The organism is Mesorhizobium prunaredense (assembly GCF_900156895.1).
GTDB classification, from domain to species: Bacteria; Pseudomonadota; Alphaproteobacteria; order Rhizobiales; family Rhizobiaceae; genus Mesorhizobium; species Mesorhizobium prunaredense.
Genome location: NZ_FTPD01000021.1, coordinates 1 through 109,842 on the forward strand (window position 1 = coordinate 1; position 109,842 = coordinate 109,842).

The window sequence follows — 109,842 nt, forward strand, 5'->3', positions numbered from 1 at the left end:
CAGAGGGCAGATCTAGAAGCGAACCGCTTCGTCGCCAGCGGCGCACCGCCCTCGTTGGAGAGGCGTATATGGGAAGCATCGGTTTCGTGTCAAGCACCTTTTGGTGAAAGAACCTGCTAATTCCATCGCCGGCTTGGCATCGTGCTGCGTTCCCCAGGTTTTCAGCCAGATCGAGCCATGCTGGCTGCAGGGATGGGATTACGACAGCAATGCTCGTTTTCGGTTATCCGCATGTCCCTGGCGGAGGGGGAGGGATTTGAACCCCCGAGGCCCTTGCAGGCCTACCCGCTTTCGAGGCGGGCGCATTCAACCGGGCTCTGCCACCTCTCAATATTCGATTTGGTACGGACGGCGAGATTCGAACTCGCAACGGGAATGCCCGCCGGGTTTAAGCCGGCTGCGTCTACCGATTCCGCCACGTCCGCCCGCCACGTCCGCAAGTGCTTTTCCAGCTTTGCGCCGCGTTCTCAAAGATCGCGAATGCCCGATGGTCGGAGTGGCAGGATTCGAACCTGCGGCCCCCTCGTCCCAAACGAGGTGCGCTACCAGGCTGCGCTACACTCCGGCTCTCCGAGCCTATAGCCCGAGCCGTACGCGTCTGCCGGTTCTCGCCACGATATGCTTGAGACCAGCCCCCCTGTAAGCCGGGTTCTGTCGAGGGCTGCCATTCCACTTGGACGCCTGTCGCCAGGCGCCTCCTTGCCCACCACCACGGCCCTCCCCGACACAGGTCACAGGGCACTTCTGCGGTTGCTTCCCCCACCCTGTCGCCCGTTTCACCCGTCCCGATTGGGACGGCTTGTCTCTGTTGCCGTGGCTCGCCTTGCGGCGGGCAGGCATTGCCTGTTGGGGTGCGTCGGCGAAGCCCGGACTTTCCTCGCTCCACGACGTCAGTCGCTTAGTACGCGGCAGCCCGGAGATCTGGTTTCTGGATCCGAAGGTTCTCGCCGCACAGGGCCAGGAGTTAACCGATCCCCATGCGGCTGAACCGTCTCCGGTCCTGCCAGTCTATATGGGAACAAAACGGGAAGCTTCAAGGATCGCGCCTGGAACCATCGGCCCGGCTGTTAGTTCCTTCAGCGAGGAACGGGACCGCGGGCGATTGTCGCAGCGCGACAGGCCTGAGACTCTCAACAAGTCTTCTAGACCAATATCGCTCGATGACGGCCGGCGCCGGTTCCGTTCTGCGCGCGAACAGGGAGATTCACCATGAAAGTCGCTGAGATAATGACCCCCAACGTCCATCTCGCCAGTCCTGGCGAGTCGTTGCAGAAAATCGCGAAACGCATGGCGGTTGACGATGTCGGGTTCCTGCCAGTCGGAGAAAACGACCGACTCGTTGGAACGATCACCGACCGTGACATCGTCGTGCGTGCGCTCGCCGAGGGCAAGGACGGCAATGCGACGGTCCGCGACGTGATGACCAAGGATGTCAAATACTGCTTCGAGGACGAAGATATCGAGCACGTCGCCCAGAACATGGGTGACATCCAGGTCAGGCGGTTGCCTGTCCTCAATCGCGACAAGCGCCTGGTGGGCGTGGTCTCGCTCGCGGACGCGGCGCTGAAGGAAGATCCGGCAACCGCCGGAATCGCGATGTCCGGCGTCGTCGTACCCGGCGGCGCACACGCGACGTAAAAAAATCTCCGCGGGCACGCAGACGGGATCCGATGGACGACCTGCCGAGCGGCGCCGTCGGCGTGGCCTCGAGGCGGCGATCGAAACGGCCAGCGCATCGTGGCCGCCCGCGTCGATCGGCCAGTGAGCCCAGCCGAGGCCCTTATCAACGTTACGCCGATTTAATGTGCAAGCGAGCGGGAGAATTGCCATAAAGCTTTGATATCGACGGGCCATCCCCTGTGTCGGAGGGTGCCGTCGCGACTACTTCACCTTGGGAACCGTAGGCGGTATATTTGCCAACCGGAGCGCCGATGGCCACCTGGAAACAGATCGTTTTTGCACTTGTGATCCTCGTCGCGGCTGCGGCCGCCTGGGTTCGCTTTTTTCCAGGCGCGCCGGATGTGCTGGCCCGCTGGGGCATCGACTGGGCTTATGCCGCAACGCCACCAACGGGCACCGTCGATAACGCCGGGCAAGCAGGCAGCCGCAACGCCGCCGGCCAGCGGCTGACCATCGTTGCATTGCCGGCGTCCGCCGCCATCATCAACGATCGCCTGCAGGCGATCGGCACCGGCCGCGCCAACGCCTCGGTGACGGTCAATCCCTACAGTTCCGGCCGCCTCGTAGAATTCCTGGTCGAGTCCGGCGCGCATGTCGAAAAGGGGCAGGTGATCGCCACCCTCGATTCCGACACCGAGGTGATCGCACAGGACCGCGCCAAGGTTGCTTTGCAGGACGCGCAGGCCAGGCTCGTCCGGGTCAAATCGCTGCGGGCTTCCAACGCTGCGACAGCCGTCGCCGTTGCCGATGCCGAAGTGGTGCTGGCCAATGCCAAGCTGGCGCTTCGCGATGCGGAACTGGCCTTGCAGCGCCGCTCGATCGTCGCACCGATCGCCGGTGTCGTCGGCATCCTGCCGATATCAGCCGGCAACTATGTGACCAGCCAGTCGGCGGTTGCCACCCTCGACGACCGCTCCAGCATACTGGTCGAATTCTGGGTGCCGGAGCGCTTCGCCGCCGCCGTCAAGATCGGCGCGCAATTGTCGGCGACGCCGATTGCCAATCCCAACAAAGCCTATACCGGTACGGTTTCCGCTATCGACAACCACATCGATGAAGCCAGCCGTACCCTCCTGGTCAAGGCAAAGATCGCCAACCCGGCCGATTCGCTGCGTGCCGGCATGTCCTTCCAGATCTCCATGAAATTCCCCGGCGACAGCTATCCGGCGGTCAGTCCGCTGGCGATCCAGTGGGGTTCGGACGGCGCCTATATCTGGGCCATTGTGGACGGCAAGGCCAAGCGGGTGGCCGTGCGCATCATCCAGCGCAACACCGAGACCGTGCTGATCGACGCCCCGATCGTCAGCGGCGACATGGTGGTGACCGAAGGCACCCAGAGCGTCAGCGAAGGCGGCGAGGTCCGCATCGCCGGCGAAGAACAGCGCGCCGCGGACGCCGACGGCTGATGACCGCAACCAACAACGCCGCCGGCGACACAGGCTTCACTGCGCTGTTCATCCGCAGGCCGGTGATGGCCTTCGTGCTGAACACATTGATCGCGGTTGCCGGCCTTGCCGCCTTCTACGGCGTCGAGATCCGCGAACTGCCGGATGTCGACCGCCCCGTCATCACCGTTAACACGACCTTTGAAGGCGCCGCATCCGAAACCGTCGACCGCGAACTGACCGACGTGATCGAGGGCGCGGTCGGCCGCGTCTCCGGCGTAAAGTCGATCTCGTCCACCTCGTCCTTCGGCACGAGCCGCGTCACCATCGAATTCAACGACGGGGTCAACCTCGACGTCGCCGCCTCCGATGTGCGCGACGCCGTTGGCCGCGTCGTCGACCAGATGCCTGACACGGCGGATGCGCCGCGCATAGTCAAGGCCGACGCCAATTCCGAGCCGGTGATGCGGCTGGCTGTCACCTCCGACACCATGTCGGTGCAGGACATGACGGTGCTGGTCCAGGACCAGATCGAGGACGAGCTTGCCGCCGTGCCCGGCGTTGCCGACGTCCAGGTCTATGGCGACCGCGACAAGATCTTCCGCATCGATGTCGACCAGAACAAACTTGCCAGCCTGGGCTTCACCGTTGCCGACCTGAGGACAGCGCTGGCTTCGGTCGCTTTCGATTCGCCGGCCGGTTCGATCACCACGACCAACCAGGACCTGATCGTGCGTCCGACGGCGGACGTGACCACGCCGGAGGAGTTCGAAAACATCATCATCGGCGGCACGACCCGCATCCGCGACGTCGCCACCGTCACGCTCGGCCCCGACATCGGCCAGACCACATTGCGTTCGAACGGCAAGACCGGCATCGGTCTCGGCATCATCCGCCAGGCGGAATCGAACACGCTGGATATTTCGACCGGCGTCAGGGCCGCGGTCGCCGCGCTGCAGGCGGATCTACCTCAGGGCATGTCGATCAAGGTCACCAGCGACGATGCGGTCTTCGTTAACGGCGCGGTGCATGAGGTCGAGATCGCACTCGGCCTGTCCGTCTCAATCGTGCTGATCGTCATCTACGTGTTTCTCCTCGACTGGCGCGCGACGCTCATTCCGGGGCTTGCGATGCCGGTCGCCATGATCGGGACGATCGCCGCCATCTATCTCGCCGGCTTCTCGGTCAACATATTGACGCTGCTCGCCCTGGTGCTGGCGACGGGCCTGGTCGTCGATGACGCCATCGTCGTTCTGGAAAATATCGTGCGACGACGCAACGAAGGCATGGGGCCACGCGCCGCGGCCGTGCTTGGCGCCCAGGAAGTGTTCTTCGCCGTCATCGCCACGACGCTGACGCTGGTCGCCGTGTTCGTGCCGATCTCCTTCCTGCCCGGCCAGACCGGCGGCCTGTTTCGCGAATTCGGCTTCGTTCTCGCAATATCGGTGCTTCTGTCCGCCGTCGTGGCGCTGACCCTTTGTCCGATGCTTGCCTCGCGCATGCTGTCGGTCGCGCCGCTTCATCACGAAGGCGGCAGCGGCATCGGCGCCCGCATCGGCGGCGCGCTGAACAGGCTCTACCGGCGCTGCCTGCGCACCTGCCTCGATGCGCCGTGGATCGTGCTCCTGGTCGCGCTGCTGTTTGCAGCCACCGCCTTCACGCTGTTCGGCACGATTCGCCAGGAACTGACGCCGACCGAGGATCGTGCCGTCGTGCTCATGCGCGTCGACGCGCCGCAAGGCGTCAGCCTCGACTACACGACGCAGCAGATGCAGAAGATCGAAAAACTGATCCAGCCGCTGCGCGATTCCGGCGAAATCCGCAATACGTTCGAGAGCGCCGGCCGGAACGGCGCCTACAATGCCGGCTTCATGGTGATGACGCTGGCGCCATGGGACGAGCGCGACCGCAGCCAGCAGCAGATCATGGCCGACATCAGCCGGCTCACCCGGCAGGTGCCGAGCGTGCGCGTCTTTCCGATGCAGCCCAACAGCCTCGGTATTCGCGGCGCCGGCAACGGCCTGCAGTTCGCGCTGGTCGGCAACAACCGCGCGGCGCTCGGCAACGCTGCGGTGAAGATCATCGCGGAAATGCAGAAGGACCCCGGCTTCCAGTCGCCGCGGCTCTCCGTCGACCCGACGCAGCCCCAGCTTTCCGTCGCCATCGACCGCGAGCGCGCTTCCGACCTCGGCATCGACATCACCAGGCTGGCCGATTCCTTCCAGGCCATGCTCGACGGCAATGATGTCGTCGACGTCTATATCGCCGATCGCAGCTACGGCGTGAAGCTCGTCTCGACGACCAACCCGATCAACGATCCGACCGATTTGGAGAACATCTTCCTGAAGACGGCCGACGGCCGCTTCGTGCCGATGTCGACCATCGCCACTTTGACCGAGCGCGCCGTACCGCCCTCGCTGACCCGCGAGCAGCAGCAGCCGTCGGTGGCGATCACCTCCAACCTCAGCGGCGATTTCGCGCTCGGCCAGGCGCTCACCCGCGCCGAGGCAATCGCCACGCCGCTTCTGCCGCCGGGCAGCCGCATCGTCCCCTTGGCCGAGGCGGCGACGCTGGGCGAGACCAACAGCGCCATGATCACCATCTTCGGTTTCTCGCTGGTCATCATCCTTTTGGTGCTCGCCGCTCAGTTCGAGAGCTTCGTCAGCGCGGTCATCATCATGGCGACGGTGCCGCTCGGCCTCGCCTGCGCGATCTTTGCCCTTTTGCTCAGCGGCACCAGCCTCAACGCCTACAGCCAGATCGGCCTGGTGCTGCTGGTCGGCGTCATGGCCAAGAACGGCATTCTGATCGTCGAGTTCGCCAATCAGTTGCGCGACCGCGGGCTCGGCGTGCGCGAGGCGATCGAGCAGGCCTCCACCATCCGGCTGCGGCCGGTGATGATGACGATGATCTGCACCGTGCTCGGCGGCGTGCCGCTGGTGCTGGCGAGCGGCGCCGGCGCCGAGGCACGCATCGCGCTCGGCTGGGTGATCGTCGGCGGCCTGGGTCTGGCCACCGTCTCGACGCTGTTCCTGACGCCGGTCGCCTATCTCCTGCTCGGCCGCTTCGTCACGCCGAAGGTGGAAGAGGCGTCGCGGCTGAAGCGCGAGCTCGAACAAGCCGCCTACACCAATGTCGAGCCGGCTGAGTAGGTCAGGCCGCCTTTAGGATCGCGGCGGGAAGGTGTTCTCGGGCATCCAGCACCTCCATCCCGACGATGTGACCTTCAGCATCATAGTCGAGGACTATGCCTGCGGAGACTTCCTCGCTTTCCTGGATCGCCTCCGAGGAGAAACGGATGTAGGCAGCATTGGCTTCCGGGTCGTATTCGAGTTTAAGCGTCATCTCGGCCTTCTCGCCCCGCGATCGAAATAGACAGACGGTATACGGATTTCCTCAGGCGTTGCCACACAGACGACACGCAGGATGCGGCCGCCATTTTCGGGCACCTGCTTGTACAGACGTATCACCGAGGTGTCTTTCACATCGGCCGCTTGCCAATCCGGTTCCCACACAGCACGTTCGATCCAGCGTTTGTCGAGAGACCGTTGACGAATGACGGTCTCGGCATGGTTGGTATACAGCAGTGGGCGTTTCGCAATCATTCAGCAGCTACATCCCGATGCACACTGTGCCGCCGATCCTGGCCAAGTCGGCCAGCACGCGCTCCATCGCCTCGGCTTTGGCACTTTACCCGCGGCACGGATGAACGTAGTTCGGATTGCCTTGTCAACGCGAGCCTTTTGCCGGGAGCGCAAAGCAAGAGCGCGGAAGAATTGCCCAGAGGAATTGCGATGAGCTATCTGGACGAGCTGTTTTCGGTGGCCGGCAAGACCGCGCTGGTCACCGGGGCTGCGACCGGCATCGGTCGCATGGCGGCGACCGCTTTGGTCAGGGCCGGCGCCACCGTGATGATCGCCTCGCGCAAGGGCGAGGATTGTATCAGGGTTGCCGGCGAACTGAACGGCCTCGGCGGCTCCGGCCGGGCCGAGGGCTTTGCCGGCGATGTCTCCAGCGAGGCTGGCATCGCGGCGCTGGTCGACGAGGTCAAGGCGCGGACCGAGCGGCTGAACATCCTGGTCAACAATGCCGGCGTCTCCTGGGGCGCGCCGCTGGAAAGTTTTCCCTACCATGCCTGGGCCAAGGTGTTCGGCGTCAACGTCAGTGCGGTCTTCCACCTGACGCGCGAGCTTCTGCCGCTGCTCGAGGCCGCCGCCAGCGATGCCGATCCGGCCAGGGTGATCAATCTGGGTTCGGTGATGGGCACGCAGCCGCTGGCCGACGACGCCTACTCTTACTCTGCCTCGAAGGCTGCTGTTCACCATCTGACGCGCATCTTGGCGATCGAGTTCGCCGCCCGCCGCATCACCGTCAATGCGTTCGCCCCCGGCCCCTTCCAGAGCCGGATGACCGCTTTCGCCACCGCGAGCGAGGAACAGGCAAGACAAGTCGGCGGCCATGTTCCGCTTCGTCGCATCGGCGCGCCGGATGACATTGCCGGCGCGACGCTCTATTTGTGCAGCCGTGCCGGCAGCTATGTCACCGGCGCCATCCTGCCGATCGATGGCGGGCAGTCGGTGCAGCATGGGCTGACACTGTTCAAGGAATGAAGCCGCTCGCGCTCCGGACGGTTGAAATGGAGGACATCAGCGTGGAACCGATCAGTCTCGATGTGCTTCTGGCCAGCGTCGGCAAAGAGGTCGGCGTCTCGCCGTGGCGGGTCGTCTCACAGCGAATGATCGACCAGTTCGCCGATGCCACCGACGATCACCAGTTCATCCATTGCGATCCGGAGCGCGCCAAGCGCGAGACGCCGTTCGGCGGCACCATCGCGCATGGCTTCCTGTCGCTTTCGCTTTTATCGGCGATGACCTTCGAGACCATGCCGCCGCTCGAAAACAGCAAGATGGGCGTCAATCATGGCTTCGATTCGCTGCGCTTCCTGGCGCCGGTGAAGACCGGCGCGCGCATCCGAACCCGTTTCGTGCTGGCCGACGTCAAGGTCCGGCCGTCGGGCTGGGTTCAGACGGCGCATGACGTGACGATCGAGATCGAGGGCTCGAAAAAGCCGGCATTGACCGCGCGCTGGCTGACATTGACATTGATCGAACGCCAGCCAGAGGCGGCCTGAACGGCTCAACGAGCCTCGGCAGAGATGAACTTCATGTGCCGGCCGACCTGCAGGGCGATGTAGACGACCAGTGAGCAACCGATCGGGGACACGATCTCGTTGAGGCCGGTTGTGATCGCCTGCGGCAATGCAAGGGCAGCGTCGTTCGCTGCCGCCGTCTCAATCGTCAGCACCGTAATCCCGCCGCCGAACACCGCGCCTATCAAGGCGCCTGCCAGCGCGAAATGGAGCGGACGGGGTTTTTCCTTCGACGCCAGCGAGGCCAGTATCCAGCCGAGCAGGCCGTATTCGATGGCCCGCAGCACGCCCAGAGTGGTGAGCGAGAGGATTGCCGGGTTTGCAGCCGCATCGAGCGCGCTCACCATGAACTTTTGCGACCCTTTGGCGATGCCCATGGCCAGTGGCGCCGAGATCGCACTGATCAGGCCGCCGAGCGAGGCTCGCACCTTGGCAATCGCCGAGCCGAGGCTGACGCCGGCGCAGACGAAGAACGCCCACGTCACGCCTTGCGCCAATTCGATCAGGACCTGGGTGGTGGCCGGATGGGAACCTGCTGCAAATCTGCCAGCCAGAATAAGGGCCTCCATGGCGAAGCCGAGTCCGATCGCCAACCATGCAACCATGACGACGCGCCTGAGTGCGAGCCTGGCGCCGTGAGAAAGTGGATCCGCGTCTAGCGCACTGGACGAAAGCTCGGTCATGGTCCGGCCCTTAGAAATTTCTTTGCAGAGCCGCCAGCTAACCTCTGGTTGTAACAGTCCGATGTTGCGTCGTTTCTGCCCGGGTAACACTTGTGATCGATGTTCGGGCGAAATGGCTCAGAGGCGGTATGGCCAATCGGAATGCTGCGAAGCCGATTTTGACATCGCCTTGTCCGATTCCGTACAGCATATATAATTTAGCCAGCCGCTAACAGAAGGCAGGCGAAAATTGCCGCTCAGCGTCCAGACACGCCGCGAGAAACAAAAGGCCGAACTGCGCTCCGAACTTGTCGCTGCGGCGCACAAGCTCGTGCAGGAGGAAGGCTATGAAGGCCTCACCATCCGCAAGCTGGCCAAGCGCGTCGGCTATGCGCCAATGTCGGTCTATTCCTATTTCGCCGACAAGCAGGACATCTTGTTCGCGCTTGCCGCGGATGCGTTCGAGACCCTGGCCAAGCGTATCGAAGATCACCCGGCCGACGATCCGATTGAGGCACTGCAAGTGGTGATGACCGAATATGCGGCCTTCGGCCTTGGCAACCCCAACGAGTATCGCACTGTGTTCATGACCGAAAAGGTCAAGCCCCCGGAAGGCAGGACCTTCGCCGAGATGCAAGAGGGCAATCCGTTGATGAAAGTGCTGATCAATAGGGTCGAGGCCTGCGTTACCGCCGGCAAGCTCAAGGGCGATCCGCGGGCCATCGCCACCATGCTGTGGGCGGTCGGCCACGGCACGATCTCGCTGCTGATTACCTTTCCCTTCTATCCGTTCGGCGACCAGCAGGCGTTCGTGAAGCGGATGTGCGACTTCACGCTTGCCGCTCTGGCCACGCAGGACGTGCCGCCGCTGACCGAGACGCCGGTCAACTGCTGAAGGGTTTTTGTTCGGTTTTTGTTCGGTTTCGGATAGCTGACAGGTAAGCGAAGCAGGGCGAAGGCCTGGGGAATCAATCTGTGCGTGTAGGGTCCTGGTGGCTTGGATCGCGATCCGGCGGGCTACCACCACGCTCGCCTGTCAAAAGATTTCGTACATGTACAATTTCCGACTTGAACTTCATATTCGCCGGCCGTATATGTACGTTATGTCGTACATGTACAAAAAGATTTCAGCCATCCAGCCCGGAGACAGACAATGAAAAAGACAATCCTCGCCGTCGCGGCAGTGCTTGCTTTCTCGGGCGCTGCCTTCGCCGACCAGAGTCAACTCGGCAAACAGGCGCCGGCCGCGGCCTGCGCCGACACCAGCATCGAGCTCGATTACGGCGCGACCGGATCGGTCGAGAAGGCAGACGCGGCCACCCATAAGGACTCAACGGAAAGCAAGGGCCCGCGGCTCGGCATCGACATCGATCCCTGGATCGTGCCCAGCACGTTCTGAGGTTCGAAAACAAAAGGGCGGGAGGAAATTCTGACCGCCCGTTTCGTAGCCATTTCAGCCCGGCTCCGCTGGAGCCTGACGGAAGTTATTTCCTGCGCTTCTTCATTCCGGCCACGATCTTGGCCTTGCCGGGCCTCGCGGGAGCGCCGGAAATCGACGTCCCGGTGATCGACACCGGATCGCTGGCCGGAAACGTGTCCTCGAGCCCTTCCTCGAGCTCCTCTTCAATGTTCGGTTCTTCGTGCTGCTCGTGTTCGAAAGAGCGCACGGCCGATGTCTTCTGGACCGGTGGATTCGGCACGGATTTCGACGGCATGGACATCTCCCTCGACTTGCTCCGGCAAACGGTCGAGCGCAGCGAATGTTCCTATGCCGCTGCGTCGCGGGCCGCCTCCGAAAGGAAAAGAAAGACATAATCGGAAAAAGAACGCCAGCATTCGACCCGGAACGCGTCGGACGCGGTGCGCAACAGCACGATCTCGACCTTGCCCAGAATCGTGCGTGACGCCGCGCCCACAGGAAAGGCATCGAGCGACAGATCCTGCGGACAGCCTGAATTGATCGTCGCCGCCGCCGCCGGGCCGGTGACCGATATGGCGACGTTGCGATGCGAGATGCCGACCGCAGAATGCAGCACTGTCACCTCGGCGCAGTCGGCGAGCGGGTCTCTTCCCACCTCATCGATGACCAGCCATTCGTCTGGCCCAAGCCACAACGCCGTGCGCCCGGCCCTCGCGGCCGAAGTTTTGGGCTTTCGCGGCAGGGTCACGCCGAGCGCCTTCGACAGCGCCGCGACCGAGGCGTCCGGCGCGCGCAGCGAAATGCGCTCCGCCGGTGGCAACACAGCAAGTGCGACGCCGGTTGCGGAAAGCTCCTGACCGATGAGAGCCGGCCGGCGTTCGACCGACGGCGCAGCGGCTGCAGATTTCTTCGCGGCAGCCTTAGCCATTGAGGCGCTCCCCCTTCTCGTCGAAGAACACCATGCCGGTGACCTCCACCTCGATCGTCCCGTTGGGCATCGGCACGTAAAGCGTCTCACCGATCCGGTCGCGGCCGCCGGCAACCAGGGCCAGTGCGATCGAGCGGCCGCAATTTTCCGACCAGTAGCTCGAGGTGACATGGCCGATCATGGCCATCGGGATCGCCTGCTTCGGATCGCCGACGATCTGTGCGCCTTCTTCCAGCACCACTTTCGGGTCTTTGGTCTTCAGGCCGACCAGCTGCTTGCGGCCCTTGGCGACAAGGTCCGGCCGCGCCATGCCGCGAATGCCGACGAAGTCGGTCTTCTTCTTGCCGACCGCCCAGTCGAGCCCGGCATCACCAGGCGTCACCGTGCCGTCGGTGTCCTGGCCGACGATGATGTAACCCTTTTCGGCGCGCAGCACGTGCATCGCCTCGGTCCCGTAGGCGCCGGCGCCATGCTTCTGGCCCTCGGCCCACAGCGCTTCCCAGACGGCCTGGCCGTAATCGGCCGGCACGTTGACCTCGAAGCCGCGCTCGCCGGTGAACGACATGCGGAACAGCCTTGTCGGCACCCCGCAGATCCTGCCTTCGCGCACCGACATATGCGGCAGCGCCCCGTCCGACATGTCGATGCCCTCGACCAGCGGCGCGATGATGTCCCGCGACTTCGGCCCCTGCACGGCGATCACCGCCCACTGCTCGGTGGTCGAGGTCAGCCAGACGTTGAGATGCGGGAACTCGGTCTGGAGGTAATCCTCCATATGGTTCATGACGCGCGGCGCACCGCCCGTCGTCGTCGTCACATGGAAGCGGTCGGATGCAAGCCTGCCAACGACACCGTCGTCATAGATGAAACCATCCTCGCGCAGCATGATGCCATAGCGGCAACGGCCGGGCTCCAGTTTCTCCCACGGATTTGTATAGAGCAGTTCCATGAACTTCGCCGCATCCGGCCCGACCACCTCGATCTTGCCCAGCGTCGAGGCGTCGAACAGGCCGGCCGTCTTGCGCACCGTGACACACTCGCGATCGACGGCGGCGTGCATGTCCTCGCCTGCTTTGGGAAAATACCAGGCGCGCTTCCATTGGCCGACATCCTCGAACACAGCGCCTTGAGCAGCGGACCACGGATGGATCGCCGTCTTGCGGGTCGGGTCGAAGAGCGGACCCCGCGCGTGCCCGACGATCGAACCGAAGGTCACCGGCGTGTAAGGCGCCCGGAACGTCGTCAGGCCGACTTGCGGGATCGGCTTGCCCAGCGTCTCGGCGGCGATGGCCAGACCGTGCATATTCGAGGTCTTGCCCTGGTCGGTCGCCATGCCGTTGGTGGTGAAGCGCTTGACGTGCTCGATCGAGCGCATGCCTTCATGCACCGCCTGGCGGATGTCCTTGGCGGTGACGTCGTTCTGGAAATCGACGAAGGCTTTTACCGTCGTGTCCGGCCCGGCTCCGGGCGCCGCACCCAGCATGCCGCGCGACCAGCTCTCGCTGGCGTCGACCTTCGGCTTGGTCCCCTTGACGGTGTTGGCCCCGGCATTCTTGACGCTGGCATCTTTCGCCGCCTTGGCGCCCGCCGCATAGGCTTCATCGATCGTCGCCGACAGCCCGTCCGTACCGTTGCAGGCGCCGACCGACACGCAATCCTGCGCGTAGGTGCCGGGCACGAAACGCTTGGTCTCATCGTTGAAGGCAACCTTGCCGCGTGATTGCGAGAACAGATGCACCGACGGTGTCCAGCCGGCCGACATCAGAATGGCGTCGACCGGGATGGTGCGCTCGCCGCCGCCATTCTTCGGCTGCACGGTCATCGACGAGACGCGCAATTTGCCGCCGGCGCGGATCACCGCGCGGCCGAAATTGACCTCGATGCCGAGCGCCCTCGCCTCGTCGATCACCGATCCCGTCGGGTTGTCGCGCAGGTCGACTATCGCCGCCACGCCGACACCGGCTTTCTTCAGGTCGATCGCCGCCGCATAGGCAGAATCATTGGCGGTATAGACGCCGACATTCCTGCCGACCGCGACGCCATGATGGTTGAGGTAGGTGCGCGCCGCCGACGCCAGCATGATGCCAGGCCGGTCGTTGTCGGCAAACACCATGTGCCGCTCAATGGCACCGGTCGCCAGCACGACGCGTTTGGCGCGAACCTGCCACAGCCGCTCGCGCGGCAGCTCGCGGCCGGGGTTCTGCAGATGGTCGCTGACGCGCTCGACCAGCCCGACGAAATTCTGCGCGTAATAGCCGAAGGCCGTGGTGCGCGACAGCACGCGGACATTGTCCATAGCCTTGAGCGTCGCGACTGCACCTTGCGCCCAGGCAAAACCATCCTGGCCGTCGATCCTGGCGCCACTCTCGAAACGCAGGCTGCCGCCGAAATCGGCCTGCTCGTCGGCAAGGATGACGCGCACGCCGGTTTCGGCCGCGGCAAGTGCGGCGGCGATGCCGGCAGCACCGCCGCCCAGCACCAGCACATCGCAATGGGCAAAGCGCGCCGAATAATGATCGGGGTCCGGCTGGTCGGGGGCGACGCCGAGGCCTGCCGCAGCCCTGATCCTGGGCTCGTAAAAGTTTTTCCAGGCGGACTTCGGCCACATGAAGGTCTTGTAGTAAAAGCCGGCCGAAAGCAGCGGCGAGGCGATGTCGCCGAGCGCGCTGACGTCGAAGGCGAGCGACGGCCAGCGGTTCTGCGACTGTGCCGTCAGCCCGTCATAGAGCTCCTGCACGGTGGCGCGAACATTGGGTGTCCTCCTGGCGGAGTCGCGCTTGATCTCAACCAGTGCGTTGGGCTCTTCCGCCCCGGCGGACAGGAAGCCGCGCGGCCGGTGGTATTTGAACGAACGGCCGACCAGATGCACGCCGTTGGCGAGCAGCGCCGAGGCCAGCGTTTCGCCCTCGACGCCGGCATAGGACTGGCCGTCGAAGCTGAACCGCGCGGTCTCTGCCTGCTTGAGGCGCCCGGCGCCGGGAATGCGGAACGTCGCGATCATTCGGAGGCTCCCGGCAGCTTCGCCGGCTTCGGCTCGCCGGCCTTGTAGGTCATCAGGAATCTGTCGCTGACGGTGTCACGCACGGCATTGAAGAACCGCGCGCAGCCATGCATGTGCCGCCAGCGCTCATAGATGATGCCTTTGGGATTCGAGCGGATGAAGAAGAACTTTTCGAAGTCGTCATCGCTTGTCGCGGCCATATCCGCCGAACGTGCAATATGCGCCTCGCCGGCGTTGCGGAATTCGAGTTCCGGACGCTCTTCTTCGCAATAGGGGCAGCGGATGAGAAGCATGGTTGTTCCTACAATTCGCCGTGGCCGACGCAGGCGCCGGCCGGTTGATCGCAAAGCCTCTGGCCCAACATCACAAAGCGGGCCATCATCAGTGCGCCACCGCTGCCGCCGCCGCCTCGTCGATCAGCCGACCGGTGCGGAAGCGTTCGATGGTGAAGGGCGCGTTGATCGGATGCGGATCGTCCCTGGCGATGGTGTGGGCAAAGACATGGCCCGAGCCCGGCGTCGCCTTGAAGCCGCCCGTGCCCCAGCCGCAATTGACATAGAGGCCGGGCACCGGCGTCTTGGCCAGGATCGGCGAGCGGTCGGGCGTCACGTCGACGATGCCGCCCCACGAGCGCAGCATCTTCATGCGCGTGAACATCGGGAACATCTCGCAGATGGCGTCGAGCGTGTGCTGGAGGATGTGCAGGCCGCCGGTCTGCGAATAGGAGATATATTGGTCGGTGCCGGCGCCGATGACCAGCTCGCCCTTGTCGGACTGCGAGATATAGGCGTGCACCGTATTCGACATCACCACGCAGGGGAATACCGGCTTGACCGGCTCCGACACCAGCGCCTGCAGCGGATAGCTTTCCAGCGGCATGCGCACGCCGGCCATATTCATGATGACGGACGAATGGCCGGCGGCAACGACGCCGACCTTCCTGGCGCCGATGAAGCCGCGCGTCGTCTCGACGCCGGTGACCGCACCGTTCGGCGCCCGCTTGACCCCGGTGACCTCGCAATTCTGGATGATGTGGACGCCGCGCGCCGAGGCGCCGCGCGCATAGCCCCAGGCAACGGCATCGTGGCGCGCCGTGCCGCCGCGACGCTGCAGGGTCGCGCCCATCACCGGATAGCGCGCATCGCGCGAAATGTTGAGCGGCGGGCAGAATTCCTTGGCGGCTTCCGGCGTCAGCCATTCATTGTCGATGCCGTTCAGACGATTGGCATGGACGTGGCGTTTCAAGACCTGGATGTCGTGCACATTGTGGGCCAGCATCATGACGCCGCGCGGCGAATACATGACGTTGTAGTTGAGTTCCTGGCTGAGCCCGTCCCACAACTTAAGCGCGTGGTCGTAGATGCCGGCGCTCTCGTCATAGAGATAGTTGGAGCGGATGATGGTGGTGTTGCGGCCGGTATTGCCGCCGCCGAGCCAGCCCTTTTCCAGCACCGCGACATTGGTGATGCCGTGCACCGTGGCGAGATAATAGGCGGTGGCCAGGCCATGGCCGCCGGCGCCGACGATGATGACGTCGTAGTCCTTCTTCGGCTCTGGCGAGGACCACTGCTCCTCCCAGCCCTTGTGGCTGCGCATGGCCTCGCGGGCGATGGCGAATACCGAGTATTTCTTCAACGTTCCAGCCTCGCAGATGGCGGCCGGACATCCAATCGAGCCCCGGCGCGCGAGGTGTATCACTAGCGAAACCGCGCTGCCAGCCTTGCGCTGTTTGCGACGGCGCTTGCCGTTTTGCGCCACGGACAAAAAGACCTGTCGAAGCAACGCGCCGAACGACGCATCCGGACGCCATCGCAGGTATCGGGTGGCTCGCTTTGCCTCGATCTGCGACCAAGCATCCGATTGCCGGCAATGCTGGCGCGAAAAAAGGATGCAAAAATGTTCGCACTTACCAACAGGGCCGCCATCATCACCGGCGCCAGCTCCGGCATCGGCCGCGCCACGGCAAAGCTCTTTGCCGAGGCCGGCGCCAAGCTGGTCGTCGCTGCCCGCCGCCAGGCAGAGCTGGACGCGCTCGTCGCCGAAATCGGGGACGCCGACGGCACCGCCATTGCCCTTGCCGGCGACGTCCGCGACGAGGCCTATGCCAAAGCCCTTGTCGACCTGGCGGTCGAGAAATTCGGCGGGCTGGATATCGCCTTCAACAACGCCGGCTCGGTCGGCAAGATGGGTCCGATTTCGGAACTGTCGCTGGAGGGCTGGCGCGAGACGCTCGATACCAACCTGACCAGCGCCTTTCTCGGCGCGAAATACCAGGTGCCGGCGATGGTCGAACGCGGCGGCGGTTCGCTGATCTTCACCTCTACCTTTGTCGGCCATACCGTCGGCATGCCCGGCATGATCAGCTATGCCGCAAGCAAGGCCGGGTTGATCGGGTTGACGCAGGTGCTTGCCGCCGAATATGGCGCCAAAGGCGTGCGGGTCAACGCGCTGCTGCCGGGCGGCACCGACACGCCTTCGGCAACGTTCAAGACACCTGAATCGCGAGCCTTCGTCGAAAACCTGCATGCCTTGAAGCGCGTTGCCGAGCCTGAGGAGATCGCTCGCTCGGCGCTCTATCTGGCTTCCGACGCATCGAGCTTCACCACCGGAACCGCGCTGTTTGCCGATGGCGGGGTCTCGATCAATCGGACGTGAAGCAATGTCGCAAGAGCGGACTTGCTTTCCAGTGCGATTTGGCGATTTCTTCGGACACTTTGTTCGAAGACGGGCCTAAAACATGCTGCTGATCAGGACCTACATCGCTGCGAGCGCAATCCAGGGCGTCGGCGTGTTCGCCGCCGAGCCGATCAGGAAGGGAGCGTCGATCTGGCGGCTCGATCCGGATTTCGACCGGTTGATCCCGATCGAAAAATATAAGACGGCGCCGCCCCACCTCAGGGAATTGCTCGACAGATATGCCTATCCAAGCCCGGACCGGCCCGGATTCATCGTCTATGAGGTCGACAATGGCCGCTTCATGAACCATTCCGAAAGGCCGAACACGGATTTTTCTCGGTATGGCGGGGCAACCACGGTCCGCGCCATAGCGGCGGGCGAGGAAATAACCTGCGACTACGGCGAGTTCTTCGAGGATTTCGAGCGGCTTCATCTGGCCACGGCATAGAGGAAGCCCGCCGGCCCGAGCCGAAGCACGATCGGCTCCGAGCCACATTTCCAGTCCCAGATCAGTTCCGGTGGGCGTGCGGCTCGTCGGTGCGGCGGCCTTCATACTGCAGGTCCAGCTCGCGAATCGCCTCCTTGCCCTTCTCCGGATCGACAAGCCTGAGAAGCGCGTCGATCTTGGCCTCCATACGGTCGGTACTCTCCTTCGATTGCGGCGATCCGACGAAGAGCAGGAACGCCAGGCCACCGACCTGCCAGAGCAGCTGCAGGAATTCCGACTGCCAGTTCTCGAGCGTGTCGCGGCTCATCTCGATCAGATAGCCGCCGAACTCGGGCGGTTGGCCAAGCGCTCGCTGCTCGTCGAGATAGGCGAACCAGCCGAAAACCCAGTGGCCGACAAGCGAGATGATGAAGAAGCCGAGGGTAATCCAGGCATAGCTGTAAGCCCGCCAGACCGAAGGTCGCTTCACATTGCTCGCCGGCCTGTTGTCGTCATCGCTTGGCATGGTCGCTGTCCGACGCCGAGCGAGCCAGGAACTGCTCCGTAGTCGCGGGCAGCTTGTTTTGCAGCCACTCGGCCATCGCCTCCTCTTCACGCAGATTTTGTTCGCAGGCCCGGGCGATCTCCGTTTCGCCGAGGGACTCGGCGGTTGCAATGAGGACCGTGTAGGATGCGATCTCCATGTGCTCGAAGGTGTAGCTCGCGAGTGAGCCTTTCATCACCTCGTCGCCGGCGAAGACGCCGCTTAGGGACTGCGCCATCGCCAGCAGCTTGCCGCCGGCGTCCTTCAGCGCGGATGTATCTTCGCCCAGTTGTTCCAGGCAGGTTCCGAGGCGCGCGGCGTGTCGCTTCGTCTCATCGAGGTGCAGCCTGATGCGCTCGCTGAGCTCGGGATAACTCTCCAGCCGATTGAGCTGGCCGTTCAGCATGGTTTCGGCCTGCTCCTCCATCGCATGCGCATCCTTGAGCCACTGGACGAGCCATTCACGGGTGCCTGACATCGGTTTTCCCTGTGCTTGTTTCGCCGCAACAACCATTGGGGAACGAGGTTGGTTCCTTCGTCGATAGAGCTGGGCTGAGCGTTCTGCCGGAATGGGGCAGCCAGAATTTATCGGTGACGAAGAAAACGCCAATGATCGCTCATCGGTGCGGAGAGCCGAGCAGGCGAATATGCTATCCGAGGTCGTAATTCCTTGCTTTGTGACGGCAGTTATGCTATCGATTTGTGAATGTTGCTGATTTGCGCCGACGACCCGCCGCCGAGGCGGGTTTTTCGTTTCGGCAGTGGACAGAGCGGCATGATTCTGCTATCAGCCGCCACAATTCGTGGTGTAGACCGCCGCGGAGGCAAGCGACTATGGCCACTTGCCTGTTGTTAACAAAACCCGAAAGACAGGATTGCCCGTGCAGGTACTCGTCCGCGACAACAATGTTGATCAGGCGCTTCGCGCGCTCAAGAAAAAGATGCAGCGCGAAGGCATCTTCCGCGAAATGAAGATGCGCGGACATTATGAGAAGCCTTCCGAGAAGCGCGCCCGCGAAAAGGCGGAAGCCGTTCGCCGCGCCCGCAAGCTGGCCCGCAAGCGCGCTCAGCGCGAAGGTCTGCTGCCGATGACGCCGCGCCCGGTGGCGGCTGGTGCCGCTGGTGCCGGCGCGCCGCGTCCGCCGCGGTTCTGACGTCAATTTTTCGTCCTTTTCGAAGGATACCAAGGGTGGCGCGATGTGTAATCGCCGCCACCTTTTTGTTTTGAATTCGACCAGTTCGCAGAGGGCCGGTTCGGAGAGGGATCAGACCTGACGGCGCGGGCGGGCAGTGAGGACAGAGCAGACATGAACGCAATTAGCGTGGAGCGCAGAACCGCAATGCGCGGCTTCGCCCTGACGGCAACCTTGCTTTCCGGGCTGGCGCTCGCCAGCTGCCAGACAGCAGCCCCGACCGGCGAATTCACCAACATCGACAGGGCGCAAGGGTCGGCCGAGAACATCTCCTCGCTGTCGGCCGTCATCCAGCGCAGTCCTCAGGACCCGGAAGCTTACAATGTGCGCGGCTCGGCCTATGGCCGCGGCGGCCAGTATCAGGCGGCGCTCAAGGATTTCGACACCGCCATCCAGCTCAATCCGAATTTCTACCAGGCCTATTCGAACCGCGCTCTCATCCAGCGCTTCCTCGGCGACCAGGCGGCCGCCCTTGCCGATTACAACCGCTCGATCCAGATCAATCCCGATTATGACGCCGCCTATATCGGCCGCGGCAATCTCTACCGCAAAGCCAACCGCATCCAGGAAGCGTTCAACGATTTCCAGAAGGCGATCCAGCTCGACACGACAGACGCGCGCGCCTATCACAATCGCGGCCTGATCTATCAGAGCCAGGGCCAGCACGCTTTCGCCATCGAGGATTTCTCGACCGCCATCTCGCTGGCGCCGGACGCCGCCGAACCCTACAATGGCCGCGGGCTCTCCTACCTCGCGACGAACGACGAGGACAACGCCTTCGCCGACATCAACATGGCGATCAAGCTCGACGGCAAGAATGCCGAAGCCTGGTCCAACCAGGCGCTGATCTACGAGCGGCGCGGCGACAAGGCCAAGGCGGCAAAATCCTATCGCGAGGCCGTGCGCCTCAGCCCCACCTACCAGCCGGCCAAGGACGGCCTGGCGCGCACCAGCACCAGCTGACCGACGGCGGCGTTTCGGCCTGACATGGCAGGCCTGCCGTTTGGCATGGCTTCGAAATCTTCAACGACTGTGTGCATTGACGCCCGCCTTGATCGCGCCAAGTTCTGGGCGGAACGCTCGGGACGCTCAGCCGTTGTTCAAGGCTATTCGCGAAAAGGACCCCTCCCATGATCAAGAACCTCGCCTGTGCCGCCGCCCTCGCCGCTACGGTTCTCGCCGCCCCTGCCAGCGCGGGCAGGCCGGAGCTCGGTGTGCTCGACTGCACCATCGACGGCGGCACCGGCTATATCGTCACATCCAACAAAGGCGTGACCTGCACCTTTCGCCCTCATCATGGCGGTCCCCCCGAAGCCTATACCGGGGTCATTTCCAAGCTCGGCGTCGACGTCGGAAGGACGCACCAGGGCGAATTGATATGGGCGGTTCTGGCGGCCACCCGCGACCGTGGTGCCGGCGATCTTGCCGGCAGCTACTATGGCGTCAACGCCGAGGCCAGCCTGGTAACCGGCGGCGGCGCCAACCTTCTGGTCGGCGGCTTGAACAGCGCCTTCTCGCTGCAGCCTCTCAACGTACAGGCGCAGACCGGCGTCAACCTGGCAGTCGCCGTCACCTCACTGGAACTGATCCACTCTTTCAAATGAGCGCCATAACGCAGCTCTGCATGCGGCGCGGAACAGGAGAGGACTGTTCCGCGCCGCACGACTTTTTTGGGAACCGCCGTGCCAAGGAAGATCATCGCTGACGCCATGATCACCAATCTTGACATCCCACCTTCATCAGCACCCTCAGCGCACCCGCAAAAAACCGCTTGAGCTCAACTGCGGTTGAGGTTTTACAACCGTCCCCGAAGCGCCGCGTACCCATTGGAGACGAAGAGCGCTCCACCATTTTGAATCGGCGTATAAGAAAGTTCGGGAGGGCGGGTGTCAGAAACCAGCACAAACAGGGTCGACTGGCGGGCGCTGTGGGCGAGCGGCGATCTGGCGCGCTTCTGCTTCATCAGCCTCGGCATCCTGCTGCACGCCACCAACGAAACCATGGTGGCGACGGTGATGCCGGCGATGGTCGGCGAACTCGCCGGCGTTCAGCTGGTCGGCTGGTCGCTGGCGATCTACGAGCTCGGCGCCATCGTCGCCGGCGCCGCCGCCGGACGGCTGGTGAGCTATGTCGCGCTACGCAGCAACATGGTGGTCGCCGCCCTGCTCTATGCCGCCGGCGCCCTGGTTTGCGCCATCGCGCCGTCCATGCCGCTGTTCCTGGCCGGGCGCCTGATCGAGGGGCTTGGCGGCGGCGCGCTGGTGTCGCTGGCCTTCGTCTCGGTCGAACGGCTGTTTCCACGCGCCATCTGGCCGCAGCTTTTCGGCGTCATGTCGGCGATCTGGGGCGTCGCCGCCTTCAGCGGGCCGGTGCTCGGTGCGTTGATGACCGAGTTGCTCTCCTGGCGCTGGGCTTTCGGCGTCTTCACGCTTGGTGGCACGGCCATGGCGTTGGCGAGCTTCATCGTGCTCGACACGCCCGAGGCAACCCGGCCGCAGGCGATCACTGGAACGGCGCCGCCCTTCCCCTTTGCCGCGCTCGGCTGCCTTGCCGTGAGCGTCGTGCTGATCGCCACGGCCGGTGTCGACATTGCCCTGCTGCGCTCCTCCCTGCTGCTCATCCTCGGCCTGGTCGGGCTTGCGCTGTTCATCCGCATCGACGCGCTGCAGCCGGGCTCGCGGCTGTTCCCGTCGCGGCTGTTCTCATGGCGCTCGCCGGTCGGTGCTGGCATGACCATGGTCGCCGCCTTTTCGGTGGCGACCTGTTCCTTCGCCGTCTACGGGCCGCTGCTTCTGACCAGCCTGCACGGCATTCCGATCCTGACCACCGGCTATATCATCGCCGCCGAATCGATCGCCTGGTCGATCCTGTCGATCCTCGTCGCCAATGCGCCGCCGGAACGCGAGAGGCTGATCATCACCGGCGGCGCGCTGATGATCGCGACCGGCATCGCCGGTTTCGCCTACGCCGTGCCGGCAGGTTCGATTCCGCTGATCCTGTTTTGCGCTTTGCTGCAGGGCGGCGGCTTCGGCATTGCCTGGCCCTTCGTTACACGCGTGATCGTCGCATCGGCCAGGGACGGTGAGCAGACGATCGCGTCCGCCGCTGTACCGACGATGCAGCGCATCGGCTATGCGGTCGGTGCCGCGTTGACCGGCATCGTCGCCAATGCCAGCGGTTTTTCCGAAGGCCTCAACCGTGAGGCGGCGGCGAATGTCGCCACCTGGCTGTTTCTCGCCTTCGTGCCGCTCGGGATTCTCGGATGCCTTGCAGCCCTGAGGATCTCGGGGCCGGCAAAGCTGCCGATCTCCCCCCTCGTGGGGGAGATCGACTAGACGACAACCGTCTTCAGCCGCTCGGCGATCAGTGCTGCGAGCCGCGTCGCCACCTCGTCCTTGCTCATCTCGGGCCATTCGTCGACACCGGCCTTCGAGACGATCCGCACCTTGTTGCGGTCGCCGCCCATCACCCCGCCTTCGTGGGACACGTCGTTGGCGACGATGAAATCGGCGCCCTTCTTCGCAAGCTTGGCCTCGGCGTTGCTGACCAGATCCTGCGTTTCGGCGGCGAAGCCGACGACCAGGCTGGGCCGCTTCCTGTGATGGCCGACACCGGCAAGAATATCAGGATTTTCGATCATCTGCAGCGCCGGCGGCCCCTCGCCCGCCACCTTCTTGATCTTCTCGCCGGCCGAGGTCTCGCTGCGCCAGTCGGCAACTGCCGCGACGAACACTGCCGCATCCGCCGGCAAAAGCTGTTCGACCGCGTCCTTCATCTCGTTGGCGGTTTCGACATGCTGCGTGGTGACATCAGCGGGATCGGCAATGCCGACCGGACCGGAGACGAGGCGCACATCGGCGCCCAGCCTTGCCAGTGCCGCCGCAATGGCATGGCCCTGCTTGCCGGACGAACGGTTGGCGATGTAGCGCACCGGGTCGATCGGCTCATGCGTCGGCCCTGAGGTGACGATGATCTTTCTGCCTGCCAGCGGCTTCGGACTGATGGCGAGCAGCGCCTCGATCGCGGCAACGATCTCCAGCGGCTCGGCCATGCGGCCTTCGCCCGCCTCGTTGCTCTCGGCCATCTCACCCTTTGCCGGGCCGACGAATGCAACGCCATCCTTCTGCAACGTCGCGCGGTTGCGCCGGGTGGCCGGATGCGACCACATTTTCGGGTTCATGGCGGGCGCCATCAAAACCTGCTTGTCGGTGGCTAAGAGCACGGTTGAGGCAAGGTCATTGGCATGGCCGTTGGCAAGCTTCGCCATCAGGTCGGCGGTGGCCGGCGCCACGACGACAAGGCCGGCCTCGCGCGACAGGCGGATGTGGCCGACATCGTGCTCGTCATTACGGTCGAACAAATCGGTGAAGACGTGGTCGGCGGACAGCGCTCCAGCCGACAGCGTGGTGACGAACTCCTGCGCCGCGGCGGTCATCACCACGCGCACCACAACGCCGCGCTCGCGCAGCCGGCGGATCAGGTCGAGCGCCTTATAGGCGGCGATACCGCCGCCGATGATCAGCAGGATGCGCTTGCCGGAGAGGGTCATGCCCAGTTCTTGTCCGATGTCATGCCGGCTTCAGCGCCGGTTCGATGTCGGTATGGATGAAATCGTCGCCCTTGAAAAGCAGCGGCAGGTTTCGTGTCTTGGCCAAGGCGTAGGCGAAGCAGTCGCCCATGTTGAGATTGGCGCGATGGCCAGTACCTCGGCCATACAGTGCATAGGCTTCAATTCCGGCTTGCGCATGTTCGGCAGAGAGCGCGACGATCGTGACTTTGAGTCTAGCAAGAAGGCCCGTCAACTCGGCCGTGCCAGCCGCGCCATAGCGGCGGACAATTACTGTGCCGCATTCCATCAGAGTTGCGGCACTCATCAGTATCCGCTGATTTCCGGCGAGGCGCTGGGCGATCGCCAGAGCATCGGGCTCCTGCTTCAGGATGGCCACGATCGCTGATGTGTCGACCACCACGGTCATTCCTCCTCGATGAAGGACCAGAGGTCATCAGTGAATTTCTTCTGATCGAAGTCCGCTTGTTGCAGTCGTCGGCCGAATTCGAGGATTTCCTCCGCCGTAACGAAATCCCCGTCACGTTCTTTGGTGGCTGCCACATCCTTCAGCAAGAGATTTCTTGCCTCCTGCTCCATTGACACGCCATGTCTGGCAGCCCGCTCGCGCAGCTTTTGCTTCAGATCGTCGTCGAGATTGCGAATGGTCAGGGTGCCCATAACTACCCTTGCCCCCGTGTCATCGGTCTGAACTTGGCTTCGTCCTCGGCTGCAATGCCCGACGAGTCGAAACCTTTGGTGGTCGGAAGCCCTACGGATGCGGCGAGCACGTCCCGCGCCTCCTGCTCCATGGAAACGCCACGCGCGGCGCCACGCTCACGCAGTCGCCGCATGACACTCTCATCCACATTGCGGACTGTAATCCGGGCCATGGTCGCACTCCCGCTACCTAATATAGCGACACCGAAGCATGACTGCAATGACAGCACTGCTGTCATTGCTTGCAGTCAGAGCAGCTTCGAGGCGATAACGACCAGCGTCAGCGCGATCACCCACAGCGCCAGCCGGCCGGATCTGCTATAGCGCGCCTCGGCCTTGCCGATGGCGTGCGCGGTTCTTTCATCGAAACGCAGCCCGTGTTCGGCCATCAAATCGATCTCGCGCGACAGCCGCTCGGTGCGGGCGGCGAGGTCCGGCGCCTGGCGGGCCAGCGCCAGCAACGCGCTGGCGCCGTCGCGTGCGTCGGCCAGCAGGGCACGCGGGCCGAGATTACCTGATATCCAGCCGCCGACCACCGGTTCTGACGTCTTCCACATGTTGAAGGCCGGGTCGAGGGTGCGGGCAACGCCCTCGACCACCACCATGGTCTTTTGCAGCAGCACCAGTTCGGACCGCGTCGCCATGTCGAAGAGGTCGGTGACCTCGAACAGAAGCGCCAAGAGCTTGGCCATCGAGATGGTCTCGGCCGGCTGGCCGTGGATCGGCTCGCCGATGGCGCGGATCGCCTGGGCGAATGCCGCGACGTTATGCTGGCGCGGCACGTAGCCGGCCTCGAAATGCACTTCGGCGACGCGCAGATAGTCACGGGTGATGAAGCCGTAGAGAATTTCGGCGAGGAACCGGCGCTCCTTCTTGCCGAGCCGGCCGGCAATGCCGAGATCGACAGCGACGATGGTGCCATCGGGCTCGACGAACAGGTTTCCCGGATGCATGTCGGCGTGGAAGAAACCGTCGCGCAGCGTTTGGCGCAGGAACGACTGGACCAGATTGGCGGCGATCGCCTTCAGATCGTGGCCGGCGGCAGTCAGGCCGGCAATGTCGTTCAACTTGATGCCATCGACCCATTCCATGGTCAGCACGTCGCGGCCGGTGCGTTCCCAGTCGACCGTCGGCACGCGAAAGCCGGGATCGTCCCTGGTGTTTTCGCCGAGCTCCGAAAGCGCTGCCGCCTCTAGCCTCAGATCCATCTCGATCTTGGTGGTCTGCGCCAGCGTCTGGGTCACCTCGACCGGCCGCAGCCGGCGCGACGACGGGATGTATTTTTCCTGGAGACGGGCGGCGAGGAAATAGCTTTCGAGATCGCGAAAAAAACGGCGCCGCACGCCCGGCCGGATGACCTTCACCGCCACCCGCGAACCGACGCCGTTCTGCAAAGTTTCGGCGGTATGGACCTGTGCGATCGAGGCCGCGGCGACCGCCTCGCCGAAACTGGCATAGAGCTCGCCGACCTTGCGCCCGAGCGAGGCCTCTATCGCCGCAATGGCCTCGGCCTGCGGAAATGTCTGCATCTTGTCCTGCAGCATGGCGAGATCGAGCGCTATGTCGTTGCCGACGACATCGGGCCGTGTCGCCAGGAACTGGCCGAGCTTGACATAGGAGGGCCCGAGCCGGACGACCGCCTTGGCCAGCCGATCGCCACGCTCATAGGCAAGCGCGCGGCGGCGGGTGAACAGCCGTGCCACCCGCCAGCCGAATTTCGGCAGGCCGAAGAGCTCATCGCCCGGCAACGCCGCCACGACGCCTTCGCGGACCAGCACCCAGCCGGCCCGCACGAGCCTGAAACCAGCGCCGACGCTGCTCATGACTGCGTTTGTCCTGCCGGTTTTCTAGACCGGCGAACGGCAGGTCGCGTATAAAAAATACGGGCCAGCCTCAAAGCTTCCAGCCCGAATGAAGCGCAGCTATGCCGCCGGCATAATTGCGAAAAGACACGCGGTCGAAACCGGCGCGGGAAATCATCGCGGCAAAATTCTGCTGATTGGGAAATTTGCGGATCGATTCGACCAGATAGGAATAGGGTTCGTTTTCGCCGGTCACCGCCTTGCCGATCCTGGGGATGGCGTTGAACGACCACGCCTCGTAGACCCTGTCGAGCAGCGGCATGTCGACCTCGGAAAATTCGAGGCAGAGAAAGCGCCCGCCGGGCTTCAGCACGCGATAGGCTTCGGCAAGCGCCACATCGATGCGCGGCACGTTGCGAATGCCGAACGCGATCGTGTAGGCGTCGAAACTGGCCTCAGCGAAAGGCAGCTCCTCGGCATTGGCCTCGACGAAATCCGTGTTATCCGTCAGGCCCTTTTTCTCGGCCCGGTCGCGGCCGACGGCGAGCATCGAGCCGTTGATGTCGAGAACCGTGGCATGGGCGTTCCTGCCGCTCGCCTCGACGATGCGGAAGGCGATGTCGCCAGTGCCGCCGGCAACGTCGAGAACGCTCCAGCCCGCTCGTTTCGGTGGATTGAGCCATGTGACCATGGCGTCCTTCCACAGCCGATGCAGGCCGCCCGACATCAGGTCGTTCATCAGATCGTAGCGGTTCGCCACCTTGTGGAAAACGTCATTGACCAGGGACTGCTTCTCGCCTGCCCCTACGCGCTTGAAACCATAGGAGGTTTCCATGCCGCCAACGGCCGTGGTTCTCTCAACCGACATTATTTTTGATCCGCCATAAAACCGGCGGGACCATAGCCGATCGATGGTGCCGACGCTATTGTTTAAGGCGCGGTGTTCGGCCGCGCTTCCCGGTCGCGGAATCATGCTTATGGCTCCACGTCCTGGACTGACCTGACGGGATGATTGCATGCCTTTGAAAGCGGAACTGCACTGCCATATCGAAGGGGCAGCGGCGCCCGAACTCGTCATCCGCCAGGCGCAGAAATACGGCAAGGACACCTCGCCCTACATTCAGGACGGCTCTTTCGTCTGGCACGATTTCACCTCCTTCCTCGCCGCCTATGACTTTTCCTCCGACCTGTTCCGCACCGAAGAGGACTATGCGCGGCTGGCCGATCATTATCTGACCAGCCTCGCCCGCGACGGCGCCATCTATTCCGAGATCTTCACCTCGCCGGACCACGCCGGGAAGGCCGGCCTGTCGCCCAGGGCCTATACGGACGCGCTCGGCGAAGGCATGGCGCGCGCCAAGGCCAAGACCGGCATCGAGGGCCGCATGATCGTCACCGGCGTGCGCAATGCCGGCGTCGAATCGATCGAGCAGGCGGCGCGCTTCGCCGCCCGCTGCGGGCATCCGCTGGTCACCGGCTTCGGCGTCGCCGGCGACGAGCGGATGGGCGATCTGGAGGACTATGTCAGGGCCTTCGAAATCGCGCGCGAGGCCGGCCTTGGCATTACTGTCCATGCCGGCGAACTGATGGGCTGGGAGAGCGTCAAGGCCGCACTCGATCACATCCGCCCCGCCCGCATCGGCCATGGCGTGCGCGCCATCGAAAACCCCGAACTTGTCGGTCGCATCGCCGACGAAGGCGTCGTGCTCGAATGCTGTCCGAGTTCCAACATCGCGCTGAAGGTCTTCGACAGTTTCGCCGATCATCCTTTTCCGGCCCTGTTGGCGGCAGGCTGCAAGGTGACGCTTAACTCCGACGATCCGCCCTATTTCCGGACGTCGCTGAAGCGCGAATACGACATTGCCGCCGAGCATTTTTCGATGAACGACAAGGCGCTCGCCGCCCTCACCAGAACCGCCATCGACGCCGCCTTCGTCGACAGGAAGACCAAGGCAATGCTGCTGGGCCGGCTCGACGTCAAGGGCAGGTGAATGGTGAATGGTGAATGGTGAATGGTGAATGGTGAATGGTGAATGGTTCACCCGGCGCTGCGGTCCGTCAACCGCGAGTTTTCCGCTGAATCAGGAACTCGCAAACCTATCCACTATTCGCTATTCCCTATTCACTATTCACCATTCACCAACTGCGCAGCTAGGAGACCACCATGCAGGGCGTCACCGTCGTCGACCACCCGCTTGTCCAGCACAAGCTGACCATCATGCGCAAGAAGGAAACCTCGACGGCCGGCTTCCGGCGGCTGTTGCGCGAGATATCGCTGCTGCTCGGCTACGAGGTCACTCGCAACCTCGAACTGACGACGACGACGATCGAAACGCCGATCGAGACGATGGAGGCGCCGACGCTGGAGGGCAAGAAGCTGGTTTTCGCCTCAGTACTGCGCGCCGGCAACGGCCTGCTCGAGGGCCTGCTCGATCTGGTGCCGGCGGCGCGCGTCGCCCATATCGGTCTCTACCGCGACCACGAAACGCTGGAAGCGGTCGAATATTTCTTCAAGGCGCCGAGCGATCTCGCCGACCGGCTGGTGATCGTCGTCGATCCGATGCTGGCGACCGCCAATTCGGCGATCGCGGCGATCGACAAGCTGAAAGGGCGCGGCGCCACCAACATCCGCTTCCTCTGCCTGCTGGCGGCGCCAGAAGGCCTCGAGCGCTTCATCAAGGCGCATCCCGATGTCCCGGTCTTCACCGCTTCCATCGACCGCCAGCTCAACGAGAAGGGCTACATCATGCCCGGCCTCGGCGATGCTGGCGACCGCATGTACGGGACCAAATGACCGTGCCGCTCGTTTACCGATCGTTTACGCAAACGACCGCTTTCCGCATCTGTTAAAGCGGCAAACACCATGCCGCGATAAGCATGGGCCTTCACGAAGGCCTGGTCCATGCTGCGCAATCTTCTCATCCTTGGCGTGCTCGCCGCAGCATCGGCGTCGTTCCCGATGCTCTACCAGTCGAATCCGCAGATGTTCGAAGGCCTGCTGAAATCGGCGGTCGGGGCCAGGCCGGCGGTCGAAACGGACCTGAACCTGGCTGCGGTTCCTGACAGACCGGCGCAGCCGCTCGGCCGCAAGGTCGTGATCGCGGCGGACGCGCGTGGGCATTTCACGTCGGCGTTCAAGCTCAACGGCCGTCAGGTCGACGGCATGATCGACACCGGCGCAACGCTGGTCGCCATCAACAGTTCGACGGCGCGCAGGATCGGAGTTTCGCTGAACGCGTCGGATTTCAAGCATCAGGTCAACACCGCCAACGGCGCGATCAAGGCTGCCCTGGTGACCGTCGATCGGCTGCAGATCGGCAAGATCACGGTCGACGGCGTCCAGGCGGTCGTGCTCGACGACAAGGCGCTGCGCACCAATTTGATCGGCCTGAGCTTTCTCCAGAGGCTGGAAAAATACCAGGTCGAGAACGGCGCGCTGCTGCTCGTCCAGTGAACCATGATCCCGAAAAGTGGAAACCGGTTTTCGGAAAGATCATGGTCCAATAAAAGGATCAACCGCGCGGCAGGATCCGCCGGATCACGGTTTTTTCCGCGGGCGGCTTCGAAGCGCCGATCGTATAGGCCGAAAGCACGGCGGCGGCGGCCGCCTCGGCATCCCCGGCATTGCGGGCATGGACCAGCGCCAGCGCCTCGCCGGCTCGCACCTCCGCGCCGACCGGCAGCAGCCGGGTGATGCCGACCGCATGGTCGATCCTGTCGTCCGGCCGTATGCGCCCGCCGCCAAGCCCGACGACGGCAAGCCCGATGTCGCGGGTGGCGATGCCGGTGACGAAGCCGTTTTCGGCGGCCTTGACCGCAAACTCCATCGCTGCCTTAGGCAGGTGTTTTTCCGGGTTCTCGACGAAGTCGGCCGGACCGCCGAGCGCCGCCACCATGCGCGCGAAGACGGCGGCGGCGCGACCGCCGGCAAGCGTCTCGGCGGCGCGCCGCATGCCGTCCTGATTGGACGACACCAGCCCGGCCGACTGAAGCATGTCTGCGGCCAGTGCCAGCGTCACATCCTCCAGCCGCCGGTCGCGGAAGCGGCCGGTGAGAAAATCGACGGCATTGCGCACCTCGACCGCGTTGCCGGCTGCCGAGGCCAGCGGCTCGTTCATGCCGGTGACCAGTGCTGAGGTCTTTAGGCCGGCGCCATTGGCGACTTCGACCAGGCTGTTCGCCAGTGTCGTAGCGTCGCGCGACTTTTCCATGAAGGCGCCGTTGCCGACCTTTACGTCGAGCACCAGCGACTGCAGGCCGGCGGCCAGCTTCTTCGAGAGGATCGAGGCGGTGATCAGCGGCACCGATTCGACGGTTCCCGTCACGTCGCGGATCGCATAGAGCCGGCGGTCGGCGGGCGCGAGATCGGCGGTCTGGCCGATGATGGCGCAGCCGGCTTCGAGCACCGCCTTGCGGAAGCCCGCCACGTCCGGCTGGCTGATATAGCCTGATATGGCATCCATCTTGTCGAGCGTGCCGCCGGTATGGCCAAGGCCGCGGCCGGAAATCATCGGCACATAAGCGCCACAGGCGGCGACGATCGGCGCAACCAACAGCGAGACATTGTCGCCGACGCCGCCTGTCGAATGCTTGTCGGTGACCGGGCCCGGCAGGTCCGACCAATCGAGCACGTCGCCGGAATCGCGCATCGCCAGCGTCAGCGCAACCGCCTCTTCGCGGCTCATGCCGTTGAAGAACACCGCCATGGCGAACGCTCCGACCTGCCCGTCCGAGACGGTGCCGGCAGTGACGCCTTCGATGAAGCTGGCGATCTCCTGCGTCGACAGTCTGTGGCCGTCGCGCTTGCTGCGGATGATTTCCTGGGGAAGCATCAGGCCGGGACCTTACGCTCCGGCAACCCATCCTGGAACACACGCTGGAGGATCGTCGCCAGCCGCGCGCCGCCGATCGGCGCCATGTCCTTGGTCTCCTGGTGCGAAAGCTCCGCCCCTGTCATCCCTGCGGCGAGATTGGTGATGACCGAACAGGCGGCGACGCGCAGGCCGAGGAAGCGGGCGAGAATGACCTCCGGCACGGTCGACATGCCGACGGCATTGGCGCCCATGACGCGCGCCATGCGGATCTCGGCGGGCGTCTCGAAGCACGGCCCCGAAAACCACATATAGACGCCCTTGTGCAGCGTGGTCGCCGTCGCCTTCGCCGCCGTCTCGATCGCCGCGCGAAGGCCGGCATCATAGGCCCCGGTCAGGCCGACGAAGCGCCGGTCGCTCGGCTCGCCGATCAGCGGGTTGGAGCCCGAGAAATTGATGTGGTCGGTGATCAGCATTATCGAACCCGGCCCCATGTCCGGATCGACCGAGCCGGCGGCATTGGTGAGGATCAGTTGCGAGATGCCGAGGCCGGCGAGCACTTCCAGCGCCGGCCGCATCGCCGCCGCGTTGCCGTGCTCATAGTAGTGAGCGCGGCCGGACAGCATCAGCACAGGCGTGCCGGCAAAATGTCCCGCCACCACCTCGCCGGCATGGCCGGTGACGCCGCTTCTGGGAAAGCCCGGCAATTCGACATAGGAAATGCGGACGGGATCCTCGACCTGGTCGACAAGCCCGCCTAGACCCGAACCCAGCACCAGCGCGGTGGCGGGCGCCAGCCCGTCCAGCCTTTCGACGAGACGATCAAGCGCTTCCTTCATGTCAACCAGTTCTTCATTTCGACCAAGCACCTCATCTCAACATGTCGCCCTGAAAGCCGTAGGGCAGCATCTCGCCCATGGTCAGGGTCTCGACCACGCCGCCATTGTCGCAAAGATAGAGCTTGGTTTCCGGCCGGCAGAATTCGGCCAGCCGCTGCCGGCAGCCGCCGCAGGGTGAGCATTTCGCGGTGCGCTCTGCGATCACCGCGATCTCCGTTATCCTGCCGCCGCCGGCCATGATGTAGTGGCCGAGCGCGGTGGTTTCGGCGCACCAGCCTTCCGGATAGGACGCGACCTCGACGTTGGCGCCGGTAAAGACGCGGCCGTCCTCGGTGCGCAGTGCCGCCCCGACCGGGAATTTCGAATAGGGCGCATAGGCCTTGGCCATGGCGGCCTTGGCCGCTTCGAACAGATCATGCGACATTGTTTTTCCCTAGCATGATCCTGTCCGAAAGCCGGCTTCCACTTTTCGCTGACGCTGACCTGCGGTTCGAAATCACGCTTAGCGTTCCTTGACATAGGGCACGCCGCCGGCGCGCGGCGGGATCGCCTTGCCGATGAAGCCGGCGAGCAGGATGACGGTGAGGATATAGGGCAGCGCCTGCATGAGCTGCACCGGCACCTTGCCGATCAGCGGCAGCGGCGTGCCCTGCAGGCGGATCGACAGCGCGTCGAGGAAGCCGAACAACAGGCAGGCGAACATGGCGTTGACCGGCTTCCACTTGGCGAAGATCAGCGCGGCCAGCGCGATGTAGCCCTTGCCGGCAGTCATGTCCTTGACGAAGCCGCCATTCTGCACCATCGACAGATAGGCGCCGGCAATGCCGGTGAGCACCCCAGTGCAGATCAGCGCCCGGTAGCGCAGCCAAGCGACCGAGATGCCGGCGGTGTCGACCGCGGCCGGGTTCTCGCCGACCGCGCGCATGCGCAAGCCGAAGCGGGTACGGAACAGCACCCACCAGGTGAACGGCACGGCGAGGAACGCGACATAGACCAGCACGGAATGGCCGGAGATCAGTTCCGAATATATCGGGCCGAGGATCGGTACGCTCCTGAGCTCGTCAGCGCCGGGCCAAATGATCGCCCCGAACCGCTCGTCCGAGGCAAGAGCCGGCGTACGACCACCTTGCTGGAACCAGGCCTGGCCGAGCATGATCGTCGATCCGGCGGCGATGAAGTTGATCGCCACGCCGGAGACGATCTGGTTGCCGCGATGGGTGATCGAGGCAAAGCCGTGGACCAGCGCGAAAGCGACCGAGATGAGAATGGCCATGCCGAGGCCGATAAAGGCGGAATGGAAGACGGAGGCTGCGGCGGCGCCGGCGAAGGCGCCGACCAGCATCTTGCCCTCGAGGCCGATGTCGAAAATGCCGGCCCGCTCCGAATAGAGACCGGCGAGGCAGGCGAGCAGCAACGGCACCGACAGGCGAATCGTCGAGTCCAGAACCTGGATGATGGCGTTGAACAGATCCATCTCAGGCACCCTTCCCCTTGATCGCTTCTATGCCGACAGATCTCGGGCTGAGCGAGGCGAACAGCGCCTGGACATAGGGCCGGAACATGTGCTCGAGCGCGCCGGCGAACAGGATGACTAGGCCCTGGATGATGACGATCATGTCGCGGCTGATCGCCGGCATTTCGAAGGCGAGCTCGGCGCCGCCCTGGTAGAGCATGCCGAACAATATTGCGGCGAGCACGATGCCGACCGGGTGGAGGCGCCCCATCAGCGCTACTGCGATGCCGACGAAACCGGCGCCCGAAACGAATTCGAGCGCGACATTGTGCTGGTCGCCCATCGTCGGATTGAGCGCCATCATGCCGGCCAGCGCGCCCGAAATCATCATGGCGATGATGATGATGCGGGTTTCCGAAATGCCGGCATAGCGCGCCGCTTTCGAGCTGTGGCCGTAGGTGCGCATCTCGTAACCGAGCCTGGTGCGCCAAATCAGCACCCAGACCAGAAAGGCCATGGCCAGCGCCAGCAGGAAGCTGATGTTGAATGGCGCCGAACGGATCTTGGCGCCGAACAACTCGATGACCCAGTTGAGCTTCGGCAGTTGCGCGCCTTCTAGGAAGGTACGCGTCTGCGGCGCCATGGAGCCGGGCGGCTTCAAGAATCCGACCAGTGCGTAGACCATGACGCTGGCAGCGATGAAATTGAACATGATGGTGGTGATGACGATGTGCGAACCGCGCTTGGCCTGCAGATAGGCCGGGATCAGCGCCCACAGCGCCCCCATCGCCGCGGCGGCGATGATTGCCAGCGGGAAGGTGAGCCACCAAGGCAGCACGCTGTCGAAGGCCAAGCAGACGATGCCGATGCCGAGACCGGCGATATAGCCCTGGCCCTCGCCACCGATGTTGAACAGACCGCAATGCGCCGCAACCGCCACCGACAGCCCGCTGAAGATGAAGGTGGTGGCGTAGAAAAGCGTGAACGCAATGCCTTGCCCACGGCCGAAGGCGCCCTCGACCAGGACGGCGGCAGCGCGGAACGGATTTTCGCCAACCAGCAGCACGACGAAGCCGGCGACGACGAAGGCAACGGCGAGATTGATCACCGGGATCAGCCCGTAATCCGCCCAGGCCGGCAGCTTGGCGTAAGGCATGCTCATTCAGCCGCCTCCCGGTGCTCGACGCCGGCCATCAGCAGGCCGAGCTCGCCTTCGGTCGCCTCCGGGCCGCGCTCGCCGACGATGCGGCCGGCAAACATCACCAGGATGCGGTCGGAGAGCGAGCGGATCTCGTCGAGCTCGACCGACACCACCAGCACCGCCTTGCCCTGGTCGCGCATGGCGATGAGCCGCTTGTGGATGAATTCGATGGCGCCGACGTCGACGCCGCGCGTCGGCTGGCCGACGATCAGCACGCCCGGATCCTGTTCCATTTCCCGCGCCAACACGATCTTCTGCTGGTTGCCGCCGGAGAAATTGGCGGTCTTGAGGCGGCAGTCCGCCGGGCGGATGTCGTATTTTGTGATCTTGTCCCTGGCGTCGTCGCGGATGGCGTCGATGTCGAGGAACGGCCCCTTCAGGTATCGCGGATCGTCGTGATAGCCGAGTATCGAATTCTCGTTCTCCTCGAAGGCCAGCACCAGCCCGACATGATGACGGTCTTCCGGGACATGGGCGAGGCCGCGGTCGCGCAGTTCGCCGGGATCGGCGGCCCCGGTCAGATCGATCGGCTTGCCGTCGAGCATTACGGAGCCCGAGACGGCGCGCCTGATGCCGGAAATCGCCTCGAGCATTTCGGATTGCCCGTTGCCGGCGACGCCGGCGATGCCAACGATCTCGCCGGCGCGCACGTCGAAGGAGACGTCGTCGACCATGGTGACGCCACGAGAATCCTTCACCGTCAGGTTCTTCACCGCGAGCTTGACCCCGCCGGCTTCCGCCTCGCCCTTCTCGACCCTGAGCAACACGCGGCGCCCGACCATCAGCTCGGCCAGCTCCCCGACCGTGGTCTTCGTGGTTTCCCGTGTCGCCACCATCGTGCCCTGGCGCATGACCGAGACCGTGTCGGTGATCGCCATGATCTCACGCAGCTTGTGGGTGATCAGCACTATCGTTTTACCCTGCTCCTTCAACTGCCTGAGGATGCGGAACAGATGGTCGGCTTCTGCGGGCGTCAGCACGCCCGTCGGCTCGTCGAGGATCAGGATCTCGGCGCCGCGATACAGCGCCTTGAGGATTTCGACACGCTGCTGCAGGCCGACCGGCAATTCCTCGATGATCGCATCGGGATCGACCTCGAGCCCGTATTCGCGCTCGAGCCGTTCCAACTCGGACCGCGCCTTGGCGATGCTCTTCTTCAGCAGCGCATCGCTTTCGGCGCCGAGAATGACGTTTTCCAGCACCGTGAAATTGTCGACCAGCATGAAATGCTGATGCACCATGCCGATGCCGAGCGCGATGGCGTCGTTGGGCGATTTGATCGACGCCGGCTGGCCGCCGACGCGGATCTCGCCGCTGTCGGCCTGATAGAACCCATAAAGAATTGACATCAGCGTCGACTTGCCGGCGCCGTTCTCGCCGACAATGCCGTGGATGGTGCCGCGCACGATCTCCAGATTGATGTCGCGATTGGCGCGCACGGCGCCAAAACTCTTGTTGATGCCGATCAGCTCGATTGCGGCTTGCGCCATGCAGCCTGTCCCACTTTTATTTTTTTATCGCTTGGTCAAAACGCCTAGCATGACGCCCCGTCTGTGCCAATTGGCCGGAGCAGCGTTCACTCTCGACAAATCACCGCGCGCTTGTCAATTTCGAACGTGGCCGCAGCCTGCACAATCGCCTGATCGAGGATTTCAAATGACCATGCCCGACGACCGGTTGACGACGCTGGAAATCCGCACCGCCGAGCAGGAGCAGACCATCGAGGAACTGTCCGGCCAGATCGCTGAGCAGTGGAAGGTGATCGAGCGCATGCAGCGCAAGCTCGATGCGCTGACCGACCGCTTCCTGGCGCTGGAGGAGCAGGCTGCACCCGACGTACCGGTGACCAAGCCGCCGCATTGGTGAGCCTACTGAGAAAGCAAAGCCGCCGGGTTTTCACCCGGCGGCTTCGAGCAGATCGGCAATCTCGCGATCAATAAGGGCAGGCATTGTCCGACATGTAGTCGTGCACCTTGATGGTACCGGCGATGATGTCGGCCTTGGCCTTTTCGACCGCCGCCTTCATCGCGTCGTCGACAAGCGCCTTGTTGTTGTCGTCCATGGCGTAGTCGACACCGCCCTCCTTGAGGCCGAGATCGTTGATGCCGCCGGTGAACTTGTCGTTCTTGGCGTCCATGAAGGTGTTGTAGACGGCAACGTCGACGCGCTTGACCATCGAGGTCAGCACCTTGCCGGGCTGCAGGCCGTTCTGGTTGGAATCGACGCCGATGCCGAGCTTGCCGCCGTCGGCCGCTGCCTGCAACACGCCGACACCGGTGCCGCCTGCCGCTGCGTAGATCACGTCGGCGCCCTGGTCGATCTGCGTCTTGGCGATCTCGCCGCCCTTGGCCGGATCGTTCCAGGCTGCCGGCGTGTCGCCGGTCATGTTCTGGATGACATCGGTCGCGCCGGCCGCCTTGGCGCCGCCGACATAACCGCAGCCGAATCGGCGGATCAGCGGAATGTCCATGCCGCCGATGAAGCCGACCTTCTTCGACTTCGAAGCCATCGCCGCCATCACGCCAACGAGGTAGGAGCCTTCCTGCTCCTTGTAGACGACGGAGCGGACATTGGGCTTGTCGACGACCATGTCGATGATGGCGAACTTGGTCTCGGGAAACTCGACGGCGATCTTCTCCAGCGCATCTGCCCAGGAGAAGCCCGCCATGGCGATCGGATTGCGGCCGTCCTCGGCGAAACGGCGCAGTGCCTGCTCGCGCTGGGTCGCGTTTGAGACCTCGAATTCCACATAGGCGATGCCGGTTTCGGCCTTGAACTTTTCGGCGCCATTATAGGACGCTTCGTTGAACGACTTGTCGAACTTGCCGCCGAGATCGTAGAGAAGTGCTGGCTGAATGTCCGCGGCGAAGGCCGGAAGAACCATCGCAGTTGCGGCCAGGAGGCCGAGAACGATACGTTTCATGTGATCCACACCCTGTCGGTTATTTTTTCCGTTATGCACCGCCTGCCTGCGCGGTTCTCCAGCAGGCATGCGACATCAGACAGGAGTGTCTTCCTCCCGCTTCGGGCCAATCTGGCACGGCCCGAAGCAAAATTCACGCGGAATTTTGACCTGTTGGAAAAGCCGGGATCATCGTCCCGCCAAGGCCTCAAGCGGAGGCGGCAGCCGGGATGGCGCAGGTGACGCCGGTGCCCTGCAGATTGCAATAGCCGTAGGGATTCTTCGCCAGATATTGCTGGTGGTCTTCCTCGGCGAAGTAGAATTCCGGCGCCGGCGCGATCTCGGTGGTGATCTTGCTCCGCCCGGCGCCGCGCAATGAGGCCTCGTAGGCGTCGCGCGAGGCGATCGCCGCCTGGTATTGCGCATCGCCGAAGGTGTAGATCGTCGAGCGGTAGGTGGTGCCGACGTCGTTGCCCTGGCGCATGCCTTGCGTCGGATCATGGCTCTCCCAAAACAGCTTCAGAAGCTGTGCATAGGACACGATCTTCGGGTCGTAGACGACCAGCACGACTTCGGCATGACCGGTCAAACCGGTGCAGGTTTCCTGGTAGGTCGGATTGGGGCTGACGCCACCGGCATAGCCGACGGCCGTGACCCATACGCCCTCGACCTGCCAGAACAGGCGTTCCGCGCCCCAGAAGCAGCCGAGCCCGAACATGGCCTTCTCCAGCCCGTCTGGATAGGGCCCCTTGAGCGGCCGCTTCGAGACAAAGTGATTGGATGCCGTCGGGATAGGATTGGCGCGACCCGGCAGCGCCTCGGCAGGCTTCGGCAGGTTGAGCTTCTTGTTCAGCATGTCGCTGAGAAACATGTGTAGTCTCCTTTTCTTTTTTGGTTGGGACGCCAGAAGGTCATCGACAACAAATCATCAAGTCTAGGCGAACCGCCCGGTCGCCCGCTCCCGCCTGTAGCCGATCATGTAGAGAATGAAGGCAAGCGCCGCGAACACGGCGAAACCGGGCTGGTTGAGCACCCAGGCGATGGCGCCGTCCCACAGCGGCGGACCAAGCTTGTCGCGGACGAAGCTTTCGAAGGCGCTTCGCGTATCCGGCGAGACGGCGAGCCAGCTGGTGTTGAGCGGGGTCATGACCGGGGCGGAGGCCGCCACCGAGCGCGTCGCGTCGACCACCGCCATGATGACCGAAACCGAAAGCGCAACCATTGCGGCAAGACGGAAGACGAAGCGGAACATCCAGACCCTACCTCCCGCAAGCTTTTCAGAAATATCTGTATCGGCCTGATAGATAGGATCTGAGCGCTTTATCCGCAATCGCGACACGCGAAGTTGAACCGACGCCGCCGGTTTTCGCCGCTGAGGCGTCGGTCGGCCAAGACGACGCCGCCGATCGCGGCGATCGGCTTGCCAAGGCAGCGCTGGCGGCATGGACGGAGCATCCCTATCCGACAAAGCGAATAGAGTGCTGTTGTGTCTTGGCATTCGGCACCGGATCGACTAGATGAGCCCCGCGCCTGTTGCTTGACGGCTCAGGTGCGGGGAAAGGGTGTCCGCTGGTTGACGGCGCCCACGGTGCGGAGTTCCGGACCGGAATCCCCAAGGGAGACGCATCTCCCCAACCCGCGCGGTGAAACCGGCCGCAGCGAAAATGCCAGGACGGAGAGGTGGCCGAGTGGTTGAAGGCGCACGCCTGGAAAGTGTGTTTACGGGAGACCGTAACGCGGGTTCGAATCCCGCTCTCTCCGCCATTGTTCTATTTGTGCCAAGTTTACATGTAAATTCAATTGCTTAGCAAAATCGATCGCAGCGACTTAGACCAACGACTTAGACCAATCTGGCACAAGCCGCTCCTCGGCTTCCTTCACGGTGTCGGTCCGCGTCCGCCTAACAACCCCGTCAAGGTCCCTACGGCGGGTAGCCGGCGGATGATGGTTGTGGTCTCCCCTGACGTTGCCTGAGAGGTAAGGTATCCTTTTAAGGGAAAAGACCATAGGAAAGGACTTTTATAGTGGATGTATTATTAGACTTTATATTGACAAAGGTTGGCCATTGGATACAGCGCAGAAAAAATAACAAACTTAAGTTTGTCTTGATGATTATCTTTTGGCTTGTCTCGTTGTTATTAGCTATTATGATGATCTATTTGCTGTATGTTCGTGGATTTACATTCTAAAGTAGGTCTTTGCGTGTCGTGGTCGTCTTTCCTCGCCCGAAAGATGGTGGCGGCAGTGTTTGATCCTCCATACTCGATCTGTCTCATGTCTCCTTGTAAATTTTCTGGTGGAGCGGCGTTTGCCTCTGGACGGTAGATTGTACCGGCGAGGCAGCGAACGCGCTCTGGCGGTCCTACCGCACCGCGTTCTGAGGATGTTTGATGAAAGGCCCGGGCAGGGCCATGAGCTTGGGGCTTAGAGGTGCCCCGCCCGGGAAGTCTGGGTCAGTACAGGTCGGCGTTGCCGTCGCCGTGCTGTGCGATGTGAGCCGACACGGCCTGTGCATGTCGATGCAGGGTGCCCCAGTCGCCCGACACAAGGGCACGTCTCAGGGCCGGCATGTCGGCCTCATCGACATACGTGCTGTATTGCGCTGAAGTCAGCCCCAGCGGCTTGAACACCTCGCGTTCGGCGTGAAGCGCAAATGCTGCCTCGACCATGGCCGTCTCGACCTCGTCGACTTGGGCAGTCTCGGGGTTCAACACGCCGGTCTCGATGAACTCGGCAATCGCCGCGTCCCTCACCTCGGCAGGGGCATCAGAATTAAAGCGATCCAGTGAACGGTCGGCCATGGCCACCATCTGCTTGAACTGCTTGTCGGCTTTCTCGTCCTCGGTCTCATCCTTGTCGTCTTCCTTCGTGTCGTCTTCATCCACGGTCGGAACCTCCAGCCCCTCGACGGGGGCCAGAGGCTTCTCAACGTCCGCCGTGGTTAGCTGAAAGACTTCGGTGCCGCGTAGCCTCGGGCCGCAAGACCGTCGACGACTGCCTTGTTGAACTCGGCCTGCGTGATCTGCCCGACCTCGGCCATGTCCTTGGCTTGGCCGTAGCTCACCTCGATCCCGCCGAGGACCTTAACCGGGGTCCGCTCGACCTCTGCCATGGGCGGGATCACACCGGCGCTCTGCGATGTGATCAACTGCTTGTTGATGCCCATGCGCTGGGCCTGAAGCTGTGGGTTATTTCGTACAGAAAGCTCAACCGCGCGGTCGATCTCTTCCTGCTTGGCGCGTTCTGTTGCCTCAACAGCGAGGGCATCCTGCTTGGCCTTGTCTGCTTCGGCCTGTGCAGCCTGAGCCCTCATCATCGCTTGCCCGAGGGCGGTCTGATCGGTCTGGTACTTGTTCGGGTTGTCGTCGTAGGTGGTCATGTGTGTTCCTTCAAATGCTTGCGCTCCCCGACCACCATTGGTCGAGGCTCTGCGCTGTTAGTGATGTTGTGGGGTGCCCCCGGGCTTATGCCCTGCGGGTGAAGCCGTAGGCGTCCTGTGGTGCCGGCGAGGGCGCGTATGCCGGTGCTGCTGCTGCGGGCGTGCTGATGGCCTTGCTGCGGGGTCGCGAGGTGACCTCGTAGAAGCGCCCCGAGTAGTTCCTATCTTCAAACTCTGGATAGCCGTGGATTTCGTAGACCCTCGCGGCAGCCACGCCGAAGCTATCGGTCCACGTTATGCCGACCCCTGCGAGCTTCTTGTCGAGGTCCGAGATGCTTTCCCAGTCGTCGGCCATGAACCACTCGACCAAGGTGAGGGCCTGCTCTTTCTCGATGTAGGTCTTGACCCAATCGCGCCGCCTGATGTCGTCCCGCAAGCGGTCAAACGTCATAGCGGGCATTCCACCTGTCACGGTACTTCAGGGGGCCGTGCTGCACGATCAGCGGGATGTCGTCACGAAGTTCCCCGGTGGTGTGTAGCCCGGTGCCCTGCGCCTCCAGAATGTCGATCACCAGCGGCTTGACCTCGCCCCTCGACGGGTGCCGCGCCGGCAGCCCATTAAGCCAGTCCAGCACGTCCTGCTCGACATGCCCCCGAAGGCCCGCCTGGGCTGCGCCTTTGCCGACCAGTCGCTTCAGTTCCATGTTCAGCATCGACCGGTTGGTAATGTAGGAGCGGTCGACCCACTCGCCAGTCGGCTGCGCGCCGTGCCTGCGGCTTCTTCTCATCTCGGGTGTCTGGATGATCCATTCCCGGTCGGCCTCGATAACGCGGATCGCGGGGGTGATTTGGCGAAGGCTCATTGGCTGACGTCCACAGCTCCCAGTGCTTCTGCGACACGCTCGGCATTGGCCTTGGCCTTCGCTGCCTCACGCTTCAAGCGCCGTGCCTCGGCCACTTTGTCCTTGTTCCGCTGGTACCATGACCGACAGAGCGCGGCGTGTTGTTCCCGGTTCTCGCTCTGCCACTGGGCGGAATGTTCTCGCCAAACCCGTCTCTGGGCCTCGCTGTTCTTGGGTGTAGTCGTGTATGCCATTGCTTCCTTTCTCGATTGGGTAGGTATTAACAGTCGGTCCTCAAGCGTAGCCACAGAATGTGGGTGGCCTTGAGGGTGTTCTTTGGTTGCTTTGGAGGTGAAGACGGAGAGAGGAGACGGTCTGTCATCCTTTCATCGGGGTCATAACTTCATGAGCCCTTCGGTCTCCTTCAGAATGAATGTTCCTCGAAGATCGACCATGAAGGGATTGGTGAGAGCGAAGACCACAGAAGAGAGACACAGTCAGTCTCTCACGCCGAACACTCAGCCTTCAGGGGTGCCTTTGGTCGATACTACAGTGGTGCTGGGGCTGGTGTGGGGAGTGAGGCTCAAAGGCTCTGCTGAAGGTGCTAACCTCGGGAGGGAGGGACTTTCGTCCACTCCTGATTACCAGTCCACCGCAGCCATCCTGCTGGACCACCCGTCAGGGGAACCTTTAAGGTCTAATAATAGCCAAGACCGGGAATTGTTTGACACTCCCCGCTCAAGCCGCCTTCAGCACCTTCACGTGATGCGACACGATCTGCCGAGACTTCCCGAGAAGCCGGGCAATGTCGGCCTGGGTCTTGCCCTCGGCGAGGAGATGTTGAACCTCACCCCGAAGGGTCGAGGGACGCCCACGCTTCACCTCAGGCTTCTCGACGGGCTTCAGCCAACGGGCATTGAGCCAAGCCATCCCATCTGGTGACAGGACATCGTAGGGGACCCCCGCCCCGGACTTCATGCGCCTCCCAAAGCCAGCCCCAACGGCCCATGAAGCGAGACGTGAGGTGGTCCTGTAGTTAGGCTTGGTCTGCCTGGGGTCGGAAAGCAGCGGGACCAGGCGAACCTCGATTTCCTGCTGTAGAATGCCGAGACCTTCCATAACTTCCCGCGCCTTCCTCGGGCCGGTGTCCTTGGACTTGGCGTATTCAGACACGGTCATCCACTCGCCGGGTTCACTCTCGGGCACTCCTGAGTGGTCCAGCGCATCCCGCCTGTAGGTACGGTCGAGGGCGTCTCGGGTTTCCTCGTAGTCGGCGTAGAGGGCGCTCTTGGCTCGGCCCTTGTAGAAGTTGATCGGCTCGCCCCCGGCAACCCGACGTTGGGCCTTCAAGATAGTCCAGTCTCGATTGAGACCGAGAGACCCCGGAAGGAGCGGGGTTTCATCCATGTGTGGGGCGAGGTCTTTCTTTGGTTTCATGGCGCTCCTACAGGGTGTTGATCCGGTGGTGAGATACAAAAGAGAAAGCCTCCCGACGCACCCCGCAGATTGCTCGCAGGGGTGGAACTGAAGGTGACGTGGGTGTGTGAGATACTGATAAGAGGACAGATAGAGAGGGACGCGCCCTCAAACATTCGCACCTCACCAAAGCTGACCACCCCGGAGACACCTTCAAACGCCCCCGGAAGGAGCAACGAGGGTGCCTGTCAGGTCTGCAACAGGATGGTCAGCTTGGGAGAAATGCGTTGGGTAGTGCTATTGGTCACCCAATTCGCCTTCGTAGTGCCAGTGGGGTATGAGGTCGCCTTCGTAACTATTGGGTGGGTCATTCTCTCGGGAGAAAGCCCTGCGTAGTCCAAGTGGGCTCGATAATCGCCTTCTCAGCTATTGGGGGCCTTATTCGGCAACCGCTAATGAACGACCTCCCTATCTTAGTGGTATGCTTTGTCTGTAATACCATAACACCGGGCGGGGCTCCTACATGCCCCACACCGCCAGCGCCTTCTCTATTCTCCTTTCATGATCTTCTGAACCGTCGCGGTCGAGTAGCCGATAGCCGCTGCAATCGCCCTGATCGAAGCACCCTCGGCCCGCATGTCGCGCACCCGTTGTTCAACCTCATCGGTCACCGTCTTGGGCCGCCCAAGGTGGTCCCCTCGGGCCTTCGCCTTGGCGATGCCTTCCATCTGCCGTTCCTTCCGTAGGGCGGTCTCAAACTCCGCGATGCTGGCAAGGATGCCAAACATCAGCTTGCCGTGCGGCTTGGTCGTATCGAGTGATGGGTCGTTCAGCACCCGGAACCCGACACCCCGCTTGTCGAGGTCTTCAACGATCTGGTGAAGGTGCGCCGCCGATCTCGCCAGACGGTCGACCTTACTGACCACCAGCGTGTCGCCCTTCCGAACGAACCTCAGCGCCTCGGCCAGCTTCGGCCTATCATTGTCCAGCCCCGACAGTCGGTCTTGAAAGATGGTGTCGTCCGTCGCCCCTGCCGCCCTTAGCTGGTCGATCTGAACAGCCGTGTTCTGGTCGGTTGTGCTGACCCGTGCGTATCCAATGATTGCCATGATGTGAACTATCTCCTTAAAGTCAATGTTCACAACGATTACCTCACGCTAAGTTCACATGTCAACGGCTCTGTGAGAAAAAGATCACCTTTGTTCACACGCGTTTACCCACGCCGCTCACCAATGGTTTGACAGTTGGGGGGACGCTTTGGGCCTGCCTGTGGGGAACCGAAGGGGGTACGGGGGGTCTGCGCGCGAGCCAGTTATCTGATCCCCCGCGCGGATTTTTCCGCCAAACATTCCGACCCCTAAGGCATCTACTGGTCAGCTATCTCGATCACGTGTTCGGGCAAGAAGACCACTTCGCTGCCCCACTCCAACTCATGCCAGTCCGCTGTGCAAATCGGCGTGTTGTCGAGCGTGGCGACGAAGTAGGGGCCCTTGATTGCAACGATCTTAACCCACATACGCTCACCCTCCATGCGCTCTTCTATGTCCCATTCGTCGGGGTATGCGTACTCGAACATGACCTTGACCACGTCCCCCACTTTCAGGTTTCGCCGCTGTGCCTCCTCCGGGATGTGGAAGGTGTCGGGATAGAGTTCATTTCTGACAATACCACTTTGAAGTTGCCAATGTTCAACGTCGAGATGAGCGAGCCTCGGCAAGGCATCTCGAGCATCGGAAGTTGGATCACCAACAAACGCTGGTGGCCTGCCAAGTTCGGGACGGGCGATTGCCGGCACACCGTAGACATGCCGCAAGAGGTTCTCGAACTGCACCTCGAAATCTCCATCATTGCGCATGTCCAAAGCCAATACACCTTGGAGATAGGGCGGTATCGCCGCGTGAGGATCGTCCGGGCCAAGGGTCCCGCTTCGCAGCACCGGGACGAACTTGTGTCGGGCAATCGACGCCGCTATTCGCGCGGAGATGATTTGGGCTTCATACCCCACGCCGCCCTGCCGGACCGTAGCCTTCGCTTTGTAAGCAGGCGTGCAGATCACCAGAACGAAGTCCCCCTCGGGCAGGCAGGTGTCCATGAATTGGGTGAGGCTCTCGCCATAGCGCACGTCCCATTGGTCAAGGTGGACATGCACGCCGTTCCCGACCAGCCGCTCGGCGAGCGCCCTGACCCATGCCTTGTGGTCCTCGCTGTCCCACGAGTAGGAAATGAAGACGGTCTTGAGTTGCGGCATCGGTTGCTCTTCAAAAGAGGACGTCAGGAAGTTGCATGGGCATTCCAACGCGGTCAACCAGCGTGGAGCGGAGAACACACTCCCATGTCATGCCGATACCGGCCCTCAACCCTCACCTCAAGCGATGCCCCAAAGAGCCTTTCGCAGAGCCCTTGTTGTGGCATCAAGCCTCGCCTCAGGTCCGCCGTAGCGTTCTACGCCGCCAACCGCGTGGTCCTCGTTGGTAACCTCACGGCCCTCACACATGCCACCTTCTGTGCATCACTCGGTCCTCCTGAGTAGACCCCGAAGGTAATCGACTTGCGCCCCTCGACGTGCCCGACAACAGCCGCCACGGTTGTCTCAGGAATGCCCGCCTGTTCCGCCTGAGAGACGAACCAGCGCCGGAACGAATGGAAGTTGACCAAGCTCCTACGCCTGCCGTCCCGCTTGTCGTCGACACCACACGCCACCCGGTAGCGCGTGAACCGCTTGGTCGTCACCGCTGCCGCGTCCCGCTCGTCGGCCAACTCATGGAACAGCCAGTCCCCCGGCTGCTTGCCCTTCGACCTTCCCGCGATCAGCTTGACCAGCCCCGAATGAATTGGAACCCGCCGCACACCGGCCTGTGTCTTCGCGTCCCGTAGGTCGAACCAGCCCCCGGCGCATTGCTCAACCCGTAGCGTCACGATCTCCTCCAGGCGCATTCCAGACAGCGCCGAGATCAACGCCGCGTCCTGTAGCTGGTGGTCGAACTGCCCCGGTTCCAGCGCCGTAACGCCGTCCAGATGCCGGCCATACAGGACCGCATTCAATTCCTTCGTGGTGAATGCCCGTTCGACCTCGCCATTACTGGCAGAGCCCTTCTTGCGCCGCTGAGGCTGTAGCTGGCGGTCCCATGGGTTGCCACTCTGCTCGGTGTCTACGAGGCCCCGCCGCGCCAGATAGTCCCAATAGCCCCGCACCGCCGACAGATGCTTCTTAGCCGTCTTCGGGTGCATCTCTGCGATCTCCTCAGAGACGTACCGCCCCGCGTTCCTGCGGTCGATGTCGGCAAGCCTGAGGGCCTTCTCGGCGCACCACCGGGCAAACCGCTTGACCAGCCCCCGCCACTCAGCGGTGGTCTTGTCGGCAAGCTTGGCCTCCTTCAGGTACGCCTCAAGGTGCTGGTCGACGGGAACCTTCCCAGACACGGCAGCATCGAACAGCTTCCGTTCCTTGCCCCGGTAATGGTCACGCTCGTCCTCGGCGGCGCTCACAGCGTCGTGCAGCGCGTCCTCGTCGCCGGCCTCTTCAAGTACCTTGATCGCTTCCCGAACGATGGCCCCTCGGTAGGTCGCGCCGATCTGCTCGGCTGTCACCGCTTCCCCGGCCTTGATGGCCTTGAATAGGTCGAGGGCTGCCCGCTCTTTCGCGTCCCGCCTTTCCATGGCAATTCGCACGTCCCCGGTGTCGAGGCTTTCCACAATCGCCGTGCGTCCCTTGAACTCCTGCCGAACCGCTTCCGGTATCGCCATCTTGAACCACCACGTCCGCCCCCTCAGCGAGAGGTGCCGCCGTGCCCGACCCTTGAAACCTGCCATGCTTAGACCATCCATTTAGACCAATTCCCGGTCCGGATTATCAAGCACAATCAACGATTTCAAGGGGATAAGGCCGTTTGGCGTCTAATCCCGCTCTCTCCGCCAGCTCGGCTATTAGCTCATTGAAATAGCTGCAGTTTTATTGGAAGCGAGCGCCGAACCCCTCATTTCACCCCACATTTTCGATCCGATATAATTGGACGCCGCTGGATGTCGTCGCACAATGTGACGCTGGCCGGGAGCACCGAAAGTCTTTAATGGGGCCGGAAGCGATCTGACCGCTCTGAAGTCGACGGAGCGGGAAACCCGCCGTTCGTTCCGCTTCAACCGTTCGGCCGGATTCGACCCAAGTACTTGGTGCCAGCTGTAGGTCGGGCTAGCAGGCAATCTAGGAAACGAACATTCAGCCCGACGCCGCGCTCGGTAGCGGACTGACAGCCTGATGAAATTGTATGCCGGAACGGACGATCACGTGCGTCGGGTCAAATGGCAGCCCGCGATATCGAACGGTCCTTCAACAGCCAGACACGCGGAGAGTGCATCAAATCATCCGTTTCCTCCCAAGCGGTCACTTAGCTTCTGGGCTGTTGTGTCGCTGACCCGAGCAACTCGTTCTCGGCGAAGTGATAGGATCGAGGATGGCAAAAAGCCCTTCGGATAGAGCTCAATGCGCGAGGGGCGTCGCCGGCGGTGCCTGCTCGCTGCAAAGGCATCCATATCGTGTTCTCGCGACAGCAAGAATTTTAGAAAGCTTAGGTCTCTCACACGGCAGGTTTGATAAATGCTCAGCAATACCAACTGCTCTGTAAGCCCTGCTTCTTTGACGCTTCGTCCGACATCCTCCCGATAATCGCTGATGCGTTTGATTGCGTTCTCGGCCAGATTGTTGTTCCACGACACACCGTCATGTTGCAGGAACGTGAACAGGCGGTCGCGATTATGGAGCAGACGTTCCTGCAGAGTTTTTGAGATATCGGATTCGTAGGTGTGCTCCGCAAGCGCATCGAAGAACGCCGCCACAGCCCTCCCGTGACGTCTTAGGTACGTGCGCTTGAGGCCATGCTCATCGACTGTGACGACGATTGATCGCAACAAGGCACCAAACGGCACCGTAATCGACTGAAGCTCCTGATCGAACGGATTGTCGAGGATTGCGCGATTCATGTCGCGCATCAAGTGGATAAGACAGCGCTGGTGCAGACAAGGGAGCCCGTCGTAGGCTGCATAAAAATCGGTAACTATCACGCCCTTGAAGTCTTTGAGCATCTTCCGCAGGAAATTTCCCTCGCGCGAGCGTCGGAAAATGTAGATGGTAGCGGATTCACTTGCGAACACCCAGACGTAACCACTACCGTCCTTTAATTTCACCTCGGTCTCGTCAATATGTAACACAGGCCCTGTGATCAATTGCGTGAGAAGCATATTGAAGGTCTTGCGATAACGACGGACGAGCAAATGCCGGAAGGTTAGGAACTCCCACCAATTCACCCGGATGCCGAAGATCTCATAGAATAGCGCACCGAGAGACTTGACCCCGAGTCGATGCGTGATGTGCTGATAAGCGAACCAGCTCATGAAGTTGTGAAAGTGTCGCGCAAGACGCTCGTAGCGCTCGGGGGTAAAGCATCGTTCACAATTTGTGCAATGATAAGCGACCGCTCTGAACTCAATCACCTTCCGGCGGATCGCTCCCGGTGTGATGACGAGATCGAAGGCGCGCTTGCGCCTCGTCTGCAATCCCTTCGGCCGTTGCTTCGGGTCAATGGATGTAATGTGCTTGCTTTTGCAGAAGGGACAGCGTGTTGCCGTGATTTCCATTCGGTGTGTCGCCCGCAAGTCGCGGTTTTGCCACTTTCGGCGCTGTGTCTTGCCGCCTCGTGTTCTCCGCACTGGTTTCGTTCGAATGAATACGTGGCGTTTCTGGTAGTCGAAATAGGCCCGCTTGTTGATGAACGCGAAATCGGCATGCGTAAACTGTGACCAAGTCACGGTACGCGCCAGATTATCGAGTTGCGCCACGGTCGCCACGCGCGGCAATATACCAGATTTACTCTCAGTGCCGCCGGTCAGCGGCTCACTCAGAAAAGCACTGACTTTGCGTAGCGCTTCGCAATCATCGAGATTGTACTCGATCAACTTGGTTTTCCACCACGCGTCGCCGGTCTTCTCCCATTTCTTGCGCCAGACGACGCTCTCAATGCCGGATGCGTCCGGCTCGGTCCAGCGACAGCCCAAGCAGCCCGCAACCTCCTTGAGACCGTTCGAATAAGTGGGAAAATAGAAATGCGGATAGATGACCGTGAGCACGTTCGTTAGTATAGCTAAAACAGCGTCAATGCTCCTTTTGCGTCGGGCTTGGCGCCGCATGCGCGCGATAAAGCTACTTTCGTAGTTGCCGTAACAGTAGATGCGCGGAGCGTCATAACGCCCAACGATAGTGAGAAACCGGGCGAATATTTCGGCTTCGCCTTTCCGGTCATCGGACCATAACGAGTGGCGTTCAACGCGTTCGCCATCGCAAATAACGAGCCCAATCAGATAAGTGAAGCCCTCTTCGGGAACACCCTCGATATCCAGGTAGATCCGCACGGACGCGGCCGGAAGTTTCGGTGCACCGAGCACATAGATCGTTTGGTCGCGAATGGCCAGTGCATGCAACGCGTGGTCGCGCAATCTGAGCGGGGCATCGGCCCGCTTGCCTCGGCGACGGGGTCGAAAGGTATGTGCTAGCTGGGTGAGCGTGAGTACGCACTTACGAGCGTATCGCTTGATTGTCTTTTCGCCGACACCACGCAGGAGGCTCAGATTGTCTTCCCTGATGGCCTGATCACGGCAGCGGTCCCGGAACTCACAGATGTGGCAATGGTCATTCAACAGCAGCTTCGGCGGGCCTTCCGCCCGTTGCAAGCGTTCGGCGTCTCGGAGGAGGTTTTCTGCAGTCGTCAGCGTCGATCCGAAACGAATGCCCGTCTTCTTGCCGTCGCGCCCAATATAGACAGCCCCGCCACTAGGAAACGCCCCCTGAACCCGCGCCAGAAGAACGGCGCGCGCGGCAAGCTGTTGGCGATCGGAAGCGCGAACCCGTCCCGCCGCGCAAAACATCACCGGTTGATATTGGAAGTCTCCGAGCGTTGAGTGCCCATTGGTCTTGCGAAGTCCATCGAAGACGACTTCATGGCGATCATCGTCCAAACGAGCGCAAAGAATAAACGCAGCTCCTTTTCGAAGATTGGTCAAGCACAAATTGAGTTCAGTCGCGACCTCGGTTTCTTTATATTCGCGCCGGATCTTTTCAATTGCATTGCGCTGTGCGTCGGCGCGTTGCTCAATCAGCAACTTCTCATAGCCGCATTTGACGCCTTCCTCACCGCGCAATCGAAAATATGCCTTCAACCTGCAGTGCTGCAGCGCATTAATAACATCGTCGGTGATCTTGCAGGCCATCGCGTGACTCCTTGACCAGAGGTGCGTAAGCGCGGACGTCATGCTGATCACATCATGAACAACCGACGACCTGTCGGTGCAGCGCCGACAAAGACTGGCTAGACCATCAACCGCGACGACATGGATGTGGTTGCGTCTTTCCGCAAGCACCTGATGGAAACTGCGAAGCTATGGCGCGGGTTACCTCAGGGGCATCGGCAGTGGGGCGGGACGCGTCGGCGCCACGATCGTTCTGACCGCCCTGTGGCCAGCTCACGGCGCCAAAATCCGGCCTGAGAATGCTCGTGGTTCTTGCACCGCCTGCAGCAATCGCCGCCAGAGCAACGTCGCCGGCGCCTATGTCCGCTTTTGAGAAAAGAATTGTTCGTCTGAGTGACAAAATTGCGGCGCAAAGCTGTCATTCGTGGCCGACCGCTTTGATCTGCGGACTTGTCGATTGGTTGCACTGGCGCTTCCGTCGGACGAAGATTGACCGGCGGGATGATGTCATCCGAGTCCTGCAGGGCGAGCTAACCAGCGGACCGGGCCCACTGGAGTAGATAGCGAAACTACGCACTCGTCTGCATCGAGCTCAGTAGGCGTCGCTCTTCTTCGACAATATAATCGCGGATGACTGGGACATCGTCACGGCGAGTCGAGATCAGTATCTGGAAGACAAAATTTGAACCGTTTAGGAAGCCGAGTTCGGCCGACGCCAGATAGAAATCCCACATACGGCAGAAGCGTTCGCCCATCATGGCGACTGCCTCCTCGCGCCTGGCCTCATAACCGAGACGCCAATCGTGGATCGTCCAGTAATAGTGCAGCCGCAAATTTTCGCAGTCGGCGCACCAGATCCCCGTGCGCTCCAACGAGGCAAACACCTCTGACAAAGCCGGCACATACCCACCTGGAAAGATATACTTGCGGATGAACGGCGCCGTCGTACCAGGCGGTGACATGCGTCCGATCGCATGAACCAATGCGAAGCCGCCCTCCTTCAACAATCTACCAATGATCGTGAAATAGCTGTCGAAATGAACGACGCCTACGTGCTCCATCATTCCGATCGAGACAACACGGTCGAACTGTCCGCTGACCTCGCGATAGTCGACCTCGCGAAAATCGATCTGATGAGCGACCCCGGCCTCGATCGCTCGAAGCCGAGACGCCGCCAATTGCTCCGTCGAAACGTTGATCGCCGTGACCTTCACGTCGCAATACTTGGCGAGATAGATGGCGAGAGCGCCCCAGCCTGAGCCGATTTCCATCACATGCATGCCCGGCTCTAGCTTGAGCTTCGCGGCAATGTGGCGATGCTTGTCCATCTGCGCTTGCTGCAGACTGTTGTCCGGTGCCGTGTAATAGGCGCACGAATAGGTCATTGTCTCGTCGAGCCATAGCTCATAAAATTTCGTCGGGATGTCGTAGTGATGCTGAACGTTTTTGGCGGCGAGACCGAGCTTGTTGTTCTGCTGGCGCCGGCGCAACGCACGCCAGACTTTCCGCAACGCCTTCTGAACAGGGTGGGCTGCCAACCCAGTGCGGTTGACGGAAAAAAGTGACAAGAGGTCAAGTGCTTTGCCACCGTTCTCGATCACCAAGCGGCCATCCATGTAGGCTTCGGCCGCCTTCAGTTCCGGATTGAAGAAGATCTCGCGTTCGACCGCTTTGTCGGTTAGGCGGATCGTCACGTCGGGCCCATCCTGTCCACTGCCGAAGGCTTGCCTGAAACCGTCCTCGAATATGACAGTCAGGCGCCCGTTTTTTACAAAACGGGAGAGCAGATTTGGCAGCAGACGCATTGTGGCTCGTTTTCTCCTCACTTGCCCCGTAAGTATGACTACCCGGTGTCGGTACATCAATACCGATCTGGGGGCGGAGAGGGATCGGACTTCAGAAGTCTCCTCCCAATGCCGAGGTCGGGCACGGCTCAAATCAGGTGCTTCAGCCGGGAAGGGAGCAAGGTCGGGTCTACTTCGAGGAAGATTACTGGTGAAAATCCGGCAACGTAATCTTGTGTCCATTCCGGTCGAATTCCGAAGCAAAGCTGTAAGACCTCGAGAACTCGAAGCTGACCTTGTCGTAGAGGCCGGGTTTGTTGGAATAATCCTGCAACTTTTTAAACAGGATTTTCTGCTCGAAAGGCCAAGCCAATCCATCGGCCACGCTACGCACCTCGCCGCAACCGGAAGATGGGCGTGATCGATCGATCTGTGGCGCGCGAAACTCCGAGGGATCCATTGGCCAACGGAAACCGCTGGCATGACTGGAACGGGCGTCGCGAACCCCACCTTGGCCAGCGGCCGCAAGGACCGCATTCAAAGGCCGGACATATGGACGCAAGCGATCGAAAACACCCCAGAACGACCGTTGCAGGTGGGGCGCCGTCCACATATGGATCCCAGGGTCTCCGCGACGTCGCTTCGCTCCTGCTCCGCCCTGGGATGACGAAGACGTGGTGGCCTGTGGCCAGCGTCAGAGATGGAATTGCGGTGACAGCGCACGTTTTGCCATGTTTGCTCGGCTGTCGCCTTGCGTAAATTGAACGCATGGCTCGACTTGCAATGCGGTGCCGCCGATGTCGGCATTTGTGCGTCCGATGGGCAGCGAAGCACTTTTGGAGTGGATTGCCGAACACCGGAAAAGCCGCGACATGGGGATACGCGGCAGGCAGGGAAAAGAAAAAGGTGAAAATGTCACCGTAATTCATGAGGGATAATGAAGTATACCGTTAAGAGAGTCGGCTATGGCATCGATTACTCCAAGCGATTTTGCTTCCGAATAGCCGAGAAAACCCATCTCGTCATCGGGGGCTTGCATTATATATAGCAGCAGCTTCGGGTCTATATTCATCTCTACGAGATGGCGGGAAAGTGCAGCTGCACTTTCTTTGAAAACTGTAAGGTAGAGCAGAACCTCTTCACGGGTATAGCTTAGCTTTTGCTCGACCGCCGGACGAATCTGGTGGAGGCCAATATTGGATAGTAAACGCGAAAACCGCACTTTACCGCCCAAAAGCATGAGGCCGCAAGCCGAGTTGCATGAAGATGGGTCGAGCGCCCCGTCTGTCTCGAAGGTGACAGACGGCCGCGCCACGGCGGTCATGGCGCCATTTATCCTTAGCTGCCGCGAGACGGAAAAGGCTGGGTTGACCAGGCCGCCGGGAGAATCGAGAAGCAGGATCAATTGCGGTCCAGTGCCCGTTCTCGCCTTTGCGCGTGACCACTCGCTGGTCTTCTCCAGCCTGTCGAGCGCCTCTTGGAAACGTTCGATCGTCGTGTCGGCAACCTCGCCGCTGGCAAAGACCACAACACACGCACTGCAGGGGGGGTGATCGAAGACTTTGAAAGTCATCGGCTTATCGTTTGCGTGTTTCAGGTCTTCGGCCGCCGCGGGCAGAACCCCGATGGCCAGGATCGTGATTGCAATAACCGTGGACGTGCAACGGCGATAGAATGAGCCCAAAATCTTCCCCCTGATGTGCGGTAGCCTATTTCAACTATTTCGGAAAAGGAACCTAGCTGATCGTCGTAGCGTTCGACCGAGGTGATCAAGGCGAACTGGTCACGGCTTACTGTCGAAAATAACGCCAATCAAACCTTGCGGCCCACAAAACTGGTTCGCATGGCGATTGAACAGAAGTGCCCCGCCGGCGTGCTGCCGAGCGAAGAAGCCGTCTTGCTGCTCTACTTCCCGAACCCGTCCACGAGGAATTACGGTGACAGTGCACTTTTTGCCCCATCTTTGCTCGGCTGTCGCTGCGACTAAATTGAACGCATGGCTCAACTTGAATCGCGTCGCCGCCGCTGTCGGCAGTAGGGACCAGTCCCTTCCAGATGGTCGGCACCGCTGAGAGGATCAATCCGTCGAGATCGAACACTGAACTACTTGACCCGTTGCTTTGTCACGAACCCTTTTCGAAAACACGCGATGAAGGCCGATTGCGCGTGATTTAGCTTCACTGCTCGCAACGTAATCGGGAGTGCCGACATGCATTACCCAGCGAATGTCTCTGGGGGCGGCAGGTTTCCACGTAACTTTTGATCCATAGGCCGCTTTGCCCGGGGCTGTGCTATCGAACCGGCAGTCGATCGCTACGGGCATCATGCCTTTCTTAAACATTGCTTCGGTAACCCCGTCAAAATATCCCTTCCTAAGCCATCCATGCGCACCGCTAGTTGAGCCTGTAGTGCACCCTGCCAGAGATATGCTCGATATCAAAAGCCCGATGGCCAATGCGCTGCCTACGGATGACCGCCGATTGCCTTCCTGATTCTGTTTCATTCCCGCCCCCCGAGATTGAAAGTAGTTCGGGCTAGATAGGACGTCGGCGGGAAACAACGCAAGGCCAACTTTTAGTGTTCCCCTCTCGAAAATCTTGTGGCGAAGCACGCGGCAGGTCTTGCTTGCCCATGCAAGTGCATCACGCGGCCGACCATCCCCGGTTTGCCACTGTTTCGCCGGCGTCTTCATCCCCGGTAGTGCCGCGTACCTTGCCTGGCGATCATCCAGACCGTCGAGCGACTAAGCCGATGCCCAGAGGACGCTATTCCTCGTCGCCGAAACCCAGCAGCGACGCGTTGCGTATCTGGCTGTGGTCGCCGTGAAGATGCTTGATGCGCAGCTTCACCCCGGGCCTGAGCCATTGCGTCCCCGGCCGTTTCTTCATCGCCTCTGGCGGCGGCCCGGCGTGCTCCCGAACCCGCTTCAACAGCCGCTCCTTCATGTCGCGGCTCACGCTGATCAGGGCGGAACCGACATATGTCCCGGTGCCGGGCTGTGCCAAAAGGGCGAAGGCTGCCTCGCCGGGCTGGCGCTCGACGCCCAACAGTTCGAATTCATCGACCGTGAAGCTCTTGGTCTTCAGCCAGTTCGAGGTCAGGCCGCTGCAATATTTGTTGTCGGCGCGCTTCGAGACAATTCCCTCAAGCTCGACCTCCTCGACGAGATAGAGGAGCGACTGCGCGTCACCAGGCATGGCCTCGCTGAACCGAATCCGGCTGTGCGGCTTGATGATACCGCTGGGAATTTCGCGGCGCGCCTTGCAGCCGATGTCGCGCAGATCATGGCCGTTCAGGTGCAGAATGTCGAATGCGCACAAGTACATGCCGTAGGGGTTGTTGTGGACGGCGTTCTGGAGCGCGTTGAAGTCGGGCATGCCGGCCATGTCGGTGACGACCGCCTCGCCGTCGATGATGGCGTTCTTGACCTCAAGCTCACCCGCGGCTTCCACGATGCCCAGATATCGACGCGTCCAGGCCTTACCGGTTTCGGTATAGACGCGGATATCCTCGGGGCCGTTGATAATGATCTGGTCGCGGTAGCCATCCAGCTTGATCTCATGAATCCAGTTGTTATCCTCGGGCGGCATGGCCACCAGCTTGGGCTCCATCGGGGAATGAACTCTAGCCGGCCGGCGCCGGCCTCTGCCCGCCTACGCATGGAACCCAGTTTAGGTCAGCTGCGTATATTAGCCATAGTGAATATGCTAAGATTCTAAAAGGACGTGCGATATGGCAGACGACAAAAGCAAACGCGACTTTCGCGACCGCAACAAGATATCGGCGGACGATGATTATGAAGTGAACTATTTCGCTCTGCAGAACAACATCACGCCGGAGCAGGTGCGCGAGCTGATCCGCAAGCACGGCAACGATCGGGCGACCCTGACCGCTGCCGCGAAGGCATTGCCGGCACAATGATGACCAAACTCTCAGACCTGGGGCCGCCGATCGCCGGCTGGTCATTGGCTATTTCCGTACGATAGGCAGAAAAGCCCGCGCCCTGTGGTGGGGAAGAGGACGCGGGCTGATCGGAGGGACGAGCCGATCTCGCAGCATGTCTGCACAGGAAATAATGCCGAACTTTCTACCTAAGCCTTTGTTCCAACGCAAAAAACCCGCCGCACCATTCGCCAAGCCGGTCAATGAGGCCTGGATTTCAATTCCTATTGGGCCGCACCTAAATTCCAGATGTCCCGATGCAGGCGCCATGTCCCGTCGTCGCCCTTTTTCCAGACGACGATGTACTTGCCCGCAAGGGTGGAGAGGGCGCCGTCTTTGCTCGGCACATCGAGCGTAAATGCGCCAACTTCGTAGGCGAGGTTCGCGCTCTCTTCCACTTCCACTGCCTTCAGGGTGAGATTTTTCATCCCGCCTTTGATCGCGCCCTGCCAGAATTCTTCCACGCCCTTGCGGCCATCGACGCGCTTGCCGTCGGGCGGCAGCACCGCAGCGTCCTCCGTATACAATTGACCCACCGCCGCCGCGTTTCCGCTGTTGAAGGCGTCCGTGAATTTCATCAGCGCCGCTTCGATGTCCCCGCGAGCCGACTGGGCGGCCGCAGACAATGCAGACGAAAGAAGCAGCACAGCAGCAAATGCGAATGACTTAACCGGTCTCATCTCGTCCTCCCTTTGCGTGATCGAGCCGTTTAGCGTGGAACCGCAGGTATTCCCGAGAAGTCATGTCCTCCCAAGCCGTTGCTGGCGGCCCGGCAGCCTGTTGGGGGTGACCGGCTGGCCGCCGGGCCTAACCGGCTTGCGCCGGCTGATGGAAACATGCGCTCACGCTAATATAATTGCAAGATCGAGATTCCGGTGCGCACAGCGGAGTTGACGATCTGGACTCCCGTCCCAAAGCGGGCGGCCGGAAAGCGATTTCGGTTCGACCGTCCGCGTGGAAAACGCTAGCCAGGACGCCGCAAGTGTTCGACAAGGGCGCGCAGCTTCGGCGCGACGTTGCGACGGCTCGGATGATACAGGTAGAAGCCGGCAAAGCGCGGGCAATAGTCGACGAGAACCGGCACCAGTTCGCCGCGACCGATCCACGGGCGAAAGCTTTCCTCCATGCCGAAAGTGATGCCGGCGCCGGCAATGGCCAGCTTTATCATCAACGCCATGTCGTTGGTCGTGATCTCGGGCGCCACCGCGACGCTGAACTCCTTGCCGTCCTCGGCGAATTCCCAGCGATAGGGCGCGACCTTCGGTGCGCGGCGCCAGCCAATGCAGCGATGGCCCACGAGTTCCTTCGGATGCGAAGGCTCGCCAAACCGATCGCGATAGGCCGGCGCGCAGACGGCCAGCTGCCGCTCGTCACCGGCGACAGACACCGCGATCATGTCCTGCTCGATCACCTCGCCGAGCCTGACGCCGGCATCGTATCCCTCGGCGACGATATCGAATTCCTCGTCCGTCACCGTGATGTCGATCTGAACCTCGCGATTGGCTTCGGCAAAGGTCGCCAGGAACGGCCCTGAAAGAAAGCGCTCGGCGATCGACGAGACGGCGAGCCGCAACTGCCCGCGCGGACGCCCGCGCAGGTCCCCGGTGCTCTCCATTGCGGCGCGCATGTCGGCAATGGCGGGCGCTATCTCGGCGTAGAGGCGTTCGCCAGCCTCGGTAAGGCTGACGCTTCGCGTCGTGCGCTGGACAAGCGCGATACCGAGCGTCTCTTCCAGCCGCTTCATCGTCTGGCTCACCGCCGAGCGGGTGACGCCCATCCGGTCCGCAGCCGCGCGAAAGCTCCGCTCCTCGGCGATGAGGGCGAAGACGGCAAGAGCATTGAGATCCGGCTGCATTGGTTAGCTGTGCTTTCGACGCTGTGAACAAATGGTCGTCTTATCGCAACAGTGAAACAGATCCATCTTCGTGGCAACCGCTGCATGGCGGTTCGCAACAGCAACCAGACGGAGACGAAAAAACATGTCCCTCAACAAAGTCGTGCTCATCACCGGGGCTTCGAGCGGCATTGGCGCTGCCATCGGCCGGGAGCTCGGTGCCGCCGGAGCAAAGCTTATGCTCGGGGCGCGCCGCACCGATCGGCTGGACGCCCTCGCAGAAGAGATCAGGGCAAAGGGCGGGGAGGCAATGACACGCCGCCTGGACGTGACCGACCGCGCCGATGTCGCCGCCTTTGCCGAGGCGGCGCGCCAGGCCTGGGGGCGCGTCGATGTGATCGTCAACAATGCCGGCATCATGCCGTTGTCGCTGATGGTCTCGATGAAGGTCGATGAATGGGACCGAATGGTCGACGTCAACATCAAGGGCGTGCTCTACGGCATCGCTGCCGTGCTGCCGGAGATGACGTCCCGGGGCTCCGGCCATGTCGTCAACATCGCCTCCATCGGCGCGCTTTCGGTATCGCCGACAGCCGCGGTCTATTGCGCAACCAAATACGCGGTCCGCGCCATCTCCGATGGCTTGCGGCAGGAGCACGACAACATCCGCGTCACCTGCATCCACCCCGGCGTGGTCGAGAGCGAGCTCGCCGACACGATCACCGATCCTGTCGCGGTGGAAGCGATGAAGACCTATCGCGCCATTGCGCTGCAGCCCGAGGCGATCGGCCGTGCCGTGCGCTTTGCCATCGAACAGCCGGACGATGTCGACGTGAACGAGATCGTCATCCGGCCGACAGCCAGCAAATAGGGAGGCAAGAATGGATTTTCGTTTTGATAATTCGTGCATCGCGATTGCCGTCGCGTTGCTGCTCGGCGTGGTTCCTCAAACCGCCAGATCGCAGACGATGGAAGAGCGGCTGCAACGCGGCGACGCCGTCGTCAGAAGCCTGAACAATCGCGCTCCGCAGCCTGCGCTGGAACGCATGAGACAGGAGTTTCCGTTCCTGGCCGGAGCAACCCAGGGTTTTGCGCTCGGCGACGTCTGGTCCCGCCCGGGGCTCGATGGCCGCACACGCCAACTCGCCGCCGTCGCGGTGTTCGCAGCCATGGGTGAGACTGCCTTCATGAGAATTCATGCCGGTTATGCGCTCAACATCGGCGTGTCCGAGGAAGAGCTGAAGGAAGTCATCTACATGGTGACGGTCCCGGCCGGATTCCCGCGCGCGATCGCAGCATCGCAAACGCTTTCCGAGCTGTTCACTGAACGTCGCGCCGCTCCCGGCAAACAACCCTGAGGAGCTGTCCCATGAAACAGATTTCCATAATTGCCGCTGCCGTGCTTGTTGCCGGCGCGGCTGGCTTATCCGTACAGAAAGGCCTCGCCCAGATGAACTCGCAAAATTCCGCTATCCGACCTTTGGCAAGCCACCCCTATGTCGGGATGTGGGTCACGGCCGATGGCTATATCCGCCACAACTTGCTTCCAAATGGTCGCTATGACGAAGGGCGCGGAAGCCGTGACAGCGCATACCAGGGGCGCTATGAGATCCGGGGAAATCACATCGACTACTGGGACGACACCGGCTTTACCGCTGACGGAACGTTCATCGACGGCGTGCTGCACCACGCCGGCATGATCTTGTATCGGGAGAAGTAGATGACGTTCGCATCTCGATAAAAAGGTTTCGCATGGCGCCGCTGCACCATATGTCTCTTGGTGCGCAGCCAAAAACAGGGGCTCACCTTGCCAACCGAACCACGTTCTCCACGGCTTGCAGTGCTGATCGACGCGGACAATACCTCGGCCAAGATTGCCGATGGCTTGTTCGAGGAGATCGCAAAGATCGGCGAGGCAAGCGTTCGTCGCATCTACGGCGATTTCTCCAGCACCCGCTCAAAGGCATGGGCCGATGTGCTTTCGAAGCATGCGATCATCCCGCAGCAGCAATTCGCCTACACCACCGGCAAGAACGCATCAGACATCACGCTCGTCATCGACGCCATGGACCTTCTCCACAGCGGGCGGTTCGAAGGCTTCTGCCTGGTGTCGTCCGACAGCGATTTCACCCGCCTTGCCGCTCGCATCAGGGAGCACGGAATCGACGTTTATGGATTTGGCGAGCAGAAGACGCCGGAGAGTTTCCGGCAGGCATGCCGCCGGTTCGTATACACCGAGAACCTGCTTCCGACTGCGCCAGCCAACGCGCAGGATGCGGCGCCGACGAAATCCTTGCAGCCGCCCAGCGCCGCGACGCCGGTCATCGCCAAGGTCATTTCACAGATGGGAACCGAGGACGGCTGGGTGCCGCTCGGGATTGTCGGCAATCAGCTCGCCAATCTGGCATCGGACTTCGATCCCAGGACCTTCGGCTTTCGCAAGCTGAGCGATCTCGTGCGCAAGACCAATGCCTTTGAGATCGATCATCCCGAGGGTGGAGCGATGCGCATAAGGGTCAAGCCAGTTGCGAAGAGCCGGGAGAAATCGAAGTCGGCAGCATCGCGCTGAGCCCTACGAAAAGGTAGCTGTCCCAGTCCGATTGGTGTCCGATTGGGCCTCTGGTCGGACCACAATTTCGCTGGCGAAAACCGCCATTCGGCGTATTATTCTCGTGGCAGAGTTCATGGCGGAGGAGGCCAATGGACATCGTTTCGAGACCGCCTGTCGTTGACTTGCCGGCCCATGAACTTGTTTCATCTGCGCTTTCAAAATTCCGCGCCGGCGACACCATATCGACCAGAGCCGCAATAGATACCATCCGCCGGGCAGGCCCAGCTTGTACGGACAGCGACGACCAACTGGTCGAGCTTATCGTCATGACCGCAATTGGTAGGACCATGGGGATCGTGTTCGACCATCGGTGCCGCTAGTGCACATCGCCCAGCCCGCAATTGGCTTGCGCACTGTCCGGACGACACCGGCGACGTAAGCTATTCAGTAACCATGAATTGTGATCGGTATGGATCGCGCCATTCGCTATCGGAACGAATAATCCGGCTGCGCCGTTGCTGTCCTTGGTGTCAAGGAGTGGCGGTAATGCGTGATGAACAATTCGACGTTCCGGTGACGATCGAGAGCGAACGGACGGGACGGCCGCTTTCTGTGACGAGGACGGTCCAGGCGGCCTCGCTTCTGGTCGACAAATGGCCAAACGAAAAGCGCGGGCCGAAATATCGCGCGGCCTTGAAAGCCATGATGGATGCGATGGAGCAGCGGCGGGCGGTTGGCAGTGCGCGGCGGGCATTTACGGCGGCCGCCAAGGAAGCCCATGTGTTTGTGCGCGAAGGCCAGCATTAAAGCGCGTCACGTCTGAAGAGCTCGATGCGACGTGCTTTTGGTTCTCGTTTTTAGGGATGTCGTTGCCCAAGACGGCTGCGCAGCTTTGGGCGACATGCATTGCTGTTGTCTATGCATGTCGTTGTCCCAAAACCGCTGCGCACTTTTGGGCGACATGCATTGCTGTTGTTTATGCATGTCGTTGTCCCAAAACCGCTGCGCACTTTTGGGCGACATGCATTAAGGAACCTCACGAAATCTCCGCCGTTATGTTCCAGGTCCAAGCGAGGAGAGAACTGCCATGCCCGACGACAAGACCAAGACCGACAACCGCGATCGCTCACAAGTAGCCGGCGACGAAGACTATGAGGTGAGGCATCTCGCCGAGGAAGCCGGCATCACTCCCGACCAGGCTCGCACGCTAATCAAGCGCCACGGCACCGACCGCAAGGTGCTGAACGAAATCGCCAAGAGCATTAAGGCATTGTGATGGCTGACAAACGGACCGCAATGGCCGATCGGAAGAAACGCGAACCGGACGACAAGGAGGCCCTGCGCCTGGCCGAGACCACCGACGTTTCGCCCAACCAGGCGAAGGATCTGATGCGCAAGCACGGCAAGAACAGCGCCAAGGTCGAGAAGGAAGCGAAGAACTTCAAGGCCGAAGGCTGAGCCGCCGATTTGGCGGAGCGTCCGCCCTCGACTTCCCGCATCAGCTTCGCACGCGCCAGCCATTCGCACGCTTCGCCTGGTTGGCGTTGTGGGCGGGTTATGCTGAGCGGCTTATCAATTTTCTAAGAAATTCGGCCTATTCCCGTTCTAACCATGGGAGCTGGGCTTTTGGCGCATACAGGGAAAATCGCTGCGCGACGCGCGGTCGCGCTGTCGGTCGTCGTGCCGTGCTACAATGAAATCGGTGGGGTCGCCGAACTTTACCGGCGCGTCACCGCCGTTTGCCGTGAACAAGCGGGGCATTCCTACGAGATCGTGCTGGTCATCGACGGAGCCACCGATGGCACCCGCGAGGCCATCTTCGAACTTGCCAAACAGGACAGCCACGTCGTCGGCATAGACCTCGCCCGAAATTATGGCCACCAGATTGCGCTCAGCGCCGGCCTGGAGTTTTGCCGCGGCCAGCGCATTCTCATTCTCGATGCCGACCTTCAGGACCCGCCGGAACTGCTCAGAGCCATGATGGCAAAGATGGATGAGGGGTTCGACGTCGTCTATGGCCAGCGGCTGAAACGGCAGGGCGAAGGCTGGTTCAAGCGCGCAACCGCCGCATTGTTCTACCGTCTGCTGCGCAAGATGGTCGACGTCGACATGGCAATCGATTCCGGGGACTTTCGCCTGATGAACCGGCGCGCGCTCGATCATCTCAATGCGATGCCGGAGCGTTACCGCTTCATTCGCGGCATGGTGAGCTGGATCGGCCTGAAGCAGGTGGCCTTTGCCTATGAGCGGCACCAGCGCTTCGCAGGCACCACGCATTACCCGTTGAAGAAGATGGTGCTTCTGGCGATGGATGCGATGACGAGTTTCTCCATCGTGCCGCTGCGGTTCGCCTCGCATCTCGGCATGATCTTCGGCTTTCTCGGTCTTGCTGCGCTGGGCTACACGCTCTTCTCATGGATTGCCGGCAGTGTGTTGCCCGGCTGGACCAGCCTGGCCGCAATCGTCCTGATCCTCGGCAGCGTCCAGCTTCTGGTCCTTGGGATTTTCGGGGAATATCTCGGGCGCATGTATATGGAGACCAAGCGGCGGCCGCTCTACCTCATAAACGAGATCGCTGCCCATGATCCTGCCGCCGGGAAACTGCCCGTCCATCGCCTTCAGGAAATGGCCGGGGAACTGACGAAGGGAGCCGCGCGTGCTTCAGGCCGAGTTTGACCAGTTCGCGCTGGAATATCAGCAGCAGCATGCCGCAAGTATCAGGCTGAGCGGCGAAACCCCGGATTTCTTCGCGCAGTACAAGATCGACGACGTCGCAGCAAGGCTGGCTCGCTCCAACATCAAGCCGCGGCGGATACTCGACTTCGGCGCTGGCGTCGGCAATTCGCTGGGGCCCATGCGCGCCGCATTTCCCGACAGCGAAATCACCTTGCTCGATCCCTCCTCGCAGTCGCTCGACATCGCCCGCAAGCGCTTTCCCGGCCAGGCCGATTTCCGGCATTTCGACGGCGAAACGATCCCCTGTGACGACGCGAGTTTCGATCTCGCCTTCGCCGCCTGCGTGTTCCATCACATCCCCGAAAACCTCCATGTCGGCCTGATCAAGGAGATCGGGAGAGTGCTGACCGGCGGTGGCAGCTTCTTTCTGTTCGAGCACAATCCCTGGAATCCGCTGACGACGCACGCGGTGCGAAACTGTGCTTTCGACGAGAACGCAATCCTGATCAACAGCCGCGATTTGCGCAAGCGAATGGCTGCGGCCGGCTTCTCCAGATCCGATGTCGTCTACCGGATCTTTTTCCCACGCGTGCTCGCAAGATTGCGACCCTTGGAGCGTTTCCTGACCAGGATGCCTATGGGAGCCCAATATTTCGTGCATGCGATCAAGCCTGCCGTTTGAGCGGACGCCCTGCCCTCGGATGAGCGACAAGCTGAAACCGCCAATCGATCTGCCGCAGAGCGGCCTGGAGCTATGATATGAACGGGATTCAGGCGACCGTAGCGACCGTTGCGACCGCGTCGTCGGTCAACGACGCGCTGCGGGCCAGAGTGATGTTCTGCCTGCTCGTCGCGCCTCTCGTGGCCTTCGCGCTTTCCGCCCACACCCAGGCCATCCTGCAGGACCCCGACAGCTGGTGGCAGGTCAAGGTCGGGCTCGACCTGCTGGCAAGTCGTACCTTCCCGGTTGTCGACAGCTATTCTCACACTTTCGCCGGCCAGCCGTGGATCGCCAAGGAGTGGCTTGGACAGGTCTTCCTTGCGCTCGCCTACACGGCCAGTGGCTGGAACGGCGTGGCGGTGCTGATCATCTCAACCATCGCCCTCACGGGCGCGCTGCTGTCATGGTATCTCAGCACCTGGTTGAGACCGATGGCGGCAGTGGGACTGGCCTTGTTCGCCGTGGCCATGATCTCCCCGATCTACACCGCGCGTCCGCACATCTTCACCTTGCCCATCATCGTGATCTGGACCGCAATGCTTTTTCGCGCAGCGCGCAATGAGCACGGACCACCTCTGTGGCTGCTTGCCCTGCTTGTCCTGTGGGCCAATCTCCACGCGACCTTTACCATCGGCTTCGTCATCGCGGCTTTCGCCGGCCTCGATGTCCTTGTGCGAACCCGCCTGTCCAACCCCGTACTCCTTGGCAAATGGGTTGCCTTCGGACTGCTCTGCCCGGTGGTCAGCTTGATCAATCCCTATGGCATGAAGGCCATCCTTGCCACTTTCACCGTAGCCTATGGCAATGAAGCGGTTCCCTTGATTATCGAGTGGAAACCGTTCGACGCCTCGGATCAACGGTTCCAGGAACTGGGTATCCTACTGTTCGTTTTCGCGCTGCTTGTGTCGAGACTTCGCATCGGCTGGGCGAAGGCGCTGTTCATCGTCTTTGCCTTGCATATCTATCTCACCCATCTGCGCTTCATGTACCTGTTCTTTCTGCTGGTGCCGATCGTGCTTGCGGCCGAGATTGCGGAGCAATATCCAGCGCTTTCCCTGGCGAAATGGATGTCCGATAGGCGCGACGGACTGGAACGGTTTTTCGCGGAGCGATTTTACCGGATCTGCGGCGTGGCAGGCGTTTTGCTGCTGGGGGCAACCGCAATGCTCACGAGCGCCTATCCGGTCGCGCCGAGCCAGAAGACTTCGGCCAAGGATGCGCTTGCATTCGTCGAAAGCCATCATCTGTCAGGCAAAGTCCTGAATTCCTACAACTTCGGCGGCAGCTTGATTTTCCACGGAATCAAGACATTCATCGACGGCCGGACAGATCAGCTCTTTCTCAACGGCTTTACGAAGACAGATGCCGAGACAGGACGCAGCGGCGGAAAGCCTGTCCTCGAAGCCCAGCTCGAGAAGCATGCGATAGACTGGGCCTTGCTGACGCCGGATGACAGCCGCATTCCATTCTTCGATGAACTGGGCTGGAAGCGGGCGTATGCGGACGACTACGCCGTGATCTATACGCGCGATCGTTGATTTTCGGCAGCTTCGCGCCGGCGCGCGACTTGTCTTTAAACGCCGCGCGCTGAGAACCGCGACGGCAAATCCTTTATAGGATTCTTATTTCTTTCCTCTTCGCCACGTCTCGAACCTTTATGGGGTTTGGATCCATATTCCGTCGGGAAGGACATATCTCGCTCGCCAATACCATCGCGACCGAGTGTCTTCACATTGACTTCACCCTGCCGGCTGCAGGCAAGGCAGTGCAAAACGGAAATAAGGAACACGCACGATGGACATCATCGTTCTCGGGGTAGGGTTTTTGTTCTTTACCCTGTTCTTCGCCTTCATCAAAGCCTGCGACAGTCTTTAGGCGGGAGGATCACATGCTTGTCGACTATATCCTCGGTGGCGCTGTGACCGTGTTCCTTCTCGCCTACCTGACATACGCCCTCGTTCGCCCAGAACGTTTCTAACGGCAACTGGCGAAGGCACGGAAAGCAATACCTATGACTTTCAACGGATGGATACAGATCCTCGTCTATTGCGGGATCGTCGTTTTGCTGGTGAAGCCGCTCGGCGGCTACATGTATCGCGTTTTCAGCGGCGACCGCACATTCCTCTCGCCGATTTTGGGCCCTGTCGAGCGGAGCCTTTATCGCATCTCGGGAACCAGCGAGCGTGAGGAGCAGCACTGGACCACCTATGCGGCGGCTTTGCTGTTCTTCAACCTGGCCGGTTTCCTGGTGCTTTACTTCCTGCAGCGGCTGCAAGGCAGCCTGCCCTACAATCCGGCCGGTATGACCGCCGTCGAACCCGGGCTCGCCTTCAACACCGCCGCGAGCTTCATGACCAACACCAACTTGCAGAACTACGGCGGCGAAAGCACGATGTCCTATCTCGTGCAGATGGCCGGCTTCACCGTGCAGAACTTCCTGTCCGCGGCGACCGGCATCGCCATCGCAATCGCGCTGATCCGCGGCTTCACCAAGGCCTCCGGCAAATCGATCGGCAATTTCTGGGTCGATATGACCCGGTGCACCCTTTACCTGCTGTTGCCGCTCTGCATCGTGCTGACGCTGGTCTATGTCTATCTCGGCATACCGCAGACGCTCAGCGCCTATATCGACGCCACAACATTGGAGGGCACGCGGCAGACGATAGCGGTCGGGCCAGCAGCCTCGCAGATCGCCATCAAGATGCTCGGCACTAATGGCGGCGGCTTCTTCAACGCAAATGCGGCGCATCCTTTCGAAAATCCCGATGCGATCTCGAACCTGATCCAGATGGTTTCGATCTTCGCCATCGGTGCGGCGCTGACCAACGTCTTCGGCCGCATGAACGGCAACCAGCGCCAGGGTTGGGCGATCTTGACCTCGATGGCCGTCCTGTTCATCGCCGGCGTCGCCGTCTGCTACTGGGCGGAAGCATCAGGCAATCCGCTGGTTCATGCGCTGGGCATCGACGGCGGCAACATGGAAGGCAAGGAAACGCGCTTCGGCATCGCTTTGTCGGCGCTGTTTGCGGTCATCACCACCGCCGCGTCCTGCGGCGCCGTCAACGCCATGCATGACAGCTTCACCGCGCTTGGCGGCATGATCCCGATCATCAACATGCAGCTCGGCGAGGTCATTGTCGGCGGTGTCGGCGCCGGTCTCTACGGCATCCTGATGTACATCGTGATCGCCGTCTTCGTCGCCGGACTGATGGTCGGACGCACGCCCGAATATCTCGGCAAGAAGATCGAAGCCAAGGAGATCAAGATGGCAATGCTGGCCATTCTCTGCCTGCCGCTGGCGATGCTGATCTTCACTGCCATCGCGGTGGTGCTGCCGACCGGCGTCGCTTCCATAGCCAATGCCGGCCCGCACGGCTTCTCCGAGGTTCTCTATGCCTACACCTCGGCTGCCGCCAATAACGGCTCGGCCTTTGGCGGCCTGACCGGCAACACGCCCTGGTACAATATCACGCTCGGCATCGGCATGTTGATGGGCCGCTTCCTGGTCATCATCCCGGCTCTGGCGATCGCCGGTTCGCTGGTCGCCAAGAAGACGGTGCCGGCCTCCGCCGGCACCTTCCCGACCGACGGGCCGCTGTTCGTCGGACTGCTGGTCGGCGTCATTCTGATCGTCGGCGGCCTCACCTTCTTCCCGGCGCTGGCAGTCGGACCGATCGTCGAGCACCTGGCCGGCATCCACGGGCAGACTTTCTGAACCGTCCCACCTTGGATCAATGTCATGTCCTGGCTCGAAACCATACGTCGCAAGATTCGGCATCGACACGATCAGAAAGGGGCAACCCCGCCTCCTTTCCCGACCATGTCCACGTTCTTCGGCATTGCGGCAGTCATGATCGTGATCTGGCTGCTGGCCTCCGGGCTCCCGCATCTTCTTTCGGCCTACGATCGATCGGCGCCATCCAACAACATCGATACTGGAGCCACCAAATGAGCCAGTCCAAATCCGCTGTTATCATGGATGCCCGCATCCTGCTGCCCGCCATCGACGGCGCCTTCAGGAAACTGAACCCGCGCACCTTGATGCGCAATCCGGTGATGTTCGTCGTCGCCGTCGTCTCGGCGCTCACGTCAGTCCTGTTCGTCAAGGATCTCGTCACTGGTGGCGGCGATCTCGGCTTCTCGCTGCAGATCATCATCTGGCTGTGGTTCACCGTGCTTTTCGCCAACTTCGCCGAAGCGGTCGCCGAAGGCCGAGGCAAGGCGCAGGCCGATTCGCTGCGCAAGGCTCGCACCGAGAGCCAGGCCAAGCTGTTGAGCGGCGACGACCGCACCAAGTTCAAGCTGTTGCCTGGCACCAGCCTGAAGGTCGGCGACGTGGTGCTCGTCGAGGCCGGCGACATCATTCCGTCGGACGGCGAGGTGATCGAAGGCGTCGCTTCGGTCAATGAGGCGGCGATCACCGGCGAATCCGCTCCGGTGATCCGTGAATCCGGCGGCGACCGTTCGGCGGTGACCGGCGGCACGCAGGTTCTGTCCGACTGGATCCGCGTGCGCATCACCGCGGCCTCCGGCCACACCTTCCTCGACCGCATGATCTCGCTGGTCGAAGGCGCTGCGCGCCAGAAGACGCCCAACGAGATCGCGCTCAACATCCTGCTCGTCGGCATGACGCTGATCTTCGTGCTGGCGACGGCAACGATCCCGAGTTTCGCCTCCTATTCGGGCGGCTACATTTCGGTGACCGTCCTGGTCGCCCTGTTCGTCACCTTGATCCCGACGACGATCGGCGCGCTGCTTTCGGCCATCGGCATCGCCGGCATGGATCGCCTGGTGCGGTTCAACGTGCTGGCGATGTCCGGCCGCGCCGTCGAGGCGGCGGGTGACGTCGACACGCTGCTGCTCGACAAGACCGGCACGATCACGCTCGGCAATCGCCAGGCGACGGCATTCCGGCCGGTCAAGGGCGTCACCGAGCAGGAGTTGGCCGACGCGGCGCAGTTGGCCTCGCTTGCCGATGAGACGCCGGAAGGCCGCTCGATCGTTGTGCTGGCGAAGGAGAAATACGCCATCCGTGCCCGCGACATGGCAACACTGCATGCCGCTTTCGTGCCCTTCACCGCGCAAACCCGCATGAGCGGCGTCGACATCGATGGCTCTTCGGTTCGCAAGGGCGCGGTCGATTCGGTGCTCGCGTTCGTCAATCAGTCGACCGTCGCCACGCACGGCACGCGCCCCAGCAGCGACTCCGTCCGCGATCTCCAGGCGATCGCCGACGACGTCGCCAAATCCGGCGGCACGCCGCTGGCGGTCGAGCGCGACGGACGCCTGCTCGGCGTCGTCCATCTCAAGGACATCGTCAAGGGCGGCATCAGGGAACGCTTCGCCGAACTGCGCAAGATGGGGATCCGCACGGTGATGATCACCGGCGACAACCCGATGACGGCGGCGGCGATCGCCGCGGAGGCCGGCGTCGACGATTTCCTTGCCCAGGCGACGCCCGAGGACAAGCTGAAGCTCATCCGCGACGAACAGGCCAAGGGGAAGCTCGTCGCCATGTGCGGCGACGGCACCAATGATGCGCCTGCCCTTGCGCAGGCCGATGTCGGCGTCGCCATGAACACCGGCACGGTCGCCGCGCGCGAAGCCGGCAATATGGTCGACCTCGACAGCGATCCGACCAAGCTGATCGAGATCGTGGAAATCGGCAAGGCGCTGCTGATGACGCGCGGCTCGCTGACGACCTTCTCCATCGCCAACGACGTGGCCAAGTATTTTGCCATCATCCCGGCCATATTCGCCGTCTTCTACATCGCGCCGGGGCAGACATCAGGTCCGCTGCAGGCGCTCAACGTCATGCATCTGGCAACGCCGCAGAGCGCCATTCTCTCGGCCATAATCTTCAACGCGCTGATCATCGTCGCGCTGATCCCGCTGTCGCTGAGAGGCGTCAGATATCGCGCAATCGGCGCGGGCGCGCTGCTCAGCCGCAACCTTCTTGTCTACGGCCTCGGCGGCATCATCGTCCCCTTCGTCGGCATCAAGGCGATCGACTTGGCCATCACCGCACTTGGCCTCGCATAAGGAATTAAGTCCATGCTCAAGCAAATCCGACCCGCGATCACCATGATCGTTTTCTTCACCATCCTGACCGGCCTGATCTATCCGATCGGCATGACCGGCATCGCCCAGGCCTTGTTCCCGCGCCAGGCCAATGGCAGCCAGATCGAGCAGGACGGCAAGATCGTCGGCTCCGAACTGATCGGCCAGGCTTTTGCCAGCGAGCGCTATTTCCATGGCCGGCCGTCGGCTGCGGGCGACGGCTACAACGCCGCCACTTCGAGCGGCTCGAATCTCGGGCCGACCAACCCCAAGCTGATCGACCGCGTCAAGAGCGATGCCGACAGGCTGAAAGCCGAAAATCCGAACCAGCCGGTGCCGATCGATCTGGTCACGACTTCAGGCAGCGGCCTCGATCCGCATATCAGCCCCGAGGCCGCCTATTTCCAGGTCGCCAGGGTGGCCAGGGCCAGGGGCGTCGATGAAGCCAGGATCAGGTCCCTTGTCGACAGCCACGTCGAGGACCGCGAACTCGGCTTCATGGGCGAGCCTGTGGTCAATGTGCTGGCGCTTAACCTGGCGCTGGACGAGGCCATCAAGCAATGAATGGGTGGGGTCGACACCATCCTCGGCGCCATTCATGATCGACTGTGATGCCGGACGACAGAAGCGACGAAACCAGACCCTCACCCGACGCCCTGCTTGACCACGCGGAGCGGGAGGCGCGCGGTCGTCTGCGGATCTTTCTGGGCGCCGCCCCCGGTGTCGGCAAGACCTATGAAATGCTGATGTCGGGCCGTGCAAGATTGGCCGACGGGGTGGACGTGGTGATCGGCGTCGTCGAGACGCACGGCCGCAAGGAAACCCAGGCGCTGGTCGACGGCTATGAGGTGATTCCCCGTCTCCGGGTCGACTACAAGGGGCGCATCATCGAGGAAATGGACCTCGATGCCATCCTTGCCCGGCGTCCGGCGTTGGTCCTCGTCGACGAGCTTGCCCATACCAACGCGCCGGGCAGCCGCCATCCCAAGCGCTATCTCGACGTTCAGGAAATCCTGACGCACGGCATCGACGTCTACACCACGCTCAACATCCAGCATGTCGAAAGCCTGAACGATGTCGTGGCGCAGATCACGCGCGTCAGGGTGCGTGAGACAGTTCCAGACTCCATCATCGACCAGGCCGACGACATCGAGATCATCGATCTCACGCCCGACGACCTGATCAAGCGGCTCGAGGAGGGCAAGGTCTATATTCCCAGCACCGCCCAGCGCGCGATCGAGAACTATTTTTCGCCGGGCAATCTGACGGCGCTCAGGGAACTGGCGCTCCGCCGCACCGCCCAGCGGGTCGACGAGCAGTTGCTGACCCACATGCAGGCCCACGCCATACCCGGGCCCTGGGCGGCGGGGGAAAGGGTTCTCGTCTGCGTCGACGCGCGTCCGGGCGGGGCGGCCCGTGTCCGCTATGCGCGGAGATTGGCCGACCGGCTCCGCGCCCCCTGGACGGCGCTTCATGTCGATACCCCTCGTTCGGCCGGCATGTCCGAGGAAGACAAGGATCGACTGGCGACGCTGCTGCGCCTTGCCGAGCAGCTCGGCGCCGAGGTGACGACCATTCCAGGTCAGAACGTCGCGCAGGACATCGTTCGCCATGCGACCGCGAACAACTTCACCCATATCGTGATCGGCAGGCCGACCCGATCGCGCTGGCGGGAATTGATCGAAGGCTCGCTCACCTATGATCTCATCCGCAATGCCGGCGACATCAGCGTCCATGTCATTTCGGGAAACGAACGCAACGCCGAGGCGACGTCGAAGACCGTCAAGGCGGCGGACGAGCAGTGGCAGTTCGAGATCTGGCCCTATCTCAAGGCCACGGCCTATGTTGTTGGCTCGCTCGCCTTCGCCGTCCTTCTCGACCAGTTTCTCGACGTCCGCAATCTGGCGATCATCTTTCTCATCGGGGTCCTGACTTCAGCGGTGACCGGCGGTCTCTGGCCAGCTTTGTATGCCTGCCTCATCAGCGCTATTGTCTTCAACTATTTCTTCCTGGAACCACGCTACACGCTGACGATCCAGGATCCGGAGAGCATCGTTGCACTGGCTGTCTTCCTGGTTGTTGCGGTCATTGCCAGCAATCTGACAGCGCGCGTGCAGCGTCAGGCGGTCGCTGCCCGCTCGCGGGCACGCGCCACGGAAGATATCTATCTCTTCTCGAAGAAGCTCGCCGGCGCTGGCACGCTTGACGACGTGCTCTGGGCGACTGCCTTCCAGATTGCCTCTATGCTGAAATTGCGCGTGGTGCTGCTCTTGCCGGAGAACGGCTCGATCACCGTCAAGGCCGGCTATCCGCCTGACGACACGCTGGCCGAGGCCGACATCGCGGCCGCCCGTTGGGCCTGGGAGCACGATCGCCCCGCGGGCCGCGGCGCCGACACGCTTCCCGGAGCAAGACGCCTGTATCTGCCGTTGCGGACGGGGCGCACCGCCGTCGGTGTCGTCGGCCTCGACAACGACAAGCAAGGCCCGTTGCTGACTCCCGAACAGAAGCGCCTCCTCGACGCGCTCGCCGATCAAGCGGCAGTCGCCATCGAGCGTATCCAGCTTGTTGCCGACGTCGACCGGGCCAAGCTCGCGGCCGAGGCGGACCGCCTGCGCTCGGCGCTGCTGACCTCGATTTCCCATGACCTGAAAACACCGCTTGCCGCCATCATGGGCGCCGCCGGCACATTGCGGGACTTTGCGCCCGCGCTTCCCGAAGCGGATCGGGCGGAGCTGCTGTCGACCGTGCTTGACGAATCGGAGCGACTGAACCGCTTCATCGCCAATCTGCTCGACATGACCAAGATCGAATCCGGTGCGATGGAGCCGAACTACGCATTCCACTATGTCGGCGACATTGTCGGAACCGCCTTGCATCGGGCCAGGAAAATCATCGGCGAACACAAGACCGAAATCGATATTCCCGCTGACCTGCCAATGCTGAGGCTCGACCCCGTCCTGTTCGAGCAAGCGCTGTTCAACCTGCTCGACAATGCGGCCAAATACGCGCCGCCAGGTTCGACGATCCGCCTGCAGGGCTGGGCCGACAATGGTTCCGTCATCCTGCAGGTCATGGACGAGGGGCCGGGCATTCCGCGCGCCGATCTGGAACGCGTTTTCGACACGTTCTACCGGGTGCGCAAGCGCGACCAGGTCCGTGCCGGCACCGGGCTTGGGCTCTCGATCTGCCGCGGCTTCATCGAGGCGATGGGCGGGACGATTTCGGCGGCCAGCAGGACCGACCGCTCTGGTGCGGTTTTCACCATCAAGATGCCGGTGCCGACGGAACTGCCCGCGGTGGACGACGACCCCAACGGCGATGACCGAAATGTGGGCGACCCCGACGTGGCTAGCTTGGCATGACGAATCTGGACGTCAGGATATTGGTCGTCGATGACGAACCGCCGATCCGCAAGCTGCTCCGTGTCGGCCTTGGCAGCCAGGGCTATGCGATCAGCGAGGCGCCGAACGCCAAGACGGCGATCGAACTCGTGGAGACGGAAAAGCCGGACCTGATCCTGCTCGATCTCGGCCTGCCAGGCATGGGCGGCCACGAATTGTTGCGCAAATGGCGGGACGACGGCCTGGATGTTCCCGTCGTCATCCTTTCCAGCCGCACCGACGAGGCCGGCATCGTCTCGGCACTTGATCTCGGCGCCGACGACTATATCACCAAGCCGTTCGGCATGAACGAGCTTGTCGCGCGCATCCGCGTGGCGCTCCGCCACAAGTTCCAGCAGCAAGGCGAGAAGCCGGTCTTTCACACCGGCGATCTCACGGTCGATCTGGTGAAGCGCATCGTCATGATCGAGGACAGGGAGATAAAGCTCTCGCCGAAGGAGTACGACATCCTGCGCATCCTCGTGCAGCACGCTGGCAAGGTTCTCACCCACCAGTTTCTTTTGAAGCAGGTCTGGGGCGATTCGACCGACGTGCAGTATCTCAGGGTCTATGTGCGGCAGCTCAGGCAGAAGATTGAGAAAACGCCCGACCAGCCGCGTTACATCACCACCGAAACCGGCGTCGGATACCGCCTGCGCGAAGTCGACTGAAGCGAGGGCCGCGGGCGAGCTCAATCGGCCGAGAGTTCCGCGGTCCGGACAAGCGCGCCGCTGAAGCCGGCCAACGAGATGGAATAGGCAGGATCCGCCGCGCAACCGCATTGATCTCCAACGTGGAGGCGGACTTCAGCAGCGGCGTGATTTTCGTATCGAGTGCCATGTCGGTCAGACGCGGGGGGCTCGTCTATCCCCACTGCGGGGCGCGCGTCTACCATCAGCCGCCTGTTGCGGCTGATCCAGCGCTCCACAACCAAGCGTCCCGGTTGCACGGCGAAGCCGACTTGATCAGCTTTTTGTTTAACGAACTTGACAGCGATCGAGATGGCTTCGGCCACACGCGGTCCCTGATGTTCAGGATCAGCGAACAACCTTGTTAATGGCAATGGTCGACGCGAGGCGTTCACCGGACCGGGCGCCGTCCCGATCTGGATGCTGGCGGCATGCGGATAAAGGACGAGAGCCCGACCTCTTGCCGGCGGCATAGCCGCGGCCCGCCACTCGCGCAGGTCCTCACGGTCTGGCGCGCAAGTCGCGCTTCGGGAGGACGCGCACAATTGAACGTCAGGCTGGATGGCTGCATTACAACTGATTGGTGCATTACAATATGAAATTTTGTGTTATCAGGCCGCGAAACGGAGGCTCGAACCACAGAATTGGCAGAACGAAAGATCGCCGCGGAGGAATTGCTGAGACAGACCGATATTCGTTCACCCCAGAACGGACGGGTGCATCAGCTTGCGATCCACACGGTCGGCGGCGTCGTCACGACCGGCGAGCCAATTATGATGATTGTCCCGACCGCTGACGAATTGACTGTGGACGCACGCATCGCGCCTCAAGACATCGATCAGGTCCAGCCCGGCCAGCTTGTCCATCTGCGGCTGTCGGCGTTCAGCCAGCAGGTCACGCCGGAAATCGAAGGACATGTAGCAACGGTTTCTCCCGACCTCGTTGAAGACGAGCGGAACGGACTATCCTATTACAGCGTGCGGATCAGGCTTGACGAAGGCAAGCTTGGCTCGTTGGATCCGGAAAGCCTCAAACCGGGCATGCCGGTGGAGGCGTTCATGCGCACGACCGATCGCACCGTCATCTCGTTTCTGATGAAGCCATTGACCGACCAGATCAGCCGCGCATTCCGCGAATAGTCGCGCAGCTGGGCTATCGCCGTGCCGTGCCCAACGGCTGCGGGGAACGCAGCGCCGCCCATGCCGCGCTTTTCGACTGTGCGATGTTGCGGTTTAAATTATCCAATCCAGGCCTGAAAAGGCATGGAACTGCAGGATGCCCTCCAGCTTCTTGTCGTCGGCCTCGTATTGGTGCCCTTTTGCCAGCACACATCGGTCGACGGGCTTTGCGCCCTGACTGGCTAGTCCGCCAATTCCGCTCCGGCGTGAGATTTTAATCCATGGCATCATCAGACAAACGCCCTATATAATCGTAAGGTTCTGTTTCGTGCGGGCCCAAGGTTCTGTTTCGTAAGGGAATGGATGGATGTCGCCGCTTCGCCTTTCGACGATCTTGATGTCGGCAACCCTGGCAACAGCGATGCTGTCGAGCGCGGCTGTCTCCGCGCAGAACGTCACTCCCGCCAATCGCAATACGGTGGTCCTGCAAGGCGAATTGCAGATGCTGGAGAACAGGCTGCGGCGGCAGCAATATCAGCAGCAGCAACAGCAGTTCCGTGCCCAGGATCGCGTGGTCGTGCCGCAACGGCCAGATGTGCCGCAGATGGCGCCTACTTGCCAGTTGCGGCGCTCGGGCAGCCGCTTCATCAGCGTCTGCCGCTGATGGCCCGGCGTTCTCATTTATTTAGCCGATATGCTTGAACGCCGCTCTACTTAAAGCAGCATCAAGGGCGGTTTTGATTTCGCAACGTGCCTTTGCGCTTGGGCACTGCCCTGATTGGATCGTCGGCAATGGCAGCCACCAAGAAGAAGGTCGTGCGCAAGGCGAGGAAGGGCGAGCGGATCCGTCAGGTCGCGGCGATTCCCTTTCGGCTGGGGGAGCGCGGCGACGCCGAGGTGATGCTGGTCACCTCGATATCGACAAGGCGCTTTATCGTGCCCAAGGGCTGGCCGATGAAGGCAAAGAGCGGGCGCAAGGCAGCCACCATCGAAGCGCGGGAGGAAGCCGGCGTCCTCGGCAAGACGCTGAAGCAGCCGGCCGGCACCTATTCCTACTGGAAGCGGCTGACGAACCGCTTCGTCCGCGTCGACGTCACCGTCTACCTGCTGGCGGTGACGGAGGAACTGGCCAACTGGCAGGAGGCCAAAAGGCGGCAGCGGGCATGGCTGGCGCCGGAAGACGCAGCCGTGCTCATCGACGAGCCCGATCTTTCAACACTGCTGAAGAACCTGAAAATTCCCCAGCCATCGCCCGCTGGCGAACTTGAACCAAGGCCTCATTTGGCGTCGTCTTCTCCCTGAGGAAAAGGCCGCACCGGCGTGCCCGTATAGGCCCACAACCATTCGCGCGGCAGTGGTCCTTTGTTGCGGTCGCTCTGTTGCGACTGTTCCCACGCATGCGCCAAGATGCCGACCGAGCGCGACAGCACGAAAAGGCCACGTGTCAGCTGCGGCGGAAAGCCGAGCTCGCCATAGATGACGGCGGTGGCGCCGTCGATGTTGAGCGGGATCTTCTTGCCCTTGCGCCGCTCGACTTCGGCCTCGACAGCGTCGGCGATGTCGGCGAAACGTCCACTGACGATGCCGCGCGCGGCAAAATCGCGGGTCAGTTCGATGAGGCGCGGCGCCCGCGGATCGACCGGGTGGAACCGATGGCCGAGCCCCGGCACATAGGATTTTTCCTCGGCGAAGAAACGATCGAGCCGCGCCACCACCGCATCGCCGAGCGTCACGCCTTCGTCCACTGCCGCGGCGATGTCACCATAGAAGGCAAGCGCCTGCTCGCCGGCGCCACCATGCACGTCGCCTAGGACATTGATGGCTGAGGCCATGGCGCTGTTGATGCCGACGCCGCAGGTGGCCGCCATGCGGGCAATGGCGATCGACGGCGCCTGCGGCCCGTGATCGACGGCGCCACTGAGCGCGATGCCGAGCAGCGTCGCCTGCTCCTCACCAGGCAGTTCGCCGCGCAGCATCAGCCAGATCATCGCCGGAAAACTGACGCGGCCGATCAGGTCCTGGATCTCATAGCCGCGCAGCCGGATCACGCCGGGGCGCATTTCGATGATATCGGTCTGCCACCACTCCTCGCCGCGCTCGCGGCCGGTGTTTTTCCCAACGTTGCTCATGTTCTCGCGCGGCTCATGCCTGCGCCCTTTTCTTGACGCGCGGCGGCAGACTGGCAAACACCTCGTCCATATGCTCGCCCAGCGCCGGCGGCGGCCTGGTCGGCAACGGTGCTGCGCCATCGACCATGAACCCGCCGCGCACGACGGTCAGCGGCCGGTCCATCTTCGGCATGCCATCGAAGCAGGCGGTCATCTCGCGCGCGATCACTTGCTGCTCGGCCAGCACTTGCGGGATGGTCAGCACCCTGCCCGCCGGCACGCCTGCGCGATTGAGGGTCTCCTCCCAGGCTACGGCCGATCCGCTGGCCAGGGCGCCCTCGATCAGCGCCTTCAAGGCGATGCGGTTGCGCTTGCGCGTCTCGCGCTCGGCAAAGCGCGGGTCCGACGCCAGCTCCGGCAGCCCGACCAGCCGGCAGAGCGTGACGAACTGCTCCTGCTTGTTGGCGGCGATGTTGAGCAGGCCGTCGCCGGCGCGAAACGTGCCGGAAGGTGCCGCCGTCATGTTCTCGTTGCCCATCGGCTGCGGCTCGACGCCTGCCGTCAGATAGTTGGAGACCGGCCAGCCCAGCGCGGAGAGCGTGCATTCGAGCATCGACACGTCGAGGAAAGCGCCCTCGCCTGTCGTCTTCTGCTTCACAAGTGCCGCCGTGATGGCGAACGCCCCGACCAGCCCACCCAGCGTGTCGGCGACGGGATAACCGACACGCAACGGCGCGGTCTGCGGTGTGCCGGTGATGCTCATGATGCCCGAAAGACCCTGGATGATCTGATCGTAGGCCGGATTGTCGCGCATCGGCCCAGTCTGGCCGAAGCCCGAAATCGCGCAATAGACAAGACTAGGGCGGACCTCTTTCAGCGTGGCAGAGCCAAGCCCCAGCCGATCCATCACGCCGGGGCGGAAATTCTCGACCAGCGCATCGGCAGAGGCGACCAGATCGAGGAAGCGTTCGCGATCGGCCTCGTTCTTGAGATCGAGCACCACCGATCGTTTGCCGGCGTTCTGCGCCAGGAACGAAGCGCCCATGCCTGTGCTGTTGAGTTCCGGCGAGCCGCCGAGCTGGCGCGCCAGATCGCCGCCCTGCGGCGCCTCGACCTTGATCACATCGGCCCCGAGCAGCGCCAGCTGATAGGCACAGTAGGGGCCAGCCAGAACATTGGTCAGGTCGAGGACGCGGATGCCGGACAGCAGATCGGTCATGATGTCGCAAACAGGTCAGGCATCGCCCGGCACGTGTTCCGGTCCGCGCGTGCGCCGGCGTTCGATGAAAGCGTAGATATGCGGCCCAATCAGCCCGATGAACGCCAGCGTCAGCAGCGTCAGCGACAGCGGATGTTTGTAGAACACCGACCAGTCGCCGTTCGAGATGGTCATCGCGCGGCGGAACTGCGTTTCGGCGAGCGGCCAGAGGATCATGCCGATGATCACCGGCGCCGTCGGGAAATCGAAGCGCCGCATCAGGAATCCGGCCCCGCCGAGCAGATAGAGGATGACGAGGTCGGTCGGCGATTGAGAAATACCGTAGGTGCCGACCGTGGCGAACACCAGGATGCCGGCATAGAGCTGCGGCGCCGGGATTTTCAGCAGCCGCACCCACAACCCGATCAGCGGCAGGTTGAGGATGACGAGGATGATGTTGGCGATGAACAGGCTGGCGATCAGCCCCCAGACCAGATTGGCCTGCGTCATGAACAGCATCGGCCCGGGATTGATGCCATAGCTCTGGAAGGCCGACAGCATGATCGCGGCCGTCGCCGAGGTCGGCAGCCCAAGCGTCAGCATCGGCACCAGCACGCCGGCGGCCGACGCGTTGTTGGCGGCTTCCGGTCCGGCAACGCCTTCGATGGCGCCGACCGTGCCGAACTCCTCCTTGTGCTTGGAGAGCTTCTTCTCGATTGCATAGGACAGGAAGGTCGGGATTTCGGCGCCGCCGGCCGGCAGGGCGCCGATCGGGAAGCCGAGCAAGGCGCCGCGCAGCCAAGCCTTCCACGAGCGCGCCCATTCGGCTGCGGTCATGTAGAGCGAGCCCTTCAGCGGCACGATCTCGTCCTTGCCGGCATAGCGGCGAGAGGCCATGTAGAACGTCTCGCCGACCGCAAAGAGGCCGACGGCGACGACGATCACGTCGACGCCATCGAGCAATTGGCTCATGCCGAAGGTGAAGCGCGGCTGCCCGGTCTGCAGGTCGACGCCAATCATGCCGATGACGAAGCCGACGAACAGGCTGGTCAGGCCGCGCACCGACGACGAGCCGAGCACCGCCGAAACCGTGATGAAGGCCAGCACCATCAGCGAGAAATATTCGGCCGGGCCGAAAGACAGCGCGAATTTGACCACGACGGGGGCCAGGAAGGCGACGCCCAGCGTGCCGAGTGTGCCGGCGACAAAGGAGCCGATCGCCGAAGTGGCAAGTGCCGCGCCGCCGCGACCGGAACGGGCCATCCTGTTGCCTTCCAGCGCAGTGACGATGGTCGCGCTTTCACCCGGCGTGTTGAGCAGGATCGATGTCGTCGAACCGCCATACATGGCGCCGTAATAGATGCCGGCAAACAGGATGAAGGACGCCTCCGGCGCCACCTGGTAGGTGATCGGCAAAAGCAGGGCGATGGTCAGTGCCGGTCCGAGGCCGGGCAGCACGCCGATCGCTGTCCCCAGTGTCGTGCCGAGCAGGCACCACATGAGATTGACCGGCGTAAAGGCGACCGAAAATCCGTGCGCGAGATGGCCAAGCGTTTCCATGGCTTCAGCCTCTCAACATACGGATAATCGAATCGAGACCCGTGTTCAGCTGGTTCTCGATGAAGCCGGCGCCGATGTTGACGCCGAGCGCCCTGGCGAAACCGAAATAGGCGGCAAGCGCCAGGATCAGGCCGAGCAGCACGTCACGCAGCGGATGTCTGCTGCCGAATCCGTGGCAGATGAGAACGAACATGATCACCGAGGCTGCGGTGAAGCCAAGCGGCTGGATCAGAACAAGGTTCGCAACCAGTCCGACGGCGACGATGCCCATCGCCTTCCAGTCGGTCGGGGTTTCCTTTTCTTCCTCCGGCTGCCAGCCGCCCCGCAGGGCGGCGACGATCAGCAGCAGGGAAAGGACCGTCATGCCGACCATGGTGATGTAGGGGAAGACGGTCGGGCCAACCTTTGAGTAGAGCGGCGACACCGGAATCGACAGCGTCTGCCAGGCCACTGCGCCGGCGCAGGCAAGAAGCCCGATGCCGATCAGCAATTCGGGCACGGCAAGGCGCGGCCGCGCCGCCTGCTGGTCGCTGGTGCTCATGATCGTCCTCCCTGGATAGCCGGTCTCCCACGGCCGACCTCACCGCAGTTTCACTCGCGCCGGATCGTATGTCCATGCGGCCGGCGAACATCGGAAAGGGGCAGTGCGGACCGCCCCTCTCCGAGGACATCAGGCTAGGCCGAGGTCCTTGAGGATGGCTGCGATCCGAGCCGTGTCTTCGGTAAGAAATTTCGCATAGTCGTCGCCGGTGAGCAGGATCTGCGTCCAGTTGCGGTTTTTGCATTCGGTGGCCCAGGCATCGCTTTTGGCCATGGTCTCGACCAGCGTGACCATCGCCGCCTTGTCGGCGTCGGAAACGCCCGGCGGTGCGAAGACGCCGCGCCAGTTGAACAGTTCGACATCGATGCCGGCTTCCTTCATCGTCGGTGCGTCGATGCCTTCCTGGCGCTTGTCCGCGGAAATGGCGAGCAGCCGAAGCGCGCCTGCCTTGACCTGTTCGGAGAACTCGCCATAGCCGGAGATGCCGGCCGCGACCTGGTTGCCGAGAAGCGCCGACAATGCCTCGCCGCCGCCGGCGAACGGCACGTAGGAGAGGTTGGCTGCCGGGACACCGGCCGTCTTGGCGATAAGGCCGAACAATATGTGGTCCGAGCCGCCGGCCGAGCCGCCAGCCACCGGAACCTTGGTCGGATCGGCCTTGAGGGCGGCGACGAAATCCGCTGCTGTCTTGAACGGCGAGGCCGCCGGCACCACCAGCGCCTCGAATTCGCCGGTGAGGCGGGCGATCGGCGTGACCTCGGTGAGATTGTTGGCCGATTTGTTGGCGATGATGGCGCCAACCATGACCATGCCGGCAACCATCAGCGAATTGCCCTTGCCGTTCCACTGGCTGATGAATTGCGGGAGGCCGACTGTGCCGCCGGCGCCGCCGACATTGGTGATCTGCGAACCGGAGATCAGCTTCTCACTGCGCAGCACCTGGTCCATCGTGCGCGCCGTCTGGTCCCAGCCGCCGCCGGGCGCTGCCGGCACGAAGATCTGGATCTGCGGTGCGTCCTGCGCGAAAGCGGGCGAGAGATGCAACGCTGCGAAACCGGCGGCGCCGGCAGCGGCGGTGCTCGTTAAAAATCTGCGTCTGTTCAGCATGGGATTCCTCCAATCACGACACCTCCTCCGGTGCCTGCCAGCAACGTAGCCTGAATTCAGACCCGCTCGACAAAAATTCATGCAGTCTTTGCATCGTTCTGTCAACCGGAATGGCATTCTGCTGGACAGAACTGTCCGGATGCGGCACAATTGTTCCGATCGGCCCTTCTGTCCAACTGGGAACGGAACGACGTGGTCAAGCAGATAACCGTAACACAATCCAAGCCTGCGTCGACCAACGGCGTTGCCGCGCTCGATCGTGCGATCGCCATCCTCGATGCTTTCGCTGCTGCCGACCGTTCGCTCAGCCTGGCCGAAATCGCGGCGCGCACCGGCCTCTACAAGAGCACGATCCTGAGACTGGCGAACTCGTTGCTGCGCGGGCAATTGCTGGAGCGTCTCGACGACGGCCGCTACCGTGTCGGCCCGGCCACCTTTCGGCTGGGCGCCCTATACCAGCGTTCGGTGGTGGCGATCGACATCCTGCTGCCGATCATGCGCGATCTGGCCGAGCGAAGCTGGGAAAGCGTCGCTTTCTATGTCCGTTCGGGCGACGTGCGCACCTGTCTTTACCGCGTCGAGTCCAAGCATCCCATCCGCTACACCATCCGGGAAGGCGACGTGCTGCCCCTGCTGGCCGGCACGGGCGGCCGCGTGCTTGCGGCGTTTTCCGGTCAGCAGGGCGAGCCGTACGAGACGATCCGCAAAACTTATCATTGTTTGTCGGTCGGCGATCGCGACCCCGAGACGGCGGGCGTTTCGGCACCAGTGTTCGGGCCGGGGCACACCCTGCTCGGTGCATTGACGCTGTCCGGCCCGAGCACGCGCGTCGACGCGGCCTTTCTGCAGCGCATGAAAAATCCGCTGATCGAGGCGGCCGCGCGCGCCACCCGCGCTTTCGGGGAAGACGCCTCGATGCTCGAACAGGCAGCCCGCAAAGCCGGTGCCGAAGCGGAAGGCCCGGTGCTGAAGCGGCAGGCCTAGAAAGCCTCGGCTCGGCCCCGATCAGAATCACAGGATGCCAGGCCGCAACCCTAGGGCTGCCGTTCCAGCAGGATCGTCGCATCGTCGTGATAGGTGGTCCGCAACACTTCGCTGTAGCCGCATTTGGCCGCGAGGCTCAGCGAAGCGGTGTTTTCCGGATCGATGATGCAGACAGTCCTTGCACGCCCGAATGCCTCGTCGCCCCAGGCGAGAGCCCGTCCGACAACCTCGCTGGCGAACCCTTGGCCATGTGCGCTCGGGACCAGCGCCCAACCGGCTTCCGGAACGCCTTCGATCGACGGCACCATGTCGCGCTTCAGATCGTGGAAGCCGGCCTCGCCGATGAAGCGGCCGGATGCCTTGTCCTCGATCGCCCAGAAGCCGTAGCCCAGCAGCGACCACAGGCCGGCATGACGCAGGAAGCGCATCCAGCTTTCCTCGCGTGTGCGCGGCTTGCCTCCGATGAAGCGGGTGACGTCCGGATCGGCCCACATGGCGACGTAGGCATCGAAATCATCGAGCTGGTGTGGCCGCAAGATGGTTCGCTTCGTCTCGATGACCGGTGCGCTGGCTGCTCCTGGATTTCCCATAAACTCTGCCTCGCGGCGCATGATCGCGGAAAACCTCCTCCGAAACGATCATGCGCAAATTCAAAGTGGTTGTTTGCCGGTGCCTCATGCATGTCGCCCAAATGTCCAACAAGAGCCAGGACAGCGCAGATCATCTTCCAGCGCGAAAAACGAGGTCGAGGCGCTTCGAGCGCGGGAAACTGTGACCCGATAAGCGCGATTTCAGCCGCGCCAGGGCATGTTCATGTAGACGCCGCCGCGCTTCAACTTGTCCAGCATCTGGTCGAGCCGCTTATGTCTTGTCTCGGCGCGTCTGGCACGATCGATCCAGCCGAGATAGTCGTTCTTTTGATAATCCGGTCTGTCATCATAGGCCGCCATCAAACCCTGCTTTGTCAAAGCGGTTCGGATGTCGTCCGGCATCGGGTTCAAGGCGCTTTTCAGTCTGGTCATGGTCAAAATTTAGGCTGTCAGGATTTGGCGTCAACAACGCAGGGACGTAGTCGCGAACTCCTGCTCCGGCATGGGAATCTTGCCGAACGATGCTACCCTTCGCATGAAACTAATTCAGCGTCCGCTGTGCCGTCCGACGGAGGGAAAAGGGCATGGATACCACCGATCTTCTGCTTGCCATCCTTCATCATCTGCTGGTGTTTTCACTGGCCGGCATCATCGGCGCCGAATTTGTCCTGATCCGCGGCGATCTGCCCGCCGCGACGCTTCGGCGGCTTGTCGGCATCGATCGCCATTACGGCATCATCGCCATGCTGATCATCGTCGTCGGCATCGGACGCGTCATCTACGGCCTGAAGGGTTGGGAATTCTACGTCTACAACTGGATGTTCTGGGCAAAGATGGCGGCCTTCGTCACCGTCGGCCTGCTGTCGATCATCCCGACGGTCCGCTTTGCGTCCTGGAGCAGGCAGGCCTCGGCCAGCCCTGGCTTTCAAGTGCCGGCGGCACAACTTGCATCCGTTCGAACTTACGTCCGCGCCGAAGCCTTGATCTTCCTGCTGATCCCGGTCTTCGCCGCGGCGATGGCCCGCGGCTACGGCTACTGAATTTCGCTTACCGGTTCGAGCGGCGCAATTTCGACCAGCGGCGCCGGAACATCATTCGTCTTCTCCTCGGCCTTGCAGATGTCGGCGATGACACAGATCGGGCAATCCGGTTTGCGCGCCTTGCAGACATAGCGGCCATGCAGGATCAGCCAGTGATGCGCATGGCGCATGTATTCGTCCGGAATGATCCTCAACAGCCCCTGCTCGACCTGTTCCGGCGTCTTGCCGGGCGCCAGCCGCAGCCGGTTGCCGATGCGAAAGATATGCGTGTCGACCGCCATGGTGTGCTGGCCGAAGGCCATGTTGAGCACGACATTGGCGGTCTTGCGCCCGACGCCCGGCAGCTTGACCAGTTGGTCGCGGTCGTCGGGCACTTCGCCGCCATGGTCGCAGATCAGCGCCTCCGACAGCGCGATGACGTTCTTGGCCTTGTTGCGCCAGAGCCCAACGGTGCGGATATATTCGCCGACCTTGGCTTCGCCGAGTGCCAGCATCTTTTGCGGCGTGTCGGCGACCTTGAACAGCGCCCGCGTTGCTTTGTTGACGCCGACATCGGTCGCCTGTGCCGAAAGCACCACCGCCACCAGCAGCGTGAAGGCGTTGACATGTTCGAGCTCGCCCTTCGGCTCGGGCCGCTGAACGGAAAAGCGTCGGAAAATCTCGTGCACTTCGGCCGGGCTGTAGCGCGAATGGGACCGCACCGGCCGGGCACGCGGTTTGGCGTTCGATCCGTCGCGTCGGCCGGGGAGCAGTTCATTTTTGGGTGTAGAGGAATTTTTGGACTTGGGGCTCGTCATCCCCTTCCTATAATATCCCGGCATGAGCGACACAAACGCCTCATTTCAGGCCGACGAGCCATTCTTCCAGGCGTTGCTGATACCGCATCGGTCGCTGGGCAAGACCGGCTTTGCCATCCTGATGGGCGCTCTGCTGTTCGGCTCGTTGGTCACCGGAGCGTTTTTCCTGTCGCGCGGCGCCTGGCCGGTGTTCGGCTTCCTGGGTGTCGACGTCATCGCCGTCTACATCGCCTTTCGCGCCAATTATCGTGCCGCCCGCGCCCGTGAGGAAGTGTCGGTCTCGCGCACCAGCCTCGAGATCCGCAAGACCGCGCCATCAGGCAAATCGGAAGCACATCGCTTCAATCCGTTCTGGGCGCGTTTTTCGGTCGCCCGCCACACCGAGATCGGCATCACCAGGATGGCGGTGGAAGCACAAGGCCAGAACGTGCCGATCGGCGGCTTCCTCAATCCCGACGACCGCGAGAGCTTTGCGTCAGCCTTTTCGCGCGCCCTGGCGACTGCGAAAGCGCGCTGAATGTGAGCGAACCGCCTCGTTCGCGAACCGGTTCTGCAGTGCCTCATAACCGGTAATCGGCCATAAACGGTAATCGGCAGCGTCTACTTCTCCTTGCTGAGATGCACCTTTTCGCCGGCCATCGTCGGCTCCTTCCTCGAAGCCAGATCTATCAGGATGCACATGACGAGAAGGCAAGTTTCGGGTGGTGATCGGAGCCGCGAAGGACGATATTCACGACCAAGGAGATGGTCCGATGAACGCACAAACAGCTATTCTGAAGAAAGACATCACACCCGAAGGCGGTGACTACGAAGTTGTTCGGCGCGCGATCGAGAAGATCAGCCTTGACTATCGTGACCAGCCGTCGCTCGAAATATTGGCCGAGGAAGTCGGCGAGACGCCAACCGGGTTGCAGAAGCTCTTCACCCGCTGGGCCGGCCTGTCGCCCAAGGCGTTTCTGCAGGCGGTCACGCTCGACCACGCGCGCAAACTGCTCGATTCCGGCATGCCGCTGCTCGAGGCTTCTTTCGAGGTCGGCATGTCCGGCCCCGGCCGGTTGCACGACCTTTTCGTCACCCACGAAGCGATGTCGCCTGGCGACTACAAGACGCGCGGCGCCGGGCTGACGATCCGCTACGGATATCATATCTCGCCTTTCGGCATCGCCCTGATCATGGTCACAGACCGTGGGCTTGCCGGCCTCGCCTTCAGCGATGCCGGCGACGAGCGCGCGGCCTTCGCCGACATGTCCGGCCGCTGGCCGAACGCAACCTATGTCGAGGACATGGCCGCGACGGCGCCCTATGCGGCGCGCATCTTCGACCCGGCGCTGTGGCGCGCCGACCAGCCGCTGCGCGTCGTCTTGATCGGCACCGACTTCCAGGTCCGCGTCTGGGAAGCCCTGCTGCGCATCCCGATGGGCAAGGCCTGCACCTATTCCTCGATCGCCGCCGGCATCGGCGCACCGAGCGCCAGCCGGGCGGTGGGTGCCGCGGTCGGCGCCAATCCGATGTCCTTCGTGGTGCCGTGCCACCGGGCTCTCGGCAAGTCCGGCGCGCTCACCGGCTACCACTGGGGCCTGACCCGCAAGCGCGCCATCCTTGGCTGGGAAGCGGGACAGGTCGGCTCTTGATGAGGCGCCCCTAGATCGGGTGCGCGGGTTTATGTCGCGCGGTCTGGCAAGCGGCGGCCGTACGGAGTAGCTTCCCGCGCAATTAGAGCGACGTGCGTCCATTCGGACGCACAAAGTACGCTCTAACACTTTAATTCCACGCGTCGTGCTTTCCGAAAATCGGAATCGATTTTCGGAAAGCACGACGCGTCAGCAGGGAGGCACCACTTGATAATCGTTGTCGGCTCGATCAACCTCGACCTTATCGCCAATGTCGACCGCTTGCCCGCACCCGGCGAGACGGTCCGTGGCTCCGGTTTCGCCACCGCACCCGGCGGCAAGGGCGCCAACCAGGCGCTGGCCGCCGCGCGCGCCGGCGCCAAGGTGCGCATGGTCGGCGCGGTCGGCAAGGACAATTTCGCCACCGAAGCGCTGGCGCTGTTGCGGGACGGCAAGATCGACCTGTCCGGTGTCGGTGAAACCTTCGCCTCGACCGGCACGGCATTGATCATGGTCGCCGACGACGGTGAGAACGTCATTGCCGTGGTGCCGGGCGCCAATGATTCGGTCGTCACAGGCGACCTCTCCAAGGCCTTCATGAAGAAGGGCAACGTCGTGCTCCTGCAGCAGGAGATCCCGCTGCAGACTGTTGACGCAGCACTGGACGCGGCACGGGCGGCAGGCGCCGTTACCGTGCTAAACACCGCACCGTTCCGGGCAGAGGCGGCCGCCCTCCTCGGCAAGGCCGACTATGTCGTCGCCAACGAAACCGAATTCGACCTCTATGGTGAGGCGCTGTCGCTGAGCGGCCGCGATCGCCCGGCGCGGATGCGCGATTACGCCGGGAAGACCGGCCGCACAATCGTTGTCACGCTCGGCGGTGACGGCGTTCTGGCCGCCACGCCAGCCGATCTTCTGATGGTTCCGGCGCTGAACATCACCCCGGTCGATACCGTCGGCGCCGGCGACACGTTTTGCGGCTATTTCGCCGCCGGGTTGTCATCCGGCCTGCCACTCGATCAGGCGCTCGCCCGTGCTGCTGCCGCCGGTTCGCTCGCTTGCCTGAAGCCCGGCGCCCAGCCGGCGATCCCACTGGCGAAGGAAGTCGAGGCGGCGCTCCAAAACCCGCCAGCCAGGTGAGAGCCATGCGTCCGGCCACAAAACACCCCGTGCCGCCTGCCGGCAATATCTGCCGCCTGTCCGCCGTGGATCTTGCCGCAGCGATCCGGCGCCGGCAGTTGTCGGTGCGCGAGGTGGTCACGGCATTCCTCGACCGGATCGACGCCGTAAACCCGCTGGTCAATGCCATCGTTTCGCTGCGCGACCGCGCCGACATCTTGCGCGAGGCCGACAGGGCGGACGCCCATCCGGCGCATGCAGGGCATGCCGGACCGCTTTTCGGCCTGCCGATCGCCATCAAGGATCTCGCGCAGACCAAAGGCCTCAGGACCAGCTTCGGCTCGCCGATCTTCGCCGATTTCGTGCCGCAGGAAGACGATTTCTTCGTGGAGCGCATCCGCAAGGCCGGCGCCATCATCATCGGCAAGACCAACGTTCCCGAATTCGGCCTGGGCTCCAACACCTACAACACCGTGTTCGGCCCGACACTCAATGCTTTCGACCCGGCCTTGACCGCCGGCGGTTCGAGCGGCGGCGCGGCGGTCGCACTGGCGCTCGACATGGTGCCTGTCGCCGACGGCAGCGACTTTGGCGGCTCGCTGCGCAACCCGGCCGCCTACAACAACGTCTATGGCTTCCGTCCGTCGCAGGGGCTTGTCCCGGCCGGCCCCGAGCTTGACGTCTTCCACGCCCAGATGGGCGTCGAAGGGCCGATGGGCCGCAGCGTGCGCGACATGGCGTTGCTGCTCGACGAGCAGGCTGGCTACGACCCTCGCGCGCCGCTCTCGCATCACAAGCAGGACTGCTTCCTACAGGGACTGCAAACGCCGACGGCCGGCGGCCGCATCGCCTGGTTCAGCGATCTCGGTGGTCATCTGCCGGTCGAACCCGGCGTCCTTGATCTTTGCGAGGCCGCTCTCGGCCGGTTCGCCGAGGCATCCTTTCAGACCGAAGCGCTGGTGCCGGATGTCGATTTCGAAGCGCTGTGGCAGGCCTTCGTGATGCTGCGCCAGGCGAGCAGCGGTTGTGCGCTCAAGGCGCATTACGACGATCCCATGAAACGCGCTCTTCTGAAGCCGGAGGCCGTGTGGGAGGTGGAACAGGCGCTGCAGCTCACGGCGCCGCAGATCCACGCCGCCACGGTGAGGCGCTCGTCCTGGCATCGAACGTTGCTGTCGCTCTTCGACCGCTTCGACCTGATTGCGCTGCCGACCGCCCAGGTTTTTCCCTTCGATGTCCTCACCCACTGGCCGACCCAAGTGGCCGGGCGTGCCATGGACAGCTATCACCGCTGGATGCAGGTTTCAGCGCTCGCCACGCTGGGCGGCTGCCCGGCGGTCAACGTGCCGGCCGGCTTCGATGGCAGAGGCAGGCCGATGGGCATGCAATTGATCGGGCGGCCGCGCGGCGACATGGCCGTGTTGAGAGCGGCGGCAGCCTACGAGACGACGCTGCCGTGGCTGGCTGGAGCCTAAAATCCAGGTCAAGGTTGCCAGCGACATGTCCTGCCGGCTTGCAGCCGCGTTACTGTCATGCATTGATCGCAGTCAGCCGTGTCGCAAAGCCGCATACTGTCGAGGAAATCATGTCGCTGGAACTCTATGCCACCTATCTCGTCGCCTGCCTTGTCATCATCCTGGTGCCCGGACCGACGGTCACGCTGATCATCGCCAACGGCATCCGCCATGGCTCTCGCGCCGGCCTCGCCAACGTCGCCGGCACGCAGGCCGGACTGGCGATCATGATCGCCATTGTCGGCATCGGATTGACCTCGCTGATCGCGGGAATGGGCCATTGGTTCGAATGGGTCAGGCTGATCGGTGCCGCCTATCTGATCTGGATGGGTGTGCAAATGTTTCGCTCCAAGGGCAAGCTGAACGCCGACGGATCGGCAAAGACACCGCGCGGCGGCTTCTTCCTGCAGGGCCTGCTGGTGGCGATCAGCAATCCCAAGACGCTGGTGTTCTTCGGCGCCTTCTTTCCGCAGTTCATAGCCCCTGACGGCAACTATGGGTTGCAGATCGGCGTGATGGGTCTCACCGCCATGATCTTCGCCGCCGTATCGGATTCGACCTACGCGTTGGCCGCCGGCCGCGCCGGACGCCTGCTTTCGGCCGGTCGCGTCAAGCTGCTGTCGCGGATAAGCGGCAGCTTTCTGGTCGGCGGCGGCCTGTGGCTGGCATTTTCAAAGGCGAAGTGAGCGGCACTCTTTTCCTTCTCCCCTTGTGGGAGAAGGTGGCCGCCCACGGGTCTTGCCTCCGGCAAGCCCGAGGACTCCGCGGCCGGATGAGGAGTGTTCCAGCTTGGCACCAACAGCGCTCCGGCCAACACCCCTTGCCGCCTCGGCGCTGCACGCCGATCCAACTTGTCCCACAAAGGAGAAGGAAAAAAACCTTAAAGCCGGCCCAGCCTTTCCAGCAGCAGCGCGAACAACGCATCGTGGTCGATGTCGCGCATCACCATGGCGTTGATCGGCCGCTTGGTCACGCCCCACCAGTCGATCACGGTCATGCCCATGGTGAGCTCCGAGGCGGTTTCCACAGTGACGTTGCAGTTGCGGCCCCTGAACAGCTCGGGTTTCAACAGATAGGCGATAACGCAAGGGTCGTGCAGCGGGCCGCCGTCGGTGCCGTATTTCTCTTCGTCGAATCGTTCGAAGAATTCCAGCATCTCCGTCGTAGCCGTGCCGACCCTGGTACCGAGCTTGCGGAAGGCCTGGGTGCGCTTGGCGGTGGTCAGCGCCTTGTGGGTGACGTCGAGCGGCATCATGACGATCGGAATGCCGGATTTGAATACGACATCGGCGGCATGCGGGTCGACATAGATGTTGAATTCGGCGGTCGGGGTGACGTTGCCGCCTTCGAAGAAGCCGCCGCCCATCAGCACGATTTCCTTGATGCGCGGCGCGATCTTCGGCTCGCGGATCAGCGCCAGCGCTATGTTGGTGAGCGGCCCGAGCGCGCAGAGGGTGATCGTGCCGCTCTCTTCCTTCATCAGCGTCTCGACGATGAAATCGACCGCGTACTGGTCCTGCAGTTCCATTGTCGGTTCGGGCAATTGCGGACCGTTGAGACCGGTCTCGCCATGCACCTCCTCGGCGGTGACCAGTTCGCGCGCCAGCGGCCGGATGGCGCCGGCATAGACCTTGATATCAGGCCGGCCGGCCAGTTCGCAGATCTTGCGTGCATTCTTTTCGGTGAGTCTCAGCGGCACGTTGCCGGCAACGGCGGTCATACCGACGATCTCCAGTTCGGCGCTGCCGAGCGCCAGCAATATGGCGACGGCATCATCCTGGCCGGGATCCGTGTCGATGATGATCTTGCGGGATTGGGGCATTTCAATTCCTTGTTTAGGGAGTCTTTTTGGGCGGGGCTTTTGACGGCTTGAACTCGACCGCCAGGCGGACCATATCAAGACCATCGGGAAAAATGCCATCCGGGTTTTTCCACATTATGTCGCTCTTGAGAGGACAGTGTAACATGAGCCGAATGACGCCTTTTTCCAGCCCGCTTCTCCTGGGCTTCGACGCCATGGAAAAGACCTTGGAGCGTCTGGCGAAGTCGGGTGACAGCTACCCTCCCTACAACATCGAGCGCCTCAGCGGTGCCGACGGCAAGGCCGAAAGGCTGCGTATCACGCTCGCTGTCGCCGGTTTCGCCGAAAACGATCTCGATGTGACCACGGAGGAGAACCAGTTGGTCGTGCGCGGCCGTCAGAACGACGACACCGAGCGCGAATTTCTTCATCGCGGCATTGCCGCGCGCCAGTTCCAGCGCTGTTTCGTGCTGGCCGACGGCATGCGGGTGATCGCGGCGGAGCTGAAGAACGGTCTTTTGTCGATCGATCTCGATCGGCCCGAGTCCGAACGGCTGGTACGGAAAATAAACATATCGGTGAAAGACTGATTTTTACCGCTGCATCGGCCGGAAAATCGGATCCGATTTTCCGAAAAGCACAATGCAGCAGACTGAAAGAGATAGAGCGTCGTTTGTGCGTCCAATTGGACGCACGCGCTCTAATGGCTCTCATGCGAGGCGGCCTTGAACGGGATCCTCGCGGCAAGGAGGCTTAAATGACCAGAACTGACGAAAATCTTATCATGACCAGCGGCGAATTCGCCCATCTCGGCGAAGGCTCGGTCGCCTATCTCAGGAAAATCTCGAGCGACGATCTGCGCGGCCGTTTCCCGGGCCTCGGCGAAATCGCGCCCGGGCTGGAACTGTGGGCCCTGTTCGCCGCCAACGGCCAGCCGATCCTGCTTTCGGACGCTCGCGAGCGGGCGCTGGCCGGCGCCCTGGAAAACGACCTGACCCCCGTCGCGATCCACTAAGTCGCCATCCACTAACAAGACGGCGCAGCGATCTGGTTAGAACGGACAGGGCCGCCCGCGGCGGCCCTTTAACGAACGGATCGAAAAAGCTCAGGCCGCGTGCGAGGCTTGTGTATCCGATAAAAGCGCGTGGATCGCGGCGGCGTCGCGGGTGCCCCTGATCTTGGCCACCGTGTCGGCGTCGCGCAGCACCCGCGCGATGCGCGACAGCGCCTTGAGATGGTCGGCGCCGGCGCCTTCGGGCGCCAAAAGCAGGAACACCAGATCGACCGGCTGGTCGTCCAGCGCCTCGAAATCGACCGGCGTCTCCAGCCGGGCGAAAACCCCGGCGATCCGCTTCACCCCCGCCAGCTTGCCATGCGGAATGGCAATGCCGTTGCCGACACCGGTCGAGCCCAGCCGTTCACGCTGCAGGATGGTGTCGAACACCTCCCGTTCCGGAATGCCGGCAATCGCCGCCGCCCTTTCGGACAGCATTTGCAGCAGTTGCTTCTTGGAGTTCGCCTTCAACGCCGGCAAGATTGCCGGAACGTTGATAAGATCGCTCAGGTCCATACTTGAAATCCCTTGTTCGCCTGCCGTCGCCAGCCCTCACTCTCGCGTGCGGCTGGTGCCTTATCCCAGTGCGGCCTTGGCCGTCAGCCCAGTGCGGCCTTGGCCGTCAGCCCTGCGCGACCTTGGTCGTAGACGGGTCGATCCAGCCGATGTTTCCGTCCGGCCGACGATAGACGATATTGAGATGCTCGTTTCCGGCGTTGCGGAAGACGAGGACCGGGCTGTCCTTGGTGTCGAGTTCGATCACGGCCGACGCCACCGACATGGTCCGCAGCGTCATGGTTGATTCGGCGACGATGGCTGGCGCGAAATTCTCCGGCATTTCCTCGTCATCGTCGGCAAGCGGCGCCATCACCGTATAGGCGACGTCGGTGGGTTCGCCATTGGCGTTGCCTGAATTATGCGACTTCAGCCGACGCTTGTAGCGCCGAAGGCGGGTCTCGAGGCGATCTGCCGCCGCCTCGAAAGCGAGCGTCGGGTCCTGCGCTTCACCGGTGGCCTGCAGCGAAGCGCCGGAATCCAGCCGGATCATGCAATCGGCCGTGTAGCGCGACCCCGATTTGACGACTACAATTTGCCCTGAAAAGCCCCGATCGAAATATTTCCCGATCACTTCTCCGACACGGTCGTTGATGCGCGTACGGAACGCATCGCCGATATCCATGTGTTTTCCTGATATGCGCAGTGTCATCTGAATACTGACCTTCCTTGCTCAGGCTTCAAACTGTCCCGAGTTTATACCCGTGGTCTGAGCGCACAAGCTTTGCGGCGTCACTTGCGCCGATTTTAAATCCGAACTTTTCCGATTGATCACAAGCCGCCTTCTTGACCGTCCCGTGGCCAACGTCGTGACGGACCATCCGCATGCGGGCAGTAGCCCGTCCCATGCGGGCGGGCTTCTAGCCACTTCATTGCGGCTTGTCAATGAAGTGCGAAAGCTGTGGAAATTCCGTCGGAGATCAACGTCCGGCGCTGGCCAAAGCGCGTTTTTCACGCCGCCGCTGCACCGACGAGGGAATATTCATGCCCTCCCGATACTTGGCGACCGTGCGCCTGGCGATATCGACGCCGCTTTCCCGCAACATATCCACAATCGCGTCGTCGGAAAGCACGTCGGCAGGTTTCTCCTCGTCGATCAACTGCTTGATGCGGTCGCGCACCGCTTCAGACGAATGCGCGTCACCGCCACCCGACGAGGCGATCGAGGCGGTGAAGAAATAGCGCAGCTCGAACACGCCGCGCGGCGTCAGCATGTATTTGTTGGCAGTGACCCGGCTGACGGTCGATTCGTGCATGCCGATGGCGTCGGCCACCGTGCGCAGGTTGAGCGGCCTCAGGTGACGCACGCCATGGACGAGGAAGGCGTCCTGCTGGCGCACGATTTCTGAGGCAACCTTGAGGATAGTCTTCGCCCGCTGATCGAGGCTGCGCGTCAGCCAATTGGCGTTTTGCAGGCACTCCGCCAGGAAATCCTTTTCCGTCTGATTTTTCGCATGCGGCGAAACCCGGGCGAAATAGATATGGTCGACCAGCACGCGCGGCAGCGTTTCGGGGTTGAGTTCGATCACCCAGCTCCCGTCATTGGCCGCACGCACTTCGACATCGGCGATGATCGCGTCGCTGGCGCCGCCCGAAAACGCCATCCCCGGACGCGGATCGAGCGCACGTATCTCGGCCAGCATGTCGAGCAGATCCTCCTCATCGACCCCACAAATCCGTTTCAGGGTCTGGAAATCGCGCCTGGCCAAAAGTTCGAGATTGGCGATCAAAGCCTTCATCGCAGGGTCGAGACGGTCGCGGACGGCAAGCTGCAGCGACAGGCATTCGGCGAGGTCGCGGGCAAACATGCCGGTGGGCTCGAATGTCTGGCAGACCGCGAGCGCATTTGCCACCGCCGCTCTGTCGGTGCCGAGACGGGCGGCGATCTCAGCCATGTCGGCGCGCATGTAGCCGGCCTCGTCGAGGCCATCTGCCAGTTCGCTGGCGATCAGACGTGCTGCCGGGTCGGCGAAGGCCAGCGCAACCTGCTCGGCGACATGCTCGCGCAGCGTGATGGCTCCGGCCGCCATGTCTCCGACGTCAAAACCGTCGGAAGAGGATGCGGAACCGTTGCCGGATGCCGATTTCCACTGGGCCGTCAGGTCGGGACCGAGCCGCTCGCTGGTGCCGGGGTCGTCGGGAAACAGGTTTTCCAGTGAAGTATCGAGCTTTTCCGAGATCGCCTCAGCGCTCCACGCCGTGTCCTTCTCGAACCAGTCGCCGGCGGTGGCCGTTTCCGGCGCGGCATCGATCTTCTGCGCCTGGTCGCTGACGGCATCGTCCTGCGGCTCGGCGCGCTCGAGCAAAGGATTGCGCTCGATCTCGTCGTCGATGAAGCGTTCCAGTTCGATGTGGGTGAACTGCAGCAGCCGTATCGACTGCATGAGTTGCGGCGTCATCACCAGCGACTGGGACTGTCGTAGCTGTAGTTTTGCCGCCAACGCCATGGTTCGGTTTCAAACGCCCTGTCTACGCATCCGGACTGCCGGAAGGAGTTGGGCATAGAAACTGGCCCGGCTTTTGCTTGTCAAGGCGACGGCGATCAAAACTCGCCTGTCCGTGCGTATTCCGACGAGAAATCGAAGAAAAAGCTCTGTCTCGCGTCAAAAACCGCGTTTGGACAGAAATTTTCACGCTTAGAGTGTAAACCCCTCACCGAGATAAAGCCGCCGCACATCCGGGTTTGCGACCACTTCGTCGGCCCGCCCATGGGTCAGCACCTGGCCGGCATGGATGATGTAGGCGCGGTCGATCAGGCCGAGCGTCTCGCGGACATTGTGATCGGTGACGAGCACGCCGATGCCGCGCGCCGTCAGATGGCGCACCAGTTGCTGGATGTCGGCGACGGCGATCGGATCGATGCCGGCAAAAGGTTCGTCGAGCAGCATGTATGCGGGGCGGGTCGCCAAGGCGCGCGCGATTTCAAGGCGCCGCCGCTCGCCGCCGGAAAGCGACAGCGACGGGGCCTTGCGCAGATGGCTGATGTGAAACTCCTCGAGCAGTTCGTCGAGAATGCGTTCGCGCTCTTTGCGGCTCTTTTCGACCACTTCGAGCACGGCACGGATGTTTTGCTCGACGCTCAAGCCGCGAAAGATCGACGCCTCTTGAGGAAGGTAGCCGATGCCAAGGCGGGCGCGGCGGTACATCGGCATAGAGGTGACATCGAAGCCGTCGATTTCGATCGTGCCTTCGTCGACCGGCACCAGGCCGGTGACCATGTAGAAGCAGGTGGTCTTGCCGGCGCCGTTGGGGCCGAGCAGTCCGACCGCCTCACCGGCGCGCACGCCGATCGTCACGCCGCTGACGACTTTGCGGCCCTTGTAGCTCTTAGTCAGCCCTTTGGCGATCAAGGTTCCCTTGAATTTTACCTGATCGAGGTTAATCGCGGCCGGTGCCGCAAGTTTGCTGGCGGCGCGTCCTGGAAGACGCGCCAACAGCGATGCTACGTCGACCATCAGGGGTTCGCCGCTCCCGACTTCGGCGGCGTGATCGACATCATGACGCGTCCACCGCCGCAGGGATCGACCTGGGCCAGACCGCTCTTCATCTGCACGGTCAGCTTGCAGCCGACCAGTACATTGTCGCCTTGCGAAAGCACGACCTTGCTGCCTGAAAGCACCAGCACTTCCGTCTTCATGTCGAAGGTGCCGCTGTCGCCCGTGGCGACCTGGTCGTCCGATTTGATATAGACCTTGTTGGCGACCTCCAGACGGTCGATGTCGGCCGAGCCGGTCATCGCGGCACCTGCGGCCTGCTCACCCTTGGCGGCAGCGTCGGCGTCCTTGACGTAATAGACCGTCATCTTGCCGGCCTTGAGCAAGGTCGGCCCCTGGACGACGCTTACATTGCCGGTGAACACGGCCACGCTGTCCGCCTGGCGGACCTCGAGCTTGTCGCTTTCGATCTGGATGGGCTTGTCGCCGGACAGTTTGAGGCCCGACAGCTGGCTGGTGGTCCTGGACTGCGCCAGCGCCGGCGCCGCCCCCAAAGCCAGCCCCAAAGCCAGCCCGACAGCCGGCAACGCCGAAGCCACGAGCCGTGTCGAACTACTGAACCGCATTGGATTCTCCGCTCATTGCCTCTGCCGCCTTCAAGCTGGCGGGATCGATGTTGACACGCACTCTGTTCTCGAAAACCACGATCTTGCCGTTGTCCTGGACAGACATCGAATCCGCGGTAATCCGCGACCCGCCACGGCTGACGTCGACCGGATCGTTCGTCTTCATAGTGCCTTTGCCCATGTCGAGAAAGACCGATTTGAACTTTGCCGCCAGGCCATCTGTGGTGGTTATGGTGACATCGCTGGTCAGGCTCATCGTGTTGCCATCACGATTGAAGCTACCGTGCGGGGCATTGATGGCCGCCACATTGTCGGTTGATATGGGCAGCTTGGCATCGATGCCCTCCAGATTAATGATGCCTTGCTGGCTCACGTCCTGTATGGCGCGCAAAGCCGTCATGGAATAGGGCAGTTTCTGCTTGGTGAACCCGTTGAGCTTGGGGTTGGCCATCACCAGCTTGCCATTGGCGAACGCGCTGGCGTCGGCCTGGACCTGGATCGAGCCAGGCGCCGCGAGATAGGTATAGACCGGGACGGCGACCGCGATCGCGGCAGCGGCCAGCGGCACCGCCAGCTTCAAGAAACGCACGCGGCGCGAATGGCGCTGGGCGATGCCGAAGGCGTTGACCCGTGCCGGGCCTACGTCCGGGGGAGCCAACCCCGTCTCGGTGTTGGTCGGTTCGATCGGTCGCGCTAACATAACTGCTTTCTTCTAAACCCCTGCCGCCAAGCACCCCTATAGGTGGGATGCCGGCGCCCTCAAGCAAGCACAAGCGGAGGAAAACCGCAAAAGTGTGACGGTTGCTGTTGCACAAACGAAAATGAAACCGGCACAACTTGCACGTCATACCAGATACCGGCCGACAGCGTTAGGGGCTGTGGATTGGTCTTTTATGTTCTCTCCAAACGCCGGCTCGCCAACGTCGAGACCTTGTCTTTGGCGCAAGCTCGTCAGGAATCGGTAGCCGGGCGCGGGCGGTTGCTTTAAAAGCATCTGCTCCCACCGACTATGAGGCTGACCATGGTACTGAGAGCCGACGACCTGATCGACCGCCGCCGCTTGCGCCGCAAGCTGACATTCTGGCGCGTTGCAGCGCTTGTTGTCGCAGCAGCCGGGCTGATTGCCTTTTCGACCTGGATTTATGGCGACGACTTCACTGGCGCGGCGGTCGACCATATCGCCAAGGTCAAGATCGAGGGCACCATCACCGAAGACGAAGACCTGATCAAGCAACTGGACACCATCCGTCAATCCTCGAGGGTGAAAGCTGTGATCCTGTCGATCGATTCACCGGGCGGCACCACCGTCGGCGGCGAATCGATCTACGAGGCAGTGCGCAAGCTGGCCGCCGAGAAGCCGGTGGTGGCCCAGGTCGGCACGCTGGCCGCATCGGCGGGCTATATGATCGCCACCGCGACCGATCATATCGTCGCACGCAAATCGTCGATTGTCGGCTCGATAGGCGTGCTGATCCAGTATCCGGACGTCAGCGGCCTTATGAACAAACTCGGCGTCAAGCTCGAGGAAGTGAAATCCTCGCCGTTGAAAGCTTCGCCATCGCCTTTCAAGCCGACCAATGACGACGAGCGCACCATGGTCCGCAAGCTCATCCTCGACAGCTACGACTGGTTCGTCGGCATCGTCGCCGAACGCCGCAAGATGACCAAACCGGAGGCGCTGGCGCTGGCCGACGGATCGATCTTCACCGGCCGGCAGGCCGTTGCCAACAACTTGGTCGACGCGGTCGGCGGCGAGACCGAAGCGATCGACTGGCTCGCAACCAAGGGCATCGACGCCAAGCTCAAGGTGGTGGAGTGGAAGGACGCGGAAAGCGGCGGCTTCCTGTTCTCGAAGGCGATGGCGCGAACCATCGGCAGTGCGCTCGGCCTGCCCGACTATGGCGGCGACATCATTCACGAACTTGGTGCCGATCGCTTGTTTCTTGACGGTCTGGTTTCTGTCTGGCACCCTTGAGACGAGTGAAAAAGCAAATAAAATCATCCTCATAATTTGACCGCAGTATTTTCACGGGGAGCCTTCTCATGATCAAATCCGAACTTGTGCAGATCATCGCCACACGCAACCCGCACCTTTTCCTGCGTGACGTCGAAAACATTGTCGGCGCGATTTTCGACGAGATCACCGACGCGCTTGCCGAAGGCAATCGGGTCGAACTGCGCGGTTTCGGCGCTTTCTCGGTGAAAAACCGCCCCGCCCGCACCGGCCGCAATCCGCGTACCGGCGAATCCGTCGAGGTGGAGGAGAAATGGGTGCCGTTCTTCAAGACCGGCAAGGAATTGCGTGAAAGGCTGAACAGCGGCAAATAAGCGCCGCGCGGGCTCATGCGCCATGCCGGCCTTTTCAGTAGGGCCGGCCTTTGGTAGAGCCCGCCTTCGACAGGAAATTCTATGTTCAATCGTTTCATGCTCATCGTGGTGTTCGTGCCGCTGGCCGTCATTCTGATTGCGCTGGCGGTCGCCAACCGCGATCCGGTTGCCTTCACCCTGGACCCGTTCAACCCCGGCAATCCGGCGCTGACGATGACGCTGCCGCTTTTCATCTTCCTGTTCCTGGCCCTCGCCATCGGCATGATCGTCGGCAGCCTGGCGACCTGGATCAAGCAGGGCCGCTATCGCAAGCTGGCGCGCCAGCGCGGCGTCGAGGCCGAGAACTTGCGCCAGGCGGTCAGCCGGGCACCGGCCGCGCAACAAGGCCCCTCCTTGCCGAAGCCGACGGGCTGAGCCGGAACCGCCGCGCGTCCTTTTTGGACGCGCAAAGGACGCTGTACCATTTTTTGATTGCGCATGATCTTTGCGGAAAATCGCTTCTGATTTCGCGGTCATGCGTCAGGCGTATTTCTCTCGACGGAGTTTCCTATGCTGAGCATTTCGGCGGCCGAGGTCGATCAGGCGCTGACCTTTCCCGGCCTGGTCGAAACGCTGCGCGCGGCTTTTCGCGATGGCGCGGTACAGCCGGTCAGGCACCACCATACGGTCGAACGGCCCGACGGCGCGGCCTCGACCCTGCTCCTGATGCCGGCCTGGACCGACTTCAATGCCGCCGGCTCGTCGGCAGGCGGCCATATCGGCGTCAAGATCGTCACCGTGTCGCCCGACAACAACGCCGTGGGCAAACCCGCGGTGATGGGGCTTTACCTCCTGCTCGACGGTGCGACCGGCGAGCCTGAAGCCATGATCGACGGCCAGCGGCTGACGCAGTGGCGCACGGCCTGCGCCTCGGCGCTGGCAGCCTCCTATCTGGCCCGCGAGGACGCTTCGCGGCTGCTGGTGGTCGGCGCCGGCGCGCTGTCGCCGTTCCTCGTCAGGGCGCATTCAGCGGTGCGGCCGATCACCCTCATCCGCATCTGGAACCGCACGCCGGCCAATGCCGAAAAGGTTGCGGCGGAGTTGCGCGCCGAGGGTTTTGCAGCCACGGCCGCGAGCGACCTCGACGCCGAACTCGGCCAGGCCGACATTGTTTCGTCGGCGACTATCACGACCACGCCGCTGATCAAGGGCGCGCTGTTGAAGCCGGGGACCCATGTCGATCTGGTCGGCGGCTTCACGCCGGCCATGCGCGAAAGCGACGACGATGCGATTGCGCGTGCCCGCGTCTACGTCGATACCCGGGCCGGCGCTACCAAGGAGGCGGGCGACATCGTCCAGCCGCTGGCCTCGGGCGTGCTGGAGGCGCAAGCCATCGTCGCCGACCTGCATGAATTGGCGCGCGGCCAGAAGAAGGGCCGGCAGAGCCCCGGTGAGATCACGCTGTTCAAATCGGTCGGCGCAGCCCTCGAAGACCTCGCCGCCGGCATTGCGGTGTACAAGGCGCAGGGGAGTAGGGGAGTAGGGGAGTAGGGGAGTAGGGGAGCCGTACTAATCGAGGGGCTTCGTGCAAGTCATACTTGCCCTACTGCCCTACTGCCTTATTCCCCTATTCCCCTATTCCCCTATTCCCCTAGGACGGGAACGTCTCCGCGTCACCCCGTTGTTCGGGCGTTATGGAAATACGTGGGTTCCTGTTGTTCTGGTCCATCTTGGCCGCCATTGTCGCGGCGCTCAGCCTTGGACCATCCTTCGCCCATGTCCTGGAATCGGCTCCTCGGCTGACGAAATGGTCGCCTTCTCTCTGGCGCGAGGCCACTGTCTTCAACGCCCAGTTCCAGCTGTTTGCCGTCATTGGCGCGCCACTCGACCTGGCCGCGATCGGCTGTTCGGGACTGCTCGCTTGGATGCTGCGCAATGACCGTCCGGCGTTCTGGTACGCGTTGGCCGCTCCCGTGCTGTATGCGGTGTCTCTTGCGATGTGGTTTGCTCTCGTCAAGCCGGCGAACGATATTCTGGCCACCTGGGTGCCTGGGCCGATTCCGGAAAATTTCGAAGCGATCCGACTGCGCTGGGAAATCGGCCATATGATCGTCGCCGGATTCAAGGCAGTCGGTTTCGTATCGCTGGTTGCCGCCCTGCTCTTCATCAAGCGCGGCTGACCGTTTCGGAAATGTCCAGCGACTGCGTTTGTTGCGCAGGTGAATGTGCTGTGGCAGAAGCGGGCCACGTCGCCCCGGAGATGCCCTTCTTGAAACCTTTTCGCGACAAACGCCGCGACAGCCGCTCGCATCAGCTCGCAAAGGGCGGGGCGCAACAGGGGCCGCGCGGAACCGGTGCATCGGGCAACCGCACCGAGCCGAAAGTCGCGCCGCGCGTCCTTTCCCGCCGCGACGGCGCCCTGCCCGCCGAACACCTGCCGCTGATCCTCGAAGTCGCGCCCAACGCCGACTACGCGTTGCTCGACAGCGGTGCCGGACAGAAGCTCGAGCAGTACGGCCCCTATCGCATCGTCCGGCCCGAAGGCCAGGCGATCTGGCAAAAAGCGTTGCCGGCCAAGGACTGGGACCGCGCCAACGCCATTTTCACCGGCGACACCGACGAGGAAGGCATCGGCCGCTGGCGCTTCCCCAAGACGCCGCTCGGCGAAACCTGGCCGATGAAGCATGACGGCATCGATTATCTCGGCCGTTTCACCTCGTTTCGCCATGTCGGCGTGTTCCCCGAGCAGGCCTCGCACTGGGATCACATGGCCGGGCTGATCGCGGCGGCGAAACGGCCGGTCAAAGTGCTGAATCTGTTCGGCTATACCGGCCTTGCCTCGCTGGTGGCGGCGCGCGCCGGCGCCGAGGTCACCCATGTCGATGCTTCCAAGAAGGCGATCGGCTGGGCCAGGGAGAACCAGGAGATGGCGGGCCTGTCGCAAAAGCCGATCCGTTGGATCGTCGACGACGCCCTAAAATTCGCCGAGCGCGAGGAGCGCCGTGGCAGCCGCTACGACATCGTCCTGTTCGATCCGCCCGCCTATGGCCGTGGCCCCAGGGGCGAGGTCTGGCAATTGTTCGAGGATCTGCCTGATCTGACCGACCTCTGCCGCTCGATCCTGACGCCGAAGCCGCTCGCTGTCGTGCTGACCGCCTATTCGATCCGCGCTTCCTTCTTCGCCATCCATGCCTTGATGCGCGACACTTTTGCCGGTATGGGCGGCACGGTCGAATCCGGCGAACTGATTATCCGCGAGAAATCCGCCGGCCGGGCGCTGTCCACCTCGCTGTTCTCGCGCTGGGTGGCCTGAATGAGCGAGCGGCACGCCGGCGCGCCAGGGCAGGTGAAGGAAGTCACCAGCCTTGCCAATCCGTTGATCAAGGACATCAAGGCGCTCTCGCTGAAGAAATACCGCGACCAGCAGAACGCCTTCATGGCCGAGGGGCTGAAGCTGGTCATCGACGCGCTCGACCTCGGCTGGTCGATCCGGACGCTGGTCTTCGCCAAAGCCGGACGCGGCAACGCGGCGGTCGAAAAGGTCGCGGCACGCACGGTTGCCGCCGGCGGCACCGTGCTCGAAGTTTCGGAAAAAGTGCTCGTCGCCATCACCCGCCGCGACAACCCGCAAATGGTGGTCGGCGTCTTTTCGCAAAAGTTCCTGCCGCTGAAGGACATCCGCGCTCAAGACGGCGATGTCTGGGTGGCGCTCGACCGCGTGCGCGACCCCGGCAATCTCGGTACCGTCATCCGCACCGTCGATGCCGTTGGCGCCAAGGGCATCATCCTGGTCGGCGAGACCACCGATCCTTTTTCCGTCGAGACCGTGCGCGCCACGATGGGTTCGATCTTCGCCGTGCCGGTCGCCAAGGCGACGCCGGAAGCCTTCCTTGCGTGGCGAAAAAGCTTTCCTGGCCTGGTTGCCGGCACACATCTGAAGGGTGCGGTCGATTACCGTTCAGTCGACTTTTCCAAAGGCCCGGTGCTGCTGATGATGGGCAACGAACAGCAGGGCCTGCCCGAAAGCCTGGCCGAAAGCTGCGACAGATTGCTGCGGATTCCACAGTCCGGTCGGGCCGATTCGCTCAATCTCGCGGTGGCCACCGGCATCATGCTGTTCGAGATCCGGCGCGGCGCGCTGAAACTTGCCCCGGAGGGCGCCTGACCGTGACATCCCGAATGGTGAAATCCCCAACGGCAAAATCCTGGTTGCCCTACGTCCTGCTGGTCGCCGCCGCGGTAACGCTCGACCAGTGGGTGAAATATCTGGTCGAGACCGGCCTCCCTTTTCAGGAAAAGGTCGATCTTGTCCCGTTCCTGGCATTGTATCGCACCTACAACACCGGCATTGCCTTCTCGATGTTTTCGTCCTTCGGCGACACCGGCCTGGTGGTCATCGCCGCTTTCGTCGTCGCTTTCGTGCTCTATCTCGCGGCCCGCACTCCGCCCAGCCACGTGCTTACCCGCATCGGCTTTGCGCTGATCGTCGGCGGCGCGCTCGGCAATCTGTTCGACCGCGTTACCTATGGTCACGTGATCGACTACATCCTGTTTCACACCCCAGTATGGTCCTTCGCCATCTTCAACCTCGCCGACGCCTTCATCGCTGTCGGCGCGGTGGTTGTCGTCCTCGACGAACTCATCGGTTGGCGGCGCGAGGCCAAGCCCTCAAGCGATTGACCTCGCCTTCTGCCGCCATACAGTGTCCCATTCAAGAAGCCCGAGGAGAAGACATGCCCGAAACCTTCAAAGCCATCCTCGTTTCGCGCGACGCCGAGAAGAAGCAGTCGGTCACGATCACCGACCTCAGCGAAGCCGACCTGATGGAAGGCGATGTCACCGTCGCCGTCGAGGCGACGACGGTGAACTACAAGGACGGCCTCGCCATATCCGGCAAAGCGCCGGTGATCCGCCGCTGGCCGCTGGTGCCGGGCATTGACTTCGCCGGCACCGTCATCTCGTCTTCCCATGCCGACTGGCGCACGGGGGACAAGGTCATATTGAACGGCTGGGGCGTCGGCGAAACGCATTTTGGCGCCTATGCCGAGCGCGCCCGTGTCAAGGGCGACTGGCTGGTGCCGCTGCCCCAGGGCATGAGCCCGCATGATGCGATGGCGGTCGGCACGGCAGGTTACACCGCCATGCTTTGCGTCATCGCGCTGGAACGGCACGGCATCGTGCCGGATCGCGGCCCCGTCGTGGTGACGGGCGCGGCCGGCGGCGTCGGCTCGGTCGCGGTTTCGATCCTGTCCAGCCTCGGCTATCACGTCGTCGCCTCGACCGGCCGCAGCGCTGAAAGTCCGTACCTGACCGACCTGGGTGCTTCGGAAGTGATTTCGCGCGACGAGCTTGCCCAGCCGGCAAAGCCGCTCGCCAAGGAACGCTGGGCCGGCGGCGTCGACGCGGTCGGCAGTCACACGCTGGCCAACGTCCTTTCGATGACCTCCTATGGCGGCGCCGTCGCCGCCTGCGGCCTGGCCGGCGGCATGGATCTGCCGACGAGCGTCGCCCCGTTCATCCTGCGCGGTGTTTGTCTGCTCGGCATCGATTCGGTGATGGCGCCAAAAACGGTCCGCATGGAGGCGTGGCGCCGCATCGGCACGGACCTCGACCTCCAGAAGCTCGCCAGCCTGTCCACGACCATTGGCTTCGATGGCATCATCGACGCCGCGCACGACATCGTCGAGGGCAAGATCCGCGGTCGCGTGGTGGTGGACATGTGAGATCTTCCTTCTCCGGTTTTTAGGAGCGGAGAGGCAAAAACCACGCGACCGCTAAAATTCGAACGATCCGCCGCAATTTTCCATAATCTCTGTCTGGCAAGGGTTTCCGTATGGTAATGGAATCCGGCATCAGACAAACGCAGAGCGCCGAAAGCGTCGACGGGATCGGCCCGGAGGCGCCAAGCCGGCAGCATATCGCGGCGCCGCCACTGGCGCCTGAATTGCCCGCCGCCAATCGCGAAGGCCTGCCGTTCCTGATGCTCGTCGCCATCGTCGTGCTGGCAGGCCTGTCGCATCTGACCGGCGCGCCGATCTTCATCACCGTCGGCCTTTTGGCGACTGGCATGGCAGGCCTTGCCGTGCATCTGCGTGCCAGGCGCAAGCAGCGTCGCACGGTTGCCCTGCTTGGCGAGACCGCAGCGCGCAGCCGCGCCGAGGTTGAGAGCCTGGCCGACCGCGTGTGGGAGATGCAGGAGAGCGAGGAACGCTTTCGCGGGCTGATCGACGCGCTTGGCGATCTCGTCATCCATCGCGACCGTGACGGCCACATCGTCTATGCCAACAAGGTTTTCGCCGAACTTGTCGGAGCCGACCAGCGCGACCTTGCCGGCAGGGCCCTGGCCGACCTCGGCATCGACGTCGGCATCGTTCCCGATGCCGCTTTTTCCGACCATGAATGCCTGAGCTCCACCGACGTCGTCATTAGCACACCGAGCGGCCCGCGCTGGTTCTCATGGATCGAACTGTCCGTGCGCGACAAGGAGAGCGGTGCTGTCTCGCATCGCGCCATCGCCCGCGACATTACCGCACGCAAGCACGCCGAAACGTCGCTGATCACCGCCCGCGAGCGAGCCGAATACGCAAGCCAGGCCAAATCGCGCTTCCTCGCCACCGTCAGCCACGAGATCCGCACGCCGATGAACGGCATCATGGGCATGGCCAAGCTGCTGGCGGACACCGGGCTCTCGCCGCAACAACGGACCTATGTCGGCGCCATCTCGACCTCGGCCAGCGCGCTGCTGGCGCTGATCGAGGACCTGCTCGACTATTCCAAGATCGAGGCCGGCCGCTTCGATCCCGAACCGCAGCCAATGTCGGTGCGCGAGATCGCCGACAACATCGTAGAACTCCTGGCGGCGCGAGCCTTCGCCAAGAATATCGGCCTTGGCTGCCATGTCGAACCCGACGTGCCGCAGATGATATCAGCCGATCCTGGAAGAGTGAGGCAGGTGCTGCTCAACCTCATCGGCAACGCCATCAAGTTCACCGACAGCGGCGGCGTGTTGGTGAGCATCGCTCGTGCCCGCACCGAAACCACCGACCGCATATGCTTCACCGTCGCCGACACCGGTCCCGGCCTGCACGAGGACGACTTGGAGCGCATCTTCGAGGAATTCGAACAGGCTGACGGCACCTCGACCCGTGCGCATGGCGGTGCCGGGCTCGGTCTTGCCATCTCCAGGCGCCTGGTGATCGCCATGGGCGGCACGATCTCGGTTTCGAGCCAGCTCGGCCAGGGTTCGGAATTCGTCTTCGAAATCCCTGCAATATCGGCCACCGAACCGCCGCAGAGCCGACAGGATGCGCTGTCAGGGCGGCGCGCCGTGATCCTGTCGAAGAACGCCATCGAGGCCGACGCCATCGCCCGCACCATCCGCGCCAATGGCGGCAAGGTCGATCTGGCCGCAACCGCCGCCCAGGCAGCGTCCTTCGCCGAAGGCTGCCACGTGCTTTTGGTCGATGCAGCCATGGAGGAAGGCGACGGCAGGTTGCTCAAGCGCCTTCGCCAGAGTGGCTTTGCCGATTGCGAGGCGATCACACTGATCGCGCCGACCGACCGCGGCATGCTGGGCGAGTTCCGCGCCAGTGGCTACGCCACCTTTCTGGCAAGGCCGGTGCGTGGCGAAACATTGCTTCGCGTGCTTTTGACCAGCAGCGTGCCTGCCCTCAGCCCGCAGCCGGAAAAGCGCGGCGCACCATCGGCCGGCGCCATTGGCAGCCGGCGGCGGGGCCTGTCCGTGCTGATCGCCGAGGATAACGACATCAACGCCATGCTTGCCCGCGCCACGCTGCTGAAGGCCGGGCATCGCGTGAAACTGGTCGGCAACGGCAAGGCCGCCGTCGAGGCCATCACCGGCACCGACCACAAGTACCGCTTCGACGTGGTGCTGATGGACCTGCACATGCCTGTCATGGACGGGCTGGACGCCATCGCCGCCATCCGCCGGCACGAAGAGGAAACCGCCGTGCCGCCGGTTCCGATCATGGTGCTATCGGCGGACAGTCAGGAAACGACCCGCCACGCAGTGCTCGCCCATGGCGCCAGCGGCTTCGTCACCAAGCCGCTCGACCCCGACGCGCTGGTCCATGCGGTCGAGGGCCACGTCGCCGCGTGACCAGCGCGCTGTCCTTCCTGGCAAACCTGCAGACCATAGCCGGTTGAAGGGTTACCCAGCCGACGAAGGATTGCCCGCAGCGCCGTATCACGGTACTGTCACAATCCTGTTGCACCTACGCCGTATCCCCGTGCCAAGAGGGATGGCTCGAAGGAGAATCACTCGTGCATACAGTTATGCCGGAATGTGACGCTCGGCCGAACGCCAGGGGTGCTTTGCTCACCGGGCGCAACGTCGATGCTGTCATAAAAGGCGAAGCGCTTGGCCGTATCGGCAACCTCGAAGTGCGGCTCGCACGCAACGAGGCCGAGATCGCCGCCGCGCAGGAAGTGCGCTACCGGGTGTTCTATGACGAGCTCGGCGCCAGGAAAACCCTGTTTCAGGTGCAGGACCGCCGCGACGCCGACCATTTTGATCCGCTCTGTGATCATCTGCTCGTCTTCGACACCTCGCTGTCCGGTCCCGAGCATCGCCGCATTGTCGGCACCTACCGCCTGTTGCGGCAGGAAATCGCGGCAGCGGCCGGCGGCTTCTATTCCGAGGGCGAGTTTGAGCTGACCAATCTTATCGCCCGCCACCCCGGCCAGCGTTTCCTCGAGCTCGGCCGCTCCTGCGTCTTGCCGGAATACCGCTCGAAGCGCACCATCGAGGCGCTCTGGCAAGGTATTTGGGCCTATATCAACCATTATGGGATCGGCGTGATGACCGGTTGCGCCTCGTTCCCCGGCACCGTGCCAGCGGCGCACGCCGAAGCGCTGACCTATCTCGCCCATCACTGCCGGACGAAATCGGCCTGGGACGTGCGCGCGGTCGCCGGGCGCTACTGCTCCATGGATTTGATGCCGATCGAGGCGGTCAACGCCAAGGCCGCGATCGCGGCGATGCCGCCGCTGGTCAAGGGCTATCTGCGCGTCGGCGCGCGGATCGGCGACGGCTGCGTCATTGACCGCGAATTCTCGACCGTCGACGTGTTCGTGGTGATGCCCGTCAAGGAGATCGGCGCCCGCTACGTCAATTATTATGGCGGGGAAGCCCAGCGCTTCGCCGCCTGAGATTCCAGGGAGTAGCGAAAAGGAAGTAGCGAGTAGCGGGAGTTCCGCCAACTCGCAGCGGATTGTTGCCCCTATTCGCTACTCACTATTGCTACTCCTTCTCCTTCACGGAATATCTTCCGGCCGCCGACCAGGCCTGCTCTTGTAGGACGGAAAAGCCCAGCCGAATTTGAGCGCGCCGCCACGCACGCAGAAAGCGGCCATGAAGCCTGCCAGACCCGAGGCGAGCGGGGGCAGCCCGGCGAAATCGCCAAGCGTGTAGAGAGTGGCGCCCGCAAGTGCTGCGGTAACGTAGATCTCCGGTCTCAACAGCACTGAAGGCTCCCCGGTCAACAGATCGCGAAGAATGCCGCCAAGGGTGGCGGTGAGCATGCCGGTAACGATCGAAACCGCCGGCGAGCCGGTGATCGCCAGCCCCTTGGCCGCGCCCATCACCGAAAAGGCGGCAAGGCCGATGGCGTCGAGCCAGAGCAGCAATTTGTAGCGGGATTCGACACGGTGTGCGCTGAAGAAGACCAAGACCGCCACCGCCGCACAGATCAGCACATAGTCGCGGTTTCCGACCCAGAACACCGGCACGTTGAGGATGACGTCGCGAAACGTGCCGCCACCGATGCCGGCGACGCTGGCCAGGAATAGGTAACCGATAATGTCGAGTTGCTTGCGCGAGGCGGCCAGCGCACCGGTCGCCGCGAAGACGGCGACACCGGCATAGTCGAGAAGCTCAATCGGGTTCATGAGGCGAATAATGAAATAGTGAGTGGGGAATAGCGAGTGGCTCCCGCGAAACCGGATTGACTCAAAACGAATTAAATGATTGAATAGTTCAATCAATTATTTGTCTGGACGTCTATGTCCCCTCGCCGCTACAGCATGGGATCCCGGAATGCCGCCATCGCCAAGACGAGGCAGCGCATTCTCGACGCCACAATCAAGCTGCACACCCAGCATGGCATCTTTGGCACCACCTGGAAGGACATCGCTACGGAAGCCGATGTCGCCATTGGCACCGTCTACAAGCATTTTCCTACCCTGGATGACCTGGTGCCTGCGTGCGGCGAATTGCTGATGGAGCGCCTGCGTCCTCCGTCGCCCGAAGCCGTGACGGAGATAATCGGCGGGGCGACGGATCCTAAGGAACGGTTGCGCCGGGTCGCGAACGAGTTGTTCGCCTTCTACCACCGTGGCGGACGGCATCTCGAAAGCGACCTGCGCGAGCGGGAGCTTCCAGCCATGCGGGAATGGGAAGAATACCTGCGGAACATGGTGGCCGGATTCGTGCGAGAGGCGCTGGCGGAGCGTCCCGGCGATGATGTCGTCCAGGCAATCAGCTTCCTGTTCGACTTTCCGACGTTCAAAGCAATGCGGATACGCGGCATGACGGTGGATCTCGCTGCCGAAATGGCAACGGCAATGGCGCTCTGCTGGCTCAAGGGCAAAGGCCGGACGAGCACGGACTGAATGAACAGAATGCGGGAGGCAGACAAGGGCCAAGGCCAGATAGCAAAGGGAGGAAGTCATGGATACGAAAGTCGTTGAAGTCACCGAATTTGCATTGAAGCCCGGAACCACCGAGCAGATGTTCCTGCAGACCAGGGATGAAATGAATGACGAGGTGCGGAAGCTCAAGGGTTTCCTCAATCGTCGTCTCCTCAAATCCGAGGGAGGCTGGAAGGAGATATTCGAATGGACGGATATGGACAGCGCCAAGGCGGCTGGCGAGGGCTGGTCCACTCTGCCGGGCATCAAAAACTATTGC

The 109,842-nt window shown here is 62.3% G+C and carries 119 protein-coding genes, 3 tRNA genes and 1 other RNA gene (1 of these 123 only partly in view); 63 read left to right on the forward strand and 60 right to left on the reverse strand.

Annotated elements, in window-relative coordinates:
* Positions 1-340 precede the first annotated feature (340 nt).
* From BQ8794_RS16285 to rnpB, 3 genes are all read right to left on the reverse strand, one after another.
* Positions 341-425 (reverse strand) — tRNA-Leu (locus BQ8794_RS16285).
* A gap of 63 nt (positions 426-488) precedes the next feature.
* Positions 489-565 (reverse strand) — tRNA-Pro (locus BQ8794_RS16290).
* Positions 566-624: 59 nt separating this feature from the next.
* An RNA gene (gene rnpB / locus BQ8794_RS16295) (RNase P RNA component class A) lies at positions 625-925 on the reverse strand.
* A 284-nt stretch (positions 926-1,209) separates the two neighbouring features.
* On the opposite strand from rnpB, the gene BQ8794_RS16300 reads away from it, so the two are divergent.
* The 3 genes from BQ8794_RS16300 (at position 1,210) to BQ8794_RS16310 (ending at position 6,217) form a co-directional block, all read left to right on the forward strand.
* Positions 1,210-1,638, forward strand: a complete 429-nt coding sequence (locus BQ8794_RS16300; protein ID WP_077379328.1) for a CBS domain-containing protein — start codon at positions 1,210-1,212, stop codon at positions 1,636-1,638.
* Positions 1,639-1,931: 293 nt separating this feature from the next.
* On the forward strand, positions 1,932-3,086 hold the full coding sequence (locus BQ8794_RS16305; protein WP_077379329.1) for an efflux RND transporter periplasmic adaptor subunit: 1,155 nt from the start codon (positions 1,932-1,934) through the stop codon (positions 3,084-3,086).
* The gene (locus tag BQ8794_RS16310; RefSeq protein ID WP_077379331.1) at positions 3,086-6,217 is read left to right on the forward strand and encodes an efflux RND transporter permease subunit; all 3,132 of its coding nucleotides are present in this window, start codon (positions 3,086-3,088) and stop codon (positions 6,215-6,217) included. The genes BQ8794_RS16305 and BQ8794_RS16310 overlap by 1 nt, the downstream gene beginning before the upstream one ends.
* A gap of 1 nt (position 6,218) precedes the next feature.
* On the opposite strand, the gene BQ8794_RS16315 is transcribed toward BQ8794_RS16310, so the two are convergent.
* Together BQ8794_RS16315 and BQ8794_RS16320 are read right to left on the reverse strand one after the other, a co-directional pair.
* On the reverse strand, positions 6,219-6,410 hold the full coding sequence (locus tag BQ8794_RS16315) for a DUF2283 domain-containing protein (protein ID WP_077379333.1): 192 nt from the start codon (positions 6,408-6,410) through the stop codon (positions 6,219-6,221).
* The gene (locus tag BQ8794_RS16320) at positions 6,407-6,670 is read right to left on the reverse strand and encodes a DUF4258 domain-containing protein (RefSeq protein WP_077379335.1); all 264 of its coding nucleotides are present in this window, start codon (positions 6,668-6,670) and stop codon (positions 6,407-6,409) included. The genes BQ8794_RS16315 and BQ8794_RS16320 overlap by 4 nt, the downstream gene beginning before the upstream one ends.
* A 189-nt stretch (positions 6,671-6,859) precedes the next feature.
* On the opposite strand from BQ8794_RS16320, the gene BQ8794_RS16325 reads away from it, so the two are divergent.
* Positions 6,860-7,675 (forward strand): SDR family oxidoreductase, encoded by an 816-nt coding sequence (locus BQ8794_RS16325; protein WP_077379337.1) that lies wholly within the window; start codon positions 6,860-6,862, stop codon positions 7,673-7,675.
* 26 nt (positions 7,676-7,701) lie between these two features.
* Positions 7,702-8,196 carry a MaoC family dehydratase gene (locus BQ8794_RS16330; protein ID WP_029348059.1) on the forward strand — a complete coding sequence of 165 codons (495 nt, stop codon included), beginning with the start codon at positions 7,702-7,704 and terminating at the stop codon, positions 8,194-8,196.
* 5 nt (positions 8,197-8,201) lie between these two features.
* On the opposite strand, the gene BQ8794_RS16335 is transcribed toward BQ8794_RS16330, so the two are convergent.
* Positions 8,202-8,897 (reverse strand): hypothetical protein, encoded by a 696-nt coding sequence (locus tag BQ8794_RS16335; protein WP_077379339.1) that lies wholly within the window; start codon positions 8,895-8,897, stop codon positions 8,202-8,204.
* 229 nt (positions 8,898-9,126) lie between these two features.
* Between BQ8794_RS16335 and BQ8794_RS16340 the strand changes: the two genes are divergently transcribed.
* Together BQ8794_RS16340 and BQ8794_RS16345 are read left to right on the forward strand one after the other, a co-directional pair.
* Entirely contained in the window at positions 9,127-9,771 is a 645-nt protein-coding gene (locus tag BQ8794_RS16340) for a TetR/AcrR family transcriptional regulator (RefSeq protein ID WP_077379341.1), read from the forward strand.
* 258 nt (positions 9,772-10,029) lie between these two features.
* Positions 10,030-10,275: a DUF680 domain-containing protein gene (locus BQ8794_RS16345; protein ID WP_077379343.1), complete on the forward strand. Its 246-nt coding sequence runs from the start codon at positions 10,030-10,032 to the stop codon at positions 10,273-10,275.
* 85 nt (positions 10,276-10,360) lie between these two features.
* On the opposite strand, the gene BQ8794_RS16350 is transcribed toward BQ8794_RS16345, so the two are convergent.
* From BQ8794_RS16350 to BQ8794_RS16370, 5 genes are all read right to left on the reverse strand, one after another.
* Positions 10,361-10,591, reverse strand: coding sequence for a hypothetical protein (locus BQ8794_RS16350; RefSeq protein ID WP_077379509.1), 231 nt, complete (start codon positions 10,589-10,591; stop codon positions 10,361-10,363).
* Between the two features lie 51 nt (positions 10,592-10,642).
* Positions 10,643-11,224 (reverse strand): sarcosine oxidase subunit gamma, encoded by a 582-nt coding sequence (locus BQ8794_RS16355; RefSeq protein WP_077379345.1) that lies wholly within the window; start codon positions 11,222-11,224, stop codon positions 10,643-10,645.
* Positions 11,217-14,225 carry a sarcosine oxidase subunit alpha gene (locus BQ8794_RS16360; protein ID WP_077379347.1) on the reverse strand — a complete coding sequence of 1,003 codons (3,009 nt, stop codon included), beginning with the start codon at positions 14,223-14,225 and terminating at the stop codon, positions 11,217-11,219. The genes BQ8794_RS16355 and BQ8794_RS16360 overlap by 8 nt, the downstream gene beginning before the upstream one ends.
* Entirely contained in the window at positions 14,222-14,518 is a 297-nt protein-coding gene (locus tag BQ8794_RS16365; protein ID WP_023797525.1) for a sarcosine oxidase subunit delta, read from the reverse strand. Before BQ8794_RS16365 ends, BQ8794_RS16360 begins: the two co-directional genes overlap by 4 nt.
* An 88-nt stretch (positions 14,519-14,606) precedes the next feature.
* Complete coding sequence (locus BQ8794_RS16370; RefSeq protein WP_077379511.1) at positions 14,607-15,860, reverse strand: sarcosine oxidase subunit beta; 1,254 nt, start codon at positions 15,858-15,860, stop codon at positions 14,607-14,609.
* 261 nt (positions 15,861-16,121) lie between these two features.
* Here BQ8794_RS16370 and BQ8794_RS16375 point away from each other — a divergent pair, with 261 nt between their 5' ends.
* Positions 16,122-16,880, forward strand: coding sequence for an SDR family oxidoreductase (locus tag BQ8794_RS16375; protein ID WP_077379513.1), 759 nt, complete (start codon positions 16,122-16,124; stop codon positions 16,878-16,880).
* An 82-nt stretch (positions 16,881-16,962) separates the two neighbouring features.
* The gene (locus BQ8794_RS16380) at positions 16,963-17,349 is read left to right on the forward strand and encodes an SET domain-containing protein (protein ID WP_077379349.1); all 387 of its coding nucleotides are present in this window, start codon (positions 16,963-16,965) and stop codon (positions 17,347-17,349) included.
* A gap of 61 nt (positions 17,350-17,410) precedes the next feature.
* On the opposite strand, the gene BQ8794_RS16385 is transcribed toward BQ8794_RS16380, so the two are convergent.
* Positions 17,411-17,854: a DUF6766 family protein gene (locus BQ8794_RS16385; RefSeq protein WP_077379351.1), complete on the reverse strand. Its 444-nt coding sequence runs from the start codon at positions 17,852-17,854 to the stop codon at positions 17,411-17,413.
* Positions 17,841-18,350, reverse strand: coding sequence for a YciE/YciF ferroxidase family protein (locus tag BQ8794_RS16390; RefSeq protein WP_077379353.1), 510 nt, complete (start codon positions 18,348-18,350; stop codon positions 17,841-17,843). The genes BQ8794_RS16385 and BQ8794_RS16390 overlap by 14 nt, the downstream gene beginning before the upstream one ends.
* 403 nt (positions 18,351-18,753) lie before the next feature.
* Between BQ8794_RS16390 and rpsU the strand changes: the two genes are divergently transcribed.
* The 4 genes from rpsU to BQ8794_RS16410 all read left to right on the forward strand — a co-directional run bounded on the left by rpsU (position 18,754) and on the right by BQ8794_RS16410 (position 22,400).
* Positions 18,754-19,026: a 30S ribosomal protein S21 gene (gene rpsU, locus BQ8794_RS16395; RefSeq protein WP_023675331.1), complete on the forward strand. Its 273-nt coding sequence runs from the start codon at positions 18,754-18,756 to the stop codon at positions 19,024-19,026.
* Between the two features lie 153 nt (positions 19,027-19,179).
* Positions 19,180-20,028 carry a tetratricopeptide repeat protein gene (locus BQ8794_RS16400; RefSeq protein ID WP_077379354.1) on the forward strand — a complete coding sequence of 283 codons (849 nt, stop codon included), beginning with the start codon at positions 19,180-19,182 and terminating at the stop codon, positions 20,026-20,028.
* Positions 20,029-20,195: 167 nt separating this feature from the next.
* Complete coding sequence (locus BQ8794_RS16405; protein ID WP_077379356.1) at positions 20,196-20,669, forward strand: DUF992 domain-containing protein; 474 nt, start codon at positions 20,196-20,198, stop codon at positions 20,667-20,669.
* 282 nt (positions 20,670-20,951) lie between these two features.
* A complete protein-coding gene (locus BQ8794_RS16410) occupies positions 20,952-22,400 on the forward strand; it encodes an MFS transporter (protein WP_077379358.1) in 1,449 nt (482 codons plus the stop codon).
* Here BQ8794_RS16410 and coaBC read toward each other — a convergent pair.
* From coaBC to ubiE, 6 genes are all read right to left on the reverse strand, one after another.
* Entirely contained in the window at positions 22,397-23,614 is a 1,218-nt protein-coding gene (gene coaBC / locus BQ8794_RS16415) for a bifunctional phosphopantothenoylcysteine decarboxylase/phosphopantothenate--cysteine ligase CoaBC (RefSeq protein WP_077379360.1), read from the reverse strand. The two genes, BQ8794_RS16410 and coaBC, sit on opposite strands and share 4 nt — an antisense overlap.
* A gap of 19 nt (positions 23,615-23,633) precedes the next feature.
* Positions 23,634-24,041, reverse strand: coding sequence for a type II toxin-antitoxin system VapC family toxin (locus tag BQ8794_RS16420; RefSeq protein ID WP_342188141.1), 408 nt, complete (start codon positions 24,039-24,041; stop codon positions 23,634-23,636).
* A complete protein-coding gene (locus BQ8794_RS16425; RefSeq protein ID WP_077379363.1) occupies positions 24,038-24,292 on the reverse strand; it encodes a FitA-like ribbon-helix-helix domain-containing protein in 255 nt (84 codons plus the stop codon). Before BQ8794_RS16425 ends, BQ8794_RS16420 begins: the two co-directional genes overlap by 4 nt.
* 2 nt (positions 24,293-24,294) lie before the next feature.
* On the reverse strand, positions 24,295-24,504 hold the full coding sequence (locus BQ8794_RS16430) for a FitA-like ribbon-helix-helix domain-containing protein (protein ID WP_077379365.1): 210 nt from the start codon (positions 24,502-24,504) through the stop codon (positions 24,295-24,297).
* A 75-nt stretch (positions 24,505-24,579) separates the two neighbouring features.
* Complete coding sequence (gene ubiB / locus BQ8794_RS16435; protein ID WP_077379367.1) at positions 24,580-26,154, reverse strand: 2-polyprenylphenol 6-hydroxylase; 1,575 nt, start codon at positions 26,152-26,154, stop codon at positions 24,580-24,582.
* Positions 26,155-26,224: 70 nt separating this feature from the next.
* On the reverse strand, positions 26,225-27,001 hold the full coding sequence (gene ubiE, locus BQ8794_RS16440; RefSeq protein WP_077379369.1) for a bifunctional demethylmenaquinone methyltransferase/2-methoxy-6-polyprenyl-1,4-benzoquinol methylase UbiE: 777 nt from the start codon (positions 26,999-27,001) through the stop codon (positions 26,225-26,227).
* Between the two features lie 148 nt (positions 27,002-27,149).
* On the opposite strand from ubiE, the gene BQ8794_RS16445 reads away from it, so the two are divergent.
* The 3 genes from BQ8794_RS16445 to BQ8794_RS16455 all read left to right on the forward strand — a co-directional run bounded on the left by BQ8794_RS16445 (position 27,150) and on the right by BQ8794_RS16455 (position 29,587).
* The gene (locus tag BQ8794_RS16445; protein ID WP_077379371.1) at positions 27,150-28,124 is read left to right on the forward strand and encodes an adenosine deaminase; all 975 of its coding nucleotides are present in this window, start codon (positions 27,150-27,152) and stop codon (positions 28,122-28,124) included.
* Between the two features lie 173 nt (positions 28,125-28,297).
* The gene (upp, locus tag BQ8794_RS16450; RefSeq protein ID WP_029348092.1) at positions 28,298-28,927 is read left to right on the forward strand and encodes a uracil phosphoribosyltransferase; all 630 of its coding nucleotides are present in this window, start codon (positions 28,298-28,300) and stop codon (positions 28,925-28,927) included.
* A 108-nt stretch (positions 28,928-29,035) separates the two neighbouring features.
* Positions 29,036-29,587 (forward strand): TIGR02281 family clan AA aspartic protease, encoded by a 552-nt coding sequence (locus BQ8794_RS16455; RefSeq protein WP_077379373.1) that lies wholly within the window; start codon positions 29,036-29,038, stop codon positions 29,585-29,587.
* Between the two features lie 58 nt (positions 29,588-29,645).
* Here BQ8794_RS16455 and deoA read toward each other — a convergent pair whose 3' ends face one another.
* The 6 genes from deoA to BQ8794_RS16485 all read right to left on the reverse strand — a co-directional run bounded on the left by deoA (position 29,646) and on the right by BQ8794_RS16485 (position 35,927).
* Positions 29,646-30,965 (reverse strand): thymidine phosphorylase, encoded by a 1,320-nt coding sequence (gene deoA, locus BQ8794_RS16460; RefSeq protein WP_077379375.1) that lies wholly within the window; start codon positions 30,963-30,965, stop codon positions 29,646-29,648.
* Positions 30,965-31,783: a purine-nucleoside phosphorylase gene (locus tag BQ8794_RS16465; protein WP_077379517.1), complete on the reverse strand. Its 819-nt coding sequence runs from the start codon at positions 31,781-31,783 to the stop codon at positions 30,965-30,967. Before BQ8794_RS16465 ends, deoA begins: the two co-directional genes overlap by 1 nt.
* Positions 31,784-31,814: 31 nt before the next feature.
* Entirely contained in the window at positions 31,815-32,207 is a 393-nt protein-coding gene (gene cdd, locus BQ8794_RS16470) for a cytidine deaminase (protein ID WP_077379377.1), read from the reverse strand.
* 78 nt (positions 32,208-32,285) lie between these two features.
* Positions 32,286-33,257 (reverse strand): ABC transporter permease, encoded by a 972-nt coding sequence (locus BQ8794_RS16475; RefSeq protein ID WP_077379379.1) that lies wholly within the window; start codon positions 33,255-33,257, stop codon positions 32,286-32,288.
* 1 nt (position 33,258) lies between these two features.
* Entirely contained in the window at positions 33,259-34,398 is a 1,140-nt protein-coding gene (locus BQ8794_RS16480) for an ABC transporter permease (RefSeq protein ID WP_077379381.1), read from the reverse strand.
* Positions 34,395-35,927 (reverse strand): ABC transporter ATP-binding protein, encoded by a 1,533-nt coding sequence (locus BQ8794_RS16485; protein ID WP_077379383.1) that lies wholly within the window; start codon positions 35,925-35,927, stop codon positions 34,395-34,397. Before BQ8794_RS16485 ends, BQ8794_RS16480 begins: the two co-directional genes overlap by 4 nt.
* A gap of 166 nt (positions 35,928-36,093) precedes the next feature.
* Between BQ8794_RS16485 and BQ8794_RS16490 the strand changes: the two genes are divergently transcribed.
* Positions 36,094-36,303: a SlyX family protein gene (locus BQ8794_RS16490; RefSeq protein WP_077379385.1), complete on the forward strand. Its 210-nt coding sequence runs from the start codon at positions 36,094-36,096 to the stop codon at positions 36,301-36,303.
* Between the two features lie 67 nt (positions 36,304-36,370).
* On the opposite strand, the gene BQ8794_RS16495 is transcribed toward BQ8794_RS16490, so the two are convergent.
* From BQ8794_RS16495 to BQ8794_RS16505, 3 genes are all read right to left on the reverse strand, one after another.
* Complete coding sequence (locus tag BQ8794_RS16495) at positions 36,371-37,360, reverse strand: BMP family lipoprotein (protein WP_077379387.1); 990 nt, start codon at positions 37,358-37,360, stop codon at positions 36,371-36,373.
* A gap of 187 nt (positions 37,361-37,547) precedes the next feature.
* Entirely contained in the window at positions 37,548-38,210 is a 663-nt protein-coding gene (gene msrA, locus BQ8794_RS16500; protein WP_077379389.1) for a peptide-methionine (S)-S-oxide reductase MsrA, read from the reverse strand.
* Between the two features lie 63 nt (positions 38,211-38,273).
* On the reverse strand, positions 38,274-38,591 hold the full coding sequence (locus BQ8794_RS16505) for a hypothetical protein (RefSeq protein ID WP_077379390.1): 318 nt from the start codon (positions 38,589-38,591) through the stop codon (positions 38,274-38,276).
* A gap of 422 nt (positions 38,592-39,013) precedes the next feature.
* On the opposite strand from BQ8794_RS16505, the gene BQ8794_RS16510 reads away from it, so the two are divergent.
* Positions 39,014-39,103, forward strand: a tRNA-Ser gene (locus BQ8794_RS16510).
* 689 nt (positions 39,104-39,792) lie between these two features.
* On the opposite strand, the gene BQ8794_RS16515 is transcribed toward BQ8794_RS16510, so the two are convergent.
* From BQ8794_RS16515 to BQ8794_RS34820, 11 genes are all read right to left on the reverse strand, one after another.
* The gene (locus BQ8794_RS16515) at positions 39,793-40,224 is read right to left on the reverse strand and encodes a hypothetical protein (protein WP_077379392.1); all 432 of its coding nucleotides are present in this window, start codon (positions 40,222-40,224) and stop codon (positions 39,793-39,795) included.
* Positions 40,225-40,280: 56 nt separating this feature from the next.
* Positions 40,281-40,718, reverse strand: a complete 438-nt coding sequence (locus BQ8794_RS16520; RefSeq protein ID WP_077379394.1) for a hypothetical protein — start codon at positions 40,716-40,718, stop codon at positions 40,281-40,283.
* An 85-nt stretch (positions 40,719-40,803) separates the two neighbouring features.
* Positions 40,804-41,169, reverse strand: coding sequence for a hypothetical protein (locus BQ8794_RS16525; RefSeq protein ID WP_077379396.1), 366 nt, complete (start codon positions 41,167-41,169; stop codon positions 40,804-40,806).
* Positions 41,159-41,581 (reverse strand): hypothetical protein, encoded by a 423-nt coding sequence (locus BQ8794_RS16530; RefSeq protein WP_077379398.1) that lies wholly within the window; start codon positions 41,579-41,581, stop codon positions 41,159-41,161. Before BQ8794_RS16530 ends, BQ8794_RS16525 begins: the two co-directional genes overlap by 11 nt.
* A 717-nt stretch (positions 41,582-42,298) precedes the next feature.
* Positions 42,299-42,910, reverse strand: coding sequence for a helix-turn-helix domain-containing protein (locus tag BQ8794_RS16540; RefSeq protein ID WP_167378765.1), 612 nt, complete (start codon positions 42,908-42,910; stop codon positions 42,299-42,301).
* A gap of 614 nt (positions 42,911-43,524) precedes the next feature.
* A complete protein-coding gene (locus BQ8794_RS16545; protein ID WP_077379519.1) occupies positions 43,525-44,085 on the reverse strand; it encodes a recombinase family protein in 561 nt (186 codons plus the stop codon).
* Between the two features lie 257 nt (positions 44,086-44,342).
* Entirely contained in the window at positions 44,343-45,224 is an 882-nt protein-coding gene (locus tag BQ8794_RS16550; protein WP_077379404.1) for a toll/interleukin-1 receptor domain-containing protein, read from the reverse strand.
* Between the two features lie 194 nt (positions 45,225-45,418).
* Positions 45,419-46,786 carry a site-specific integrase gene (locus BQ8794_RS16555; RefSeq protein WP_167378766.1) on the reverse strand — a complete coding sequence of 456 codons (1,368 nt, stop codon included), beginning with the start codon at positions 46,784-46,786 and terminating at the stop codon, positions 45,419-45,421.
* A 546-nt stretch (positions 46,787-47,332) separates the two neighbouring features.
* Positions 47,333-50,230: a TM0106 family RecB-like putative nuclease gene (locus BQ8794_RS16560; protein WP_167378767.1), complete on the reverse strand. Its 2,898-nt coding sequence runs from the start codon at positions 50,228-50,230 to the stop codon at positions 47,333-47,335.
* Positions 50,231-50,778: 548 nt separating this feature from the next.
* Positions 50,779-52,014 (reverse strand): SAM-dependent methyltransferase, encoded by a 1,236-nt coding sequence (locus BQ8794_RS16565; protein WP_077379410.1) that lies wholly within the window; start codon positions 52,012-52,014, stop codon positions 50,779-50,781.
* Positions 52,015-52,198: 184 nt separating this feature from the next.
* Positions 52,199-52,606 carry a hypothetical protein gene (locus tag BQ8794_RS34820; protein ID WP_143744593.1) on the reverse strand — a complete coding sequence of 136 codons (408 nt, stop codon included), beginning with the start codon at positions 52,604-52,606 and terminating at the stop codon, positions 52,199-52,201.
* Positions 52,607-52,790: 184 nt separating this feature from the next.
* Between BQ8794_RS34820 and BQ8794_RS35670 the strand changes: the two genes are divergently transcribed.
* Complete coding sequence (locus BQ8794_RS35670) at positions 52,791-52,931, forward strand: hypothetical protein (protein ID WP_167378768.1); 141 nt, start codon at positions 52,791-52,793, stop codon at positions 52,929-52,931.
* Here the strand turns inward: BQ8794_RS35670 and BQ8794_RS16580 are convergent.
* On the reverse strand, positions 52,919-53,677 hold the full coding sequence (locus BQ8794_RS16580; RefSeq protein ID WP_077379416.1) for a hypothetical protein: 759 nt from the start codon (positions 53,675-53,677) through the stop codon (positions 52,919-52,921). The two genes, BQ8794_RS35670 and BQ8794_RS16580, sit on opposite strands and share 13 nt — an antisense overlap.
* Before the next feature lie 1,081 nt (positions 53,678-54,758).
* The gene (locus BQ8794_RS16585) at positions 54,759-55,583 is read right to left on the reverse strand and encodes an ATP-dependent DNA ligase (RefSeq protein WP_244555004.1); all 825 of its coding nucleotides are present in this window, start codon (positions 55,581-55,583) and stop codon (positions 54,759-54,761) included.
* Between the two features lie 142 nt (positions 55,584-55,725).
* Between BQ8794_RS16585 and BQ8794_RS16590 the strand changes: the two genes are divergently transcribed.
* A complete protein-coding gene (locus BQ8794_RS16590; RefSeq protein WP_077379420.1) occupies positions 55,726-55,914 on the forward strand; it encodes a DUF3606 domain-containing protein in 189 nt (62 codons plus the stop codon).
* Positions 55,915-56,159: 245 nt separating this feature from the next.
* On the opposite strand, the gene BQ8794_RS16595 is transcribed toward BQ8794_RS16590, so the two are convergent.
* On the reverse strand, positions 56,160-56,615 hold the full coding sequence (locus tag BQ8794_RS16595; protein WP_077379422.1) for a YybH family protein: 456 nt from the start codon (positions 56,613-56,615) through the stop codon (positions 56,160-56,162).
* A 284-nt stretch (positions 56,616-56,899) separates the two neighbouring features.
* Positions 56,900-57,790, reverse strand: coding sequence for a LysR family transcriptional regulator (locus tag BQ8794_RS16600; RefSeq protein WP_077379424.1), 891 nt, complete (start codon positions 57,788-57,790; stop codon positions 56,900-56,902).
* A gap of 124 nt (positions 57,791-57,914) precedes the next feature.
* Between BQ8794_RS16600 and BQ8794_RS16605 the strand changes: the two genes are divergently transcribed.
* The 18 genes from BQ8794_RS16605 (at position 57,915) to BQ8794_RS16690 (ending at position 73,831) form a co-directional block, all read left to right on the forward strand.
* Entirely contained in the window at positions 57,915-58,640 is a 726-nt protein-coding gene (locus BQ8794_RS16605) for an SDR family oxidoreductase (RefSeq protein WP_077379426.1), read from the forward strand.
* Between the two features lie 97 nt (positions 58,641-58,737).
* Positions 58,738-59,127, forward strand: a complete 390-nt coding sequence (locus BQ8794_RS16610; RefSeq protein ID WP_244555005.1) for a carboxymuconolactone decarboxylase family protein — start codon at positions 58,738-58,740, stop codon at positions 59,125-59,127.
* A 92-nt stretch (positions 59,128-59,219) separates the two neighbouring features.
* Positions 59,220-59,489 (forward strand): Atu4866 domain-containing protein, encoded by a 270-nt coding sequence (locus BQ8794_RS16615; RefSeq protein ID WP_244555006.1) that lies wholly within the window; start codon positions 59,220-59,222, stop codon positions 59,487-59,489.
* An 87-nt stretch (positions 59,490-59,576) separates the two neighbouring features.
* Entirely contained in the window at positions 59,577-60,338 is a 762-nt protein-coding gene (locus tag BQ8794_RS16620; protein WP_077379520.1) for an NYN domain-containing protein, read from the forward strand.
* Positions 60,339-60,469: 131 nt separating this feature from the next.
* Entirely contained in the window at positions 60,470-60,700 is a 231-nt protein-coding gene (locus BQ8794_RS16625) for a hypothetical protein (RefSeq protein ID WP_077379431.1), read from the forward strand.
* Between the two features lie 166 nt (positions 60,701-60,866).
* Positions 60,867-61,127 carry a DUF982 domain-containing protein gene (locus BQ8794_RS16630; protein ID WP_167378769.1) on the forward strand — a complete coding sequence of 87 codons (261 nt, stop codon included), beginning with the start codon at positions 60,867-60,869 and terminating at the stop codon, positions 61,125-61,127.
* A 280-nt stretch (positions 61,128-61,407) separates the two neighbouring features.
* Positions 61,408-61,596, forward strand: coding sequence for a DUF3606 domain-containing protein (locus BQ8794_RS16635; RefSeq protein ID WP_023797481.1), 189 nt, complete (start codon positions 61,408-61,410; stop codon positions 61,594-61,596).
* Entirely contained in the window at positions 61,596-61,778 is a 183-nt protein-coding gene (locus BQ8794_RS16640) for a hypothetical protein (RefSeq protein ID WP_143744595.1), read from the forward strand. Before BQ8794_RS16635 ends, BQ8794_RS16640 begins: the two co-directional genes overlap by 1 nt.
* A gap of 168 nt (positions 61,779-61,946) precedes the next feature.
* A complete protein-coding gene (locus BQ8794_RS16645; RefSeq protein WP_167378770.1) occupies positions 61,947-62,996 on the forward strand; it encodes a glycosyltransferase family 2 protein in 1,050 nt (349 codons plus the stop codon).
* A complete protein-coding gene (locus tag BQ8794_RS16650; protein WP_077379437.1) occupies positions 62,977-63,678 on the forward strand; it encodes a class I SAM-dependent methyltransferase in 702 nt (233 codons plus the stop codon). The genes BQ8794_RS16645 and BQ8794_RS16650 overlap by 20 nt, the downstream gene beginning before the upstream one ends.
* A gap of 77 nt (positions 63,679-63,755) precedes the next feature.
* Positions 63,756-65,255 carry a hypothetical protein gene (locus tag BQ8794_RS16655; RefSeq protein ID WP_077379439.1) on the forward strand — a complete coding sequence of 500 codons (1,500 nt, stop codon included), beginning with the start codon at positions 63,756-63,758 and terminating at the stop codon, positions 65,253-65,255.
* 350 nt (positions 65,256-65,605) lie between these two features.
* Positions 65,606-65,695 carry a K(+)-transporting ATPase subunit F gene (locus tag BQ8794_RS16660; RefSeq protein WP_077379441.1) on the forward strand — a complete coding sequence of 30 codons (90 nt, stop codon included), beginning with the start codon at positions 65,606-65,608 and terminating at the stop codon, positions 65,693-65,695.
* 33 nt (positions 65,696-65,728) lie between these two features.
* Positions 65,729-67,432, forward strand: a complete 1,704-nt coding sequence (gene kdpA, locus BQ8794_RS16665; RefSeq protein WP_077379443.1) for a potassium-transporting ATPase subunit KdpA — start codon at positions 65,729-65,731, stop codon at positions 67,430-67,432.
* A 24-nt stretch (positions 67,433-67,456) separates the two neighbouring features.
* Positions 67,457-67,669, forward strand: coding sequence for a hypothetical protein (locus BQ8794_RS16670; RefSeq protein WP_077379445.1), 213 nt, complete (start codon positions 67,457-67,459; stop codon positions 67,667-67,669).
* Positions 67,666-69,759 (forward strand): potassium-transporting ATPase subunit KdpB, encoded by a 2,094-nt coding sequence (kdpB, locus tag BQ8794_RS16675; RefSeq protein ID WP_077379446.1) that lies wholly within the window; start codon positions 67,666-67,668, stop codon positions 69,757-69,759. Before BQ8794_RS16670 ends, kdpB begins: the two co-directional genes overlap by 4 nt.
* Before the next feature lie 12 nt (positions 69,760-69,771).
* Positions 69,772-70,341 carry a potassium-transporting ATPase subunit KdpC gene (gene kdpC, locus BQ8794_RS16680; RefSeq protein WP_077379448.1) on the forward strand — a complete coding sequence of 190 codons (570 nt, stop codon included), beginning with the start codon at positions 69,772-69,774 and terminating at the stop codon, positions 70,339-70,341.
* A gap of 47 nt (positions 70,342-70,388) precedes the next feature.
* Positions 70,389-73,142 carry a sensor histidine kinase gene (locus tag BQ8794_RS16685; protein ID WP_077379449.1) on the forward strand — a complete coding sequence of 918 codons (2,754 nt, stop codon included), beginning with the start codon at positions 70,389-70,391 and terminating at the stop codon, positions 73,140-73,142.
* Positions 73,139-73,831 (forward strand): response regulator transcription factor, encoded by a 693-nt coding sequence (locus BQ8794_RS16690; protein WP_077379451.1) that lies wholly within the window; start codon positions 73,139-73,141, stop codon positions 73,829-73,831. Before BQ8794_RS16685 ends, BQ8794_RS16690 begins: the two co-directional genes overlap by 4 nt.
* Positions 73,832-73,851: 20 nt before the next feature.
* On the opposite strand, the gene BQ8794_RS37415 is transcribed toward BQ8794_RS16690, so the two are convergent.
* Positions 73,852-74,175 (reverse strand): hypothetical protein, encoded by a 324-nt coding sequence (locus BQ8794_RS37415; RefSeq protein ID WP_143744596.1) that lies wholly within the window; start codon positions 74,173-74,175, stop codon positions 73,852-73,854.
* A gap of 348 nt (positions 74,176-74,523) precedes the next feature.
* Between BQ8794_RS37415 and BQ8794_RS16700 the strand changes: the two genes are divergently transcribed.
* The 3 genes from BQ8794_RS16700 (at position 74,524) to BQ8794_RS16710 (ending at position 76,269) form a co-directional block, all read left to right on the forward strand.
* A complete protein-coding gene (locus BQ8794_RS16700; RefSeq protein WP_244555002.1) occupies positions 74,524-74,988 on the forward strand; it encodes a beta-barrel domain-containing protein in 465 nt (154 codons plus the stop codon).
* 346 nt (positions 74,989-75,334) lie between these two features.
* Positions 75,335-75,631 (forward strand): hypothetical protein, encoded by a 297-nt coding sequence (locus tag BQ8794_RS16705; RefSeq protein ID WP_167378771.1) that lies wholly within the window; start codon positions 75,335-75,337, stop codon positions 75,629-75,631.
* A 128-nt stretch (positions 75,632-75,759) separates the two neighbouring features.
* Positions 75,760-76,269, forward strand: a complete 510-nt coding sequence (locus tag BQ8794_RS16710; RefSeq protein ID WP_077379455.1) for an NUDIX hydrolase — start codon at positions 75,760-75,762, stop codon at positions 76,267-76,269.
* On the opposite strand, the gene BQ8794_RS16715 is transcribed toward BQ8794_RS16710, so the two are convergent.
* The 5 genes from BQ8794_RS16715 to BQ8794_RS16735 all read right to left on the reverse strand — a co-directional run bounded on the left by BQ8794_RS16715 (position 76,245) and on the right by BQ8794_RS16735 (position 81,481).
* On the reverse strand, positions 76,245-77,096 hold the full coding sequence (locus BQ8794_RS16715) for a citryl-CoA lyase (RefSeq protein WP_077379457.1): 852 nt from the start codon (positions 77,094-77,096) through the stop codon (positions 76,245-76,247). The genes BQ8794_RS16710 and BQ8794_RS16715 overlap by 25 nt on opposite strands.
* A 13-nt stretch (positions 77,097-77,109) precedes the next feature.
* Positions 77,110-78,294: a CaiB/BaiF CoA transferase family protein gene (locus BQ8794_RS16720; RefSeq protein ID WP_077379459.1), complete on the reverse strand. Its 1,185-nt coding sequence runs from the start codon at positions 78,292-78,294 to the stop codon at positions 77,110-77,112.
* Between the two features lie 15 nt (positions 78,295-78,309).
* Positions 78,310-79,833, reverse strand: a complete 1,524-nt coding sequence (locus BQ8794_RS16725; RefSeq protein ID WP_077379461.1) for a tripartite tricarboxylate transporter permease — start codon at positions 79,831-79,833, stop codon at positions 78,310-78,312.
* Between the two features lie 4 nt (positions 79,834-79,837).
* Positions 79,838-80,374: a tripartite tricarboxylate transporter TctB family protein gene (locus BQ8794_RS16730; protein WP_077379464.1), complete on the reverse strand. Its 537-nt coding sequence runs from the start codon at positions 80,372-80,374 to the stop codon at positions 79,838-79,840.
* 129 nt (positions 80,375-80,503) lie between these two features.
* The gene (locus BQ8794_RS16735) at positions 80,504-81,481 is read right to left on the reverse strand and encodes a Bug family tripartite tricarboxylate transporter substrate binding protein (protein ID WP_077379466.1); all 978 of its coding nucleotides are present in this window, start codon (positions 81,479-81,481) and stop codon (positions 80,504-80,506) included.
* A 204-nt stretch (positions 81,482-81,685) separates the two neighbouring features.
* Between BQ8794_RS16735 and BQ8794_RS16740 the strand changes: the two genes are divergently transcribed.
* Entirely contained in the window at positions 81,686-82,465 is a 780-nt protein-coding gene (locus BQ8794_RS16740) for an IclR family transcriptional regulator (protein ID WP_167378773.1), read from the forward strand.
* 50 nt (positions 82,466-82,515) lie between these two features.
* Here the strand turns inward: BQ8794_RS16740 and BQ8794_RS16745 are convergent, their stop codons facing one another.
* Both BQ8794_RS16745 and BQ8794_RS16750 read right to left on the reverse strand, forming a co-directional pair.
* A complete protein-coding gene (locus tag BQ8794_RS16745) occupies positions 82,516-83,055 on the reverse strand; it encodes a GNAT family N-acetyltransferase (protein ID WP_077379529.1) in 540 nt (179 codons plus the stop codon).
* A 201-nt stretch (positions 83,056-83,256) separates the two neighbouring features.
* Positions 83,257-83,487: a YdeI/OmpD-associated family protein gene (locus BQ8794_RS16750; protein ID WP_077379468.1), complete on the reverse strand. Its 231-nt coding sequence runs from the start codon at positions 83,485-83,487 to the stop codon at positions 83,257-83,259.
* 152 nt (positions 83,488-83,639) lie between these two features.
* Between BQ8794_RS16750 and BQ8794_RS16755 the strand changes: the two genes are divergently transcribed.
* Complete coding sequence (locus tag BQ8794_RS16755; protein ID WP_077379470.1) at positions 83,640-84,095, forward strand: DUF2214 family protein; 456 nt, start codon at positions 83,640-83,642, stop codon at positions 84,093-84,095.
* On the opposite strand, the gene nth is transcribed toward BQ8794_RS16755, so the two are convergent.
* The gene (nth, locus tag BQ8794_RS16760; RefSeq protein ID WP_077379472.1) at positions 84,089-84,892 is read right to left on the reverse strand and encodes an endonuclease III; all 804 of its coding nucleotides are present in this window, start codon (positions 84,890-84,892) and stop codon (positions 84,089-84,091) included. The two genes, BQ8794_RS16755 and nth, sit on opposite strands and share 7 nt — an antisense overlap.
* 22 nt (positions 84,893-84,914) lie before the next feature.
* Between nth and BQ8794_RS16765 the strand changes: the two genes are divergently transcribed.
* The 5 genes from BQ8794_RS16765 (at position 84,915) to BQ8794_RS16785 (ending at position 89,821) form a co-directional block, all read left to right on the forward strand.
* Positions 84,915-85,409 carry a DUF2244 domain-containing protein gene (locus BQ8794_RS16765; RefSeq protein ID WP_077379474.1) on the forward strand — a complete coding sequence of 165 codons (495 nt, stop codon included), beginning with the start codon at positions 84,915-84,917 and terminating at the stop codon, positions 85,407-85,409.
* Positions 85,410-85,644: 235 nt separating this feature from the next.
* Entirely contained in the window at positions 85,645-86,523 is an 879-nt protein-coding gene (locus BQ8794_RS16770) for a methylated-DNA--[protein]-cysteine S-methyltransferase (RefSeq protein WP_077379530.1), read from the forward strand.
* Positions 86,524-86,730: 207 nt separating this feature from the next.
* Positions 86,731-87,642 (forward strand): ribokinase, encoded by a 912-nt coding sequence (locus BQ8794_RS16775; RefSeq protein ID WP_077379476.1) that lies wholly within the window; start codon positions 86,731-86,733, stop codon positions 87,640-87,642.
* A 5-nt stretch (positions 87,643-87,647) separates the two neighbouring features.
* Positions 87,648-89,096 carry an amidase gene (locus BQ8794_RS16780; RefSeq protein WP_077379478.1) on the forward strand — a complete coding sequence of 483 codons (1,449 nt, stop codon included), beginning with the start codon at positions 87,648-87,650 and terminating at the stop codon, positions 89,094-89,096.
* Between the two features lie 110 nt (positions 89,097-89,206).
* The gene (locus BQ8794_RS16785) at positions 89,207-89,821 is read left to right on the forward strand and encodes a LysE family translocator (protein WP_077379532.1); all 615 of its coding nucleotides are present in this window, start codon (positions 89,207-89,209) and stop codon (positions 89,819-89,821) included.
* A 194-nt stretch (positions 89,822-90,015) separates the two neighbouring features.
* Here BQ8794_RS16785 and BQ8794_RS16790 read toward each other — a convergent pair whose 3' ends face one another.
* Complete coding sequence (locus BQ8794_RS16790) at positions 90,016-90,957, reverse strand: nucleoside hydrolase (RefSeq protein ID WP_077379480.1); 942 nt, start codon at positions 90,955-90,957, stop codon at positions 90,016-90,018.
* Between the two features lie 143 nt (positions 90,958-91,100).
* Between BQ8794_RS16790 and BQ8794_RS16795 the strand changes: the two genes are divergently transcribed.
* Both BQ8794_RS16795 and BQ8794_RS16800 read left to right on the forward strand, forming a co-directional pair.
* Positions 91,101-91,526, forward strand: a complete 426-nt coding sequence (locus tag BQ8794_RS16795) for an Hsp20 family protein (RefSeq protein WP_023797450.1) — start codon at positions 91,101-91,103, stop codon at positions 91,524-91,526.
* Positions 91,527-91,693: 167 nt separating this feature from the next.
* Positions 91,694-91,951: a BQ00720 family protein gene (locus BQ8794_RS16800; protein ID WP_023797449.1), complete on the forward strand. Its 258-nt coding sequence runs from the start codon at positions 91,694-91,696 to the stop codon at positions 91,949-91,951.
* Positions 91,952-92,041: 90 nt separating this feature from the next.
* On the opposite strand, the gene ptsN is transcribed toward BQ8794_RS16800, so the two are convergent.
* The 6 genes from ptsN to lptC form a co-directional block, all read right to left on the reverse strand.
* Positions 92,042-92,506 carry a PTS IIA-like nitrogen regulatory protein PtsN gene (gene ptsN, locus BQ8794_RS16805; protein ID WP_023797448.1) on the reverse strand — a complete coding sequence of 155 codons (465 nt, stop codon included), beginning with the start codon at positions 92,504-92,506 and terminating at the stop codon, positions 92,042-92,044.
* A 106-nt stretch (positions 92,507-92,612) separates the two neighbouring features.
* Positions 92,613-93,197: a ribosome hibernation-promoting factor, HPF/YfiA family gene (gene hpf, locus BQ8794_RS16810; protein WP_023797447.1), complete on the reverse strand. Its 585-nt coding sequence runs from the start codon at positions 93,195-93,197 to the stop codon at positions 92,613-92,615.
* Positions 93,198-93,465: 268 nt separating this feature from the next.
* Positions 93,466-94,992: an RNA polymerase factor sigma-54 gene (gene rpoN / locus BQ8794_RS16815; RefSeq protein WP_077379482.1), complete on the reverse strand. Its 1,527-nt coding sequence runs from the start codon at positions 94,990-94,992 to the stop codon at positions 93,466-93,468.
* A 189-nt stretch (positions 94,993-95,181) separates the two neighbouring features.
* Positions 95,182-96,000, reverse strand: coding sequence for an LPS export ABC transporter ATP-binding protein (lptB, locus tag BQ8794_RS16820; RefSeq protein ID WP_077379483.1), 819 nt, complete (start codon positions 95,998-96,000; stop codon positions 95,182-95,184).
* The gene (locus BQ8794_RS16825) at positions 96,000-96,605 is read right to left on the reverse strand and encodes an LptA/OstA family protein (protein WP_077379485.1); all 606 of its coding nucleotides are present in this window, start codon (positions 96,603-96,605) and stop codon (positions 96,000-96,002) included. Before BQ8794_RS16825 ends, lptB begins: the two co-directional genes overlap by 1 nt.
* Complete coding sequence (lptC, locus tag BQ8794_RS16830; RefSeq protein WP_077379487.1) at positions 96,592-97,305, reverse strand: LPS export ABC transporter periplasmic protein LptC; 714 nt, start codon at positions 97,303-97,305, stop codon at positions 96,592-96,594. Before lptC ends, BQ8794_RS16825 begins: the two co-directional genes overlap by 14 nt.
* A gap of 321 nt (positions 97,306-97,626) precedes the next feature.
* On the opposite strand from lptC, the gene sppA reads away from it, so the two are divergent.
* From sppA to olsB, 11 genes are all read left to right on the forward strand, one after another.
* A complete protein-coding gene (sppA, locus tag BQ8794_RS16835; protein ID WP_077379534.1) occupies positions 97,627-98,580 on the forward strand; it encodes a signal peptide peptidase SppA in 954 nt (317 codons plus the stop codon).
* Between the two features lie 68 nt (positions 98,581-98,648).
* On the forward strand, positions 98,649-98,933 hold the full coding sequence (locus BQ8794_RS16840) for an integration host factor subunit beta (protein ID WP_023797441.1): 285 nt from the start codon (positions 98,649-98,651) through the stop codon (positions 98,931-98,933).
* Positions 98,934-99,014: 81 nt separating this feature from the next.
* Positions 99,015-99,347, forward strand: coding sequence for a LapA family protein (locus tag BQ8794_RS16845; protein ID WP_027153064.1), 333 nt, complete (start codon positions 99,015-99,017; stop codon positions 99,345-99,347).
* 135 nt (positions 99,348-99,482) lie between these two features.
* Positions 99,483-100,463, forward strand: coding sequence for a bifunctional Delta(1)-pyrroline-2-carboxylate/Delta(1)-piperideine-2-carboxylate reductase (lhpI, locus tag BQ8794_RS16850; RefSeq protein WP_077379489.1), 981 nt, complete (start codon positions 99,483-99,485; stop codon positions 100,461-100,463).
* A 143-nt stretch (positions 100,464-100,606) separates the two neighbouring features.
* Complete coding sequence (locus BQ8794_RS16855) at positions 100,607-101,092, forward strand: hypothetical protein (protein WP_077379491.1); 486 nt, start codon at positions 100,607-100,609, stop codon at positions 101,090-101,092.
* 89 nt (positions 101,093-101,181) lie between these two features.
* The gene (locus BQ8794_RS16860; RefSeq protein WP_077379536.1) at positions 101,182-102,225 is read left to right on the forward strand and encodes an RsmD family RNA methyltransferase; all 1,044 of its coding nucleotides are present in this window, start codon (positions 101,182-101,184) and stop codon (positions 102,223-102,225) included.
* Positions 102,226-103,077, forward strand: a complete 852-nt coding sequence (locus tag BQ8794_RS16865) for a TrmH family RNA methyltransferase (protein WP_023797437.1) — start codon at positions 102,226-102,228, stop codon at positions 103,075-103,077.
* Positions 103,078-103,091: 14 nt separating this feature from the next.
* Positions 103,092-103,592 carry a signal peptidase II gene (gene lspA, locus BQ8794_RS16870; protein WP_077379493.1) on the forward strand — a complete coding sequence of 167 codons (501 nt, stop codon included), beginning with the start codon at positions 103,092-103,094 and terminating at the stop codon, positions 103,590-103,592.
* A 53-nt stretch (positions 103,593-103,645) separates the two neighbouring features.
* A complete protein-coding gene (gene acuI / locus BQ8794_RS16875; RefSeq protein ID WP_077379495.1) occupies positions 103,646-104,635 on the forward strand; it encodes an acrylyl-CoA reductase (NADPH) in 990 nt (329 codons plus the stop codon).
* A gap of 110 nt (positions 104,636-104,745) precedes the next feature.
* Positions 104,746-107,031: a PAS domain-containing hybrid sensor histidine kinase/response regulator gene (locus tag BQ8794_RS16880; RefSeq protein ID WP_077379497.1), complete on the forward strand. Its 2,286-nt coding sequence runs from the start codon at positions 104,746-104,748 to the stop codon at positions 107,029-107,031.
* Positions 107,032-107,207: 176 nt separating this feature from the next.
* The gene (gene olsB / locus BQ8794_RS16885) at positions 107,208-108,083 is read left to right on the forward strand and encodes a l-ornithine N(alpha)-acyltransferase (RefSeq protein WP_167378774.1); all 876 of its coding nucleotides are present in this window, start codon (positions 107,208-107,210) and stop codon (positions 108,081-108,083) included.
* A gap of 105 nt (positions 108,084-108,188) precedes the next feature.
* On the opposite strand, the gene BQ8794_RS16890 is transcribed toward olsB, so the two are convergent.
* Positions 108,189-108,821 carry a trimeric intracellular cation channel family protein gene (locus BQ8794_RS16890; protein WP_077379501.1) on the reverse strand — a complete coding sequence of 211 codons (633 nt, stop codon included), beginning with the start codon at positions 108,819-108,821 and terminating at the stop codon, positions 108,189-108,191.
* A 135-nt stretch (positions 108,822-108,956) separates the two neighbouring features.
* Between BQ8794_RS16890 and BQ8794_RS16895 the strand changes: the two genes are divergently transcribed.
* Together BQ8794_RS16895 and BQ8794_RS16900 are read left to right on the forward strand one after the other, a co-directional pair.
* Positions 108,957-109,544: a TetR/AcrR family transcriptional regulator gene (locus BQ8794_RS16895; RefSeq protein WP_210189842.1), complete on the forward strand. Its 588-nt coding sequence runs from the start codon at positions 108,957-108,959 to the stop codon at positions 109,542-109,544.
* A 58-nt stretch (positions 109,545-109,602) separates the two neighbouring features.
* A protein-coding gene (locus BQ8794_RS16900) for a quercetin 2,3-dioxygenase (protein ID WP_077379505.1) crosses the window boundary here: on the forward strand, positions 109,603-109,842 show its 5' end (the start). The gene runs 528 nt beyond the window's last position; 240 of the gene's 768 nt are visible here — the first part of the coding sequence; it begins with the start codon at positions 109,603-109,605; its stop codon lies beyond the right edge, outside the window.

Excerpts from the sequence above, each read along its gene's own strand:
- BQ8794_RS16300 (WP_077379328.1), top strand. The coding sequence starts at position 1,210 with ATGAAAGTCGCTGAGATAATGACCCCCAACGTCCATCTCGCCAGTCCT.
- BQ8794_RS16305 (WP_077379329.1), top strand. The coding sequence starts at position 1,932 with ATGGCCACCTGGAAACAGATCGTTTTTGCACTTGTGATCCTCGTCGCG.
- BQ8794_RS16310 (WP_077379331.1), top strand. The coding sequence starts at position 3,086 with ATGACCGCAACCAACAACGCCGCCGGCGACACAGGCTTCACTGCGCTG.
- BQ8794_RS16315 (WP_077379333.1), bottom strand. The coding sequence starts at position 6,410 with ATGACGCTTAAACTCGAATACGACCCGGAAGCCAATGCTGCCTACATC.
- BQ8794_RS16320 (WP_077379335.1), bottom strand. The coding sequence starts at position 6,670 with ATGATTGCGAAACGCCCACTGCTGTATACCAACCATGCCGAGACCGTC.
- BQ8794_RS16325 (WP_077379337.1), top strand. The coding sequence starts at position 6,860 with ATGAGCTATCTGGACGAGCTGTTTTCGGTGGCCGGCAAGACCGCGCTG.
- BQ8794_RS16330 (WP_029348059.1), top strand. The coding sequence starts at position 7,702 with ATGGAGGACATCAGCGTGGAACCGATCAGTCTCGATGTGCTTCTGGCC.
- BQ8794_RS16335 (WP_077379339.1), bottom strand. The coding sequence starts at position 8,897 with ATGACCGAGCTTTCGTCCAGTGCGCTAGACGCGGATCCACTTTCTCAC.
- BQ8794_RS16345 (WP_077379343.1), top strand. The coding sequence starts at position 10,030 with ATGAAAAAGACAATCCTCGCCGTCGCGGCAGTGCTTGCTTTCTCGGGC.
- BQ8794_RS16350 (WP_077379509.1), bottom strand. The coding sequence starts at position 10,591 with ATGCCGTCGAAATCCGTGCCGAATCCACCGGTCCAGAAGACATCGGCC.
- BQ8794_RS16355 (WP_077379345.1), bottom strand. The coding sequence starts at position 11,224 with ATGGCTAAGGCTGCCGCGAAGAAATCTGCAGCCGCTGCGCCGTCGGTC.
- BQ8794_RS16360 (WP_077379347.1), bottom strand. The coding sequence starts at position 14,225 with ATGATCGCGACGTTCCGCATTCCCGGCGCCGGGCGCCTCAAGCAGGCA.
- BQ8794_RS16365 (WP_023797525.1), bottom strand. The coding sequence starts at position 14,518 with ATGCTTCTCATCCGCTGCCCCTATTGCGAAGAAGAGCGTCCGGAACTC.
- BQ8794_RS16375 (WP_077379513.1), top strand. The coding sequence starts at position 16,122 with ATGTTCGCACTTACCAACAGGGCCGCCATCATCACCGGCGCCAGCTCC.
- BQ8794_RS16380 (WP_077379349.1), top strand. The coding sequence starts at position 16,963 with ATGCTGCTGATCAGGACCTACATCGCTGCGAGCGCAATCCAGGGCGTC.
- BQ8794_RS16385 (WP_077379351.1), bottom strand. The coding sequence starts at position 17,854 with ATGCCAAGCGATGACGACAACAGGCCGGCGAGCAATGTGAAGCGACCT.
- BQ8794_RS16390 (WP_077379353.1), bottom strand. The coding sequence starts at position 18,350 with ATGTCAGGCACCCGTGAATGGCTCGTCCAGTGGCTCAAGGATGCGCAT.
- BQ8794_RS16400 (WP_077379354.1), top strand. The coding sequence starts at position 19,180 with ATGAACGCAATTAGCGTGGAGCGCAGAACCGCAATGCGCGGCTTCGCC.
- BQ8794_RS16405 (WP_077379356.1), top strand. The coding sequence starts at position 20,196 with ATGATCAAGAACCTCGCCTGTGCCGCCGCCCTCGCCGCTACGGTTCTC.
- coaBC (WP_077379360.1), bottom strand. The coding sequence starts at position 23,614 with ATGACCCTCTCCGGCAAGCGCATCCTGCTGATCATCGGCGGCGGTATC.
- BQ8794_RS16420 (WP_342188141.1), bottom strand. The coding sequence starts at position 24,041 with ATGACCGTGGTGGTCGACACATCAGCGATCGTGGCCATCCTGAAGCAG.
- BQ8794_RS16425 (WP_077379363.1), bottom strand. The coding sequence starts at position 24,292 with ATGGGCACCCTGACCATTCGCAATCTCGACGACGATCTGAAGCAAAAG.
- BQ8794_RS16430 (WP_077379365.1), bottom strand. The coding sequence starts at position 24,504 with ATGGCCCGGATTACAGTCCGCAATGTGGATGAGAGTGTCATGCGGCGA.
- ubiB (WP_077379367.1), bottom strand. The coding sequence starts at position 26,154 with ATGAGCAGCGTCGGCGCTGGTTTCAGGCTCGTGCGGGCCGGCTGGGTG.
- ubiE (WP_077379369.1), bottom strand. The coding sequence starts at position 27,001 with ATGTCGGTTGAGAGAACCACGGCCGTTGGCGGCATGGAAACCTCCTAT.
- BQ8794_RS16445 (WP_077379371.1), top strand. The coding sequence starts at position 27,150 with ATGCCTTTGAAAGCGGAACTGCACTGCCATATCGAAGGGGCAGCGGCG.
- upp (WP_029348092.1), top strand. The coding sequence starts at position 28,298 with ATGCAGGGCGTCACCGTCGTCGACCACCCGCTTGTCCAGCACAAGCTG.
- BQ8794_RS16455 (WP_077379373.1), top strand. The coding sequence starts at position 29,036 with ATGCTGCGCAATCTTCTCATCCTTGGCGTGCTCGCCGCAGCATCGGCG.
- deoA (WP_077379375.1), bottom strand. The coding sequence starts at position 30,965 with ATGCTTCCCCAGGAAATCATCCGCAGCAAGCGCGACGGCCACAGACTG.
- BQ8794_RS16465 (WP_077379517.1), bottom strand. The coding sequence starts at position 31,783 with ATGAAGGAAGCGCTTGATCGTCTCGTCGAAAGGCTGGACGGGCTGGCG.
- cdd (WP_077379377.1), bottom strand. The coding sequence starts at position 32,207 with ATGTCGCATGATCTGTTCGAAGCGGCCAAGGCCGCCATGGCCAAGGCC.
- BQ8794_RS16475 (WP_077379379.1), bottom strand. The coding sequence starts at position 33,257 with ATGGATCTGTTCAACGCCATCATCCAGGTTCTGGACTCGACGATTCGC.
- BQ8794_RS16480 (WP_077379381.1), bottom strand. The coding sequence starts at position 34,398 with ATGAGCATGCCTTACGCCAAGCTGCCGGCCTGGGCGGATTACGGGCTG.
- BQ8794_RS16485 (WP_077379383.1), bottom strand. The coding sequence starts at position 35,927 with ATGGCGCAAGCCGCAATCGAGCTGATCGGCATCAACAAGAGTTTTGGC.
- BQ8794_RS16490 (WP_077379385.1), top strand. The coding sequence starts at position 36,094 with ATGACCATGCCCGACGACCGGTTGACGACGCTGGAAATCCGCACCGCC.
- BQ8794_RS16495 (WP_077379387.1), bottom strand. The coding sequence starts at position 37,360 with ATGAAACGTATCGTTCTCGGCCTCCTGGCCGCAACTGCGATGGTTCTT.
- msrA (WP_077379389.1), bottom strand. The coding sequence starts at position 38,210 with ATGTTTCTCAGCGACATGCTGAACAAGAAGCTCAACCTGCCGAAGCCT.
- BQ8794_RS16505 (WP_077379390.1), bottom strand. The coding sequence starts at position 38,591 with ATGTTCCGCTTCGTCTTCCGTCTTGCCGCAATGGTTGCGCTTTCGGTT.
- BQ8794_RS16520 (WP_077379394.1), bottom strand. The coding sequence starts at position 40,718 with ATGACCACCTACGACGACAACCCGAACAAGTACCAGACCGATCAGACC.
- BQ8794_RS16525 (WP_077379396.1), bottom strand. The coding sequence starts at position 41,169 with ATGACGTTTGACCGCTTGCGGGACGACATCAGGCGGCGCGATTGGGTC.
- BQ8794_RS16530 (WP_077379398.1), bottom strand. The coding sequence starts at position 41,581 with ATGAGCCTTCGCCAAATCACCCCCGCGATCCGCGTTATCGAGGCCGAC.
- BQ8794_RS16545 (WP_077379519.1), bottom strand. The coding sequence starts at position 44,085 with ATGGCAATCATTGGATACGCACGGGTCAGCACAACCGACCAGAACACG.
- BQ8794_RS16550 (WP_077379404.1), bottom strand. The coding sequence starts at position 45,224 with ATGCCGCAACTCAAGACCGTCTTCATTTCCTACTCGTGGGACAGCGAG.
- BQ8794_RS16555 (WP_167378766.1), bottom strand. The coding sequence starts at position 46,786 with ATGGCAGGTTTCAAGGGTCGGGCACGGCGGCACCTCTCGCTGAGGGGG.
- BQ8794_RS16560 (WP_167378767.1), bottom strand. The coding sequence starts at position 50,230 with ATGGCCTGCAAGATCACCGACGATGTTATTAATGCGCTGCAGCACTGC.
- BQ8794_RS16565 (WP_077379410.1), bottom strand. The coding sequence starts at position 52,014 with ATGCGTCTGCTGCCAAATCTGCTCTCCCGTTTTGTAAAAAACGGGCGC.
- BQ8794_RS34820 (WP_143744593.1), bottom strand. The coding sequence starts at position 52,606 with ATGTGGACGGCGCCCCACCTGCAACGGTCGTTCTGGGGTGTTTTCGAT.
- BQ8794_RS35670 (WP_167378768.1), top strand. The coding sequence starts at position 52,791 with ATGTCGGCATTTGTGCGTCCGATGGGCAGCGAAGCACTTTTGGAGTGG.
- BQ8794_RS16585 (WP_244555004.1), bottom strand. The coding sequence starts at position 55,583 with ATGCCGCCCGAGGATAACAACTGGATTCATGAGATCAAGCTGGATGGC.
- BQ8794_RS16590 (WP_077379420.1), top strand. The coding sequence starts at position 55,726 with ATGGCAGACGACAAAAGCAAACGCGACTTTCGCGACCGCAACAAGATA.
- BQ8794_RS16595 (WP_077379422.1), bottom strand. The coding sequence starts at position 56,615 with ATGAGACCGGTTAAGTCATTCGCATTTGCTGCTGTGCTGCTTCTTTCG.
- BQ8794_RS16600 (WP_077379424.1), bottom strand. The coding sequence starts at position 57,790 with ATGCAGCCGGATCTCAATGCTCTTGCCGTCTTCGCCCTCATCGCCGAG.
- BQ8794_RS16605 (WP_077379426.1), top strand. The coding sequence starts at position 57,915 with ATGTCCCTCAACAAAGTCGTGCTCATCACCGGGGCTTCGAGCGGCATT.
- BQ8794_RS16610 (WP_244555005.1), top strand. The coding sequence starts at position 58,738 with ATGGAAGAGCGGCTGCAACGCGGCGACGCCGTCGTCAGAAGCCTGAAC.
- BQ8794_RS16615 (WP_244555006.1), top strand. The coding sequence starts at position 59,220 with ATGAACTCGCAAAATTCCGCTATCCGACCTTTGGCAAGCCACCCCTAT.
- BQ8794_RS16625 (WP_077379431.1), top strand. The coding sequence starts at position 60,470 with ATGGACATCGTTTCGAGACCGCCTGTCGTTGACTTGCCGGCCCATGAA.
- BQ8794_RS16630 (WP_167378769.1), top strand. The coding sequence starts at position 60,867 with ATGCGTGATGAACAATTCGACGTTCCGGTGACGATCGAGAGCGAACGG.
- BQ8794_RS16635 (WP_023797481.1), top strand. The coding sequence starts at position 61,408 with ATGCCCGACGACAAGACCAAGACCGACAACCGCGATCGCTCACAAGTA.
- BQ8794_RS16640 (WP_143744595.1), top strand. The coding sequence starts at position 61,596 with ATGGCTGACAAACGGACCGCAATGGCCGATCGGAAGAAACGCGAACCG.
- BQ8794_RS16655 (WP_077379439.1), top strand. The coding sequence starts at position 63,756 with ATGAACGGGATTCAGGCGACCGTAGCGACCGTTGCGACCGCGTCGTCG.
- BQ8794_RS16660 (WP_077379441.1), top strand. The coding sequence starts at position 65,606 with ATGCTTGTCGACTATATCCTCGGTGGCGCTGTGACCGTGTTCCTTCTC.
- kdpA (WP_077379443.1), top strand. The coding sequence starts at position 65,729 with ATGACTTTCAACGGATGGATACAGATCCTCGTCTATTGCGGGATCGTC.
- BQ8794_RS16670 (WP_077379445.1), top strand. The coding sequence starts at position 67,457 with ATGTCCTGGCTCGAAACCATACGTCGCAAGATTCGGCATCGACACGAT.
- kdpB (WP_077379446.1), top strand. The coding sequence starts at position 67,666 with ATGAGCCAGTCCAAATCCGCTGTTATCATGGATGCCCGCATCCTGCTG.
- kdpC (WP_077379448.1), top strand. The coding sequence starts at position 69,772 with ATGCTCAAGCAAATCCGACCCGCGATCACCATGATCGTTTTCTTCACC.
- BQ8794_RS16685 (WP_077379449.1), top strand. The coding sequence starts at position 70,389 with ATGCCGGACGACAGAAGCGACGAAACCAGACCCTCACCCGACGCCCTG.
- BQ8794_RS16690 (WP_077379451.1), top strand. The coding sequence starts at position 73,139 with ATGACGAATCTGGACGTCAGGATATTGGTCGTCGATGACGAACCGCCG.
- BQ8794_RS16705 (WP_167378771.1), top strand. The coding sequence starts at position 75,335 with ATGTCGCCGCTTCGCCTTTCGACGATCTTGATGTCGGCAACCCTGGCA.
- BQ8794_RS16710 (WP_077379455.1), top strand. The coding sequence starts at position 75,760 with ATGGCAGCCACCAAGAAGAAGGTCGTGCGCAAGGCGAGGAAGGGCGAG.
- BQ8794_RS16715 (WP_077379457.1), bottom strand. The coding sequence starts at position 77,096 with ATGAGCAACGTTGGGAAAAACACCGGCCGCGAGCGCGGCGAGGAGTGG.
- BQ8794_RS16720 (WP_077379459.1), bottom strand. The coding sequence starts at position 78,294 with ATGACCGATCTGCTGTCCGGCATCCGCGTCCTCGACCTGACCAATGTT.
- BQ8794_RS16725 (WP_077379461.1), bottom strand. The coding sequence starts at position 79,833 with ATGGAAACGCTTGGCCATCTCGCGCACGGATTTTCGGTCGCCTTTACG.
- BQ8794_RS16730 (WP_077379464.1), bottom strand. The coding sequence starts at position 80,374 with ATGAGCACCAGCGACCAGCAGGCGGCGCGGCCGCGCCTTGCCGTGCCC.
- BQ8794_RS16735 (WP_077379466.1), bottom strand. The coding sequence starts at position 81,481 with ATGCTGAACAGACGCAGATTTTTAACGAGCACCGCCGCTGCCGGCGCC.
- BQ8794_RS16745 (WP_077379529.1), bottom strand. The coding sequence starts at position 83,055 with ATGGGAAATCCAGGAGCAGCCAGCGCACCGGTCATCGAGACGAAGCGA.
- BQ8794_RS16750 (WP_077379468.1), bottom strand. The coding sequence starts at position 83,487 with ATGACCAGACTGAAAAGCGCCTTGAACCCGATGCCGGACGACATCCGA.
- BQ8794_RS16755 (WP_077379470.1), top strand. The coding sequence starts at position 83,640 with ATGGATACCACCGATCTTCTGCTTGCCATCCTTCATCATCTGCTGGTG.
- nth (WP_077379472.1), bottom strand. The coding sequence starts at position 84,892 with ATGACGAGCCCCAAGTCCAAAAATTCCTCTACACCCAAAAATGAACTG.
- BQ8794_RS16765 (WP_077379474.1), top strand. The coding sequence starts at position 84,915 with ATGAGCGACACAAACGCCTCATTTCAGGCCGACGAGCCATTCTTCCAG.
- BQ8794_RS16770 (WP_077379530.1), top strand. The coding sequence starts at position 85,645 with ATGAACGCACAAACAGCTATTCTGAAGAAAGACATCACACCCGAAGGC.
- BQ8794_RS16780 (WP_077379478.1), top strand. The coding sequence starts at position 87,648 with ATGCGTCCGGCCACAAAACACCCCGTGCCGCCTGCCGGCAATATCTGC.
- BQ8794_RS16785 (WP_077379532.1), top strand. The coding sequence starts at position 89,207 with ATGTCGCTGGAACTCTATGCCACCTATCTCGTCGCCTGCCTTGTCATC.
- BQ8794_RS16790 (WP_077379480.1), bottom strand. The coding sequence starts at position 90,957 with ATGCCCCAATCCCGCAAGATCATCATCGACACGGATCCCGGCCAGGAT.
- BQ8794_RS16795 (WP_023797450.1), top strand. The coding sequence starts at position 91,101 with ATGAGCCGAATGACGCCTTTTTCCAGCCCGCTTCTCCTGGGCTTCGAC.
- BQ8794_RS16800 (WP_023797449.1), top strand. The coding sequence starts at position 91,694 with ATGACCAGAACTGACGAAAATCTTATCATGACCAGCGGCGAATTCGCC.
- ptsN (WP_023797448.1), bottom strand. The coding sequence starts at position 92,506 with ATGGACCTGAGCGATCTTATCAACGTTCCGGCAATCTTGCCGGCGTTG.
- hpf (WP_023797447.1), bottom strand. The coding sequence starts at position 93,197 with ATGACACTGCGCATATCAGGAAAACACATGGATATCGGCGATGCGTTC.
- rpoN (WP_077379482.1), bottom strand. The coding sequence starts at position 94,992 with ATGGCGTTGGCGGCAAAACTACAGCTACGACAGTCCCAGTCGCTGGTG.
- lptB (WP_077379483.1), bottom strand. The coding sequence starts at position 96,000 with ATGGTCGACGTAGCATCGCTGTTGGCGCGTCTTCCAGGACGCGCCGCC.
- BQ8794_RS16825 (WP_077379485.1), bottom strand. The coding sequence starts at position 96,605 with ATGCGGTTCAGTAGTTCGACACGGCTCGTGGCTTCGGCGTTGCCGGCT.
- lptC (WP_077379487.1), bottom strand. The coding sequence starts at position 97,305 with ATGTTAGCGCGACCGATCGAACCGACCAACACCGAGACGGGGTTGGCT.
- sppA (WP_077379534.1), top strand. The coding sequence starts at position 97,627 with ATGGTACTGAGAGCCGACGACCTGATCGACCGCCGCCGCTTGCGCCGC.
- BQ8794_RS16840 (WP_023797441.1), top strand. The coding sequence starts at position 98,649 with ATGATCAAATCCGAACTTGTGCAGATCATCGCCACACGCAACCCGCAC.
- BQ8794_RS16845 (WP_027153064.1), top strand. The coding sequence starts at position 99,015 with ATGTTCAATCGTTTCATGCTCATCGTGGTGTTCGTGCCGCTGGCCGTC.
- lhpI (WP_077379489.1), top strand. The coding sequence starts at position 99,483 with ATGCTGAGCATTTCGGCGGCCGAGGTCGATCAGGCGCTGACCTTTCCC.
- BQ8794_RS16855 (WP_077379491.1), top strand. The coding sequence starts at position 100,607 with ATGGAAATACGTGGGTTCCTGTTGTTCTGGTCCATCTTGGCCGCCATT.
- BQ8794_RS16865 (WP_023797437.1), top strand. The coding sequence starts at position 102,226 with ATGAGCGAGCGGCACGCCGGCGCGCCAGGGCAGGTGAAGGAAGTCACC.
- lspA (WP_077379493.1), top strand. The coding sequence starts at position 103,092 with ATGGTGAAATCCCCAACGGCAAAATCCTGGTTGCCCTACGTCCTGCTG.
- acuI (WP_077379495.1), top strand. The coding sequence starts at position 103,646 with ATGCCCGAAACCTTCAAAGCCATCCTCGTTTCGCGCGACGCCGAGAAG.
- BQ8794_RS16880 (WP_077379497.1), top strand. The coding sequence starts at position 104,746 with ATGGTAATGGAATCCGGCATCAGACAAACGCAGAGCGCCGAAAGCGTC.
- olsB (WP_167378774.1), top strand. The coding sequence starts at position 107,208 with ATGCCGGAATGTGACGCTCGGCCGAACGCCAGGGGTGCTTTGCTCACC.
- BQ8794_RS16890 (WP_077379501.1), bottom strand. The coding sequence starts at position 108,821 with ATGAACCCGATTGAGCTTCTCGACTATGCCGGTGTCGCCGTCTTCGCG.
- BQ8794_RS16895 (WP_210189842.1), top strand. The coding sequence starts at position 108,957 with ATGGGATCCCGGAATGCCGCCATCGCCAAGACGAGGCAGCGCATTCTC.